General features: G+C 56.5%; 101 protein-coding genes, 1 other RNA gene and 2 pseudogenes (2 of these 104 cut by a window edge). 49 read left to right on the top strand and 55 right to left on the bottom strand.

The features are described from left to right. From rodZ to AC6I7J_RS05145, 6 genes are all read right to left on the bottom strand, one after another. A protein-coding gene (gene rodZ, locus AC6I7J_RS05170) for a cytoskeleton protein RodZ (protein ID WP_058758298.1) crosses the window boundary here: on the bottom strand, positions 1-705 show its 5' portion. The gene continues 318 nt to the left of window position 1, outside the view; 705 of the gene's 1,023 nt are visible here — the first part of the coding sequence; it begins with the start codon at positions 703-705; its stop codon lies off the left edge, out of view. Beyond that, complete coding sequence (gene pilW / locus AC6I7J_RS05165; RefSeq protein WP_058770850.1) at positions 695-1,429, bottom strand: type IV pilus biogenesis/stability protein PilW; 735 nt, start codon at positions 1,427-1,429, stop codon at positions 695-697. The genes rodZ and pilW overlap by 11 nt, the downstream gene beginning before the upstream one ends. A gap of 75 nt (positions 1,430-1,504) precedes the next feature. Beyond that, positions 1,505-2,674, bottom strand: a complete 1,170-nt coding sequence (rlmN, locus tag AC6I7J_RS05160) for a dual-specificity RNA methyltransferase RlmN (protein WP_498006932.1) — start codon at positions 2,672-2,674, stop codon at positions 1,505-1,507. Positions 2,675-2,861: 187 nt separating this feature from the next. Next, positions 2,862-3,293 carry a nucleoside-diphosphate kinase gene (gene ndk / locus AC6I7J_RS05155; protein ID WP_021506555.1) on the bottom strand — a complete coding sequence of 144 codons (432 nt, stop codon included), beginning with the start codon at positions 3,291-3,293 and terminating at the stop codon, positions 2,862-2,864. A gap of 169 nt (positions 3,294-3,462) precedes the next feature. Further along, positions 3,463-5,760, bottom strand: a complete 2,298-nt coding sequence (gene pbpC / locus AC6I7J_RS05150; RefSeq protein ID WP_498007213.1) for a peptidoglycan glycosyltransferase PbpC — start codon at positions 5,758-5,760, stop codon at positions 3,463-3,465. 27 nt (positions 5,761-5,787) lie between these two features. After that, positions 5,788-10,668 (bottom strand): alpha-2-macroglobulin family protein, encoded by a 4,881-nt coding sequence (locus AC6I7J_RS05145; protein WP_498006931.1) that lies wholly within the window; start codon positions 10,666-10,668, stop codon positions 5,788-5,790. A gap of 146 nt (positions 10,669-10,814) precedes the next feature. Between AC6I7J_RS05145 and sseA the strand changes: the two genes are divergently transcribed. Further along, positions 10,815-11,654 carry a 3-mercaptopyruvate sulfurtransferase gene (gene sseA / locus AC6I7J_RS05140; protein WP_260640754.1) on the top strand — a complete coding sequence of 280 codons (840 nt, stop codon included), beginning with the start codon at positions 10,815-10,817 and terminating at the stop codon, positions 11,652-11,654. Between the two features lie 234 nt (positions 11,655-11,888). On the opposite strand, the gene sseB is transcribed toward sseA, so the two are convergent. From sseB to trmJ, 5 genes are all read right to left on the bottom strand, one after another. Further along, positions 11,889-12,656 carry an enhanced serine sensitivity protein SseB gene (gene sseB, locus AC6I7J_RS05135; protein ID WP_058758294.1) on the bottom strand — a complete coding sequence of 256 codons (768 nt, stop codon included), beginning with the start codon at positions 12,654-12,656 and terminating at the stop codon, positions 11,889-11,891. A 52-nt stretch (positions 12,657-12,708) separates the two neighbouring features. After that, positions 12,709-13,995 (bottom strand): aminopeptidase PepB, encoded by a 1,287-nt coding sequence (gene pepB / locus AC6I7J_RS05130; RefSeq protein ID WP_058758293.1) that lies wholly within the window; start codon positions 13,993-13,995, stop codon positions 12,709-12,711. A 57-nt stretch (positions 13,996-14,052) separates the two neighbouring features. Further along, a complete protein-coding gene (locus AC6I7J_RS05125; protein ID WP_498006930.1) occupies positions 14,053-15,222 on the bottom strand; it encodes an IscS subfamily cysteine desulfurase in 1,170 nt (389 codons plus the stop codon). 89 nt (positions 15,223-15,311) lie between these two features. Beyond that, positions 15,312-15,809, bottom strand: a complete 498-nt coding sequence (gene iscR, locus AC6I7J_RS05120; protein WP_031279392.1) for a Fe-S cluster assembly transcriptional regulator IscR — start codon at positions 15,807-15,809, stop codon at positions 15,312-15,314. Between the two features lie 135 nt (positions 15,810-15,944). Further along, on the bottom strand, positions 15,945-16,688 hold the full coding sequence (trmJ, locus tag AC6I7J_RS05115) for a tRNA (cytosine(32)/uridine(32)-2'-O)-methyltransferase TrmJ (protein WP_498006929.1): 744 nt from the start codon (positions 16,686-16,688) through the stop codon (positions 15,945-15,947). Positions 16,689-16,810: 122 nt separating this feature from the next. On the opposite strand from trmJ, the gene suhB reads away from it, so the two are divergent. Beyond that, positions 16,811-17,614, top strand: a complete 804-nt coding sequence (gene suhB / locus AC6I7J_RS05110; RefSeq protein WP_058758291.1) for an inositol-1-monophosphatase — start codon at positions 16,811-16,813, stop codon at positions 17,612-17,614. A gap of 46 nt (positions 17,615-17,660) precedes the next feature. On the opposite strand, the gene AC6I7J_RS05105 is transcribed toward suhB, so the two are convergent. The 3 genes from AC6I7J_RS05105 to AC6I7J_RS05095 all read right to left on the bottom strand — a co-directional run bounded on the left by AC6I7J_RS05105 (position 17,661) and on the right by AC6I7J_RS05095 (position 20,470). Beyond that, the gene (locus tag AC6I7J_RS05105) at positions 17,661-18,674 is read right to left on the bottom strand and encodes an MFS transporter (RefSeq protein ID WP_021506545.1); all 1,014 of its coding nucleotides are present in this window, start codon (positions 18,672-18,674) and stop codon (positions 17,661-17,663) included. Between the two features lie 201 nt (positions 18,675-18,875). Next, positions 18,876-19,853 (bottom strand): nickel/cobalt transporter, encoded by a 978-nt coding sequence (locus tag AC6I7J_RS05100; protein WP_498006928.1) that lies wholly within the window; start codon positions 19,851-19,853, stop codon positions 18,876-18,878. Next, positions 19,844-20,470 (bottom strand): DUF1007 family protein, encoded by a 627-nt coding sequence (locus AC6I7J_RS05095; RefSeq protein ID WP_498006927.1) that lies wholly within the window; start codon positions 20,468-20,470, stop codon positions 19,844-19,846. The genes AC6I7J_RS05100 and AC6I7J_RS05095 overlap by 10 nt, the downstream gene beginning before the upstream one ends. A 158-nt stretch (positions 20,471-20,628) precedes the next feature. On the opposite strand from AC6I7J_RS05095, the gene csiE reads away from it, so the two are divergent. Beyond that, a complete protein-coding gene (gene csiE, locus AC6I7J_RS05090) occupies positions 20,629-21,897 on the top strand; it encodes a stationary phase inducible protein CsiE (protein ID WP_058770857.1) in 1,269 nt (422 codons plus the stop codon). On the opposite strand, the gene AC6I7J_RS05085 is transcribed toward csiE, so the two are convergent. Then, complete coding sequence (locus AC6I7J_RS05085) at positions 21,894-23,030, bottom strand: 3-phenylpropionate MFS transporter (RefSeq protein WP_132464702.1); 1,137 nt, start codon at positions 23,028-23,030, stop codon at positions 21,894-21,896. The two genes, csiE and AC6I7J_RS05085, sit on opposite strands and share 4 nt — an antisense overlap. A 124-nt stretch (positions 23,031-23,154) precedes the next feature. Further along, entirely contained in the window at positions 23,155-24,408 is a 1,254-nt protein-coding gene (gene glyA, locus AC6I7J_RS05080; protein WP_021506540.1) for a serine hydroxymethyltransferase, read from the bottom strand. A gap of 337 nt (positions 24,409-24,745) precedes the next feature. Between glyA and hmpA the strand changes: the two genes are divergently transcribed. Beyond that, positions 24,746-25,930, top strand: a complete 1,185-nt coding sequence (hmpA, locus tag AC6I7J_RS05075; RefSeq protein WP_104188699.1) for an NO-inducible flavohemoprotein — start codon at positions 24,746-24,748, stop codon at positions 25,928-25,930. A 51-nt stretch (positions 25,931-25,981) separates the two neighbouring features. On the opposite strand, the gene glnB is transcribed toward hmpA, so the two are convergent. From glnB to purL, 5 genes are all read right to left on the bottom strand, one after another. Continuing rightward, positions 25,982-26,320 carry a nitrogen regulatory protein P-II gene (gene glnB / locus AC6I7J_RS05070; protein ID WP_007886217.1) on the bottom strand — a complete coding sequence of 113 codons (339 nt, stop codon included), beginning with the start codon at positions 26,318-26,320 and terminating at the stop codon, positions 25,982-25,984. A 77-nt stretch (positions 26,321-26,397) separates the two neighbouring features. Further along, entirely contained in the window at positions 26,398-27,729 is a 1,332-nt protein-coding gene (gene glrR / locus AC6I7J_RS05065; RefSeq protein ID WP_058758284.1) for a two-component system response regulator GlrR, read from the bottom strand. Positions 27,730-27,731: 2 nt separating this feature from the next. Next, complete coding sequence (gene qseG / locus AC6I7J_RS05060) at positions 27,732-28,403, bottom strand: two-component system QseEF-associated lipoprotein QseG (RefSeq protein WP_278426610.1); 672 nt, start codon at positions 28,401-28,403, stop codon at positions 27,732-27,734. A gap of 3 nt (positions 28,404-28,406) precedes the next feature. Continuing rightward, complete coding sequence (locus tag AC6I7J_RS05055) at positions 28,407-29,834, bottom strand: sensor histidine kinase (protein WP_125309208.1); 1,428 nt, start codon at positions 29,832-29,834, stop codon at positions 28,407-28,409. A 641-nt stretch (positions 29,835-30,475) separates the two neighbouring features. Next, positions 30,476-34,366, bottom strand: coding sequence for a phosphoribosylformylglycinamidine synthase (gene purL, locus AC6I7J_RS05050; protein ID WP_498006926.1), 3,891 nt, complete (start codon positions 34,364-34,366; stop codon positions 30,476-30,478). Positions 34,367-34,636: 270 nt separating this feature from the next. On the opposite strand from purL, the gene mltF reads away from it, so the two are divergent. Further along, positions 34,637-36,094 carry a membrane-bound lytic murein transglycosylase MltF gene (mltF, locus tag AC6I7J_RS05045; protein ID WP_315658813.1) on the top strand — a complete coding sequence of 486 codons (1,458 nt, stop codon included), beginning with the start codon at positions 34,637-34,639 and terminating at the stop codon, positions 36,092-36,094. On the opposite strand, the gene tadA is transcribed toward mltF, so the two are convergent. Both tadA and yfhb read right to left on the bottom strand, forming a co-directional pair. Further along, positions 36,091-36,585: a tRNA adenosine(34) deaminase TadA gene (gene tadA, locus AC6I7J_RS05040; RefSeq protein WP_071813580.1), complete on the bottom strand. Its 495-nt coding sequence runs from the start codon at positions 36,583-36,585 to the stop codon at positions 36,091-36,093. The two genes, mltF and tadA, sit on opposite strands and share 4 nt — an antisense overlap. 57 nt (positions 36,586-36,642) lie before the next feature. After that, the gene (gene yfhb / locus AC6I7J_RS05035; protein WP_010618503.1) at positions 36,643-37,281 is read right to left on the bottom strand and encodes a phosphatidylglycerophosphatase C; all 639 of its coding nucleotides are present in this window, start codon (positions 37,279-37,281) and stop codon (positions 36,643-36,645) included. Between the two features lie 216 nt (positions 37,282-37,497). Between yfhb and AC6I7J_RS05030 the strand changes: the two genes are divergently transcribed. From AC6I7J_RS05030 to AC6I7J_RS05010, 5 genes are all read left to right on the top strand, one after another. After that, complete coding sequence (locus AC6I7J_RS05030) at positions 37,498-38,337, top strand: MurR/RpiR family transcriptional regulator (protein ID WP_021506531.1); 840 nt, start codon at positions 37,498-37,500, stop codon at positions 38,335-38,337. 182 nt (positions 38,338-38,519) lie between these two features. Beyond that, positions 38,520-38,882, top strand: coding sequence for a GtrA family protein (locus tag AC6I7J_RS05025; protein ID WP_031279382.1), 363 nt, complete (start codon positions 38,520-38,522; stop codon positions 38,880-38,882). Further along, entirely contained in the window at positions 38,879-39,790 is a 912-nt protein-coding gene (locus tag AC6I7J_RS05020) for a glycosyltransferase family 2 protein (protein WP_498006925.1), read from the top strand. Before AC6I7J_RS05025 ends, AC6I7J_RS05020 begins: the two co-directional genes overlap by 4 nt. Further along, on the top strand, positions 39,787-41,208 hold the full coding sequence (locus tag AC6I7J_RS05015; protein ID WP_498006924.1) for a hypothetical protein: 1,422 nt from the start codon (positions 39,787-39,789) through the stop codon (positions 41,206-41,208). The genes AC6I7J_RS05020 and AC6I7J_RS05015 overlap by 4 nt, the downstream gene beginning before the upstream one ends. Before the next feature lie 324 nt (positions 41,209-41,532). After that, positions 41,533-41,781 carry a YfhL family 4Fe-4S dicluster ferredoxin gene (locus tag AC6I7J_RS05010; RefSeq protein ID WP_010617759.1) on the top strand — a complete coding sequence of 83 codons (249 nt, stop codon included), beginning with the start codon at positions 41,533-41,535 and terminating at the stop codon, positions 41,779-41,781. Here the strand turns inward: AC6I7J_RS05010 and acpS are convergent. The 11 genes from acpS to rpoE form a co-directional block, all read right to left on the bottom strand. Further along, the gene (acpS, locus tag AC6I7J_RS05005; RefSeq protein ID WP_010617758.1) at positions 41,778-42,158 is read right to left on the bottom strand and encodes a holo-ACP synthase; all 381 of its coding nucleotides are present in this window, start codon (positions 42,156-42,158) and stop codon (positions 41,778-41,780) included. The two genes, AC6I7J_RS05010 and acpS, sit on opposite strands and share 4 nt — an antisense overlap. Continuing rightward, positions 42,158-42,889, bottom strand: coding sequence for a pyridoxine 5'-phosphate synthase (pdxJ, locus tag AC6I7J_RS05000; protein WP_104094072.1), 732 nt, complete (start codon positions 42,887-42,889; stop codon positions 42,158-42,160). Before pdxJ ends, acpS begins: the two co-directional genes overlap by 1 nt. Before the next feature lie 60 nt (positions 42,890-42,949). Then, positions 42,950-43,687, bottom strand: coding sequence for a DNA repair protein RecO (gene recO, locus AC6I7J_RS04995; RefSeq protein ID WP_021506525.1), 738 nt, complete (start codon positions 43,685-43,687; stop codon positions 42,950-42,952). A gap of 3 nt (positions 43,688-43,690) precedes the next feature. Then, positions 43,691-44,593 carry a GTPase Era gene (gene era, locus AC6I7J_RS04990; protein ID WP_058758278.1) on the bottom strand — a complete coding sequence of 301 codons (903 nt, stop codon included), beginning with the start codon at positions 44,591-44,593 and terminating at the stop codon, positions 43,691-43,693. A 48-nt stretch (positions 44,594-44,641) separates the two neighbouring features. Further along, a complete protein-coding gene (gene rnc, locus AC6I7J_RS04985; protein WP_021506523.1) occupies positions 44,642-45,322 on the bottom strand; it encodes a ribonuclease III in 681 nt (226 codons plus the stop codon). Between the two features lie 118 nt (positions 45,323-45,440). Next, positions 45,441-46,412 carry a signal peptidase I gene (gene lepB, locus AC6I7J_RS04980; RefSeq protein ID WP_021506522.1) on the bottom strand — a complete coding sequence of 324 codons (972 nt, stop codon included), beginning with the start codon at positions 46,410-46,412 and terminating at the stop codon, positions 45,441-45,443. 9 nt (positions 46,413-46,421) lie between these two features. Continuing rightward, a complete protein-coding gene (lepA, locus tag AC6I7J_RS04975; RefSeq protein WP_031279376.1) occupies positions 46,422-48,221 on the bottom strand; it encodes a translation elongation factor 4 in 1,800 nt (599 codons plus the stop codon). A gap of 218 nt (positions 48,222-48,439) precedes the next feature. Then, positions 48,440-48,904, bottom strand: coding sequence for a SoxR-reducing system protein RseC (gene rseC, locus AC6I7J_RS04970; protein ID WP_021506520.1), 465 nt, complete (start codon positions 48,902-48,904; stop codon positions 48,440-48,442). Further along, positions 48,901-49,857 carry a sigma-E factor regulatory protein RseB gene (gene rseB, locus AC6I7J_RS04965; RefSeq protein ID WP_031279374.1) on the bottom strand — a complete coding sequence of 319 codons (957 nt, stop codon included), beginning with the start codon at positions 49,855-49,857 and terminating at the stop codon, positions 48,901-48,903. The genes rseC and rseB overlap by 4 nt, the downstream gene beginning before the upstream one ends. Beyond that, positions 49,857-50,513 carry an anti-sigma-E factor RseA gene (rseA, locus tag AC6I7J_RS04960; RefSeq protein ID WP_021506518.1) on the bottom strand — a complete coding sequence of 219 codons (657 nt, stop codon included), beginning with the start codon at positions 50,511-50,513 and terminating at the stop codon, positions 49,857-49,859. Before rseA ends, rseB begins: the two co-directional genes overlap by 1 nt. Before the next feature lie 27 nt (positions 50,514-50,540). After that, positions 50,541-51,119 (bottom strand): RNA polymerase sigma factor RpoE, encoded by a 579-nt coding sequence (gene rpoE, locus AC6I7J_RS04955; protein ID WP_010617748.1) that lies wholly within the window; start codon positions 51,117-51,119, stop codon positions 50,541-50,543. 442 nt (positions 51,120-51,561) lie between these two features. On the opposite strand from rpoE, the gene nadB reads away from it, so the two are divergent. After that, positions 51,562-53,169, top strand: a complete 1,608-nt coding sequence (gene nadB, locus AC6I7J_RS04950; RefSeq protein WP_498007212.1) for an L-aspartate oxidase — start codon at positions 51,562-51,564, stop codon at positions 53,167-53,169. On the opposite strand, the gene trmN is transcribed toward nadB, so the two are convergent. Then, complete coding sequence (gene trmN / locus AC6I7J_RS04945) at positions 53,166-53,915, bottom strand: tRNA(1)(Val) (adenine(37)-N(6))-methyltransferase TrmN (RefSeq protein ID WP_498006923.1); 750 nt, start codon at positions 53,913-53,915, stop codon at positions 53,166-53,168. The two genes, nadB and trmN, sit on opposite strands and share 4 nt — an antisense overlap. Positions 53,916-54,052: 137 nt before the next feature. On the opposite strand from trmN, the gene srmB reads away from it, so the two are divergent. Then, entirely contained in the window at positions 54,053-55,381 is a 1,329-nt protein-coding gene (gene srmB, locus AC6I7J_RS04940) for an ATP-dependent RNA helicase SrmB (RefSeq protein ID WP_021506515.1), read from the top strand. Positions 55,382-55,567: 186 nt separating this feature from the next. Here srmB and grcA read toward each other — a convergent pair whose 3' ends face one another. After that, positions 55,568-55,951 (bottom strand): autonomous glycyl radical cofactor GrcA, encoded by a 384-nt coding sequence (gene grcA, locus AC6I7J_RS04935; RefSeq protein ID WP_021506514.1) that lies wholly within the window; start codon positions 55,949-55,951, stop codon positions 55,568-55,570. A gap of 263 nt (positions 55,952-56,214) precedes the next feature. On the opposite strand from grcA, the gene ung reads away from it, so the two are divergent. Next, positions 56,215-56,892, top strand: coding sequence for a uracil-DNA glycosylase (gene ung, locus AC6I7J_RS04930; protein WP_127834787.1), 678 nt, complete (start codon positions 56,215-56,217; stop codon positions 56,890-56,892). 45 nt (positions 56,893-56,937) lie between these two features. On the opposite strand, the gene grpE is transcribed toward ung, so the two are convergent. Further along, the gene (grpE, locus tag AC6I7J_RS04925) at positions 56,938-57,516 is read right to left on the bottom strand and encodes a nucleotide exchange factor GrpE (RefSeq protein WP_031279366.1); all 579 of its coding nucleotides are present in this window, start codon (positions 57,514-57,516) and stop codon (positions 56,938-56,940) included. Positions 57,517-57,638: 122 nt separating this feature from the next. Between grpE and nadK the strand changes: the two genes are divergently transcribed. From nadK to bamE, 3 genes are all read left to right on the top strand, one after another. Further along, a complete protein-coding gene (gene nadK / locus AC6I7J_RS04920; RefSeq protein ID WP_498006922.1) occupies positions 57,639-58,517 on the top strand; it encodes an NAD(+) kinase in 879 nt (292 codons plus the stop codon). A gap of 85 nt (positions 58,518-58,602) precedes the next feature. Then, positions 58,603-60,264, top strand: a complete 1,662-nt coding sequence (gene recN, locus AC6I7J_RS04915; protein ID WP_282954693.1) for a DNA repair protein RecN — start codon at positions 58,603-58,605, stop codon at positions 60,262-60,264. Positions 60,265-60,448: 184 nt separating this feature from the next. After that, positions 60,449-60,796, top strand: a complete 348-nt coding sequence (bamE, locus tag AC6I7J_RS04910) for an outer membrane protein assembly factor BamE (RefSeq protein WP_021506509.1) — start codon at positions 60,449-60,451, stop codon at positions 60,794-60,796. Positions 60,797-60,847: 51 nt separating this feature from the next. On the opposite strand, the gene AC6I7J_RS04905 is transcribed toward bamE, so the two are convergent. Both AC6I7J_RS04905 and AC6I7J_RS04900 read right to left on the bottom strand, forming a co-directional pair. Beyond that, on the bottom strand, positions 60,848-61,138 hold the full coding sequence (locus AC6I7J_RS04905; RefSeq protein ID WP_021506508.1) for an RnfH family protein: 291 nt from the start codon (positions 61,136-61,138) through the stop codon (positions 60,848-60,850). Then, a complete protein-coding gene (locus AC6I7J_RS04900; protein WP_021506507.1) occupies positions 61,131-61,565 on the bottom strand; it encodes a type II toxin-antitoxin system RatA family toxin in 435 nt (144 codons plus the stop codon). Before AC6I7J_RS04900 ends, AC6I7J_RS04905 begins: the two co-directional genes overlap by 8 nt. A 159-nt stretch (positions 61,566-61,724) precedes the next feature. Here AC6I7J_RS04900 and smpB point away from each other — a divergent pair, with 159 nt between their 5' ends. The 3 genes and pseudogenes from smpB to AC6I7J_RS04885 all read left to right on the top strand — a co-directional run bounded on the left by smpB (position 61,725) and on the right by AC6I7J_RS04885 (position 63,936). Beyond that, a complete protein-coding gene (gene smpB, locus AC6I7J_RS04895) occupies positions 61,725-62,207 on the top strand; it encodes an SsrA-binding protein SmpB (RefSeq protein WP_021506506.1) in 483 nt (160 codons plus the stop codon). A gap of 43 nt (positions 62,208-62,250) precedes the next feature. Next, positions 62,251-62,615: a transfer-messenger RNA gene (gene ssrA / locus AC6I7J_RS04890) on the top strand. 221 nt (positions 62,616-62,836) lie between these two features. Next, positions 62,837-63,936 (top strand): annotated as a pseudogene (locus AC6I7J_RS04885) (IS3 family transposase). A 232-nt stretch (positions 63,937-64,168) separates the two neighbouring features. Here the strand turns inward: AC6I7J_RS04885 and AC6I7J_RS04880 are convergent. The 7 genes from AC6I7J_RS04880 to AC6I7J_RS04850 all read right to left on the bottom strand — a co-directional run bounded on the left by AC6I7J_RS04880 (position 64,169) and on the right by AC6I7J_RS04850 (position 73,780). Continuing rightward, entirely contained in the window at positions 64,169-65,530 is a 1,362-nt protein-coding gene (locus AC6I7J_RS04880) for an anti-phage deoxyguanosine triphosphatase (protein WP_498006921.1), read from the bottom strand. Positions 65,531-65,750: 220 nt separating this feature from the next. Next, a complete protein-coding gene (locus AC6I7J_RS04875; RefSeq protein ID WP_413675822.1) occupies positions 65,751-66,668 on the bottom strand; it encodes a hypothetical protein in 918 nt (305 codons plus the stop codon). 89 nt (positions 66,669-66,757) lie between these two features. Next, positions 66,758-69,742 (bottom strand): hypothetical protein, encoded by a 2,985-nt coding sequence (locus AC6I7J_RS04870; RefSeq protein ID WP_413675823.1) that lies wholly within the window; start codon positions 69,740-69,742, stop codon positions 66,758-66,760. Further along, positions 69,739-70,338, bottom strand: a complete 600-nt coding sequence (locus tag AC6I7J_RS04865) for an ABC-three component system middle component 1 (RefSeq protein ID WP_413675824.1) — start codon at positions 70,336-70,338, stop codon at positions 69,739-69,741. The genes AC6I7J_RS04870 and AC6I7J_RS04865 overlap by 4 nt, the downstream gene beginning before the upstream one ends. Position 70,339: 1 nt before the next feature. After that, entirely contained in the window at positions 70,340-72,247 is a 1,908-nt protein-coding gene (locus AC6I7J_RS04860; RefSeq protein WP_413675825.1) for an ABC-three component system protein, read from the bottom strand. Between the two features lie 280 nt (positions 72,248-72,527). Next, on the bottom strand, positions 72,528-72,956 hold the full coding sequence (locus AC6I7J_RS04855; protein ID WP_459731716.1) for a tautomerase family protein: 429 nt from the start codon (positions 72,954-72,956) through the stop codon (positions 72,528-72,530). A gap of 68 nt (positions 72,957-73,024) precedes the next feature. Beyond that, positions 73,025-73,780, bottom strand: coding sequence for an SDR family NAD(P)-dependent oxidoreductase (locus tag AC6I7J_RS04850; RefSeq protein WP_058758256.1), 756 nt, complete (start codon positions 73,778-73,780; stop codon positions 73,025-73,027). A 230-nt stretch (positions 73,781-74,010) separates the two neighbouring features. Here AC6I7J_RS04850 and AC6I7J_RS04845 point away from each other — a divergent pair, with 230 nt between their 5' ends. The 3 genes from AC6I7J_RS04845 to AC6I7J_RS04835 all read left to right on the top strand — a co-directional run bounded on the left by AC6I7J_RS04845 (position 74,011) and on the right by AC6I7J_RS04835 (position 76,823). Continuing rightward, positions 74,011-74,922: an AraC family transcriptional regulator gene (locus AC6I7J_RS04845; RefSeq protein WP_150058806.1), complete on the top strand. Its 912-nt coding sequence runs from the start codon at positions 74,011-74,013 to the stop codon at positions 74,920-74,922. A gap of 587 nt (positions 74,923-75,509) precedes the next feature. Then, complete coding sequence (locus tag AC6I7J_RS04840; protein WP_413675828.1) at positions 75,510-75,971, top strand: Hcp family type VI secretion system effector; 462 nt, start codon at positions 75,510-75,512, stop codon at positions 75,969-75,971. Positions 75,972-75,986: 15 nt separating this feature from the next. Beyond that, the gene (locus tag AC6I7J_RS04835; protein WP_498006920.1) at positions 75,987-76,823 is read left to right on the top strand and encodes a DUF4225 domain-containing protein; all 837 of its coding nucleotides are present in this window, start codon (positions 75,987-75,989) and stop codon (positions 76,821-76,823) included. Here AC6I7J_RS04835 and AC6I7J_RS04830 read toward each other — a convergent pair. Next, complete coding sequence (locus AC6I7J_RS04830) at positions 76,820-77,209, bottom strand: hypothetical protein (protein ID WP_498006919.1); 390 nt, start codon at positions 77,207-77,209, stop codon at positions 76,820-76,822. The two genes, AC6I7J_RS04835 and AC6I7J_RS04830, sit on opposite strands and share 4 nt — an antisense overlap. 448 nt (positions 77,210-77,657) lie before the next feature. Between AC6I7J_RS04830 and AC6I7J_RS04825 the strand changes: the two genes are divergently transcribed. The 3 genes from AC6I7J_RS04825 (at position 77,658) to AC6I7J_RS04815 (ending at position 79,257) form a co-directional block, all read left to right on the top strand. Beyond that, positions 77,658-78,011 (top strand): KPN_00521 family repetitive protein, encoded by a 354-nt coding sequence (locus tag AC6I7J_RS04825; RefSeq protein WP_021506488.1) that lies wholly within the window; start codon positions 77,658-77,660, stop codon positions 78,009-78,011. 190 nt (positions 78,012-78,201) lie between these two features. Continuing rightward, positions 78,202-78,387 carry a YegP family protein gene (locus tag AC6I7J_RS04820; protein WP_127834464.1) on the top strand — a complete coding sequence of 62 codons (186 nt, stop codon included), beginning with the start codon at positions 78,202-78,204 and terminating at the stop codon, positions 78,385-78,387. Between the two features lie 213 nt (positions 78,388-78,600). After that, a complete protein-coding gene (locus tag AC6I7J_RS04815; RefSeq protein ID WP_031279356.1) occupies positions 78,601-79,257 on the top strand; it encodes an epoxyqueuosine reductase QueH in 657 nt (218 codons plus the stop codon). Between the two features lie 37 nt (positions 79,258-79,294). Here AC6I7J_RS04815 and AC6I7J_RS04810 read toward each other — a convergent pair whose 3' ends face one another. Continuing rightward, positions 79,295-79,972, bottom strand: a complete 678-nt coding sequence (locus tag AC6I7J_RS04810; RefSeq protein ID WP_498006918.1) for an SDR family oxidoreductase — start codon at positions 79,970-79,972, stop codon at positions 79,295-79,297. Positions 79,973-80,131: 159 nt separating this feature from the next. Beyond that, positions 80,132-82,855, bottom strand: a complete 2,724-nt coding sequence (gene mgtA / locus AC6I7J_RS04805; RefSeq protein WP_498006917.1) for a magnesium-translocating P-type ATPase — start codon at positions 82,853-82,855, stop codon at positions 80,132-80,134. Between the two features lie 751 nt (positions 82,856-83,606). Between mgtA and AC6I7J_RS04800 the strand changes: the two are divergent. The 8 genes and pseudogenes from AC6I7J_RS04800 (at position 83,607) to AC6I7J_RS04765 (ending at position 91,013) form a co-directional block, all read left to right on the top strand. Then, a pseudogene (locus AC6I7J_RS04800) lies at positions 83,607-85,176 on the top strand (ABC transporter substrate-binding protein). After that, positions 85,176-86,228, top strand: coding sequence for an ABC transporter permease (locus AC6I7J_RS04795; protein ID WP_021506482.1), 1,053 nt, complete (start codon positions 85,176-85,178; stop codon positions 86,226-86,228). The pseudogene AC6I7J_RS04800 and the gene AC6I7J_RS04795 overlap by 1 nt, the downstream one beginning before the upstream one ends. After that, a complete protein-coding gene (locus AC6I7J_RS04790) occupies positions 86,225-87,082 on the top strand; it encodes an ABC transporter permease (RefSeq protein ID WP_031279350.1) in 858 nt (285 codons plus the stop codon). The genes AC6I7J_RS04795 and AC6I7J_RS04790 overlap by 4 nt, the downstream gene beginning before the upstream one ends. Next, entirely contained in the window at positions 87,072-87,905 is an 834-nt protein-coding gene (locus tag AC6I7J_RS04785; RefSeq protein ID WP_127834467.1) for an ABC transporter ATP-binding protein, read from the top strand. The genes AC6I7J_RS04790 and AC6I7J_RS04785 overlap by 11 nt, the downstream gene beginning before the upstream one ends. Then, positions 87,898-88,563, top strand: coding sequence for an ABC transporter ATP-binding protein (locus AC6I7J_RS04780; protein WP_021506479.1), 666 nt, complete (start codon positions 87,898-87,900; stop codon positions 88,561-88,563). Before AC6I7J_RS04785 ends, AC6I7J_RS04780 begins: the two co-directional genes overlap by 8 nt. Before the next feature lie 89 nt (positions 88,564-88,652). Next, a complete protein-coding gene (gene speG, locus AC6I7J_RS04775) occupies positions 88,653-89,198 on the top strand; it encodes a spermidine N1-acetyltransferase (RefSeq protein WP_021506478.1) in 546 nt (181 codons plus the stop codon). 80 nt (positions 89,199-89,278) lie between these two features. After that, positions 89,279-90,148, top strand: a complete 870-nt coding sequence (locus tag AC6I7J_RS04770; RefSeq protein WP_262257351.1) for a helix-turn-helix domain-containing protein — start codon at positions 89,279-89,281, stop codon at positions 90,146-90,148. Positions 90,149-90,152: 4 nt separating this feature from the next. Beyond that, a complete protein-coding gene (locus AC6I7J_RS04765; RefSeq protein WP_262257350.1) occupies positions 90,153-91,013 on the top strand; it encodes an FRG domain-containing protein in 861 nt (286 codons plus the stop codon). Between the two features lie 273 nt (positions 91,014-91,286). Here the strand turns inward: AC6I7J_RS04765 and AC6I7J_RS04760 are convergent, their stop codons facing one another. The 4 genes from AC6I7J_RS04760 to AC6I7J_RS04745 all read right to left on the bottom strand — a co-directional run bounded on the left by AC6I7J_RS04760 (position 91,287) and on the right by AC6I7J_RS04745 (position 94,618). Further along, positions 91,287-91,709, bottom strand: a complete 423-nt coding sequence (locus tag AC6I7J_RS04760) for a hypothetical protein (RefSeq protein WP_058758247.1) — start codon at positions 91,707-91,709, stop codon at positions 91,287-91,289. Between the two features lie 99 nt (positions 91,710-91,808). Next, entirely contained in the window at positions 91,809-92,741 is a 933-nt protein-coding gene (mmuM, locus tag AC6I7J_RS04755; protein WP_498007211.1) for a homocysteine S-methyltransferase, read from the bottom strand. After that, complete coding sequence (gene mmuP / locus AC6I7J_RS04750) at positions 92,731-94,146, bottom strand: S-methylmethionine permease (protein ID WP_132464654.1); 1,416 nt, start codon at positions 94,144-94,146, stop codon at positions 92,731-92,733. Before mmuP ends, mmuM begins: the two co-directional genes overlap by 11 nt. A 133-nt stretch (positions 94,147-94,279) precedes the next feature. Continuing rightward, a complete protein-coding gene (locus AC6I7J_RS04745) occupies positions 94,280-94,618 on the bottom strand; it encodes a DUF2002 family protein (RefSeq protein WP_021506475.1) in 339 nt (112 codons plus the stop codon). A 149-nt stretch (positions 94,619-94,767) separates the two neighbouring features. Here AC6I7J_RS04745 and AC6I7J_RS04740 point away from each other — a divergent pair, with 149 nt between their 5' ends. From AC6I7J_RS04740 to emrB, 11 genes are all read left to right on the top strand, one after another. Beyond that, entirely contained in the window at positions 94,768-95,085 is a 318-nt protein-coding gene (locus tag AC6I7J_RS04740) for a DUF883 family protein (RefSeq protein ID WP_021506474.1), read from the top strand. A 344-nt stretch (positions 95,086-95,429) separates the two neighbouring features. Next, positions 95,430-95,672, top strand: a complete 243-nt coding sequence (gene nrdH, locus AC6I7J_RS04735; RefSeq protein ID WP_021506473.1) for a glutaredoxin-like protein NrdH — start codon at positions 95,430-95,432, stop codon at positions 95,670-95,672. A 4-nt stretch (positions 95,673-95,676) separates the two neighbouring features. Continuing rightward, a complete protein-coding gene (gene nrdI, locus AC6I7J_RS04730) occupies positions 95,677-96,081 on the top strand; it encodes a class Ib ribonucleoside-diphosphate reductase assembly flavoprotein NrdI (protein WP_021506472.1) in 405 nt (134 codons plus the stop codon). Continuing rightward, on the top strand, positions 96,060-98,198 hold the full coding sequence (gene nrdE, locus AC6I7J_RS04725) for a class 1b ribonucleoside-diphosphate reductase subunit alpha (RefSeq protein ID WP_498006916.1): 2,139 nt from the start codon (positions 96,060-96,062) through the stop codon (positions 98,196-98,198). Before nrdI ends, nrdE begins: the two co-directional genes overlap by 22 nt. 8 nt (positions 98,199-98,206) lie before the next feature. Then, on the top strand, positions 98,207-99,166 hold the full coding sequence (nrdF, locus tag AC6I7J_RS04720; protein ID WP_498006915.1) for a class 1b ribonucleoside-diphosphate reductase subunit beta: 960 nt from the start codon (positions 98,207-98,209) through the stop codon (positions 99,164-99,166). 605 nt (positions 99,167-99,771) lie between these two features. Continuing rightward, on the top strand, positions 99,772-100,968 hold the full coding sequence (proV, locus tag AC6I7J_RS04715; protein WP_021506469.1) for a glycine betaine/L-proline ABC transporter ATP-binding protein ProV: 1,197 nt from the start codon (positions 99,772-99,774) through the stop codon (positions 100,966-100,968). Next, entirely contained in the window at positions 100,965-102,152 is a 1,188-nt protein-coding gene (gene proW, locus AC6I7J_RS04710) for a glycine betaine/L-proline ABC transporter permease ProW (protein WP_104188773.1), read from the top strand. The genes proV and proW overlap by 4 nt, the downstream gene beginning before the upstream one ends. Before the next feature lie 63 nt (positions 102,153-102,215). Then, a complete protein-coding gene (proX, locus tag AC6I7J_RS04705) occupies positions 102,216-103,211 on the top strand; it encodes a glycine betaine/L-proline ABC transporter substrate-binding protein ProX (protein WP_498006914.1) in 996 nt (331 codons plus the stop codon). Between the two features lie 713 nt (positions 103,212-103,924). Continuing rightward, positions 103,925-104,455 carry a transcriptional repressor MprA gene (gene mprA, locus AC6I7J_RS04700; protein ID WP_021506466.1) on the top strand — a complete coding sequence of 177 codons (531 nt, stop codon included), beginning with the start codon at positions 103,925-103,927 and terminating at the stop codon, positions 104,453-104,455. 149 nt (positions 104,456-104,604) lie between these two features. Then, positions 104,605-105,777 carry a multidrug efflux MFS transporter periplasmic adaptor subunit EmrA gene (emrA, locus tag AC6I7J_RS04695; RefSeq protein ID WP_058770894.1) on the top strand — a complete coding sequence of 391 codons (1,173 nt, stop codon included), beginning with the start codon at positions 104,605-104,607 and terminating at the stop codon, positions 105,775-105,777. Positions 105,778-105,794: 17 nt separating this feature from the next. After that, on the top strand, positions 105,795-107,330 hold the full coding sequence (gene emrB / locus AC6I7J_RS04690) for a multidrug efflux MFS transporter permease subunit EmrB (RefSeq protein ID WP_021506464.1): 1,536 nt from the start codon (positions 105,795-105,797) through the stop codon (positions 107,328-107,330). Between the two features lie 42 nt (positions 107,331-107,372). On the opposite strand, the gene AC6I7J_RS04685 is transcribed toward emrB, so the two are convergent. Further along, positions 107,373-108,515 (bottom strand): tRNA/rRNA methyltransferase, encoded by a 1,143-nt coding sequence (locus AC6I7J_RS04685; RefSeq protein WP_021506463.1) that lies wholly within the window; start codon positions 108,513-108,515, stop codon positions 107,373-107,375. 156 nt (positions 108,516-108,671) lie between these two features. On the opposite strand from AC6I7J_RS04685, the gene trxC reads away from it, so the two are divergent. From trxC to AC6I7J_RS04660, 5 genes are all read left to right on the top strand, one after another. Continuing rightward, the gene (gene trxC, locus AC6I7J_RS04680) at positions 108,672-109,091 is read left to right on the top strand and encodes a thioredoxin TrxC (protein WP_021313847.1); all 420 of its coding nucleotides are present in this window, start codon (positions 108,672-108,674) and stop codon (positions 109,089-109,091) included. A gap of 76 nt (positions 109,092-109,167) precedes the next feature. Then, positions 109,168-109,860 (top strand): tRNA-uridine aminocarboxypropyltransferase, encoded by a 693-nt coding sequence (locus AC6I7J_RS04675; protein WP_498006913.1) that lies wholly within the window; start codon positions 109,168-109,170, stop codon positions 109,858-109,860. 86 nt (positions 109,861-109,946) lie between these two features. After that, complete coding sequence (locus AC6I7J_RS04670) at positions 109,947-112,634, top strand: bifunctional acetate--CoA ligase family protein/GNAT family N-acetyltransferase (RefSeq protein ID WP_498007210.1); 2,688 nt, start codon at positions 109,947-109,949, stop codon at positions 112,632-112,634. Between the two features lie 83 nt (positions 112,635-112,717). Continuing rightward, on the top strand, positions 112,718-114,076 hold the full coding sequence (gene pssA / locus AC6I7J_RS04665) for a CDP-diacylglycerol--serine O-phosphatidyltransferase (RefSeq protein WP_497998331.1): 1,359 nt from the start codon (positions 112,718-112,720) through the stop codon (positions 114,074-114,076). Positions 114,077-114,079: 3 nt separating this feature from the next. Continuing rightward, positions 114,080-114,400 (top strand): YfiM family lipoprotein, encoded by a 321-nt coding sequence (locus AC6I7J_RS04660; protein WP_480310059.1) that lies wholly within the window; start codon positions 114,080-114,082, stop codon positions 114,398-114,400. On the opposite strand, the gene AC6I7J_RS04655 is transcribed toward AC6I7J_RS04660, so the two are convergent. Further along, positions 114,401-115,343, bottom strand: partial view of an MFS family transporter gene (locus AC6I7J_RS04655; RefSeq protein ID WP_498006912.1) — the 3' portion only. It continues 359 nt past the right edge of the window; 943 of the gene's 1,302 nt are visible here — the last part of the coding sequence; the start codon falls outside the window, past its right edge; the stop codon is at positions 114,401-114,403. It abuts the gene before it with no gap.

The following is a 115,343-nucleotide window of genomic DNA, read 5'->3' as shown; positions in this document are numbered from 1 at the left end:
CGGTGAGGTGGCCGCTGGCGGTGCGTTATCAATCGGCGCCTGGCTCGGCGACACCACTGCGTTGTCGCTGCTGGTTGCCGTGTTGCTGCTGGTCGCTGCTGGCGCAGAGTTAGTGCTGCCCGCGTTGTCTGGCGTGCTGACCGCACCGGCACCGGTGTCAATCGGCGTACCGGCCGCGTTAGTGTCGCTGTCGGTAGTGCTGTCCGTGCTGTTATCACCCAGCGGAATCGACTGGCTGTTATCGCTGCTGCTGCCGTTCTGGTCAGCCATCGACACCAGATCCGCCTGTGAGGCTTTATGGTTCTGCCACCACCAGGCGCCGGTCAGGCCGACCACCACGAAAATCACCAGCCAGGTGAAGATCATCAACCAGCCGTCACGCTTTTTACGACGCTTACCCAGTGAGAAGCTCTGCATCGGCTCAATTTTCGCCGCACGCACCGGAGCCTGCTTTGCCATCATCGGCAGCAGATCATCTTCAGGTACATGCACCAGACGCGCATAAGAGCGAATGTAGCCGCGCAGGAAGGTCGAGGCCAAATCCGCCGGGGATTTATCCTCTTCAATATCACGCACGGTAGAAAGTTTCAGGCACAGGCGCTCAGCGACGTTTTGCTGGGTCAGCCCCATCTGCTCACGGGCCAGACGCAGGCGTTCACCTGTGGAATGTACTGCAGAATTCTCTTGAGTGGCTTCAGTATTCATTAGCTAAATAACGCTGGTACTGTATCGATTGTGGAAAACTTCGCGCCAACCGGTCGCCATAACGTGTAACGTCAGCAGCGTTTCCCTGTTGCGCGGCGAAACGTATCTGTAACCCCAGACTCTCTGCCGTTGCCGGCAAATGCTGATGGTAAACTTCTAAAAGCAGCGGCACTGAAGCCCACTGCTGCTGTTCAAGCCGTCGTTCCACTTCCGTCAGCAGCATACTGCCCTGCTCCGGTGCGGCATCCAGCGCGAGATCGAACTGCTGGCGCGCGGCGCGATCCTCTCCCGCCTGCAGGTAACAATAGCCCGAAAACAGCAGGGCATCCTGAGCGGCATCGCTGTGCTGCGCTTCAGTTGCCAGCTTAAACTGTTGATGCGCTTCGTCATACTGCCTCAAACCGCAGAGAAACGCACCGTAATTGTTAGCCACATAACCATTCAGCGGCGCTAACTGCTGCGCGCGCTGGTAGTAATGGCGCGTCCGGGCGTTATTCTGCTGTGCCTGCGCGACGCGCGCAAGCGCCAGCGGCACCCGGTAATCGCGCGGCGCGGCCTGCTGCGCGCGCAGCAAATTGCGCTGCGCCGCGGCATAATCCTTCACCGCCAGATAGTGCAATCCCAGCTGCAGCCGGATATCGGCCGCGCCGTGCCGTGCCGGTGCTTCGACACACCCGGTTACAACAAAGCCGGCCAGCAGCGCGGCGGGTAATCCTTTACGCATCTCAGTCTCTCCCTGTCAGTTCAGCGCAGAGACTGCCATGCCTGACGCCCGATGCGTAGCAGCGGGCGCGATCTTTCAGAGCGCCTTCACAGAGATGGCTTCACCGGCCATTTTTTTACGCAGCGTACGCTTGGTGCGGTCGATAACATCGCCGGCCAGCTGACCACAGGCGGCATCAATGTCATCGCCGCGCGTTTTACGCACGATGGTAGTGAAACCGTACTCCATCAGCACTTTGGAGAAGCGGTCGATACGGCTGTTCGAGCTGCGGCCATACGGCGCGCCCGGGAAGGGGTTCCACGGAATCAGGTTGATCTTGCACGGCGTCTCTTTCAGCAGCGCCGCCAGCTCATGCGCATGTTCGGTGCTGTCGTTGACGTGATCCAGCATCACGTACTCAATCGTCACGCGGCCCTGATTGGCGTTGGATTTGCCAATGTAGCGCTTCACCGCCGCCAGGAAGGCTTCGATGTTGTACTTTTTGTTGATTGGCACGATGTCATCGCGGATGGTGTCATTCGGTGCGTGCAGCGAAATCGCCAGTGCCACGTCGATCATATCGCCGAGCTTGTCCAGCGCCGGCACTACGCCCGAGGTCGACAGTGTTACGCGACGTTTGGAGAGGCCGAAACCGAAGTCATCCAGCATGATCTCCATCGCCGGCACCACGTTGGTAAGGTTGAGCAGCGGCTCACCCATGCCCATCATTACCACGTTGGTGATCGGACGCTGGCCGGTCACTTTAGCGGCACCGATAATTTTTGCCGCGCGCCATACCTGACCGATGATTTCAGACACGCGCAGGTTACGGTTAAAGCCCTGCTGCGCGGTCGAACAGAATTTACACTCCAGCGCACAGCCTACCTGCGAGGAGACGCACAGCGTGGCGCGGTCGGCTTCCGGGATATACACGGTTTCCACCAGCTGATCGCCGACGCGAATCGCCCACTTGATGGTGCCATCGCTGGAGCGCATCTCTTCCGCCACTTCCGGCGCACGAATTTCAGCGCGCTGCATCAGCTTGCCACGCAGCACTTTATTGATGTCTGTCATCTGCTCGAAATCATCGCAGCAGTAGTGGTACATCCACTTCATGACCTGATCGGCACGGAACGGTTTTTCGCCCATCTCAACAAAGAATTCGCGCATCTGCTGACGGTTAAGATCCAGCAGGTTAATTTTTTCGTTTTTCGGGGAAACAACCACGGGGGAAGTGGACGACGGCGTCACAATCTGTTCGGACATAATGTTCTCTGGCCTCGTTGTTACACGTTACGGCTCTGGTTAAGAATAGGAAAAAAACAGCGCCCTCGCTGAGCCAGGCTCAACAAGGGCGCATAATTGTACTACATCTGCTGCGTGATGCCAGGGGAACGTCTTAGCCACCGGTTACAAGGTGTAAAGACGCCTGTCCGCATCCGCTACCGCGCACTTAGCGGGTACGTGGGCAGACTTCGTTTTCTGCGAAGAAGTAAGCGATTTCGCGTGCCGCAGATTCTGCAGAGTCAGAACCGTGGGTGGCGTTTTCGGTGAAGCTGTCTGCATAGTCAGCACGCAGCGTACCGGCCAGCGCGTTGTCCGGGTTAGTTGCACCCATCAGATCGCGGTGACGCTGGATAGCGTTTTCGCCTTCCAGAACAGATACCACAACCGGGCCAGAAGTCATGAACTCAACCAGACCATCAAAGAACGGACGGCCTTTGTGCTCCGCGTAGAAGCCTTCAGCCTGCTCTTTGGTCAGGTGCAGCATTTTCGCACCAACGATTTTGAAGCCAGCGCTTTCGAAACGGTTGTAGATAGCACCAATCACGTTCTTAGCGACGGCGTTTGGTTTGATGATGGAGAAAGTGCGTTCGATTGCCATGATTACCTCTGATTAGCATCCTGAAGAAACCGGGAACCCGCTCCCGGTAAGAAAACGCGCCGATTATAGGGAGATCGGCGCGCCTTGCCTATGAGTGAAGAGAGGAATTATTGAAAATAATTGATTTCTGTCGGGGCAAACACGCAAAAAATATGCCATAGCGCTGCGTTTAGCCACGCGTGAAGGACACCGAAGCCAGCTGCCCGGCCTCATCCATCACCACCAGCTGATAACGACCGGGCTCGCGCAGCACCAGCGAGGCGCTGTTTTTTCCCGCCGCCAGTTCCACCGGCTGCCCGTTTAAAAACCACCAGCGCTGCGTACCCTGCCCGCCCTGCACCGCCACCGGCAGCAGTAATACGACCTTACCGGGCAGCGGCTGCACGCGCTGGCCATTGATCACGCCGGTCACCAGCAGCGGCGCGCTGTCCCCCTGATTCAGCGGCGGACAGGTCGCATCCACCGGCGGCAGGCGCTGCGCCCGCTGTTCGCCCGGTGGCAGCCACGGCTCGAGCGGCAGCGGCCACATCACGCGTTCCCGGCTTTGCGCATCCGGACAGTCCGCCGCCACGCGCAGCCCTTTGCTGTTTTGCCAGAAGCGCTGGCGTAAGCCATTGACGCCCTCCTGATCCGGCGCCAGCAGCGTTGGCGGCACGGTCTGATTCAGCACCCAGCTGTAACGCCGCTGCCGGCAGTTCTCGTCGCCGGCGGGCAACGGCTGGCCGCCGGGCCAGCAGATACTGACGGCGCTGACCGTCGCCGGGCGCGCATCGCCGGGTACGCCGCGCGCCGGCAGGTGTCCCGCCAGCAGGTGATTAACCTGCTGCATCACCGGCACCGCCGACGCGTAACCGAACTGGCCGGCAACCGGCGTGGCATCCGGCCTGCCCACCCAGACGCCAATCAGATAGCGCGGCGTGATACCGACGCTCCAGGCATCGCGATAGCCGTAGCTGGTGCCGGTTTTCCACGCCAGCGGCACGACATCGGCGACCGCCCCGCTGGCGGCAGGCTGCGCCTCACCGGCGAGGATGCGGCGTACAATCCACGCCGCGCCGGGCGACAGTAACGGACGCTGCAGCAGCGGCTGCTGCGGCAGCCAGCGCAGCTGCGCAGCATTACCGTGGCGGGCAAAGGCGCTGTAGGCGGCGACAATGTCGTCCAGCCGCGCGCCGGTGCCGCCCAGAACCAGCGACAGATTCGGTTCACCGCCCGCCGGAAAGCGCAGATTCAGGCCGACGTTGCGCAGCCGCGCGGCGACGTTTTTCGGTCCAAGCGCCTCCAGCAGCTGCACCGCCGGCAGATTGAGCGAACGCTGCAGCGCTTCGCTGGCGCTGACCGGGCCATGAAAGCCGCTGTCGAAATTGCCGGGACGATAGTCGCCAAAGCGGCGTGGCACATCCTGCAGCAGCGATTCGCCATGAATCAGACCATCATCCAGCGCCATGCCGTAGACAAACGGCTTGAGCAGCGATCCCGGCGAACGCACGCTGGCAATCATATCCACATGGCCAAAGCGGCTGTCATCATTGAAAGACACCGAGCCGACGTAGCCGCGTACCTTCATGCTGCTGTGGTCGACAACCAGCAGTGCCAGCGAGGTGCGCGGCGGCAGCCGGGTTTGCAGCGACGCTGCGAGGTTCTCCAGTTCACGCTGCAGCGACACATCCAGCGTGGAGGTAATTTTGCTATCGGGCGACAGCGACAGCAGCCGGCGCGCCAGCAGCGGTGCCAGCTGCGGCAGCTGGCGCGGCGGCAGCCATACCGGCTCCTGTTTGATTTCGGCGACGGTCTGCGCCGGCCACACCTGATACTGCGCCAGGCGGTCCAGCACTTTATTACGGGCAGCTTCAGCGCGCTGCGGCCAGCGGTCCGGGCGCAAACGGCTGGGTGCCTGCGGCAGCACCGCCAGCAGCGCCGCCTCGCCGCGGGTAAGCTGCGACGCCGGTTTGCCCAGCCACATCCAGCTGGCAGCGCCGACGCCCTCAACCGTGCCACCAAACGGGGCGCGGTTGAGATACAGCGTCAGGATCTCGCGCTTCGACAGATGCCACTCCAGCTGCAGCGCGCGCCACGCCTGCACCACTTTGCCACGCAGGGTGCGCGGCTGCGGATCAATCAGCCGCGCCACCTGCATGGTCAGCGTGCTGCCGCCGGAGACAATGCCGTGCTGCAGCAGGTTTTGCCCGACGGCGCGCACTATCGCCAGCGGGTTAATGCCGGGATGGTGCCAGAACCAGCGGTCTTCGTAGGTCAGCAGCGCCTCAATATAGGCCGGTGACACCTCGTCCAGCGTCACCGGATAGCGCCACACACCCTGTCGATCGGCAAAGCGCCACAGCGGCGTGCCATCTTCCGCTACCACCACCCGCGCCGGCTGTAACTGGCGCAGCGGCAGCGGATCGAGCCAGTCCAGCAGCCATACTGCGCCCACCAGCAGCAGTAACAGCAGCGCCAGCCCGCACAGGCGTCGGTGGCGCAGCGTCACGGGCGCTTAACGCACATGAAGTTTTTCCGGCGTGGTGCCGATGGCGCGCCACGCGGGCACATACATCGACTCCACCTGCGGTGGCGGCAGACGATAACTGCCCGGCGTCACCGCGCGCGCCAGATACAACAGCGTACCGGGCGTGTAGCCATCCAGCGCCAGCGCGGCGACAAAGCGGTCGTCGCGGAACTCAAGATGTTTAATGTTTGCCTGCTGCATGTCCATCATGCTCTCTTTCAGCGCATCGGCACTGTCGCCCAGGCTGGCGCTGCTGTCGCTCAGGTTTTGATTTTCCAGCTCCAGTCCGGCCGGCAGCAGATCCACCACCAGCGCATCGCTGACGCGCTGACTGGCGCCCACCTTCAGCCGCACCACCAGCAGCTCACCGCTCTTAAGGTTATTGAGATCGGCCGGTTTGCCGTCCAGCGTGAAGTATTCGCGACTGATGCTGAGCACGTTGCTGACCGGTGACGGCGCAGTGCGCGGATAGCCGACCACATTGAGCGTACCGTACAGCGGCGACGGCGTGTCGCTGGTCACCGTCAGGCCCTGCTGCAACTGCTGCGCGCTCAGCCCGAGACTCAGCGGCCGATCGCTGCGCAGCGGCTGGTCCTGCAGCATGGCCTGCCAGGTCTCACCCGGATGCTGCTGCAGCGTCCGCGCGGCGAGGAACAGCGCATTATTCTCCTGGGTGGAGAACCAGCGCTGCCCGTGCAGCGTTTGCGCCAGTTCAATCAGCAATGGCCCCTGCTGCTCCGGCAGCAGCTGATTTTCCGTCAGCAGCGCCAGCGTTAGCGCGCGGTCACGCAGCGGACTGCCGTAATCGCCCAGCCACATGTCAGGCTGGCGTTGCAGCGCGATGCCCTGCATCAGCGCCAGCTGCGCGCGCTGCGTATCGCCCATCTGCTGTAGCGCCACGCCAAGCTGCACCAGCGCCAGTCCGGACTTCGCCTGGGCGCGTTGGTCATACAGCGCCCGCAGCGCGCCGAGCGGCGCCTGCTGCTGACGCGCCAGTACCAGCCCCGCATAGGCCTGCACGCTAAAACGCAGCGCATCGGCATCGCTACTCCAGCTGGTTTCGATTTGCGCCGGATCCTGCAAATAACGCAGCAGGCGCTGGTCGGCGCGATTAATCACGCCCTCCGGCACGCTGTAGCCTGCTTCGCTGGCGCGCAGCAGGAAGTCAGTGACGTAAGCGGTGAGCCAGAACTCCTCGCTGCTCTCTTTGCTCCACAGGCCAAAGCTGCCGTTACCGCGCTGCATGCCGGCCAGGCGCGCAATGCCGGTGTCAATTGCCGCGCGGCGCGCCTCATCGCTGCTGGTTTTGATGCCCATCGCGCTGAGCTGGGCGTGATTAGTGAAGAGTGAAGGCCAGATACCGCTGGCGGTCTGCTCCAGACAGCCATAGGGATAAGCGTAAAGCTGGCTGATGTAGCTGGCGATATTCAGCGGCGGCTGAGAACTCAGCGACAGCTGGCCGCTCAGCGTGCCAGCCTGCAGGCCGTTGAACGCGCTTGCCATCACCTGCCAGCGCTGCCCGCTGTTCATTACGTTATCGAAACTCAGGGTTTGCGCCGGATAAGCCGGACGCACGCCAATCTTCCAGCGGCGCACGCTCGGTGCCAGCGTCTCGTTCGGCAGGCTCAGCCCCGAAACGGTCACCTGCACGTCGCCCTCACCAAAACCGTCCTGCGCTTTAACCGGAATCGCCAGCGTGGTTCGCGCCCCCTTCGCCAGCTGCACCCTGGCCGGGATTTGGCCGTTGAGTGCAATCAAGCCGCTGGTGTTAACCGTGACGTTCAACGTTTGTGGTTGATCGGTGAGGTTGGTCAAATCCAGCGCCAGTGTTGATTGATCGCCGCTGGCAAGAAAGCGCGGCGTCGCCAGTTCGCTTACCAGCGGTGCGGCGACCACCATTTTACGATCCGCCGCGCCGAAACTGTCTTCGCTCCACACCTGCGCCATCAGCCGCAGCTCGCCGTTGAAGGCCGGTACCGGCAGTTCCAGCGTGCCCTCGCCGCTGGCATCCAGCGTCACCGGTTGCAGCTGCTGCGCCACAATCTGCGCCTCGGTGACCGGCTTTTTACCGCCGCGCGACAGCGCATCGGCATCATCCCCGTCACCGCCAAAACGCAGCGCCGCCAGTTTGCCGCCGCCCTCAATCAACTGTCCGAACACGTCATACTGATCGGCGTTGTAGCGCTTGCGGCCAAAGAAGCCGTTCCACGGATCGGGGGTGGCATAGTCGGTAATGCTCAGCACGCCGCTGTCCACCGCCGACAACAATACCTGCACCTGCTGCGGCAGCGCACCGCCCTCGCGGCGGGCTTTAACCTTGACTTGCACGGTTTGTTCCGGCCGAATCCTGTCCGGTGCCTCAAGCGCCAGCGTCAGGCGGCGCGCGGCGGTTGCCATTGGCAGATGCAACAAGCCGACCGCGCGTTTTGGCGTAGTGCCGTTCGCTTTGTCGCCGTCGCGCACCACAATCGCGCTAAGATACAGATCGTGGCGTTTCCACTCCGCACTGACTGGCACATTAATGGTTGCACCGCCCGCCGGCACATCCAGCGGTTGCCACCACAAGGTGCCGCTGCTCGACTCCACCAGCAAATAGCCTTTGCCGGCCGCCGGGGATTCCACCGTGACACGCGCGGTGTCACCGGGTTGATAGGCGGCTTTGTCGATTTTCAGTTTGACCTGATCCGGACGCAGCGCGCCGGTGCCGTTGGTGTTGTCCTGCCACCAGTAACCTGCCTGGAAACGCACGCTGCTGACGATGTTGTCACCGGCATGCACTTCAAGACGATAGGTGCCCCACTCTACCGGGAAGCTGACTTTCTGGCTGCCGCCCGCCGCAATGCTAATGCGCTGCTGCTCTTCCTGCAGATCTTTTTCATCGTAACGTGACTGCCAGCCTTCACTGTCGGAGAAGCTCCAGAAGTAGTCGCGACGTTCGTGGATCAAACGCACATCAAGATCCTGCGCCGCCAGCTTTTCGCCCTGCGCATTGGCGTACACCACGTCAAATTCGGCGAGGCTGTTTTCCGGCACGGTTGGCTCGTCGTTATAACGATCGGTGCGATAGTCGTACACCGATTCGCTGTTAAACAACGGACGAATGCCCGGCAGCGCGGCCGCAGGCCAGATCGCCTGGGTGGTGCGCCGCGTTACCGGACGACCGCCAGTCTCCAGCAGGCTGGCCTGCAAAATCAGGTTGAGCGGAGAGTGGCTTTCCGCCCAGCTGCTTTCGACCTTAAGCTGCAGCCTGCCGCTGTCGTCCAGCTTTTCATCCACATCATCAAGGCTACGTTTCAGTTCCTCAGTGATGTCGCCAAATTGGTAACCTGGCAACGCAGCGACCGCTTCACGCGCCGGACGCAGGAACAGCTGGCCCTGTAGTTCGTTGCCTGCCGCTGGCGCACCATACAAATAGCGACCTTCGATATCAAAGGTGACGTCGGCATCTGGCGACAGGGGCTGAGTGTTGCTTTTAAGCGACAGCGCCATCCGTTCGGGCAGGAAATCTTCTACATTGAACGGCCAGCTGCGCGGCTGGTTGTCGCCGCTGTTAATACGCAGCGTCCATTTACCGGTCATCGCCGAGGCCGGTAAGGCAAAACGTTGTTGATAAACGCCGTTCTCTGCTTGCCAGACGAAGGTTTGTGCCACTTCACCATTCGGCTGCACCACTTCAGCTTTCACCGGCTGCGGCGGCAGTGGTTTGCCATCGGCATCGCGCAGCAGCGCATTAACGATGACCGTTTCGCCGGGGCGATAGAGATCGCGCGGGCCAAAAATGAAGAACTGTTTGTCGTAGCCTTGCGGGCCATCAATCGGGAATTCGGCCAGATCCAGCGCCGGGCGATTAAGGTCGATGAGCGAAGTCTGGCCTTTACTGGTCGCCAGCAGCAGCTTGCCTTTGGCGTTAGCCGCTAAACGTAAATGACCCTCGCTGTCGCTGCTGCCAGTCGCCAGCTGTTGGCCTTTCTCATCCAGTAGCTGAATGGTGACATCTTCTAACGGCGCACCGCTGGCAAGACTTTGGCTAAAGAGTTCGAGCTGGCCCGGGAAGCGATGCAGCGACAAACCAATGTCACTTAACGTGAACAGTGTCGCCGGTTGCGTGTAGTTGTAGGTGCCGGCCTGTTTCATCACCGCCAGATAGACACCCGGCTGTTTCAGCGCCGCGACGTCGCCGAGCGGCAGCTGCATTTTTTCCCGCGTATTGCGTGCCGGGTTGAGATCGAAGCGGCCGCTGTAAACCAGATCGGCGTTTTTCAGCAGATCGCGCGATTCCCAGTACGACAAATTGTTGCCGTAATTCCACTGGGCGAGAAAATCTGCCAGTGAGGCATTTTTCACCCGGAAGAAATCAACATCGATCTGGTTAACGTTGAGCGCCAGCACCGGCAGTCCCTGCGCCAGGCGCAGCGGCAGCAGCGAGCCACGACTGGCGAAACCGACCATCGGCTGGATGTCGCGCGTGGTGAGTGTCTGGCTGAATGGGCTGGCTAAGGCACTGCCATCCGCGGCCTTCAGGCCGGCATTGACGGTGACGGTGAGCTTGCGCGCCGGCTGCGGATGGCGGAAGCGCAGCACTTTGCCGTTCTGCGCCAGCTCCCAGCCTCCGTCGACCTTGCCGCTGCTGTCATCGGTGAGGCTGATCCAGTGGTTGAAATCCTGCTGACCGTCGAGCGCGCGGTTGAAGGTCAGTACCAGCGCCGCCGCGCCGTCCAGCTGCAGCTCGGAAAGGTCGATCACCGCGAGAGCGTGTGTCGCGGCCTGCGGCGCAGGCGTATCAGCCGCCTGCAGCGACGGCTGCGCGCCGCCCAGTAATGCGCCGCCGATCAGCACGCTGAACAGCAGTCGTTTTACACATCTTGCCATGGTAATTCCCTCACCAGCCCCAAAAGGTTAAACGTGTTGTGCTGCGCAATTTCACATCAAGCCGCCAACTTTAGCAATGTTACCCTTGAGATAGCCTTCACATTCCCGGACACTGGGCCTTTGCCGCTGATGGAGAAGAGGTTGCTATGACAGCCATGTTTGTGTCCGCTGATTGGTTGAATGAACATTACCACGAAGAGCGTTTGCAGGTGCTGGATGCCCGCATGCTGCCGCCAGGTCAGGAAGCGGTGCGCGATATCACGGCGGAGTATCTGGCCGGGCATCTGCCGGATGCGCCTTTTTTCAACATCGAAGCGCTGTCCGATCACACCAGCCCGTATCCGCATATGATGCCGCGCGCAGAGACCTTTGCCGTGGCGATGCGCGAGCTCGGCATCAGCCAGGATAAACATCTGGTGGTGTACGACGAAGGCAATCTGTTCTCCGCGCCGCGCGCCTGGTGGATGCTGCGCGCCTTTGGCTGTGAACAGGTGTCGATTCTGGCGGGCGGCCTGCAGGGCTGGAAAGCCGCTGGCTTCAGCCTGGCTACCGGTCCGGTGAATCTGCCTGAAGGCGAGTTTGACGCGCAGTACGACAGCAGCCAGGTAAAGCGCCTGACCGATGTCCTGCTGATCAGCCACGAGGGCGGCGCGCAGATTGTCGATGCGCGCGCGGCCAACCGTTTCAATGCCGAAGTGGATGAGCCGCGTCCCGGCCTGCTGCGCGGCCATATCCCGCACAGCCTGAATATGCCGTGGAACGATCTGGTGGCCAACGGTGAGCTGAAACCGACCGCCGAGCTGCGCGATCTGTTTGCAAAGGCAGGCATTAAACTGGATCAGCCGATTGTCGCCAGCTGCGGCTCCGGTGTGACGGCGGTGGTGGTGATTCTGGCGCTGACCGCACTGGGCGTGCGTGATGTGACGCTGTACGACGGTTCGTGGGGAGAATGGGGCAGCCGCGACGATTTACCGATTGAGAAATAAGTGTATCCGGTCGCCGTAAGGTGCGCGTTGTCGGATGTTGTGCACATTTATCCGGTCGCCGTGAACGGCGACCCTACATGTAGGGTGCGCATTTATGCGCACCTGGGTAAAATCGGTGCAATTTTGATGACGCATTTATGCGCACCAGGAGAACATCGGTGCAATGTTGATTACGCATTTATGCGCACCTGGTAGCATCGGTGCGATTTACCGGCGCACTGATGCGCACCGGCACTAGATAATCCGCTGGCTGCCTTTGAAATCGCGCAGGAAACTGCCCCAGCGGCGCTCATAAAACGGCGTAATGTGCGCGGTGAAGAAATGGCTGACACCCTGCTCGTTGCTTACCACTTCACAGATATCAATTGGCGCGTCATCGGGCAGCGTATCGGTCGCCACGCTACCGGCCGCCTGAATAATCGCATCAATATCGCTGTCGGCTTCAATCCCAATCAGCAGATTCGCCTGTTCATCGGCACGCTCACGAATGCTGGCAACGTAGGCGCGACGCACCTGTTTGTATTTCGCAAACAGCTGGGTCAGCGAATCGATCATCTGCGCTGGCGGCTCGGCCACTTCTGAAAGAAGCAGCGCATGACCGCCCTCCAGCACCGTTTGCTGGCTCAGCGCACTGCCCTCTTCGCCCAGCAGATGCGCGATCTCACCGGGTGAAAACTCTTTGCCGGCCGGCAGTTTTGGATTGAGGAACAGCGTTTCGCCCAGCGTCATTTCAAACAGCGTGCGCGTCGGTAAACGCAGATACGGCTGCTCACCCTGGATGGCTTCGCTCATCGCTGCTTCTGAGGTAAAGAAAGGGATCACGCTGCCGCCGCCCTCTTTCTCCCAGTGCTGTAATTCTACCGGCGAGGTGGCATCAAACTGCTCTGCGGGACTTTCGCCCGGCACCCAAACATCGGCCTCCAGCAATAGCTGAAAAAATTCCGGACGGTGCGCAGGCTCGGTGGCCGCCAGCTTCAGCACCTCTTCAAGACGGTTACTCATAAGGGATAGGCTTCCAAAAAAGACGGCAGGTTGCAGCCTGCCGTTGTCGGGATTATTTCAGTAACAGATTGGCAATCGTACGCACGCCAAGGCCTGTCGCACCGGCGGACCACTGATCGACCGCGCTTTTGCGATAGGTCGCGGAGCAGTCAATGTGCAGCCAGCCCTGCTGATAGTTGCTGACGAACCACGAGAGAAACGCTGCCGCGCTGCTGGCGCCCGCCGCGTGGGCTGCGCTGGCAATGTTATTCAGATCGGCAAAGTTTGACGGCAGGTGGTTGCGGTGGAACTCGGCCAGCGGCAGACGCCAGAAGGCTTCATTCTCGCTGGTGGCGCTGCCCAGCAGCGACTCCGCCAGCACGTCGTCAAAGGTGAACAGCGCATGGTAATCGTTGCCCAGCGCGGTTTTCGCGGCACCGGTCAGTGTCGCCGCATCAATCAGCAGCTGCGGACGCTGTTCGCTGGCGTCGATCAGTCCATCGGCCAGTACCAGACGCCCTTCGGCGTCGGTGTTCATCACTTCAACGGATTTCCCGTTGCGATAGCGGATGATGTCGCCAAGGCGGAACGCGTTGCCGCTTACCATGTTATCGGCGCAGCACAGGAACAGCTTCACGCGCTTATCCAGGCCGCGCGCAATCGCCAGCGCCAGCGCACCGGTTACCGTTGCCGCGCCGCCCATATCGGATTTCATCGAATCCATAAACGCGCTCTGCTTCAGGCTGTAACCGCCGGTATCAAAGGTGATGCCTTTGCCCACCAGGCAGGCGTACACCGGTGTGCTGTCGTCGCCGCCGGGGTTGAAGTCCAGCGTCAGCAGCACTGGCGGACGCGTCGAGCCGCGGCCTACGGTATGAATTCCGGCATAGCCCTGCTCACGCAGATCCTCACCTTTGATGATGCGATAGCTCACCGCGTCACCTCCTACTTCGCTGATCAGATCGATGGCGCTGTGCGCCAGCTGCTCCGGGCTCAGATCTTCCGCAGGCAGGTTGATGGTGTCGCGCACCCAGTCAACGATCTTCAGGCGACGATCGAATTCGGCCTGATCGGCCTCACTCAGCGTCGGCCATTCGACCTGACGCTGGCCTTTCGGGCTGCGGAAACCCTGCCAGAACGCCCAGCATTTCTCCAGATCCCAGCCTTCGCCGCTCAGCGCGACGTGGCGGATGCCCTGACCGTCCAGCTTGCGTCCGGCACGTTGAATGCTCATCAGCGCATCGGCACCGGTCAGGTGAACGGTCATGCCACTTTCATTGCTGCTCAGCAAGGCTTTCTCGCCCCAGCGCGCATCTGCGGCCTGGGAGCTGAGCGTAATCGTCATGGGTTGTGTTGTCATCGCGTGGCTCCGTTTGCGTTTGTTATCCCTGCGCACTGACCGGCGCAGGGCGAAAATTTAGCGGGAAGTGGCCGGCGTCAGCGCCCGTAAGCGCGTTACCGCCTTATGTACCACCCCGATGGCATAATCGATCTCTTCCTGCGTGGTAAAGCGACCCAGCGAAAAGCGCAGCGAGCTGTAGGCCAGCTGCTGATCCACGCCCATGGCGCGCAGAACGTAGGAAGGTTCAAGGCTGGCAGAAGTACAGGCGGATCCCGACGACAGCGCCAGATCTTTCAGCGCCATGATCAGCGATTCGCCATCGACGTGGGCAAAACTGATATTGAGGATATTCGGCGCGCCCTGTTCGAGTGAACCGTTGAGCTGAACGTCGCTTAGCGTGCTGATGCCCTGCCACAGACGATGGCGCAGCGTAGCCAGACGCGCACTCTCGTCCGCCATCTCTTCGCGCGCGATGCGATAGGCCTCGCCCATGCCGACAATCTGGTGCACCGGCAAGGTCCCCGAACGCATGCCGCGCTCGTGACCACCGCCGTGCATCTGCGCGTCGATCTGCAGTTTTGGTTTACGCCGCACCCACAGCGCGCCGATGCCTTTCGGCCCGTACAGCTTGTGCGCTGAGAACGACATCAAATCCACCGGCAGCGCGCTGACATCGAGCGGCAGTTTGCCCACGCTTTGCGTGGCGTCCACGTGGAACAGGATGCCGCGCGCGTGACACAGCGCGCCCAGCGCGGCGATGTCCTGAATCACGCCGGTTTCATTATTGACGTGCATCAGCGACACCAGCATGGTGTCGTCGCGCAGTGCCGCTTCCAGCATCGCAGGCGTGACGATGCCGTCCGCGCCGGGCTGCAGAAAGGTGACGTCAAAGCCTTCGCGCGCCAGCTGAGCACAGCTGTCGAGCACCGCTTTGTGTTCGGTCTGACTGGTGATGATGTGTTTACCGCGCGCCTGATGCTGCTGCGCCGCGCCTTTGAGCGCCAGGTTATCGGCTTCTGTGGCACCGGAGGTAAACACGATTTCGCGTGGATCGGCGTTGATCAGTTCGGCAACCTGGTTGCGCGCCACGTCAACGGCCTCTTCAGCCTGCCAGCCAAAACGGTGGGAACGGGAAGCGGGGTTACCGAAGGTGCCATCCAAAGTGAGGAACTGCATCATTTTGCTGGCGACACGCGGATCCGCAGGCGTTGTCGCTGCGTAATCCAGGTAGATCGGTAATTTCATTGCGCTAAAACTCCGTATAAAAAATCATACGTCTTTATAGCACGATTCAGCCTCTCCTGGGTTAACAGCAGAGGCTGAACGGGAGAGGATCAGGCGCGCAGATTGACGTTGATGGTTTCCTGCACGCGATGCTGCTGGAAGCGACGGTTGTCAACGCTGTTCTGGCGATCGGCCACGTCGAGGATCTCCTGGTTATTCACCAGTTCCGCCAGCGTGATGTTGTTGAGGAAATCGCTGATGCGCTCGCTCAGGTCGCGCCACAGAACGTGGGTCAGGCAGCGCTCGCCGCCCTGGCAACCCTCTTTACCCTGGCATTTGGTGGCGTCAACGGATTCGTCCACCGCGGTGATCACCGCGCCAACTGCAATCGCCCCGGCGTCTTTGCCTAACAGATAACCGCCACCCGGACCCCGCACGCTGGCCACCAGACCGTGCTTACGCAGACGCGAGAATAACTGCTCCAGATAGGAGAGCGAAATGCCCTGACGCTCTGAAATATCGGCCAGCGGTACCGGGCCCTCGTGCGAGTGCAGGGCAACGTCCAGCATAGCGGTTACGGCATAACGTCCTTTGGATGTCAGTCTCATAGCATACAACCTCGTAAGCGTCCGCCAGCGAGTCGGCGGGTTATCTGAAGAATGGAGGCCAGTCTGACATTCCCGAGTATTTTGGTCAACTATTTAACCGAGTATTTCGCTCAACTATTTAACCTGGTGTTTTACTCAACTATTACCCTTGTCATTTTTGGGTTTTTCAAACGACGACAGCATGCCGCGCAGAATGTTGAGTTCGTCGCGCTCCGGACGCGCACGGGTATAGAGGCGACGCAGTTTGCTCATCACCTGGCTCGGTGTGCCATGGCGGATAAAGCCGCTGTTTAGCATCATCTGCTCGATGTGCTGATAGAAGCGCTCCAGATCGTCAACCAGCGGATACGGCGAGGCTTCGTACTGCGGCTGCGGACTGGCTTTCTCCTGCGCGTCCAGCCACGCCATGCGCACTTCATAGGCGATAATCTGCACCGCCATCGCCAGGTTGAGCGAGCTGTACTCCGGGTTGGCCTGAATGGCGACATGATAGTGGCACTTCTGCAGCTCTTCGTTGGTCAGGCCCACGCGCTCGCGACCAAACACCAGCGCCACCGGTGCCTGCTGGCCCTCTTCCACGCTTTTGATGCCGCATTCACGCGAGTCAAGCATCGGCCACGGCAGCGAGCGCGAGCGTGCGCTGGTGCCAACCACCAGACTACAGCCGGCAATCGCCTCATCCAGCGTATCGACGATCTTCGCCTCACCGATCACATCGCTGGCACCGGCAGCCAGTGAAATAGCCTGCGAGTCCGGTTTCACCAGCGGATTGACCAGATACAGGTTGCTTAAGCCCATGGTTTTCATGGCGCGGGCAACGGAACCCATGTTGCCGGTGTGCGAGGTTTCTACCAGTACGATTCGGATATTTTGCAGCATAATAGATAGCGATAAGGAAATGATGGCGCGCATCCTAACATAAAAGCAGGACATTTGCTGAACACCCTGATATACTCCGCGCCGTTTTCACCCCGTTCTTTAACATCCAGTGAGAGATACCGATGCATCCGATGCTCAACATCGCCGTGCGCGCAGCGCGCAAGGCCGGAAATTTAATTGCCAAGAATTATGAAACCCCGGACGCCGTCGAAGCCAGCCAGAAAGGCAGCAACGACTTCGTTACCAATGTTGACCGCGACGCAGAACGTCTGATTGTCGAAGTGATTCGCAAATCTTACCCGCAACACACCATCATCACCGAAGAAAGCGGTGAGCTGGCGGGCGACGATCAGGATGTTCAATGGGTAATCGATCCCCTGGATGGCACCACCAACTTCATCAAACGTCTGCCCCACTTTGCTGTTTCTATCGCCGTGCGCATCAAAGGCCGCACCGAAGTGGCGGTGGTTTACGATCCAATGCGTAACGAACTGTTCACCGCTGTACGCGGTCAGGGCGCGCAGCTTAACGGCTATCGCCTGCGCGGCAGCACGGCGCGTGACCTCGACGGCACCATTCTGGCTACCGGCTTCCCGTTCAAGCTGAAGCAGCACGCTACGCCGTTCATCAACATCGTGGCAAAACTGTTTACCCAGTGCGCTGATTTCCGCCGTACCGGCTCTGCTGCGCTGGATTTGGCCTATGTGGCCGCAGGTCGCGTTGACGGTTTCTTTGAGATTGGCCTGAAGCCATGGGATTTCGCTGCCGGTGAACTGCTGGTGCGTGAAGCGGGCGGTCTGGTGACCGATTTCACCGGTAACCACGGCTATATGCTGTCTGGCAACCTGGTGGCCGGTAACCCGCGTGTGGTGAAGGCGATGCTGGCAAGCATGCGCGAAGAACTGAGCGAAGCGCTGAAGCGCTAAGCAAAAAAGGCGGCTAAATCAGCCGCCTTTTTTATTACCGACTTTATTACCGACGCTCGTGGGTTAACACGGTGCGCGGCTGGGTACGCCGACCGACACCACCGAGGACCGCCGCCAGCACCGCCTCGATCAGCATCATGAAGAAGGCAAACCAGCTGGCTTTCGCCGTTGCCGCCGCGGCTTTCTCTGCGGCTTCACGCGCTTTCTGCTCCGCTTCCTGCTTCAGTTGCTGATATTTCTGCATCGCCTGTTGATAGCTCTGCTCAGTCTGATTAACGATCTGCTCCGCTTCCTGATCGCTTTTTCCGGTCCGCGCTTTAATAATGTTTTTCAGCGCATCACGGTCTGCAGCCTGCAGCGTATCGGCATGACGACTCAGCACACCACGGATCCAATTGGCAATATCATTGTCGGCATTCTGTGGATTCTGTGCCGTCTGTTTCGCCTGGTTTTGCGCATTATTCGCTTCGCTATTTACATCCTGCTGTAAATTTTCCGGCTGGAGTTCCGGTTTGCCGGTTTGACGCAGCGTGGTTTGCAATTCATTTTGCAAATCATCCAGGTTGATATTATTTTCCTGCAGCTTCTCTTTCGCCATATTGGTCACCGATGGCGCTACGGCAGAAATACCGTTACCCAGGGCATTAAAACCGGAGCCTAAAATATTAAAGGCGCCGCCGATAATACCGCTGGCAAGTGAAATCGCCAGCCACAGCGTAATCAGGGTACTGACACCAAACATCAGCAGACCGTGCAGCGCACCTTCGCGCTGAGCCAGCCGTCCGGCAACGTAGCTACCGACCGCCAGCGCAATCAGCATGCTGGCCCCGGTCCAAATCAGCGCCCCGGTCCCCAGGTGTTCCAGCGGATTTTGTTCCTGCTGGGGATCGATGGTCGTGGCGCCGATCGCGGTTCCCAGCAGCCCCAGTAAAATATGAATGATTAATGCCGCAATCACCCCTGCAAATACGGCACTCCAGGAAATGCGTTTCAACGGTAAACCGCCGTGCGTTTCCACCACCGTTTCCGTGTTGCCATTATTAGTCCAGGTTTCAGGCATATTTATTTCCTCACAAACATTGACGATAAAGAGTAACGCATATAAGAGCACACCCTGTCCTTTTTGATATTATCTAGCGTAGACAGAGAAAACTCTTTTCACCAGATCGTCGGGCAAGAGAAATTAAACTCTGCGTCGCGGGCAAAAAAAAACGCAGCATATTCAGGGAACATGCTGCGCTTATTTTTTAAAGCGTATTAATTAAAAAGGACGCAGACCGCCACCGAAGCCGGGCGTAGCACTGTGCCATAAAATAAAGCCGGCCAGCAGCAACAGCAGGCTGCCAGCCAGCATCACGGCCGGCAACAACCACTGCGCAGTCCCTCTGTTGCTGACCCTGCCGAGGCGCACCGCCAGCACGCGCGAGCGCTGCACCAGCAAACCCAGCAGCGACACGGTGAGCGCGGTGCCCAGCGCCATGGTCAGCGCCGAGACCACGCCCCAGCCATACACGCCAATCACTTTGGCAAACAACAGCATCATGATGGCACCGGAACAGGGCCGCAGCCCCATCGACAGCACCACCAGCGCCTGGGTTCTGCCGCTCACCGCACCGGCCAGCTGTTGCGCGCTCGGCAGGTGGGCATGACCGCAGCCGCAGTCAGCATGGTGCTGATGATGCGGCCATACCGCGCGAATCTGGAGCCCGGTTGCCGGACGGAACACGCGGCGTAACCCCTGCAGCGCGCGCCAGCCCACCCAGACGCCGAGCGCCATCACCAGCAAATAGCTGCCTTTCTCCAGCCAGTAACTGGTGAGATGCAGCTGGCGCGAGGAGGTTTGCAGCACCACCAGCATCAGCGTCACCAGAGCAATTGCCACCGCGCCCTGCAACAGCGCCGCCAACAGCGTCAGCTTCATGCTGGTTTTCAGCTGCGCCGGATGGGTAGCGAGAAAGGTGCTGATCACCACTTTGCCGTGGCCCGGCCCCAGCGCATGCAGCACGCCATAGGCAAGGCTGAACAGCATCAGCATGACACCGGCCTGCTGCGGCTGCTGCGCCACCTGTTGCAGGAGCTGCGTCATCTCACGGTGCAGAACCTTCTGCCACAGTACGCTTTGCAGCAGAATCTGCGGCCAGTGCAGCCACACCATCCCGCCCGCAGAAATCAGCAGCGCAGCCAGCAGCCACAGCGGCCACCAGCGACGGGAAGCGCCAGGCAGTGAAATTAATGACATGTCAGGGTTACCGTCTGGGCAAACTGCTGGCCGAGATCCATATCCTCGGGCGGTGCGTCAGCTTTATCCAGCGACAGCGCGTACTGTTTTAGCGAGTCATCCGGTTTGGGCGTGTGTAAGTCAAACTGGCAATGGGCTTTCACGGTCTCATCCATGGTGATGGCTTGCGGATTGTCATAATACATATCAACAAAGTAACTGGGATCGAAGGTCTGGATGCGGTACTGCCTGGCGCTTAACGACTGCGGTTCGCCGAACGGCACAATGAACTCCAGCACTGCTTTGTTGCCCTTGCGCGACAGCTGATACTCCTGCGGCAGGTTGAGAAATTTCACCCGATTTTTATCCTGCCACACTTCGGTAAAATAGTGCTGGCCCAGCACATTGGCCATTACCTGTGCCGCCAGCTTTTTCCACACCACCTCGCCGGGTTTGGCGTTGCCGGCATCGTACAGCAGATCGGCGGAGGTGATCTCGTCCATGGTCCATACCATCTTCATCGCGCTGAGATGATCGTCCTTACCGATCAGTTCGGTCTGCATATCAATAAAGCTGTGTGGATGCGCCCACACGGCGCCGCTGAACAACAGCGTAAAGCTAACGAGCGCAATTTTCATATGTTATAAAGTAACAAATTTTAAAGTCAGAAGGATACCGGGCCAGAAAAAACTGTGACCCGCCCTGAAGCTCTGAACAAAAGTCATGACAAAGGCCAGGGTCAGCGCGTGGAGTTGGCTATTCTTAGCTGAAAAATGACCTGCGGATAACACGATTGATGAGTTCAGCGCATTCTACTGCTCCCCTCTTCAGCCGCGCCCAGCGTCGTTGCCATCTGCTGCTGCTGCTGTTTCTGCCTGCTCCCGCGTTAACGCTTGAAAAGCTCTGCCAGTTAAATGGCGTGGACCCTGTTGTCGCCCGACAGGATATCGCGGATGTCGGAGATGAGATACAGCGCTTTCACCAGCTGGAATTACACCAGATGGTGGATGGCAGCTTTCGCATTCATGGCACGGAACTGGACCGGCGTTTGTGCCTGCTGCACTGGCTGCGCCGCGCGCTGCGCCTGTCGCAGGATTTCGTCTGCACGCATTTTGCGCCGGCACTGCGCCAGCGGCTGAAGGTGCTGAAAATTGAGAAAGCGCTGTGGGATGAAACCAATCTGCAGGCGCTGATTCAGCACTGCAGCCTGCGGCTGGCGCGCGATTTCACGCCGCGCGACCGGCTGTTTCTGCAAATCTTCATGAAATATGCGCTGTGTCAGCGTCAGACGGCGCTGTTCAGCGAGCGCCAGCGCGCCTGGCTGGCGGCGAAGATTGAACGTAGCGCAGCGGATGACGTGATCCATCACTGGCAGAAACGTTGCCATCTGGCACCGGACGTCAGCGAAACCGATTTCTGGACGCTGCTGTTCAGCCTGATTCACGCGCCAGACGGCAGCCAGCTGGCAGATAGTCAGGCACACAAGCTGATGGCCGCGGTGGAAGCGCTGATCGCCCGCTTTGAGCAACTGGCGCAGACGCGTATCAAAAACCAGCAGCAGCTGAAGCTGCAGCTCTATACCCATCTGGCGCAGGCGCTGGATCGCAGCCATTTTGCCATCGGCATTGATAACAGCGTGGCGCTGGACGTGGCGCGTCTCTATCCGCGCCTGCTGCGAACCACGGCGCGCGCGCTGCAGCACTTCAGCAGCGATTTCGGCACGCAGTTTAGCGCAGAAGAAGTAAGCCTGGTGGCGGTGCAGTTTGGAGGCTGGCTGATGCAGGAGAGCGCGCTACAGGAGAAACAGGTGCTGTTACTGACCGGCGCTGACGCGGCGCTGGAACAGCTGCTGGAGCAGCAGCTGCGGGAAATGATGCTGTTGCCGATCAATATTACCTATCAGGATATGCTGCACTTTCAGCGTGAGGGCGCACCGCGCGATGTGGCGCTGGTGGTGACGCCCTACGCCACCGCCCTGCCGCTCTACTCGCCGCCGCTGATCCACGCTGAGCTGCCGCTGAGCGATCACCAGCAGCAGCGCATTCGTCAGCTGCTGGAGTCTTAAGCCGCGCGTGGCCGCAGGAATAGCGCCGGCAGCGCCACCAGCGCCATCACCCAGAACAGCTGGCCGTGCAGGTGAGTAAACAGCACGCCGCAAACCATCGTCATCACCGCGATGCCGCCGCCCATTGCCAGCGCCGAATAGAGCGACTGCAGACGAATCACCTCTGCGCCTTTACGCGCGGCGATAAAACGCATCGCCGCCAGATGGCAGACGGTAAAGCTGCCGCAGTGCAGAATCTGCGCCACAATCAACAGCGGAAGTGCAGTGCTGGCACCCAGCAGCGTCCAGCGCACCAGCGCGCACACGCCGGACAGCAGCAGCAGATCGCGCGCGCTCCAGCGGCGAAACAGCCGGTTACTCAGGGCAAAAATCACGATTTCGGCCACCACGCCCAGCGACCACAGGTAGCCCACGACCGACGCGGAGTAGCCCGCTTCCTGCCACCAGATGGCGCTGAAGCTGTAATACGCGGCGTGCGCGCCCTGCATTAGCGTTACGCACAGCATGAAACGCCAGACGCTGTTCTCGCGCAGCAGGTCGCGCCACGCCGCCCAGCCACCGCTCGCGCCCTGGCGTAGCTCACCCTGCGGTCGGGTTTGTGGCGGCAGCAGCATGCCGGACAGCATCGCCAGCGCACCGACGCTCAGCAGCAGCAGAATCACCTGCGATGACCAGGCGCTGACCAGCATACCGGTGAGCGCCGAGCTGATAACAAACGCCAGCGAGCCCCACAGCCGTACCGGACCATAGGCCAGCCCGATTTGCTGTGTCCAGGTGGCCGCCAGCGCATCACTCAGCGGCACCAGCGGCGAGAAGAACAGGTTAAAACCAATCATCACCAGCAGCAGCCATAGCCACTGACCGCCCAGCCAGAAACCGAGCGCGAACAGACAGGTCACCAGCGCCAGCAGGCGCAGCGCAACAATCAGCTGCGCTGGATTTTTCACCTGCGAAGCAATCAACAGGCTGCCGGCAAAGCGCGCCACCATGCCACAGCCGAGCAGCAGGCCAATTTTTTCCGCATCCAGCCCGTTGCCTTTCAGCCACACGCTCCAGAACGGCAGATAGATGCCATAGCAGAAAAAGTAGGTGAAGTAGCTCAGTCCCAGCCACCTGGCCGATCCGATGGTCATGTTTCCTCCTGTTGATGCTCAGCCGTGCGCGGAATGGCCGTTACTTTCTCAAAGCCACCTGCGAAAGGGAATAAAAAAAGGATGGCTTGCGCCATCCTTCTTCACACTGCGGGTTTAGCGCTTATCAGGCATAAACCGGCAGACGGGCACAGATATCCAGCACTTTCTGTTTGGTGCGCTCGATAGTGGCTTCGTCGTTGATATTGTCGAGAACGTCAGCGATCCAGCCCGCCAGTTCGCGCACTTCCGCTTCTTTGAAGCCGCGACGGGTCACTGCTGGCGTACCGATACGCACACCGGAGGTCACAAACGGGCTCTTCGGATCGTTAGGTACGCTGTTTTTGTTGACGGTGATGTTAGCGCGGCCCAGAGCGGCATCCGCCTCTTTACCGGTCAGACCTTTGCTCACCAGATCGATCAGGAATAGGTGGTTGTAAGTACCGCCTGAGACGATGTTGTAACCGCGCTCCAGCAGCACTTCCACCATCGCTTTGGCATTCTTCGCGACCTGCTGCTGATAAGCCTTGAACTCCGGCTCCATGGCTTCTTTGAACGCGACGGCTTTACCGGCGATAACGTGCATCAGCGGGCCGCCCTGACCACCCGGGAACACCGCGGAGTTCAGTTTTTTGTACAGCTCTTCGTCGCCGTTTTTCGCCAGGATCAGGCCACCGCGCGGACCGGCCAGCGTTTTGTGCGTGGTCGAGGTCACGATGTGCGCGTGCGGTACCGGGTTCGGGTAGACATCAGCAGCGATCAGACCGGCAACGTGGGCCATATCAACAAACAGCCAGGCGCCGATGCTGTCGGCGATTTCACGCATTTTTGCCCAGTCGCACACGCCAGAGTAAGCAGAGAAGCCGCCCACGATCATTTTTGGCTTATGAGTCTGCGCCAGTTCGGCCAGCTCTTCGTAATTGATTTTGCCGGTTTCATCGATGCCGTAAGGGATAACGTTGTACAGCTTACCGGACAGGTTGACCGGCGAACCGTGGGTCAGGTGACCACCGTGTGCCAGGTTCATGCCCAGAATGGTGTCGCCCGGCTGCAGCAGCGCGGTGTACACCGCGAAGTTAGCCTGGGAGCCGGAGTGCGGCTGCACGTTAGCGTAATCCGCGCCGAACAGCGCTTTGGCGCGATCGATCGCCAGCTGCTCAACGATATCCACATATTCACATCCGCCGTAGTAGCGTTTGCCCGGATAGCCTTCGGCATATTTGTTGGTGAGCTGTGAACCTTGCGCCTGCATAACGCGTGGGCTGGTGTAGTTTTCCGAAGCAATCAGTTCAATGTGCTCTTCCTGACGCACCTTCTCCTGCTCCATAGCCTGCCACAACTCGGCATCATAATCGGCAATGTTCATATCACGCTTTAACATCCGCATCTCCTGACTCAGCAACTTTTTAACGGCAGTTTAAGCCCCGGCTAAGGGGCGAAGGCCAACAGTGTAAACGGTTTTGCCAGGGGACGGTAGCGCCAATCCCCTCTTTTTACGCAAACGATTGGCAAGGCGCTGGCACGGGATTTTTACGCTTTTTAGCCGGGGAAGAAAACCGGATATTTGTTCATCAGCAGCGGGAAAATTTTTCAGCTTTGCGCGCCCGCCAGCAGATTGTCACTCGTCACCCCGGACAAAACCGGGGATTTACAGTGCGCGGCAACAGGCATAACATGCATTTAAAATACATGTTTAAAATTACCCTGAGGATCAGCCCATGCTTGACGCGCAAACCATCGCCACCGTGAAATCTACCCTGCCCGCGATTGCTCAACTCGGCCCGCAGCTGACCGGTCACTTTTATCAGCGGATGCTGACGCAGCATCCCGAGCTGAAGAACGTGTTTAACATGAACAACCAGCGCAGCGGCAATCAGCGTGAAGCGCTGTTTAACGCCATCTGCGCGTACGGCAGCAACCTGGAAAATCTTGCGGTGCTGCTGCCGGCGGTGGAGAAAATTGCGCAGAAGCATGCCAGCCTGAATATTCAGCCGGCGCAGTACGCGATTGTCGGGGAAAACCTGCTGGCGACGATTAAAGAGCTGCTCAATCCAGGCGATGAGGTACTGGCGGCGTGGGGCAAAGCCTATGGCGTGCTGGCTGAGGTGTTTATCCAGCGTGAAGCATCGATTTACCGTGCGTCAGAAGAAAAGGTCGGCGGCTGGCGCGGCGCGCGCGATTTCCGTATCCGTGCGATTACCGCGCAGAGCTCGGTGATCAAGAGTATTGAGCTGGTGCCGAATGATGGAGAGCCGGTGGCGGACTTCCTGCCCGGTCAGTATCTGACCCTCAGTCTGCGCCCGGCGGACAGCGACTACATTCAGCACCGCCAGTATTCGCTGACGCATCTGCCGGATAGCAAAGCCTATCGCATTGCGGTGAAGCACGAAGCGCAGGGCAGCGTCTCCGGCTGGCTGCATCAGCATGCGAAGGTTGGCGATATCGTGCAGTGCGCCGCGCCGGCCGGGGATTTCTTCCTGCAGGCAGCAGCGCAGACGCCGGTGACGCTGATCTCAGCAGGCGTCGGGCAAACGCCGCTGTTAGCCATGCTGGCCAGCCTGGCGGAGCAGCAGCATCCGGCCGCGGTATGCTGGCTGCACGCCGCCGAAAACGGCGCCCAGCACGCGTTTGCTGATGAAGTCGCGGCGCTGGGTGCGCAACTACCGCGCTTTAGCCGCCACGTCTGGTATCGCCAGCCGCAAGCTGACGACGCGGGACGTTACGACGCGCAGGGTCTGATGGATTTAGCCACCGTCTCAACCGCCCTGACCCAGTCCGAGGGTGAGTTCTGGATTTGCGGCCCGCTGGCATTCATGCAGTTTGTCGCGCGCCAGCTGACCGACGCCGGCATCAGCGCCGACCGCATTCACTACGAGGTGTTCGGTCCGCACAAGGTGCTGTAAATGAAAAAGCCTGCACGCGGCAGGCTTTGTGTCTGGTGAGGAGCGAAGGGCTCAGATGGCCTCTTCGTCTTCCTCGCCGGTACGAATACGCACGACGCGCGCCACGTCAAAGACAAAGATTTTGCCGTCGCCGATTTTACCGGTCTGCGCGGTTTTCATGATGGTTTCTACGCAGGTATCGACGATATCATCGCCCACCACCATCTCGATTTTCACTTTTGGCAGAAAATCGACCATGTATTCGGCACCGCGATACAGCTCGGTGTGGCCTTTCTGACGTCCGAAGCCTTTCACTTCGCTGACCGTCATCCCGGTGATGCCCACTTCCGCTAAGGCTTCACGCACATCATCGAGTTTGAATGGTTTGATAATTGCATCGATCTTTTTCATCACAGATCCTTTTTTCGCTCCCTCCATGATGGACGGGTAACTATGAGTATAAGTGTTCCTGACGCTGCCGCAGCAAGCTACTCTTTAAATTCGCTGGCGTCCAGTTCGTGGCGCGACAGCAGCTTATAAAACTCGGTACGGTTGCGTCCAGCCAGACGCGCCGCATGCGTAACATTACCCTTGGTCATCTGCAGCAGTTTGCGCAGATAGTTAAGCTCAAACTGGTTGCGTGCTTCGACAAAGGTCGGTAGCGCCGTGTTCTCGCCGGCCAGCGCCTGCTCTACCAGCGCGTCACCAATCACCGGCGACGTAGTAAGCGCCACGCACTGCTCAATCACGTTAACCAGCTGGCGCACATTTCCCGGCCAGCTGGCACTCACCAGCCGTTTCATCGCATCGACCGAGAAGCTGCGCACAAACGGTTTGTGGCGATCGGCCGACTGGCGCAGCAGATGGTTGGCCAGCAGCGGGATGTCTTCGGCGCGTTCGTGCAGCGCCGGGATCCTGAGATTCACCACGTTGAGACGATAGTAGAGATCTTCGCGGAAGCTTTTCTTCTCCATCGCCTTCGGCAGATCGCGGTGCGTGGCAGAGATGATGCGCACGTTGATGTCAAGATCGCGGTTGCTGCCCAGCGGGCGCACTTTGCGCTCCTGCAGCACGCGGAGAAGCTTCACCTGCAGCGCCTGCGGCATGTCGCCAATCTCATCGAGAAACAGCGTGCCGCCTTCTGCCGCCTGAAACAGCCCTTCGCGCGCACTTACGGCACCGGTGAAGGCGCCTTTGGCGTGGCCAAACAGCTCGGACTCCAGCAGCTGTTCCGGCAGCGCGCCGCAGTTGATGGCAATGAAAGGTTTGCCGGCGCGCGGACTGGCAGCATGAATCGCCTGCGCCAGTACCTCTTTGCCGGTGCCGCTCTGGCCGTTAATCAATATACTGACGTCAGATTGCGCCACCATGTGCGCCTGCTCCAGCAGCCGCAGCATCAGCGGATTACGCGTGACGATCGCTTCGCGCCAGCCGTCATCGCTGACCGGCGCGCGCTGCGCCAGTGCTTCGTCAATCGCTTTGTATAGCGCATCGCGATCGACCGGTTTGGTCAGAAAGCTGAACACGCCCTGCTGCGTGGCGGCTACCGCGTCCGGAATCGAGCCGTGCGCGGTCAGGATGATGACCGGCAGTCCGGTATGGCGCTTCTGGATTTCAGCAAACAGCGCCAGGCCATCCATTTCATCCATGCGCAGATCGCTGATCACCAAATCGACTTTCTCTTTCTGCAGATGACGCAGGGCTTCCGGCCCGCTGGCCGCGGTCGCTACCTGATAACCTTCACTGCTGAGACGCATACCGAGCAGCTTGAGTAAGCCCGGATCGTCATCCACCAGCAGTAAGCGTGCGGCCTGTTTCATGGTTACTGCTCCTCGCTTTGGGCATCGCTGGCACCGTGTGTGCTGTCGCCGCTGTCCGGCGCTTTGCGCGATGACAGCTGACGCTCGATGTCAGTCAGTCGCTGCAATTTACGCTGGGTATCGTCCAGCGTCTGCCGCAGTTGCGTTTGCTGCTGACGCAGGCGATCCAGTTCGGCGTCATTGCTTTGCTGCAGCGCGGCGTAGCGGCCGCGCGCCTCGCTCAGCTCCAGCTGCGCGGCCTGGTTACCGCGCCACAGCTGCAGCAGCGGACGCACCGCCGCTGGATAATCCGCGCTGTAGCTGTCGAGCGTATCAACGTACTGACGGCGCTCCACCGGCGTCACGTTGCCGTTCGCCAGCAGGATGCCCTGCTTAAAGGCGCGCGCCCAGTTCTGTACCGGCCAGCGCCGCGCTTCCGCCCGCGCTTCGGCCGCCGACAGCCGCTCACCGCAGTCGATAGCGCGCTGCCAGTAAAGTGGATTGCTCATGGCTGCCGGTGCTTCAATCTGCCAGACATTCTGGCAATCGGTGGCCAGATAATCCGCCAGGCGCACGTCTGGCTCCGGCAGGTTCACCGCACCGCGCGGCGTACTGCTCTGGGGCGGCGCCTGACAGGCGCTCAGGCCGATGGCAATCAGTGCGCCGACGAGAAATCGGCTGGATGTGAGTTTCATTAATCAGGCATTCCCGGCGCTGGTAGTCAAAATGATACGAAAACAGACGTCCGCGTCCGTGCGCGTGACCAACTGCAAATCACCCTGCATCCTGCGCAGGCAATCTTTGGCGATGCTTAATCCCAGCCCGCTGCCTTTCACCGGCCCTTTGCGCTGCTGGCTCCCCTGATAAAAGGGCTCAAAGATCATCGCCTGCTCTTCAGCCGGAATCGGCGTGCCGGTGTTGGCCACCTCAATCCACACCTGGTTGCCCTTCTGCTGGCTCTGCAGCCAGATGTTACCGGATTCGCTACCGTAGTTCACGGCGTTCGAGTAGAGGTTATCAATCACCCGCTGCAACAGCGTCGGTTCCGCCAGACAATAGCGGGCCTGCAGATCGATATGCGTGTGCATCTGGCGCGCGCTGGCGGGCAGTGAGTGCACCCTGACGACGCTATCAATGATAGCGTCGATAGCCACCGGTTCCAGCCGCATTGGGCTGTCCGCCAGCCGGCGATTGTAGTCGAGCAGTTGTTCAATCAGCCGCTGCAGATGACGGCTGCTGGTGTCGAGAATGGCAACAACTTCCTGCTGTTCCGCATTGAGCGGGCCGGCAACCTGGTCGGCCAGCAGTTCGGTGCCTTCGCGCAGGCTGGCCAGCGGCGTTTTGAGTTCGTGCGACAGGTGGCGCAGAAACTCATGCCGCTGTGCTTCCAGCCAGCTAAGACGTTCGCTGAGCCAGACTATGCGCTGTCCCAGCGAGCGAATTTCGCGTGGCCCGCGAAAACTGACGCTATTGCCCAGCGTTTTCCCCTCGCCCAGCCGGTTAATCATGCGTTCGACGCGCTTAACCGGGCCGATAATCATGCCGGTGAACAGCAGTACCAGCACCAGACTGATTAAAAACAGTATCAGCGCCTGCCAGCCAAAAAACTGGCCGCGATCGGCAATTTCGCGCTGTAGCTGCAGGCCGCGTGAAAACACCACTTCACGCGTGGCCTGCACCATGCGGGTGTTGGCGGCGGAGAATGCCTCCAGCGCGCTCGCCGCCGGTGCCAGCAGATTGCCGTTATCACACTGCAGCTTTTCCAGCTGCGGCAGCGCGCTCTGCAATATTTTGAACGTTGGCAAATCGGGCAGGCTGGCGGCATGGCTGCTGAGCATCTGGCCGTAGCGGCTCCACTGCGTTTGATACAGGCGTGCCAGACTGGCATCGCCCAGCACGCAATACTGGCGATAGCTACGCTCCAGCTCCAGCGCCGTACGCGCCATCGCCTCGCTGCGACGCACGTCGGTGAAGGTGTTGCGGTTAGTGTCCGCCGCCTGATTACTCAGCGCTGACAGGCTTTCCCACGCCTGCCATGCCAGCACCAGCAGCGGCAGCAGCACCAGCAGAAAGGCCATTAAAACCAGTTGCCGCAGGGATCGGGGAAACAGACGCCATCTCTTCACAACCGCGCTTCCTTTGAGGTGAGTTGCAGGCATGCTAGCGAAGTCCGGCAAGGTTAGAAAGGCTGAAAACGAAAACGGCAGGCCTTTTGGCCTGCCGTGAGAGCGACGCCGCAGCATCGCCTGCAAAATAGGTGGAGCCTAACTCAACGTTGCGTCCGGTGCTTGATAACGTTGCAAAGCAAGCGATTATCGGTTGGGTGGACGGCAGGCTCCGTTTGGTGCGTCATTCGATATTTTATGAGCTCAACCGCAGTGCGGGGCAATCATAGACAGGAGAATGAGCAACGTAATGAGTATAGCAACTATCGTGCCAGAAAATAAATAGCCTTGTTAATCAGCATACTGCCAGCTTAGAGAGGGGAATTAACGACGTTTTCGGACCAGCTGGTCTGGAAAAGTGTCGCCGATTAGCAACGGCTTTAACGCGCTAACTTCGCCCCCATAAAAAACAACGGTTTAAATGTCACCTTTTAGCGACAGTTCAGTCATGGGATTGTCGTCATTTTCCGACATGTCACAGATGTCAGGGAATCACACCGGATCGACAGCAGTGCCCACGCAACAAAAAATAAAAAAGGCCGCGTTGAGCGGCCTTTGCACGGTGCCCGTGAATGGGCACCGGTAAGAGACAGGATTCAGGTTTAACCCAGCTGCTTGCGCGCGTTGCGGAAAATGCGCATCCACGGGCTGTCTTCGCCCCACTCCGCCGGATGCCACGAATTGCTGACGGTGCGGAACACGCGCTCCGGATGCGGCATCATAATGGTGACGCGCCCGCTTTCGTTGGTCACGGCGGTGATGCCGTTCGGTGAGCCGTTCGGGTTCGCCGGATAGGTCTCGGTGACTTTACCGAAATTATCGACGAAGCGCAGCGCCACCAGCCCTTTCGCTTCCAGCTCAGCCAGATGCGCACCGTCACGTACTTCAACAAAACCTTCACCGTGCGAGACGGCAATCGGCATGCGTGAACCGACCATGCCGTCCAGCAGCAGTGACGGGCTGGCGGTCACTTCCACCAGGCTGAAGCGCGCTTCAAAGCGCTCGGACTGGTTACGCACAAAGCGTGGCCACAGCTCGCTGCCCGGAATCAGTTCACGCAGATTCGACATCATCTGGCAGCCGTTACACACGCCCAGCGCCAGCGTCTGCGGACGATGGAAGAAGTTTTCAAACTCGTCACGCACGCGGCTGTTGAACAGAATCGATTTCGCCCAGCCTTCGCCCGCACCCAGCACGTCGCCGTAGGAGAAGCCGCCACAGGCGACCAGCGCGTGGAACTCCTCCAGACCACGACGGCCCGCCAGCAGATCGCTCATGTGCACGTCAACCGCGGTGAAGCCTGCGCGGTGGAAGGCAGCGGCCATCTCAACGTGCGAGTTCACGCCCTGCTCGCGCAGCACGGCAACGCGCGGACGCGCGCCGGTGGCGATCATCGGTGCTGCCACATCCTCTTCCGGACGGAAGGTCAGCTGCACGTTCAGGCCAGGATCGTTATCGTCTTTCTTCGCTTCATGTTCCTGATCGGCACAGGCCGGGTTATCGCGCAGGCGCTGCATCTGCCAGGTGGTTTCAGCCCACCAGGTACGCAGGGTGGTACGGCTTTCGCTGTACACCGCGCTGTCGCCGGAGCGGATAACAAAACGGTCGCCCGGCAGCGCTTTACCGATGACGTGAACATTGCTGCTCAGACCGTGATCGGCAAACACTTTTTCCACGGCCGCGCGGTCGGCAGCGTTGATCTGCAGTACGGCGCCCAGCTCTTCCGTAAACAGTGCTGCCAGCGCATCGCTGCCCAGCGCGGCGATATCCGCCTCAATACCGCAGTGGCCGGTGAAGGCCATCTCAGCCAGCGTGACCAGCAGACCGCCATCCGAGCGGTCGTGGTAAGCCAGCAGTTTCTGCTCGCTGACCAGCGTCTGAATTGCATTGAAGAAGCCGGCCAGCTGCGCGGCATCGCGCACGTCGGCCGTTTTGTCGCCCAGCTGGCGATACACCTGTGACAGCGCCGTGGCGCCGAGGGTGTTGGCGCCGTTGCCGAGATCCACCAGCAGCAGCAGGTTGTCGCCTTCCGGCTGCAGCTGTGGCGTCACGGTGCGACGCACATCTTCAACGCGTGCAAAAGCCGTAATGACCAGCGACAGCGGCGAAGTCATTTCGCGCTGTTCAGTGCCCTGCTGCCAGCGGGTTTTCATCGACATGGAGTCTTTACCCACCGGAATGGTGATCCCCAGCGCCGGGCACAGCTCTTCGCCCACCGCTTTCACCGCAGCGTACAGACCTGCGTCTTCGCCCGGGTGACCGGCTGCAGCCATCCAGTTTGCCGACAGCTTCACGCGCTTCAGCGAACCGATCGCGGTCGCGGCCAGGTTGGTCAGCGCTTCGCCCACCGCCAGGCGGCCGGACGCAGCGAAATCAAGCAGCGCTACCGGGGCACGTTCGCCCATGGCAAACGCTTCACCGTGGTAGCTGTCGAGGCTGGCGGTGGTCACGGCGCAGTTCGCCACCGGGATCTGCCACGGCCCGACCATCTGATCGCGCGCCACCATGCCGGTTACGCTGCGGTCACCGATGGTCACCAGGAAGGTTTTTTCCGCCACGGTTGGCAGATGCAGCACGCGGTTTACCGCATCGGCAATGGTAATGCCGTCCCGCACCAGCGCGTCACCTTTCGCCTGCTGGCTGGCCACGTCGCGCGTCATTTTTGGCGTTTTACCCAGCAGCACGTCGAGCGGCATGTCGATCGGTTTGTTATCGAAATGGCTGTCGGCAAGGTTCAGGTGCTGCTCCTCGGTCGCTTCACCAATCACCGCGTACGGCGCACGTTCGCGCTGGCACAGTTCATCGAACAGCGCCAGTTTGTCCGGCGCAACCGCCAGCACATAACGCTCCTGCGACTCGTTACACCACACTTCCAGCGGGCTCATGCCTGGCTCATCGCTGAGGATGTCGCGCAGGTTGAAGTTGCCGCCGCGGCCACCGTCGCTCACCAGCTCCGGCATGGCGTTAGACAGGCCACCGGCACCAACGTCGTGAATAAACAGAATCGGGTTGGCTTCGCCCAGCTGCCAGCAGCGGTCAATCACTTCCTGACAGCGACGCTCCATCTCCGGGTTGTCGCGCTGCACCGAGGCGAAGTCGAGATCGGCATCCGACTGGCCGGACGCCATCGAGGACGCCGCGCCGCCGCCAAGGCCGATATTCATCGCCGGACCGCCCAGCACGATCAGCTTCGCGCCAACCACGATCTCACCCTTCTGCACGTGATCGGCGCGGATGTTACCAATGCCGCCGGCCAGCATGATCGGCTTGTGATAGCCGCGCAGTTCAACGCCGTTGTGGCTGTTGACCTGCTCTTCATAAGTACGGAAATAGCCGTTCAGCGCCGGGCGACCAAATTCGTTGTTAAACGCGGCGCCGCCTAACGGGCCTTCGGTCATGATATCCAGCGCGGTAACAATGCGATCCGGCTTGCCGAAATCCTCTTCCCACGGCTGTTCAAAGCCGGGAATACGCAGGTTGGAAACCGAGAAGCCGACCAGACCCGCTTTCGGCTTCGCGCCACGTCCGGTGGCACCTTCGTCACGGATTTCCCCGCCGGAACCGGTGGCGGCACCTGGCCATGGCGAAATGGCCGTCGGGTGGTTGTGGGTTTCCACCTTCATCAGGATATGCGCGGCTTCCTGATGAAACTCGTATTCGCCCTGCTGCGCATCCGCGTAGAAACGCCCGACCTCAGAGCCTTCCATCACCGCGGCATTGTCTTTATATGCCGACAGGACGTGTTCCGGATGCTGCTCAAAGGTGTTTTTAATCATTTTAAACAGCGACTTCGGCTGTTTTTCGCCGTCGATAATCCAGTCGGCGTTAAAAATCTTGTGACGACAGTGCTCGGAGTTCGCCTGAGCGAACATATAGAGCTCGATGTCGTTCGGATTGCGGCCCAGTCTGGTAAAGGCATCGAGCAGGTAATCAATTTCGTCATCGGCCAGCGCCAGGCCGAGCGTGCGGTTAGCCTGTTCCAGCGCCTCGCGCCCTCCGCCCAGCACGTCTACGCTTTTCAGCGGCTGCGGCTCATGATGCGCGAACAGCTGTTCTGCCGCGCTGAGCTCCGTGAACACGGTTTCCATCATGCGGTCGTGCAGCAGGCTGGCCAGCTGCTGCCACTGCGCGTCAGTCAGCTGCGGTGCCTGTACATAGAAGGCCAGACCGCGCTCCAGGCGCAATACCTGTGGCAGGTCGCAGTTGTGGGCGATATCGGTGGCTTTCGATGACCAGGGAGAAATGGTGCCGGGACGCGGCGTCACCAGCAACAGACGCCCTTGTGGCGCATGTTCGGCGAGAGAAGGGCCGTATTTCAGTAGACGCTGCAGGCGGGCTTGCTGTTCCGCGCTGAGCGGTGCGCTGACATCGGCGAAATGGACGTACTCGGCGTAAATATCACTCACCGGCAGATGAGCGTCCTGAAAGCGGGTCAGCAGTTTGTTTACACGAAATGCCGACAGAGCGGGCGAACCACGCAGAATTTCCATCATTAAAGATCTCTCGTCTTCGAAGCGCCGGGCGACGCTTCATGGGGCGCAACAGGGAAAACGGGCGGTATTATAGAGAAATGGCACGGGTTACGAAACCGTTTGCGCAGAAAAACTGAGCCTCAGGATTTGCCTGAATTTTGCGCAAATCTTGCTATATAAGTTGCCCTGTTGCGCTTTGTTGCGCAAAATGCCCCTCGCTCTGGGAGTGCAAAACAACATAAATACTGCCTTTAAAAGACAGAGGCCTGTGAGCCATTACGAGACAACTATTTGAAACGCCTGAAATTAAATTATCTGTTTATCGGTCTGATCACCGTGCTGCTTGCGCTGGCGCTGTGGCCGTCCATCCCCTGGTACGGGGGCGGAAAAGACGCGTTATCACAGATCAAATCGCGGGGAGTGTTGCGCATCAGTACCGTCAACTCGCCGCTGACTTACTACACCATCAATAATGCACCAGCCGGTATGGACTACGAGCTGGCGAAGCGCTTCGCCGATTATCTTGGCGTGAAGCTGGAAGTCACGGTGCGGCCCAACCTCGGCGACCTGTTTGACGATCTCGACGACGGCAAAGCCGACCTGCTGGCCGCCGGGCTGATCTACAACAGCGAGCGCCTTAGCCGTTATCAGAGTGGCCCGAGCTACTATTCCGTGTCGCAGCAGCTGGTGTATCGCATCGACAAGCCGCGGCCCAAAAACCTTGGTGATCTGAAAGGCCGGCTGATTGTGCAGTCCGGTTCGGCCTATCTGTCAACGTTACGTTTCGCCAAAGCGGACAGCTATCCTGATCTCGACTGGGCCATTTCCACCGATATGGGCCAGAAAGCGCTGCTGGAAGCGGTTGCCGACGGCAAGCTTGACTATACCGTGGGGGATTCGGTGACCATCGGACTGCTGCAGCGCATCCATCCACAGCTGGCGGTGGCGTTTGATATTACCGATGAAGAGCCGGTGACCTGGTATCTGCCGCGTAACGATGACGATAGCCTGAACGCCGCCATGCTCGACTTCTACAGTCAGATGGGGGAAGAAGGCACCATGGCGCGGCTGGAAGAGAAGTATCTCGGCCACGTCGGCACCTTTGATTATGTCGATACCCGCACCTTCCTGCGGGCGATTGATAACACGCTGCCGGATATCAAGCCGCTGTTTGAGAAGTACGCGTCCAGTATCGACTGGCGCCTGCTGGCGGCGATTTCCTACCAGGAGTCGCACTGGAATCCGCAGGCGACCTCGCCCACCGGCGTGCGCGGCATGATGATGCTGACGCGCAATACCGCTGACAGCCTCGACGTGAACGATCGTCTCGATCCGGAACAGAGTATTCGCGGCGGCAGCGAATACCTGCGGCGCATGATGGAAAAAGTGCCGGAGACCATTCCGGAAGATGAACGCATCTGGTTTGCGCTGGCGGCCTACAACATGGGCTACGCACATATGCTGGATGCACGCCGGCTGACGCTTAAACAGGGTGGCAATCCGGACAGCTGGGCCGACGTTAAGCTGCGCCTGCCGATGCTGAGCCAGAAGCGCTATTATGCGCAGACCACTTACGGCTATGCGCGCGGCCACGAAGCTTATAACTACGTTGAGAACATCCGTAAGTATCAGATCAGCCTGGTAGGCTATCTGCAGGAGCAGGAGAAACGGCTGGCGCAGCAGTCGGCGCTGGAAGCGGAACTCGGTGCCGGTTATCCGGCCGTCGAACCGAAGATTGCGATGAACTAATCGGCGCGCAGCGCCTGCCGCTGCGCACGTTTCTGTTCGCGGCGCATACGGAAGAAGTCGCTCAGCAGCGTGGCGCACTCCTCTGCCAGCACGCCATGCGCAATCTCAATCTGATGATTCATGCCCGGATGGCCGATCACATCCAGCAGCGAACCGGCTGCGCCAGTCTTCTCATCCTTCGCGCCATAGACCAGACGGGTAATCCGGCTGTGCACCATGGCACCTGCACACATCACGCACGGCTCCAGCGTCACGTATAAGGTGGTGTCGAGCAGCCGGTAGTTATCAATCACTTTTCCGCCCTGACGCAGCGCCATAATCTCGGCATGCGCGGTGGGATCGCACTGGCTAATCGGCCGGTTCCAGCCCTCGCCAATCACTCTGTCGCCCTGCACCAGCACCGCACCGACCGGCACTTCGCCCTGCTCCCACGCACGCCGCGCCAGTTCAAGCGCGTGGCGCATCCAGTATTCATCAGTTTGTGGGTTCAACGGGCAACTCCTGCGGATTAACAAGGCGGCGCATTATAGACGGAATCCAGCTGCGATTCACTCCAGCTGTTGCAGTTCACCGCGCGGCGTCACGCGCCAGCGGTGCTGGCAGAAAAACAGCAGCGGGTTATCCTGCTTGCTGTCGCTGTAGCCGCTGTACAGCTGCAGCGGCGTACCGATTTTTTCCTCGAGCTGCGCCACTTTTTCATGGCCAAGACAGCGCATGGCTAATACCCGGCCGCCACGGCCCGGCTTCATCTGGCTGGCGATCAGTTTTACGCGCGGCAGAAACGCGGAATCAAAATAGACCTGCTCCACCAGCGACTGCGGCGAGCCGGTAATCAGCCAGACATCGGCGTCTTCACTGCTGAGGTAGTCAGTCAGCCGCTGCTGCACCACCGGAAACGCCGTAACGCGTTCGCGAAACCAGCGGGCAAATTCGGCCTCACGCTGGCGCAGCGTGGCCTCACGATGGCCAAAGGTGATAGCCCACAGCAGCAGGCTCATCGGCCAGCGCGCGGCGCGGCCCTTTATCAGCATACCCATGCCGATGACCGGCAGCAGCGGCACCACCAGCACCAGATTGAGCGGCTGGCGGCGCAGCAGATAACGCATAAATGTGCCAAACATGTCCTGCTGATGCAGCGTGCCGTCCAGGTCAAAAAATACCACGCGGCGATGCGAACCCTTTGTCAAACCCGACTCCTTTTTCTAAACGCGGCGATACCTGCTCTACAGTGTAGCCAGCATCGCGCGCCGGGGCGAAAGCTGTCATTTTTAATTCCAATGGCTACAATGCCATTTGAATAGTTTATTCTCTGCGTCGGCGCGATGTCATCTGACATTCCTGGCCAGACATTTCCTTCCGCGAGCGGCTAAGCTGTGTGCGGGACTATGGATTAAGGATCGGACATGAGTTCATTGCTGCGAATTCGCCAGCTCTACCCACGCCTGGCGCTGAACGAGCGTCGGCTGGCGGATTTTTTGCTGTCGCAGCCTGATCGGGCACGGCATCTGAGTTCACAAAAACTGGCGGAAGAGTCAGGCGTCAGCCAGTCGAGCGTGGTGAAGTTCGCCCAGAAACTGGGTTACAAAGGCTTTCCGGCGCTGAAGCTGGCGCTGAGTGAGTCGCTGGCCGACCGCGATGCCATCACCGTGCACAACCACATTCTGAGTGACGATCCGCTTAAAGTTGTCGGCGAAAAGCTGCTGACGGAAAAAATTTCGGCGATTCGCGCCACGCTGGATATCAACAGCGAAGAGAAACTCACGGAAACGCTGCAGCTGCTGAAAAACGCCAACCGCATTCTGCTGGTCGGCATTGGCGCTTCCGGGCTGGTGGCGAAAGATTTTTCGTGGAAGCTGATGAAGATTGGCATCAACGCCGTCGCCGAGCAGGACATGCACGCGCTGCTGGCCAGCGTTCAGGCGATGGCACCCGGCGATGTGCTGCTGGCAATCTCCTACACCGGCGAACGTCGCGAGATCAACCTCGCGGCACAGGAAGCCGCAGCCATTGGCGCCGATGTGCTGGCGTTCACCGGCTTTACCCCGAATTCGCTGCAGCAGTGCGCGACGGTCTGCCTGTACACCGTCGCCGAGGAGCAGAGCACGCGCAGTGCGGCCATCTCCTCCACCAGCGCCCAGCTGGCGCTGACCGATCTGCTGTTTATGGCGCTGGTGCAGAACGATCCGGAACGCGCCTCCAGCCATATTCGTCACAGCGAGGAGCTGGTGAAAAAGCTGGTCTGATTGCCCCATGATCAGAGTATTCCCCACCCGGCCTTAACCCGAAATTGATCATCGGGCGGGGCAATGCTTTTGTTGCCTGTCGCTATCCTTGTTTCGGCCCGATTAAACGCATTTTCAGCATCGGGCTTGCAGGATAATTTCCGATGTATATGATCAGGGCAAATTTACTCATCTCTCTCGTCATGCTGAAACTTATTTCCCGTTATGCAGGAATTGGCGTTATCAACACCGCGATTCACTGGACGGTGTTTGCGCTTATTCTCAAGCTGTTCGAGTCCGGCCAGGCTATGGCTAACTTTGGTGCATTCTGCGTTGCGGTGACGTTTTCCTTTTTTGCTAATGCCCGCTGGACCTTCTCTTCTGCAGCCACGCCCTTGCGTTACCTGCTTTATGTCAGCTTTATGGGAGGCATGGCGGCGCTGGTTGGCTGGATGGCAGACGCCTGCACGCTTTCCCCGGTGATTACCCTGATACTCTTTTCCTTTATTAGCCTGGGTTGCGGCTTCATCTACTCTAATTACATCGTTTTCAGGGAAGTAAAATGAAATTGTCTCTCGTCGTGCCCGTCTTCAATGAAGAGGAAACCATTCCGCTCTTTTATCAGGCGGTTCGTCATGAATTAGCCGGCTATCAGGTGGAAATTGTTTTTATCAATGACGGCAGTAGCGATGGCAGCGAAAACATCATCAATGCCCTGGCCATCTCGGATCCGCTGGTCATTGCGCTGTCATTTACCCGCAATTTCGGCAAAGAGCCCGCGTTATTTGCCGGACTGGAGCATGCCACCGGCGACGCGGTTATCCCGATTGATGTTGATCTGCAGGATCCCATCGCCGTTATCCATCAACTGGTTGAACACTGGCAAGCGGGTGCCGATGTGGTTCTGGCTAAACGGAAAGATCGCAGCGCCGATGGGCATGTCAAACGTAAAACAGCCGAGTGGTTTTATCACTTCCACAACCAAATCAGCTCGCCGAAAATAGAGGAAAACGTTGGCGATTTTCGTCTGCTGTCGCGCGAGACAGTAGAACAAATAAAAAGCCTGCCGGAAAGGAATCTGTTCATGAAGGGCATTTTATCCTGGGTTGGCGGTAAAACAGCGATTGTGGAATATGATCGGGCTGAACGCATCACGGGGGTGTCGAAATTTAATGGCTGGAAATTGTGGAATCTGGCATTAGAAGGATTAACCAGTTTTTCAACCTTCCCCTTACGCATCTGGAGTTACATCGGCGGTAGCGTCGCGTTACTCTCCTTTCTTTATGGATTCTGGATGATCATCGATAAACTGCTCTGGGGCAATCCGGTGGCGGGTTACCCTTCGTTGCTGGTTTCCATTCTGTTTTTGGGTGGAGTGCAACTTATCGGCATCGGTGTTCTGGGCGAATATATTGGCCGAATCTACATTGAGTCCAAACAAAGACCACGCTACGTAATTAAGAGCAGGAAATGAAAAAAACAGTTTTTGAGCGTCATCCCTCCGCCATGTATCTGATACTGGCCGTCGCTTTACTCATCGGTTATAGCCCGGTTTATTTATCAACATACGGATTTTCCGACGACTGGTTCTATTTGTACGCATCCACTACCGATGCATTCAGTATTTTCAAATGGGATATCTTATCGGGCCGACCTTTTTATGGCGCTATCCGCTACTTCTTCGCTTTCCTGATCGATGACGTGCAGGATTTGACCTGGCTCCGTGTACTCTCATTATTAAGCCTGATTTTACTGGGCGGGTACATCATCCGTTTCCTTGAGCGTCGCAGCATTTTCGCCAGCGCGGTCCAGCGTCTGACGTTTGCCACGTTGATTTGTTTGCTGCCTTCATTTCAGGTTTTTGTCGGCTGGACAGTCTGCTTTCCTTATGTCCTGTCCGTGCTGCTGGCGGGCATCAGTTATTCAACGCTGGCGGAAAACAAAGGCCTGGGCCGGGTGCTACTGTCGGCTATTTGCCTGACGCTTTCCTTTGCGATTTACCAACCCGCAGCCATGAGCTTTTTATTCTTTGCCCTGCTCGATCTGGGCATGACCCGGAATAATTATCAGCGCAGCGCGGTGATCAAGCTGATGTTGATGCTGGGATTTGGCATGGTGATGGCACTTGTACTGGCGAAAGTTCTGCCGCTCGTGCTATTCAATGAAGTACTGGCCAGAACCAATATCACCTTAGCGCCGCTGAAAAAAATCACCTGGTTTATCGCTGAACCGCTCAGAAATGCGCTGTGCAACTTTGATACCGGGCGCTCGATTGTCAGTATTATCATCTCCTGCTCACTGATTATCGTGGGCATTGTGAAGGCACCCGATTTCAAACCGCGTAAAGCTTTTCTGTTCCTATTTTTCCTGCTGGCGGCGGGCATTCCTAATCTTTTGGTGAGTGAAGACTGGGCAGCCTATCGCACGGTTATCGCGCTGTCGTTAATCACTACCTCAGCCTTCATTGCTGGCTTATTCGTGATCTTTAATAAGCTGAAGATAACCACGTCTGCCAGTATCGTTTGCCTTGTTATTGCGGTGCTCTCTTGCATGCTGAATATTCAGAAAGGCTTCTCTACGCCTCAGCAGCGCGAGTATCAGTTGTTAAGCAACGCAATCATAGAGAACGTGCCTGCAGAATACTCTGGCCAGCTTTATTATCGTATCGATAGCGACAACTTACCTGCTGTCGCAAAATCCAAAAAATACGATGAGTTCGGTTCGCTTTCGCTGGGTATGCCATGGACCTTTGCCGGTATGGCCGACGCGATTAAAAAAGAGCACGCGATGAAGTTTTCCTTGCCAAAAGCGCCCGTTATCTACGGCAGCGATCAATGTCCAGGTGACTGTCTGACGCTGGATGCCACCCACGTGCTGGCACCGGTAAAATAAAGGCCAGCGCCGCCACTATTTCGCTTACCACGCAACGGCTCTGCTTACCGTTGCGTGGTTTACTGGCTATGGCGCGACATCAGATCGGCTGGTCGCAGCCACGTCGCCACGTTCTGCTGGCGGCCGAATACTACGCTAAGTCATTTTTTGAACGCCACCCGGCGTGATAATATGCGTGCCGCTCAGGGGATCGCCCCGCTGGTTTACGCCTGCATCGATTGAAAAATCACACTGCAAAGCGCTATTTCAGCAGGCGTTTTGCGCCGGAGAGCGGAATTAACCAAGAATCATGCAATGAAAACAAGCAACTGATGAGCTTATGCCATGGCACTGATAATTACTGAGCGCTGCATTAACTGCGACATGTGCGAGCCTGAGTGCCCGAACCAGGCGATTAGCATGGGTGAATCGATCTATCAGATCGACGCTGACCGCTGCACTGAATGCGTGGGTCATTATGATGAGCCGACCTGTCAGAGCGTCTGCCCGATTGATAACACTATTCTTTCAGACCCACAGCACGTGGAAAGTCGCGACGCGCTGTGGGAGAAATTTGTGCTGCTGCACGCTTAATCTTCGATTATCACCGTGGCGCAGGCGTAGTGACGCTCGTCGGCCAGCGTGACGTGCACATGCTGCACGCCCAGCTGGCTGGCAATCACTTTGGCCTGTTCAAAGAAGCGCAGGCCAGGCTTCCCCAGCGCATCGTTGTACACTTCAAACTGATTAAACGCTAAGCCGCCGCGAATGCCGGTGCCGAAGGCTTTTGCCGCCGCCTCTTTCACCGCAAAACGCTTGGCGAGGAAGCGCACCGGCTGCTGATGCGCCTGATACTGCTGCCACTCAGCTTCGCTCAGCACGCGGCGCGCCAGACGATCGCCAGAGCGTTCAATCACGCCAGCGATACGCTCGATCTCGACGATATCGCTGCCCAGCCCCAGAATGGCCATTAGCGACGCGCTTCCCGCATCAGCGCCTTCATGTCGCTGACCGCCGCTGCAAGACCACTGAACAGCGCACGACCGATAATCGCGTGACCAATGTTCAGCTCATGCATTTCCGGCAGGGCAGCAATCGGCTGGACGTTGTGATACGTCAGACCGTGGCCGGCATTGACCTTCAGGCCGCGGCTGGCGGCAAAGGTCGCAGCGCTGGCGATACGCGCCAGTTCGGCATCGCGTGCCAGCCCTTCCGCTGCTTCAGCATAGGCGCCAGTGTGGATTTCAATGTAAGGCGCACCGCTGGCGACCGCCGCTTCAATCTGGTGCTGATCGGCATCGATAAACAGCGACACCAGAATGCCCGCCTCGCTCAACTGTTTGACTGCCGCGTTGACTTTATCCTGCTGACCGGCCACATCAAGGCCGCCTTCCGTGGTCACTTCCTGGCGCTTTTCCGGCACCAGGCAGACAAAATGCGGTTTGATGTCGCAGGCGATGCCCACCATTTCGTCGGTGACCGCCATTTCAAGATTCATGCGGGTATGAATGGTATCGCGCAGAATCCGCACGTCGCGGTCGGTGATATGACGGCGGTCTTCACGCAGGTGCACGGTAATGCCGTCTGCGCCCGCCTGCTCCGCGACAAACGCGGCCTGTACCGGATCGGGATAATTTGTGCCACGCGCGTTACGTACGGTGGCGATGTGATCGATGTTGACCCCTAACAGCAACTCAGCCATGACAATCCTTAAATGTGTTCAGTATGTTTGCAGTGTAACGCGCGGAGCCTGTCAGGTGCATCACCCGCGCTCGTCGTTTGCCACGTTCGGTCGTTTTTTCGGCACAAACTGACGGAACAGCTCCTGACTCTTCAGCGGCTTACCGCCCAGATAAGGTTTCAGCGCCATGCGCGTGAAGCGTTTGGCGGCACGCAGCGTATCGGCATCGGGAAATTCGCGCTCCCACAGCGCGCGCAGCTGGCGGCCGGTGAAACTGCGCTGATTGACCACCAGACTGGCGATAAAGCCTTTCTCTTCGCGATAGCTGTAGGTCATGCCGTCGTCAACCGCCTCGCCGCTGCCGGCGCAGTGCAGAAAGTCGACGCCGTAGCCCAGATGGCCCAGCAGTGCCAGCTCAAAACGGCGCAGCGCTGGCTCGGGCGAACCATTGGCCGCGGCCAGCGTCTGGATACAGGAGAGATAATCAAAGAACAGTTCGGAGAAGGGAATTTCCTGCTCCAGCACCCGCGACAGCAGCTCGTTAACATACAGGCCGCAGTAGAGCGTGATGCCGCTGAGCGGCAGCGCCAGCGACACCGCTTCGGCGTTACGCAGGGTTTTGACTTCGCCACGGCCACCCCAGCGCACCAGGAGCGGTGTGAAGGGTTGCAGTGCGCCTTTCAGCTGGGAACGGCGCGAGCGTGCGCCTTTGGCAAGGACGCGGACGCGTCCCTGACTTTCGCTGAACAGGTCGAGCAGCAGGCTGGTTTCGCTGTAAGGGCGACTATGCAGCACAAAGGCGCGTTGCCAGCCTTCCATCAATTAGTCGTCTGTATAACCCAGGCTGCGCAGCGCACGTTCGTCGTCCGCCCAGCCCGATTTCACTTTAACCCACAGCTCGAGATGGACTTTCGCCTCGAACATCTCTTCCATGTCTTTACGCGCTTCGATACCGATGGTTTTGATTTTGGCACCTTTGTTGCCAATCACCATCTTCTTCTGCCCTTCGCGCTCGACCAGAATTAAACCGTTGATGTCATAGCCGCCGCGCTCGTTAGAGACGAACTGCTCGATCTCCACGGTAACCGAATACGGTAACTCGGCACCGAGGAAGCGCATCAGTTTTTCACGGATGATTTCTGAGGCCATGAAACGCTGCGAGCGATCGGTGATGTAGTCTTCCGGGAAGTGGTGATCCGACAGCGGCAGGCGCTTGCGGGCGATCTCCGCAATCGCATCCACGTTTTTACCTGTTTCGGCGGAGATCGGCACGATCTCGAGGAAGTTCATCTGCTGGCTGAGGAACTGCAGGTGCGGCAGCAGGATGCTTTTATCCTGGATGTTGTCGACTTTGTTTACCGCCAGCACCACCGGCACTTTGCCGTCACGCAGCTTGTTCAGCACCATCTCATCGTCGGGCGTCCAGCGCGTGCCTTCCACCACAAAAATTACCAGCTCAACGTCACCGATGGAGCTGCTGGCAGCACGGTTCATCAGGCGGTTGATCGCCCGCTTCTCTTCCATATGCAGGCCGGGTGTATCCACGTAGATCGCCTGATAAGCGCCTTCGGTATGAATACCCATGATGCGGTGGCGCGTGGTTTGCGGCTTGCGCGAGGTGATCGACACCTTCTGCCCCAGCAGCTGGTTCAGTAAGGTGGATTTGCCGACGTTAGGCCGGCCGACAATCGCGATAAAGCCGCTGTATGTTTCGAGTTCGCTCATTCGGGTCCTGATTGGGCAGCCTCACTGCTGAGGCTGCGAAATGACAATTTATTCGAGGCCGAGCTTGATTAACGCCTGTTCGGCGGCGGCCTGCTCTGCTTTACGGCGGCTGGAGCCCACGCCCACCACCGGTTCAGCCATCCCACTCACCTGACAGTGAATGGTGAATTCCTGATCGTGCGCTTCGCCACGCACCTGCACCACCAGATAAGACGGCAGCGGCAGATGACGGCCCTGCAGATACTCCTGCAGGCGCGTTTTCGGATCTTTTTGCTTATCGCCCGGGCTGATCTGCTCAAGGCGATTCTGGTACCAGTCGAGAATCAGCTTCTCGACCGTCTGAATGTTGCTGTCGAGGAAGATGCCACCGATCAGCGCCTCGACGGTATCCGCGAGGATGGATTCCCGGCGGAACCCGCCGCTTTTCAGCTCGCCCGGCCCCAGACGCAGACATTCGCCCAGCTCAAACTCGCGCGCCATTTCGGCCAGCGTGTTGCCGCGTACCAGCGTGGCACGCATGCGGCTCATGTCGCCTTCGTCCACGCGCGGGAAGCGGTGATACAGCGCGTTGGCAATCACATAGCTGAGGATAGAATCGCCAAGAAATTCAAGACGCTCGTTATGTTTGCTGCTGGCGCTGCGGTGAGTCAGAGCCTGCTGCAGTAATTCCGGATGAGTAAAAGTGTAGCCCAGTTTGCGCTGCAGCTTGTTAATGAGGATGGGGTTCATGCGATTCCAGTTGTTCTGTGCGTCTGTGACTCTGCATACCAAACAGGGCTGAAGGTCCAGCACGTTCTGTTTGGTGTGCAGTGGCTCCCTGACCCGCAGGAAGCCAACCGTTTTTAAATCAGTGAATACCGCCAATGCGACTCAGTCGCACGCCGGTCGGCCACTGTCCTTCCTGTTTCTCAAAGCTCATCCAGATAGCAACCGCTTTGCCGACCAGATTCTTCTCGGGCACAAAGCCCCAGTAGCGGCTGTCGGCGCTGTTATCACGGTTATCGCCCATCATGAAGTATTGCCCCTGCGGCACAATCCACGTGGCCTGCGGCTGACCCGGCTGCTGATAATACATGCTCGCCTGGCTCTGCGCTTCGTTCACTAGCAGGATATCGTGCGTGACGTTGCCCAGCGTCTCTTTGCGCGTGCCAAGACGCAGGCCGCCCCGCAGCGTTTCGCCCTGCGGCACCTGGTAGAAACCGTTGCCGGTTTCGTTACCATCAAAGCCGCTGAAGGTCTGGATGAAATCGCTTGGCTCAATGTTGGTATAGGTCACCGGCAGCGCCGTGTCACACTTGCCCGTGCCGCAGCCTGGGTTGATGGTCAGGGTTTTGCTGTAAGGATCAAACACCACTTTGTCGCCCGGCAGACCGATCACGCGCTTGATGTAATCCACGCTCGGATCTTTCGGGTACTTGAACACCGCGACATCTCCGCGCTGCGGATGGCCGGTCGGGATCAGCGTGGTTTGCGTGATCGGATCTTTGATGCCGTAAGCAAATTTCTCCACCAGGATGAAGTCGCCAATCAGCAGCGTCGGCATCATCGAGCCAGAAGGGATCTGAAACGGTTCGAAGATAAACGAGCGCACGATCAGTACCACTGCCAGCACCGGGAACACCGACGCTGCGGTTTCAACCCAGCCCGGCTGCGCGGCCACTTTGGCCAGCGTTTTGCTGTCGAGCGAATTACCTGCCTGAGCCTGTGCCGCCGCCTGCTTTGCCCGGCGCGCCGGGGCCCACTTAAAGCGATCGATACACCAGATGATGCCGGTTAACAGAGTGGCAATCACCAGAATCAGGGCGAACATGTTAGCCATTAAAGTTCCTTATTTGCTGTCTTTACCGACATGCAGAATGGCAAGGAATGCTTCCTGCGGCAGCTCAACGTTGCCGACCTGCTTCATTCGCTTCTTACCTTCTTTCTGCTTCTGCAACAGCTTTTTCTTACGGCTGACGTCACCGCCATAGCATTTCGCCAGGACGTTTTTACGCAGCTGTTTCACTGTTGAGCGAGCGATAATGTGGTTGCCGATTGCTGCCTGAATCGCAATATCGAACTGCTGGCGCGGGATCAGATCTTTCATCTTCTCCACCAGCTCGCGGCCACGATACTGTGAGTTATCACGGTGCGTAATCAGCGCCAGCGCATCAACGCGTTCTGAGTTAATCAGGACGTCGACGCGCACCATGTCAGAGGTCTGGAAACGTTTGAAGTTATAGTCCAGCGACGCATAGCCGCGCGACGTTGATTTCAGACGGTCGAAGAAGTCGAGTACCACTTCCGCCATCGGAATCTCATAGGTCAGCGCAACCTGTTTGCCGTGGTAAACCATGTTAGTCTGCACACCGCGTTTTTCGATACACAGCGTAATGACGTTGCCCAGAAACTCCTGCGGCAGCAGCATATGACACTCAGCGATCGGTTCGCGCAGTTCAGCAATATTATTCAGCGGCGGCAGCTTCGATGGGCTGTCGACGTACACCACTTCTCCGTCAGTGGTTTCCACTTCGTACACAACCGTTGGCGCGGTGGTGATCAGGTCGAGATCGTATTCACGCTCCAGACGCTCCTGGATGATCTCCATGTGCAGCAGGCCGAGGAAGCCACAGCGGAAGCCAAAGCCCAGCGCGGTGGAACTCTCTGGCTCATAGAACAGCGAGGCGTCGTTCAGGCTCAGCTTGCCTAATGCATCACGAAAAGCTTCGTAGTCGTCGGAGCTTACCGGGAACAGACCGGCATATACCTGCGGCTTCACTTTTTTGAAGCCCGGCAGCGCTTTATCCGCAGGGTTGCGCTGCAGCGTCAGGGTATCGCCCACCGGCGCGCCGAGGATGTCTTTGATGGCGCACACCAGCCAGCCTACCTCGCCACACTTCAGCTCGGTACGGTCAATTTGTTTTGGCGTGAAAATACCGAGACGGTCAGCGTTGTACACCTGGCCAGTACTCATTACCTTCACTTTATCGCCTTTACGCAGCGTGCCGTTTTTAATACGGATCAGCGACACCACACCGAGGTAGTTATCAAACCATGAGTCGATGATCAGCGCCTGCAGCGGGCCTTCCGGATCGCCTTCCGGCGGCGGAATGTCGCGCACCAGACGTTCCAGCACATCCGGTACGCCGACGCCGGTTTTCGCCGAGCAACGCACCGCATCCGCGGCGTCGATGCCGACGATATCTTCAATCTCTTCCGCCACGCGCTCCGGGTCGGCCGCAGGCAGGTCGATCTTGTTCAGTACCGGTACCACTTCCAGATCCATTTCCATGGCGGTGTAGCAGTTCGCCAGGGTCTGCGCTTCAACGCCCTGACCTGCATCAACCACCAGCAATGCCCCTTCACAGGCCGCCAGCGAGCGGGAAACTTCATAAGAGAAGTCAACATGGCCTGGGGTGTCGATAAAATTGAGCTGGTAAGTTTCACCGTTTGGCGCGTGGTAATCGAGCGTAACGCTCTGCGCTTTAATGGTGATGCCGCGCTCGCGCTCCAGATCCATCGAATCCAGAACCTGCGCCGCCATCTCACGATCGCTCAGGCCACCGCAAATCTGAATCAAACGGTCAGAGAGCGTTGATTTGCCATGGTCAATGTGAGCGATAATGGAGAAATTTCGTATGTGCTTCATTTATATGAATATCTTCACGTAGAAAATCAGTTGAAAACGTGAGCACAGACACATTCAGGCAAGTGAGCTTTACCCGGAACCCTGTCAGCCTCATTAATGACGACGCATATTACACTGTTAACGCCGCGCGTTAAAGAATGGAACTGCGGGGAATCGCAACAGAATTCAGCGATTAAGACGAAATGAAAAGGCCGCGCAATACGCGGCCTGAACGGGGATCAACTATGGTTTTCCACCCGTAGCGCATCAGGCGGGAGCGCAACGCTGAGAATCACCGGCTGGAACGCTTCGCGATCGCCAAACCGGCTGGAAACCCCTTTGGCAACAATAAAGCCGCCAACGCCACCCAGCAGCGCACCGCAGGCCGCCGCCAGGTCGCTGTGGAACAGCATCTGAAACAGGCCCGCGACCAGGAACAGACCAAACAGTGGCGTCATATACACCAGCAGCGCAGAACCGAGCAGGCTGCTTTCACGAATGCCCAGCTCAATGCGCTGACCCGGCTGTAGCGGCTCCGGACTGGCGATGGTCATCACATGGGCGTTTTTCGGTCCCAACTGGTTGAGCGCATGGCTGCCGCAGCCTTTGCGCGCTGAACAACTGTTGCAGGAGGTTTTCGCTTCCGAATGCAGAGTAGCAACGCCCTCTTTCCATGCCACTACGGTGGCCCATTCTCTCATCATTTTGTGGCACCTGAATCTATGCTGTCCGCGATACGTTTGGCGGTGGTCGGCGGCAATTCGCCTACCACGGTAATTTCACGATTATCGCGCACTTCGGTCTGTACCGTACGACGCCCAGTGCGCAATGACTGTGGCGAACTGCTTTTATCGGCAGGCGTGATGTTGATAGCGAAGCTGAACAGGCCATCGCTGTACAGACGGGATTCTACGGTTTTGTTCATCGCCGGAATATCACGCCGGCTTTGCGAAATCAGCTTCATGCCGGCCGGCAGCCAGCCCGGTTGCCAGCTGAGCTGCACTTTATCGCCCGCCGGTAACGACAGTGACGGCGGCAGATTGGCTTTTTCCAGCCCCTGCATCAGATTGCGCACGCCTTCATCAACGGCAAAACTGATGACGCGGAACTGCTCCAGCGTCTCACCGTCGCGATCCAGCAAATCAATCCGCAGCGGCAATTTGGTATCGACGTCCAGCCACACCACGTAGCTGTAACGCGTGCCGTCTCGCGACACGATGCGCACCACTTCGCACATCTGATCGGCCATGCGGGAACGCCCTACCGGAATAAAATCGTAGGCATCGCCGAGGCGTGAGAAGTCAGCGAACATCAGCGCCGGCAGCGCATCAATAATGTGGTTGCCCGGCAGCGAGAACGGATCGAGACCCGGTTCGAAATAGCTGATGTCGTTGCCGCGCTGGATCACCTCACGGCGCGGTCCGTCCATCTGTAATAGCTGAGCGAACACGCGATTGTCGATGACCGCATGGCGGTAACGCAGGGATTCAATGCCCAGACGTGAGACATTGATATAGGCGAATTCGTAGTTGAGGTTCTGGCTGGCCTGCTCCATCTGCTGTAACAACGCCCCGGACGCAGATGTCTGCGCCGGGGCGGTAGATGACCAAAGCAGGCTGCCTGCCAGCAGGCTAACGGCACACCAAAGCTGCTTCATTACTGCTGTTGAGTTCCTAACGACTGAGTTCCGGGAACGTTAGCCTGCGCCTGTTGCGGCGCATTGCTTTCAAACTGCACCTGATCGGCATGCAGACGGCGTTGCAGTTCGTAATCCTGCAGCATGGCATTCACGCGTCGACGCTGCTCCTGCACCTGCTGATTTGAGCTGTTGGTGTCAAAAGCATCAGACGGCACGCCCAGGCTGACCGGTGACGCTTTACCCATCATCGGTAAGGTATTAAAGGCTGGTGCATCCGAGGTTTCCGTCGCACTACCCGCTGGTGAGCTGTTGTAGTGCTGCACACCGACGATCACCGCCAGCGACACACAGGCCGCCACACCAATCTGCGTGACCTGAGCAACCCAGCCGCCACCGCGACGCCAGAACGGCATTTTCTGCCAGCGCGACGGCTCCGGCTGTGCTTCCGGGATCAACGAAGTCACTTTGCGCACCGGCTCATTTTCGATGGCGGCAGCAACGCGTGCGGAGATATCAAAATGCAGCACTTCGCCCACATCGCCCCGCAGGGTGTCGCGGATCAGATGGTAGCTCTCCCAGCTTTTTTGTAGATCTGCATCCTTCGATAACGACGCCAGCAGCTCGTTATCTAAAGTTTCACCATCCATTAAAGCGGAAAGTTTTTCTTTCTGCATGTTTTGGTACCCTTCCAGTAGCCGTTATCACTGACGTTGGATAAGCGGTTGAACTTTATTATCAATGGCTTCCCGGGCCCGGAAGATACGTGAACGTACGGTACCTACCGGACAATCCATGATGGCGGCGATCTCTTCGTAACTCAGACCATCCAGTTCCCGCAGGGTGATGGCCATACGCAGATCTTCAGGCAACGCCTCAATCGTCCGAAAAACAATTTGTTTCAGTTCGTCTGACAACATTAAGTTCTCAGGGTTCGAAATTTCTTTTAGCGCACCCGCACTTTCGAAATTTTCCGCGTCAATCGCGTCCACATCGCTGGACGGCGGCCGGCGCCCCTGAGCCACCAGATAATTCTTCGCGGTGTTGACCGCAATGCGGTACAGCCACGTGTAAAAGGCGCTATCACCCCGGAACGACTCCAGTGCGCGATACGCTTTAATGAAAGATTCCTGAACCACATCAGGCACATCGCCTGACGGGACATAACGTGAAACCAGGCTCGCCACTTTATGCTGGTATCGGATCACCAGTAAATTAAATGACTTTTGATCTCCTTTCTGAACCCGCTCAACGAGAACCTGATCCGTTAACTGCTCGCTCATCCGAGGTAATGTCTCCCCAAATCTCTTTTATGCGTAAGTGAACTGCCAGCACATCTCATTTATTGTGAGCAAGCATGCGCTTAGAGTCCCGTTCTGGCCTGAAGTTCACCACGACCTGATATTTTCTGTACCGGTGCCCTGACATCGTTGTTGTTGATGGTCTTTCAGTGTAGCGACTTACCGCACTGGTGGTGTCGTTGGCGGCACCGATAATCGCTGGCAGAGTACCCTATGACGCCGCATTTTTCACCTTTATTCCCTGAATTTTCAGCGTGTTTGGTATAAAAAACACTAATCGCTTATTTTCAGACATAACTTACTGAAATCGCATTACAATCTGATTATTGCGTCGAATTATCCCGCGTTTTTTGTTCAAAATACTTCACACCAGCGGCGTACGGGCTTATGCTCGGGGGACCTTTTGTTTAGTAAATTAAACATCATGAACCCCATTCCCGATCATAGCTGTGATGTACTGATTGTCGGCAGCGGCGCGGCCGGTTTATCTCTGGCGCTGCGGCTGGCACCGCACTATAAGGTAACGGTGCTGAGTAAAGCGCAGATTAGCGAAGGCTCCACGCTGTATGCGCAGGGCGGGATTGCGGCGGTGTTTGATGAGAACGACAGCATTGAATCGCACGTCGAAGATACGCTGATTGCCGGCGCAGGCCTGTGCGATCGCGAGACGGTGAATTTTATCGCCAGCAATGCGCGCCCGTGCGTACAGTGGCTGATCGATAACGGCGTGGCGTTTGATCGCGAGCCCCAGGATAACGGTAACGCGCGCTATCACCTGACGCGCGAAGGCGGTCACAGCCATCGCCGTATTTTACACAGCGCCGACGCCACCGGGCGCGCGGTCGAAACCACGCTGGTCAGCCAGGCGCTCAGCCATCCCAATATTCGCGTTATTGAACGCGCCAACGCGGTGGACTTAATCCTCTCTGATAAAATTGGCCTGCCCGGAACGCGGCGCGTGGTGGGCGCATGGATCTGGAATCGCAATCGCGAACAGGTTGAAACCTGCCGCGCCCGCAGCGTGGTGCTGGCCACTGGCGGTGCGGCGAAGGTATATCAGTACACCACTAATCCGGATGTCGCGTCCGGCGACGGCATCGCGATGGCGTGGCGCGCCGGCTGCCGGGTGGCCAATCTGGAATTCAATCAGTTTCACCCTACCTGCCTGTTTCATCCGCAGGCGCAAAACTTTTTGCTGACCGAAGCGCTGCGCGGCGAAGGTGCCTGGCTACTGCGCCCGGACGGTTCGCGCTTTATGCCGGATTTCGATGCGCGCGCCGAACTGGCACCGCGCGATATCGTGGCGCGCGCTATCGATCACGAAATGAAGCGCCTGGGCGTCGACTGCATGTATCTCGACATCAGCCATCAGCCGGCCAGCTTTGTGCGTGCCCACTTTCCGATGATCTATGACAAGCTGCTGACGTTTGGCCTCGATCTGACACAGCAGCCGATTCCGATTGTGCCGGCCGCGCATTACACCTGCGGCGGCGTGATGGTGGATCAACATGGTCGCACCGATGTCGACGGGCTGTATGCGATTGGCGAGGTCAGCTACACCGGCCTGCACGGCGCTAACCGCATGGCATCAAACTCGCTGCTGGAGTGTCTGGTGTATGGCTGGTCGGCGGCCGAAGATATTGTGCGCCGTCTGCCGCAGATGCACGCCGTCGATCACCTGCCGGCGTGGGATGAAAGCCGCGTCGACGATGCCGATGAACGGGTGGTGATTCAGCACAACTGGCATGAGCTGCGGCTGTTAATGTGGGACTACATGGGCATCGTGCGTACCACCAAGCGGCTGGAGCGCGCCCTGCGCCGCATCACGCTGCTACAGCAGGAAATAGATGAATACTATGCGCATTTTCGCCTCTCCAACAATCTGCTGGAGCTGCGCAATCTGGTACAGGTGGCAGAGCTGATGGTGCGCTGTGCGCTGGCGCGCAAAGAGAGCCGCGGGCTGCACTTCACCCGCGACTACCCGCATACGCTGCCCGAGGCACAGCCTACGGTGCTGCAGCCGGTAGCCTAGCGGAACAGATAGAAATCGGTTACCAGGCTCAGCCAGTCCGCCGAGTAGCTTTTATCTTCATCACGAATGGCGAGACGCTCCTGCACGAGTTCGCCTGCGGCGGGTGAAAAGCCCAGCACCAGCCGGTTCGGCGGTCGCTGCGCGTAAGGTGCCACATCATAGCGATAACGCAGATGCCAGCCTTCGGCGCGCGCCAGTGCAATCAGGTTTTCGCCAGCATCCGCGGGCAGCACCACGCAAAACAGCCCCTCTTCTTCAATCAGCTGTGCCGCACAGCGCAGCAGGGTGGGATGATCAAGCGTTGCCGTGCTGCGCGCGGTATCGCGCTCGACGCTGGCCGAGGCCATACCCGGGGTGAAAAACGGCGGATTGCTGACAATCAGCGAGTAGCGTTTTTCTGCCTGCTCACTCCAGCTGACGATGTCCTGCGCGTGTACCGTGATACGATGCGCCCACGGCGACGCGGCGACGTTCTCCTGCGCCTGCGCGGCGGCGCTGCGCTCCAGTTCGACGGCATCAATACTGACGTCATCCGGCGTGCGCTGCGCCAGCATCAGCGCAATCAGGCCGCTGCCGCAGCCAATATCCAGTATGCGCCGTACGCCTGCCACCGGCGCCCAGGCACCGAGCAGCACCCCATCGGTGCCGACCTTCATGGCACAGCGATCGTGCGCGACAAAAAATTGCTTAAACGTGAACCCATCTTTTCTTAACATCGCCCGCGCTGGCGGTTGCGGCTGAGACATGCTTAACGACCATTGAATTTGCTCCTGCCGGAAGTGTAACGTGGTCGCGAAGTGAATTCACCTTCACCTGTGCAACACAAACAGATGAAGATTGTGGCTGAACTGTCTATAATCAGCGCCCCAAACTGAGGTAGACCATGACCGTAACCACATTCTCCGAACTCGAACTCGACGAAAGCCTGCTGGAAGCCCTGCAGGATAAAGGCTTCACGCGCCCGACTGCCATTCAGGCTGAGGCCATTCCTGCCGCGCTGGAAGGCCGTGACGTTCTGGGTTCGGCACCAACCGGAACGGGGAAAACCGCAGCCTACCTGCTGCCCGCTTTACAGCACCTGCTCGATTTCCCGCGTAAAAAATCAGGGCCGCCGCGCATTCTGATCCTCACGCCGACGCGTGAACTGGCGATGCAGGTTGCCGACCAGGCGCGCGAGCTGGCCAAACATACCCATCTCGATATCGCCACCATCACCGGCGGCGTGGCCTATATGAACCACGCGGAAGTGTTCAGTGAAAATCAGGACATCGTGGTCGCAACCACCGGCCGCCTGCTGCAGTACATCAAAGAAGAGAACTTTGACTGCCGCGCGGTAGAAACGCTGATTCTGGACGAAGCCGACCGCATGCTGGACATGGGCTTTGCGCAGGATATCGAGACCATTGCCGGTGAAACGCGCTGGCGCAAACAGACGTTGCTGTTCTCGGCCACGCTGGAAGGCGACAACATTAAAGATTTCGCCGAGCGCCTGCTGAACGATCCGGTAGCGATTGAAGCCGATCCGAGCAAAAGCGAGCGCAAGAAGATTCAGCAGTGGTATTACCGCGCCGACAACCTTGAGCACAAAACCAAACTGCTGGTGCATCTGCTGAAGCAGCCGGAAGTGAAGCGCGCCATCGTGTTCGTGCGTAAACGTGAGCGCCTGCATGAGCTGGTGACCTGGATGCACGAAGCCGGCCTGCGCAGCAGCTACCTCGAAGGCGAAATGGTGCAGGCTAACCGTAACGAAGCGATCAAACGCCTGAATGACGGTCGCGTTAACGTGCTGGTCGCGACCGATGTCGCCGCGCGCGGTATCGACATTGATAACGTCACCCACGTCATCAACTATGACTTACCGCGCACCGCCGATGTCTATCTGCACCGCATTGGCCGTACCGGCCGCGCCGGACGCAAAGGTACCGCAATCTCGCTGGTAGAAGCACATGACCATCCGCTGCTGGGTAAAATCAGCCGCTACGTCAACGAGCCACTGAAATCGCGCGTAATCGATGAGCTGCGTCCGGAAACGCGTGCACCGAGTGCTAAAGTCACCGGTAAACCGTCGAAAAAGGCGCTTGAGAAGCGCAAAGAAAAGAAAGCGAAAGAAGAAGAGAAACCGCGCGTGAAGAAACGTCACCGCGATACTAAAAATATCGGTAAACGCCGCAAGCCAAGCGGCAGCAGCACACCGGAGAGCGGTGCGGAATAAAACAGCATCGCGGCAATTAAATCGCCTCCCTGAGGCGATTTTTTGCTTTCTGGCCTGCTGAAAAAGCACTTTCGCGGCGTAAAATCTCTCAACCTGCCCTCTTCTCTCTTCAGGAAATAAAAAAAGCCGCGCCAGTAAGCACCGGCGCGGCCTGTATTGCTGTGTGCGTTTTCGTCAGCCGATCAATTACAGGCTTTCGGTAAAGGTACGGGTGATAACGTCACGCTGCTGTTCTGGCGTCAGTGCGTTAAAGCGCACCGCATAGCCCGACACGCGAATGGTCAGCTGCGGATATTTTTCCGGATGCTTCACCGCATCTTCCAGCGTTTCACGGCGCAGCACGTTAACGTTGAGGTGCTGACCGCCTTCAACGCGCACCTGCGGTTTCTGCTCCAGTGGAATTTCACGGTAAGCAATCTCGCCAAGGTCGCTGACTGCAACAACCTGATCTTCCGTGAAATCACCTTTTGCGCACAGGCAGCGGGCTTCGGCTTTCTCATTGTCCAGCAGCCAGAACGAGTTCAGCAGCTGCGGATTTTGTGCCTGAGTAATTTGAATACCGGTAATCATAGAGGCCTCCAGGGCTTAGCGCTGCGGCAGGAGCACAGCGCGGTTCTTCGGGTTATGTGATGCTCTGGTATATCACCGCGCTGACCGGCTCGTTTTGACCTGTATCAATTTCGTCCGGCCAGAATTTTTGCCCCCACTCTAATAAATTGATTTATAATAATTTTTATCATTAACTTTTTCTGTAATTGTTCAACTTATTTTTACCCTTCTGCTGCCCCGCCGGACACGCTAAGCTAAAGGCATCAATTTGCAGGGAGTCAATGATGGCTGAGAAGCTGACCTGGCACGATGTGCTGGCTGAAGAGAAAGAAAAACCTTACTTCGTGGAAACGCTGAAAGCGGTAGCCGAAGAGCGTGCGGCGGGCGTGACGGTCTATCCGCCGCAAAAGGACGTGTTCAACGCGTTCCGTCTCACCGAACTGGGCGATATTAAAGTGGTGATCCTCGGCCAGGATCCGTACCACGGCCCGAATCAGGCGCATGGCCTGGCGTTCTCGGTCCTGCCGGGTGTGGCCATTCCGCCGTCGCTGCTGAATATGTACAAAGAGCTGGAACAGGACATTCCTGGCTTTCAGCGTCCGCAGCACGGCTTTCTTGAAAGCTGGGCGAAACAGGGTGTGCTGCTGCTGAATACGGTGTTAACCGTGGAAGCTGGCAAAGCGCATTCGCACGCGCGTTTCGGCTGGGAAACCTTTACCGATAACGTGATCAGCGCCATCAACTCCCATCGCGAAGGGGTGATTTTCCTGCTGTGGGGATCGCACGCGCAGAAGAAAGGCAGCATCATTGATGCGCAGCGTCATCACGTATTAAAAGCACCGCATCCTTCGCCGCTTTCGGCGCATCGCGGCTTTTTTGGCTGTCAGCATTTTTCCAAAGCCAATGCGCTGCTGAGCCAGGCCGGCCAGACGCCCATTGACTGGACGCCGGTGCTGCCCTGAAAACACAAACGGCCGCATCAGCGGCCGTTGTTACACGGGAGCGGCTTAGCCTTTGGCTTTTGATACCGCAACCATCGCCGGACGCAGCAGGCGACCGTTGAGGGTGTAACCGCGCTGCATCACCATCAGCACGTGGTTTGGCGCCACTTCTTCAGACTCCATCATCGACATCGCCTGATGCACGTCCGGGTTGAACGGCACATTAGTTTCGCCCACCACTTCCACGCCGAACTTGCGCACCGCACCCAGCAGTGATTTCAGCGTCAGCTCGATGCCTTCAATCATCGAAGCCAGCTCGGTATTCTCTTTATCCGCCACTTCCAGCGCGCGCTCCAGGCTATCAATCACCGGCAGCAGTTCGTTGGCAAACTTTTCCAGCGCAAACTTGTGCGCTTTTTCCACGTCCATTTCGGCGCGGCGACGGATATTTTCAATCTCAGCCTGCGCGCGCAGCTGGGCGTCACGCACGCCACCCTGCGCCTGCGCTAATTCCGCTTCCAGCTGGGCGATACGCTCATCACGCGGATCCACCTCAGTTGCTGTCTCCGCTTCCGGCTGCTGTTGTTCCTGTTGAATTTCGTCTGAGACTTGCTCGTTTGGGGTGTTCTGTTCTTTACTACTCATGAATTTCTCCGCGTTTTGCACATTCATCTCGCTGGTTGGCTTATTATGGGGATCAGTTTGACGGTTTCAAGTGAACCCATCACATTGCCTGGCCGTTTTGGCTTATGAGGAACACCCGCTAAATGAACAAACACTTTAACTGCATTGGGATCGTCGGCCATCCGCGCCATCCCACTGCGTTAACCACCCATGAAATGCTCTGGCGCTGGCTGACTGATAAAGGCTATGACGTGATCGTGGAACAGCAAATCGCCCGCGAGCTTAATTTGCAGGATGTGCGTACCGGCAGCCTGGCGGACATCGGCCAGTACGCCGATCTGGCGGTGGTGGTCGGCGGCGATGGCAACATGCTGGGCGCCGCGCGCGTGCTGGCTCGTTACGACATCAAGGTGATTGGCATCAACCGCGGCAATCTCGGCTTCCTCACGGACCTCGATCCGGATAACGCGCAGCAGCAGCTGGATGACGTGCTGCAGGGCGATTATTTCGTGGAAAGCCGCTTTTTGCTGGAAGCGCAGGTATGCAAAGAAGAGTGTTCGCCGCGCATCGGCAGCGCCATCAATGAAGTGGTGCTGCATCCGGGCAAAGTGGCGCACATGATTGAATTTGAAGTCTATATCGACGAAGTGTTCGCCTTTTCCCAGCGCTCGGACGGGCTGATTATCTCCACGCCAACCGGTTCAACCGCCTATTCGCTTTCGGCGGGCGGGCCGATATTAACGCCGTCGCTCGATGCGATTGTGCTGGTGCCAATGTTCCCGCACACGCTGTCGGCGCGTCCGCTGGTGATCAACAGTAGCAGCACCATTCGCCTGCGTTTTTCCTCGCTGCGCAGCGACCTGGAGATCAGCTGCGACAGCCAGATCGCTCTGCCGATTCAGGAAGGGGAAGATGTGCTGATTCGCCGCAGCGCCAATCACCTCAATTTAATTCATCCAAAAAATTATAATTATTTTAATACATTAAGTTCAAAACTCGGATGGTCAAAAAAATTATTCTGAAAAGGCTCGCCGGCTACTTTACTGGATAAAAAACCAGTTTATACTGTATGAAAAACCATATCTGTTTTTACATACAGGTGATTGTATGCTGGCACAACTGACCATCAGTAATTTTGCAATCGTTCGTGAACTGGAGATCGACTTTCATCGTGGTATGACAGCGATCACCGGCGAAACCGGCGCAGGGAAATCCATCGCGATTGATGCGCTGGGCCTGTGCCTTGGCGGCCGTGCTGAAGCAGACATGGTGCGTCAGGGGGCCAGCCGCGCGGATATCTGCGCGCGCTTCCAGCTGAAAGCGTCACCCTCTGCCCAGCGCTGGCTGGCGGAGAACCAGCTTGACGACGGCAACGAATGTTTGTTGCGCCGCGTGATCAGTGCCGATGGCCGCTCACGGGGCTTTATCAACGGCACCTCTGTTCCGCTATCGCAGTTGCGCGAACTCGGTCAGTTACTGATTCAAATCCACGGTCAGCATGCGCATCAGCTGCTCCTCAAAACCGATCACCAGAAACACCTGCTGGATGCCTACGCCGCGCACGACGATCGGCTGGCGGAGATGCGCCAGCACTATCAGCGCTGGCACCACAGCTGCCGCGCGCTGGCACAGCATCAGCAGCTGTCGCAGGAGCGTGAAGCCCGTCGCGAACTGCTGCAGTATCAGCTGAAAGAACTCAATGAGTTTGCGCCGCAGCCAGGCGAGTTTGAGCAGATTGATGAAGAGTACAAGCGCCTGGCGAACAGCGGTCAGCTGCTGTCCACCAGCCAGCAGGCGCTGCAAATTCTTGCCGACAGCGATGACACCAACCTGCAAAGCCTGCTCTACAGCGCGCGTAATATGCTGAGTGAGCTGGTCTCGCTGGATGATAAAGTCAGCGGCGTATTTAACCTGCTGGAAGAAGCCGCGATTCAGCTGAGTGAAGCCAGCGATGAGCTGCGCCACTACTGTGAACGGCTCGACCTCGATCCTAATCGCCTGTACGAGCTGGAGCAGCGTCTGTCGCGGCAGATTGCGCTGGCGCGTAAGCACCATGTTTCACCGGAAGCGCTGCCGGTGCTGTATCAGCAACTGCTGGATGAAGCGGAACAGCTGTCGCAGCAGGAGAGCGATCAGGAAAGCCTGCAGAGCGACGTCGTGGCTCATCATCAGGCCGCGCTGGCCTGTGCCGAAGCCCTGCATCAGCAACGCGTCACCTCGGCGCAGGAGCTGAGCCAGCTGATCACGCAAAGCATGCGCACCCTCGCCATGCCACACGGTGAGTTTGCCATCATGCTGGAATTCAATGCCGATCAGCTGACGGCCGAAGGTGCCAGCCGTATTGATTTCCGTGTCACCACCAACCCGGGCCAGCCGCTGCAGCCGCTGGGTAAAGTGGCCTCGGGGGGTGAACTGTCACGTATTGCGCTGGCGATTCAGGTGATCACCGCCCAGAAAATGGAAACTCCGGCGATGATTTTCGATGAGGTTGACGTCGGTATCAGCGGCCCGACGGCCGCTGTCGTTGGCCAGATGCTGCGCCAGCTGGGCGAATCGACTCAGGTGATGTGCGTAACTCACCTGCCGCAGGTGGCGGGCTGTGGGCATCAGCACTTCTTTGTCAGCAAAGAAACCGACGGTGCGATGACCGAAACCCACATGCAGCAGCTGGATAAGCGTGCACGTCTGCAGGAACTGGCGCGCCTGCTTGGCGGCAGCGAAGTCACACGCAACACGCTGGCGAACGCAAAAGAACTTTTAGCAGCCTGACACCGCACTTTTTTGCGGCCTGGTGGTCATATGCTTGCTCTGTAGAGGTTTCCAATAGCTCAAAGGTTTATTATCATCGGCAGTCATATCGCCATAATAAAGCCTGCCGTATGCAGAGTTCAGAATTTGATGGCAACAAAACTGCCTGATGAAAGGCGTTTGGCCCCAGAAAAGGAATGTATAGATGCGCTGTAAAACGCTGACTGCCGCGGCAGTGGTAATGTTGATGATGACCGCCGGATGTTCCACCCTTGAGCGCGTTGTGTATCGTCCGGATATCAATCAGGGGAATTACCTGGTCGCCAACGACGTTTCGAAGATTCACACCGGCATGACGCAGCAGCAGGTTGCCTACACGCTCGGTACGCCGATGATGCACGACCCGTTTGGCAGCAACGTCTGGTATTACGTGTTCCGTCAGGAGCCAGGTCATGAAAGCGTGAAGCAGCAGACGCTGACGCTGACGTTCGACAGCAACGGTACGCTGACGAACATCGATAACAAACCGCGCCTCACCGGCACTGAAGACTGAGTGAGCCGCAACAAAAAAGGCGCCTGAGCGCCTTTTTTAATGCCTGTAAACTTACTTTTTGGTTGCCGCGCGCTCTGCCCGCTGGCGCCGCATCTCTTTTGGATCGGCAATCAGCGGGCGATAAATCTCTACCCGATCGCCATCCTGCAGCGTATCGCTCAGCTTGACCGGACGGCTGAAAATGCCGACCTTGTTGCTGCTCAGGTCGATATCTTTGCGCAGCGTCAGCAGTCCGGATGCCTGAATCGCCTGCTCAACCGTCGCGCCCTCTTCCAGGCTAACCTCACGCAGATACTGCTTATCCGGCAGCGCGTACACCACTTCAACGCTGATGTCAGCCACGGTAAACCTCTTTGGCGCGCTGGGTAAACGCCTGCACCATGCTGTTGGCCAGCTCTTTGAAGATGCGTCCAAACGCCATCTCGACCAGCATATTGGTGAATTCAAAGTCGAGGCTGAGCTCAACCTTGCAGGCATCGTCGCCGAGCGAGATAAATTTCCAGCCGCCGGTCAGCTTGCGGAACGGCCCGTCGACCAGCTGCATATGAATGCTCTGGTTATCGGTCAGGGTGTTACGCGTGGTAAAAGTTTTACTGATGCCGGCTTTAGAAACATCCACCGCGGCGGTCATCTGGTTACCGCTGTTATCCAGCACGCGGCTGCCGGTACAGCCCGGAAGAAATTCAGGATAAGCATCCACATCATTCACGAGCCGGTACATCTGCTCAGCGCTATACGGGACCAGCGCTGAACGGCTAATCTGGGCCATAATGGTTCCTGTTGGTCACAAAACCGTTGAATTATACCATTTTAAGCTACCAAACAAAAATTCACGCCTTTACCAGCTGTGCTAAAATAGTGTGTTTTTTACCGCCCCGCAGGACAGGGGATGCGCCCACAGACTGAGTGATGTAGACTACGCCGCACTATGACAAAGAAAAAAGCTCACAAACCCGGTTCAGCCACAATTGCCCTCAACAAACGCGCTCGCCATGAATACTTCATTGAAGAAGAGTTCGAGGCCGGCATGGCGTTGCAAGGATGGGAAGTCAAATCACTGCGCGCCGGTAAAGCCAACATCAGCGACAGCTATATTTTGCTGCGCGATGGCGAAGCCTATCTATTCGGTTCCACTTTTCAGCCGCTGGCGGTGGCATCAAGCCACGTGGTGTGCGATCCCACGCGCAACCGCAAGCTGCTGTTGAACCAGCGTGAACTGGATTCCCTGTACGGCCGTGTTAACCGCGAAGGTTACACCGTGGTCGCGCTGTCGCTGTACTGGAAAAACGCCTGGGCCAAGCTGAAGATTGGGGTGGCACGCGGTAAGAAAGAACACGACAAGCGCGCGGACATTAAAGATCGCGAGTGGAAGATGGACAAAGCACGAATTATGAAGAATGCCAGCCGTTAACCACTGGAATCTTTTATAATTTTTTGCTAGAGTAAGAAGTCTTGGGGCTGATTCTGGATTCGACGGGATTCGCGAAACCCAAGGTGCATGCCGAGGTGCGGTAGGCCTCGCTAAAAAACCGCAAAAAAATAGTCGCAAACGACGAAAACTACGCTTTAGCAGCTTAATAACCTGCTTAGAGCCCTCTCTCCCTAGCCTCCGCTCTTAGGACGGGGATCAAGAGAGGTCAAACCTAAAAGAGATCGCGTGGATGCCCTGCCTGGGGTTGAAGCGTTAAAACTATTCAGGCTAGTTTGTTAGTGGCGTGTCTGTCCGCAGCTGGCAAGCGAATGTAAAGACCAGACTAAGCATGTAGTACCGAGGATGTAGGAATTTCGGACGCGGGTTCAACTCCCGCCAGCTCCACCAAAATTCTCCATCGGTGATTACCAGAGTCATCCGATGAAGTCCTAAGAGCCCGCACGGCGCAAGCCCTGCGGGCTTTTTTGTGCCCTCAATTTGTCCCGCGAAGTCTGATGCCAACTAATTAAATCCAAACCTTTTAGGCGCTGACCCTGCCCCGAAATCCTGCTCCATTCAGAAACAGAATTCCGGCATGATATTCACTCCCCTGAGCGGAGGTTGTGCCGATGAAAAAGTCACGATTCACCGAAGAGCAGATTGTCTTTGCCCTGAAGCAGGCTGAACCGGGTACGCCCGTACCGGAAGTCTGTCGCAAGCCGGGCATTCCTGATGCCACGTTCTACACTTGGCGCAAAAAGTACGGCGGGATTTCTCCTTCAGAACTGAAACATATGCGGCAGCCTTAAGAGGAAAACCTTCGCCTGAAGAAGCTGGTTGCCGATCTGAGTTCCGAAAAAGCCATGCTGCAGGACGTGCTGGCAAAAAAGAGCTGACGCTGGCACGCCTGCGCGAGTGGGTCAGGGACTTACAGACCCGCTACGGTGCCAGTGAAAGACAGGTTTGCTTTGCGCTGAAGATCAGCCGCAGTTCGTTCCGCTACCGCTCCGTTGCGGCAGACGACAGCGCGCTGAGACTGCGCATCAGGGAGATAACCTAAACCCGCGTCCACTATGGCTACCGCAGGGTGCACGTTATGCTGAAACGGAAAGGCTGGCGCGATAATCACAAGCGCATTTACCGGCTTTACCGCGAGCAGGGATTATCGCTGCGGCTGAAACGCCCCCGCCGCAATAAATCTGCGCTGAAACGTCAATCCCAGCCGCAGGGGCTGTATCCCGGTCACGTATGGGGGATGGATTTTGTCTCCGATGCGCTGTTTGAAGGTCGCCGGCTTCGCCTGCTGACGGTAATCGATCTCAGTACGCGCGAATGTCCGGGGATCTGCGTGGGCCAGAGCCTGCGATCTTCAGAAGTGGCAGAGATGCTGGACATCATCGCGTTGAGATGCCCGTTACCGCAGCTACTGAAAACAGATAATGGCTCTGAATTTGCGCGAAAAGTGCTGGACAGGTGGGTATACGAACGTGATATCCGGATTGACTTTTCACGGCCAGGCACGCCCACAGATAATGCCACGGTGGAATCATTCAACGGCAGGCTGCGTCAGGAGTGTCTGAACGAAGACGGGTTTATGTCCATGGAGGATGCCCGGTGCAAAATCGGGACCTGGCGCATGCACTATAACCAGGGTCGTCCCCATTCTGCACTGGGCTGGATGACCCCGTCCGAATTCGCCGAAAAATCTGCCGGTTGCCAGAATAAGTGACCAACCTGAAGCCGGTTATTCCTGATTATGCATGGAGCATATTCGGGGTCAGGGTCCCCCACATTCAGCGCTGCATTACATTCCAAGCAAAAGGGCTAATAACGGCCAGATGAGGGCGTTTGCTGATGCCGTACGAACAAATTGCGAATGGGGGCGCTTTGGACATACCCCTGACAGATGCCTTGGCTGCAGTTAATACTTAAATTGAGTTCAAGGCATCATTCTTGGCACATCAGAGGTGGTCAAAAATAGACCCTTTACGTGGAATAAGGATTTTCTCATAAAGCTTGGTCGCATAGTCATCCGTCATCCCGGAAACATAGTCGCAAATGACTCGCATTCCTTCCTGCTGACCTAAGCTACTCTGGCGCTCGTAAACTTCTCTTGTTGAGGTAGGTAAAAACCGACACGGATCGCTAGCAAGCACACTGAACAGCTCGACAATCAATTTTTGTCCCTTGAATTCAAGTAACTGTACATTTTCATGCTTAATCACTTTGTCCTTGACCAGCATGAAAATTTTCAACCGTAGTGCTTCGACTGCTTCCGGAAGGACCGCATTATATTTGAGCATGCCACATTCGAATGCTCCATCTTTTACATTGAGCTCAACGCTTGTGATCATCAGGTGAACCAGCATGCCGATGCACTCTTTTCTCCTGTAACTTTCACCAAATAGGCTGTCCGAGACAGATTTGCATGTTCCGGAGAATGTAATGCCGTGGCAATCAGTAAATAATCTTTCATGTCCACTAAAATGCTCCATCCACATCGCTCGTGTCACCATTCCGAGAGAAATAGCGTCTTCCAAGTCGTGCAGTGAATAGGAAATTTCATCGGCAAGATCCATGATGGTAGTATCGAGCGCTTTATAAGAAGCTATTTTATGATCGGATTCGGTTTTACCAAGTTTAAAGGAAGTAAACAGCTTCCGATCCTCTTTAGTAAATGGTGAGAGAGCAAATTCTACGATGTCTCTCTCTGAATCTAAGTAGCATTTTGGAGGTTTAAAATCCGATGACTTAAAGAGCCAGTTCGGCTCTTTGGCAGGGGGCTGACTACTGGCTTTTTTACTCAAGAGAGCTGAGTAATTAACCGGATATTTCAGCACGCCCAGCAGTAGTCTGCGGGTAGGATCTAAGCCGTGTTCCTGAGTGTACTTATCTAGTTTCGAGAGAATGCGCAGCGTCTGACCATTTCCTTCAAAGCCACCATGATTCAGCATGCAGTAGTTAAGAGCTACCTCACCGCCGTGACCAAATGGGGGATGGCCAATATCATGCGCGAGGCATATTGCCTGCATCAGATCGTTATCTGGTAAATACTGCTCTTCCTCTTTACCTTTATATTTGATTTTAAGCTTAGCAAGAAGACCTGAACCGATTTGCGCGACTTCCATTGAGTGGGTCAGTCGTGTGCGGTAGAAGTCACTTTCTCCCAGACCAAGAACTTGCGTTTTGGATTGCAAACGTCGGAAAGGAGAAGAGTGAATCAACCGGGAAAGGTCGCGCTGAGCTTCAGATCGGATCTCTTCCTCTCGAGGATTATTGGAGCCTCGTCTCTCATCCCAGGTGTTTATTTTACTCTGAGTCATATTTCTCCTTATGTTTTTGCTTTGTGCAGTACAGTGTTCTGACATAACTTTGTCACCCAACTGGGTTTGTGCCGTTTAAAATAAAGTGAACCGGAAGATTCAATCCTTTATTTCTCTCGACTGATGGAAGTTCCAAATTAACTAGGGCAAATTTTATTAAAGATGTATGTTTCGGTTCTCAACCTGTTAGAGGGTTACAACTCAACAATCTGATTTTACTTTAAATTCTCGGATAAGTGATATGCCCAATGATTGCACAAATCAGCCTGTAATCGGCTACGTAGAAGACCTCATGGTCCTCAGTACTTTGCTTACCGATGAAGAAAATCTGAGCCCTGTCTTTTAGCTTTTTCTTCCCCGCATCCTTCGCTTCTTCCAGGGCGGCCTCCAACTCGTTTCTAAGTGCTGTGCGTTTAGCTTGGGACCAGCCGCTCCATTCCACATGGAGTTTGTAACTTCGAGAAGGCTTGAGCTTTCCAGATTCATCTTTAACCCATTCTCCCGAAAGCGGAATGACAATCCGATTCTCATCTTGCTCAAATTTCTGCCACAACAACTGTGAGTAGAAAACTCGCAGTTCCGGATAGGGCTGAATCGGATCTTTAAGTTTTTTAAAGACAGTCATGTAAGTATCGGCATCAATATCCGGTATATGAAGTGACATACCTCGATCATACGGGAAGCGAATAAACGCTCTACAAATCTGACGAATAGCATTAACCGGACGACGCGATTGCCGTGTTGGTGCATTGTCTTTCCTGGATGTTGATGATGCAGAACGTGTTGTGCTCGAATTGTTTTCACCACCCGTTGCGTCAGGATCAACAACTGGACGTTTTTCAACCAACTTTAACCCTGCTGGCATCAAGCCCGGTGCACTGTCCAAGAGATGGCGGACACTTTTCTTCTGGCCCTGCTTAACAACAGTGCTCTCAGCATCAGCATCGCAGTTAATGTGTTCTTTTCCTGGCATTTTATTAAACGACGGTCTTTTCTTACTGCCTTTTTGCCAGGCGGAAGGATACATTTCGATTCCGCATCCCCAGCAGACATAACCACTGGTATCAACGATATCCAACAACCAGAGCTCTTCAGCATCCACTTTTTCTCCGGTGCGTTTGTCACGAGCAGATTCCATCCTTTCCTCCGAAAATGAACAGCCCTCGAGTTTTCACAGGTTGAGAGCCTAACAGCCCGGCTTTATCACCTGGCCCAGCGCTATATAGGTTACCTTGTTATCCGCATCTCAGATGCCGTCACCCCTTCAGGTGTTGGAACGAGTGACCACAAACGTGCATCAATGCCATCATTTTGCAGTTTGCGCATGAAATAACGCGCCTGAAGGGCATCATGCGTTGCGATGACAACCTGAAAACCATGGTCAACGATGTAATCACGCAGCAAGTCGAATACGGACGCGGCGTGGACTAGATCATGATGCTGCGTAGGATCGTCCAGCAGTAGGCCGCGCCATGAGGACCACTGATGTTCAAGCGCCATTGAAAGCAGAAATGTCAACTGCAGATCTGTCAACTGAGCTTCGCTTGCAATCGCCGGGACCGGAGCAACTCCTCCATGTAAAGGCACGGACACTTCAGCATGCCCCTTTTTGTAAATACTGCGAAAACCTAGTTTGGTACCCGTAAAACGCTGCTCTCTGACGACGCGCTTCAGGAGCGACTGCCATCTTGGAATGACGGACAGTACATGTTTTTGCACATTCGATATTTCGGCAGACAGTTTGGTATTGAGCGTCTCCATTGCTTGAGATAATTGCAACAACTGCATTCGGCTCGAATTTTCGTTTTCAATGCGCTGCCGCAGGCTGGCAACAAACTCTTCCTCTGATAAGGAGCCACGACGACGATCTATGATGCCTTGCGCTATACGTTTCTGCTCCAGCTTAAACCAGGCTCCAATTTCGACTTTGAGCGTTTGTAACTGTTCTGTTTGGCGTGATAGCTCGGCAACAGATGATTGTAATTGAGTCTCTTTACTCTTCGCCACGTCGACCGCGGGATCGCCGGAGAAAGACAGCTGTCGCCATGAGAAGCGGAGAGCTGCCAGCTTAGCCTGGGCGTCAGTAAACTGTTCTTCGACGCCAGTTAGTCGGTCATTAGTTTCGGTTAACTGAATTTGTTGTCGGTTTAAAGCAGATTGCTCTGCCGCAGCTTTCGTTTCAAGTTCACTGAGCTGGGCTATATTTTTGCTTTGCGCCGCCGACAATTCATCCAGTGTCCTCAAGGGACGCGCATCTGCAATGATTGCTGCTAATGCGGCTGTTGATTGCTCAAGGCTTGCCAGGGCCCCCGCTCGAGCCTCCCGGGCCGTATCCACAGAATGGATCGCCGATTGGTGAGTTGCTTTTGACGCTTCAAGCATTTCAGGTGTAGGAGGAGATGCAAGGTTATGCTGTTTTTCGTCGAGCTGAAGCTTGGCTGAAGCATTTGACTCGTCACGACGCTGAATAGCTGCTTTTGCTAATTCAATCGTATCACCTTCTAAAAGTATGTCCGTTTTGATTTGGTTGATTTCGGATGTTAAAAGAGATTGTCGGGAGCTCAACTCAGTCATGTTACGCTGGCACGTATCTAGTTCAGCTTTGGCATGAGTAACTCCCTCCGCGTGCTGGCGTAACTGATCCAATGCAATCTTAACGCGTCGTTCAGCCTCGACAACTTTCGGATCGATAGCCTCCAATGATTTGGTAATTCTTTCATGGAGGTTTGCAGCACCGTGATCTACGCCACAGACAGGACAGTCCCCTCGATCTTTAGGCAAATATGCCGCAATGGATGCAACGGATTGCCTTATGGTATCAGCCGTTGACGTTAACGTTTCGTGAGCCTGCTTCAACGTCAGTAGCTCTGCTTCAGCGTTGGTCTTTAATACAGTTGCTTGCCCAACTCGCTCCTGCAGTAATTTTTCTTGTGATTCTTCCTGTGTAATGGCTGAGGTAATGGAGATAAGGTGCTGAAGGTTATCCTCCCAGCGCCTGATGAGCTGTCGAGCTGCCAAAAGCTCAGTATCAATGATCTGCAGTGCCTTACGCTGTTTATTGATGAGTTCATGCTCGGCACTGAGCCGTTCACTCCCTTCATGTATATTCCGGAAGGTTGAGGCTAGAGATTCGGCATCGCTTAACGCTTTATCAGCCACTTCCAAGGCCTGCTTGCGTTGTTTAAGGGCCTCTTTGGTTTGCGCCTCCCGGTCAAGCCGGTTAAGCTGCTGGATAATTAAATCCCGTTCGCCTTCTGCCTGCAGCAACTCACGCTGAAGTCGCTCTTGTGTCCCGACGATAAGTGCTCGTTCCTGCTGTTTTTGCGTTAAAGCCTGTCTGGCCGCTATAAGTTCATGACCAAGCTGTTCTGATCGCGTCTGCTCAGCAATGAAACGGCCAATCAGTCCATCCACCTCCACAAGCCCTTCAATTTGCTCCCTGAGTCTTTTCAGACTGACTTGTACTGTTTGCTCTAACGCATCGCGCATGGTTTCCAGGCTATCCACTCCCACTGGCGGCACCAATAGTCCTGCAGGTAATGCCTCTGAGCCCTGAGTTTGCTTCGCGATGTTCGAGATGGATTCTGCGATGCTTTCTTTACTGCGCAGACCGCCCTGAGATTGGGTTGCGGCCATATCCCGTTCAAGCACTAGGCTTTGCCATTCCGCATATTCTGTTTCGAGAAGCTCAACTGCCTCCTTTGCATGCTTAAGCTTATCATTCAGGACTCGGCGAATACTGCCCAGAGCCGTGCTGACCTGGGATCCGTCCTTACCGATTGGCAAACGTTCCAGCTGCGAGCCCGCAATTTTGGCCTCTGCTTTGACAAGCCATTCTCCCTCGCGCTGATCCAATAAATGGGTCAGTCTCAGTAAAAAAGGGATATCTTCCGCGTTCGTTTCCGGGAAAATGGGGCTGAGATCACCCGCCCTTTCTACATTTCCTTGGGGAGTTACCTGGGCAGAGGCGCTTACATCACCGAAATCCAGAATAACTTTAGCCAAGGACTGATTGTCCCTGATGATGGGTGAAAGATTTGCCCCCAGTCTCGAGATACCACCTGTTAGGCTAAATTCAATCGCTTCGAAGAACGCGGTTTTCCCTGTGCCATTTGGGGCAAGAAGAATTGTTGCTCCCGGGCTGAGTTCGATTTTGGTGTTGGCACCATAACGGCGGATATTGGAGAGGGTAATAGATTTGAGCTGTTTCATTGGCGGCCCTTGTCTCCAAACGTCACAGTTTTCAGGGATTGAACTACTTCATCGCCTGTTTTTTCAGAGAGCAGCAGCTCACGCCATTGTTCAATATGAGGTTTAACCCAAGAGTGCACCTGACACAACGAGCTCAGGGATGCCAGCAGCGGATCGTTGATTTCATTCCCCACACTCGCGGGTGTTAACGACGCCAGAAAGCTCCGGTCAAGGAAGGAGTCGATATTTTCCCCCTCTCTGAGCACTACCTTCCTGCAGAAACGATCGTCTGTTTCGAAGCGGGATGCATCTTCAGATTCAATACCTTTGATGAGCATAAACATATAAAGATCTACCGTTTGCGGCTCTGCGAGCATGTCTCGGACATCCGCGGCCCATCGGAAGGCGCTCTGGATATATTCCGCACCACATGGACACTCTGTAATCAACACAGTCCTCCAACCGGCTTTGACTAGTTTGAGACGTTTGAGCCGTACTGCAGCCGTGCCGAAATCAATGGAGGGTGAAACCATGTCGTTCATATCTGGTACATGAACTTCATAGCGACCTTCAGCGCGCTGAGTTATCGCAGTAATGAGTTCTTGAATTGTCGGCATGTCAGGATCCCTTTGTCGTCTTATCAATTGCCGCTTCACGCGCGCGTTGCCTTTCTATCCTTTGCTGGCCGAAGTATTTGCGTACGGACTCAAGCGTCCCCCTACTCAAATGGCGATACATTTCAGATCGGGTCACGAGCAGATGTGGCTGACGCTCTGCCGCCATGCTAGTCGCTGTCTCAGCGTCGTCAGCCATTCCTGCATTTAATAACATTGATGATGGTGCCCGCACGCCAGACAGGATGACGATAGGATCAGGGTCAGGACCGATCACGTCGATTAACGGATCATCAGACAACTCACGGACCCCAGTTCGACCGCTAGCTGGGCCAGACCAGTATTGAAGAGCAATGCTCATTACAGCCCCGCCATCCTCAAAGGATTCCCAGTTATTGTTGCCAGTTGAAAAACCCACAGCTACCAGCAACAAAATTTCCACTGCATCAACGAGCAGGCTTAACGTTCGAGGTCCTAAGCGAAGTGCATGTTTTTCATTCTTGTTTTCCGTTTTCGGATACAGAAGTCTGTCCAGAAATCTGCGGCGGCTTTCAGGGTTAGCCGTGAATCCGACCAGCCATGCATTCCAAACTTCGTCCATAGCATCGGCGAGTGTTGGATCGAAGATTGAGCCGAGCTTATTAGCCACACGCTGAAGCAGGCGCTGCCATAGCACATCGTCCATGGCTTTAGCTAGTGCTTCCGCCTCTCCTCTAACGGTGCTTAATGTATTGAATTCATGAGCCTGCGCGCACGTCAGACGTTCTGTATTCTCAATCCATGGCAGGCCGCTGAAATCATCTTCGGTCCCCCCAAGCGTGTAACCGATTTCCTCGGCAACGCTGTTTCTCCATATGGACTCGCCTAACATTAGGACCTGAATACCATTTGGCAGGTGCAAAGCCATTCGCACAATCGCTGAAGGAAGGGAAAGATTCACTCCGGGAGGGCGGGAGTATGCGGCATACACTCTGAGTTTGCCGGGGGCAGAATGGCTCCCCCACATGTGTTCGACAATAGCCCTTGCTGAACTGATTGTCGGATTGGCAAGGTCAAGCGTACCAGCCAATGACCAAGGACCGCTAGCCGCTGAAAAACCGTCACTTAACTGATATTGAGCCCAAGTTTCTGTATCAGGCCGAAGTTCGCTTCGTAATGCTTTAACAACGTCATGGCATCTTATAGCCGAAACGTCAGTTGTCTCAGTAGCAATATAGTTAATCAGACGTTCCAGTGTGCGCTCCGGATTGCTAAAGTTACGTCCAAGAGAATGAAGCGTTCGTTCTTTTAGTGCCGCATCATTGCCTACACAAACGATATAAACCCGGCGAAGCACGTCTCTAATCTGGGCCCAATCTGTGAATCCACACCAGGTCGTTAGCCATAAGTACGCATTCTGAGTTGGAATATCCTGTCTGCTGGCAAGCTCCTCCAGACTCAGGCCTGGGCGACGGCAAAGTTCACAAAGTTCTTCCAGGTGATTAACGGAGAGATTGTTTTTTATAAGAAGGTGTAGACCGACGAGAATAAGTTTGAACTTACGGTCTGGCGTTTCGTCAAGTTTACCCGATGCAGCGTTGCGGGCTAGGCTCGAGAATGCAGTGTCTAGAACAGAGGGCGTTGGTTCGGTGTCTGATGAGCCGTTTCTGGGTTTCCTTTTGGGCTGTTTAGTCTGATCAGGATTTTTAGTACAAAAGTCAGTTGACTGCCGTTTAATCTGTAAATGCTCGTAGTGGTCTGTTGTGTACATAATCACCACATCATCCCACTCCTCAATGCTTCCCTGCTCGGCACCGATTGCGAGAGGAGTAAGCCTGCCGATCAAGAAATTTTCAAGCATATCTGCCAGACGTTGAGCAATCACCAGCTTCTCATAATCAGACTTCCGCTCTAACCGGAACCTTTTGAGCATTCAGATTATCCTTATTGCATTTTCTTCCCTACGAAAATATCAGATATGCTAACTGAATTGGCAATGATTTTACAGTGAGCCTGATTTTGGCCTGCACCAGTATCAGATATAAACGTCAGTTAGTCGTTTAGGCCCCATAACTCTCTGAATACTCTCTTCTCCAACCCTCTGCAAATTCAGACGGTGCCCAATAATTTAGCGGGGAGTTCACACCACACTCACTATAACCTTCATGTCATTCCCTGAGGTTTCCCGGCCCCCCCAATCAAAAACATTTCCTTCAAATCGCCGGAGCATTGTCATCGCTGGCGCGAAGCGCTGCCAGATCGGCCTGCTGACCAAATATGCCCCAGTTGGCTTCTTCAATTTCCTGTATCACCACATAGACAGGAGCGACCAAAGTGCCTGACGGACGACGGTCCAGAATTGCGGTTGCTCCCTCAATCAACTTCTTCTTTGCTTCCTCATCCAGGCCACCTTTGATGACATATATCTGAAGGGACACAACCGGCAACCATGCGGGTTTATCTCCCATAAAAACGGCATCAGAAGAGTATTCGGCAAAGTAGATCCATACCGTACTACGAACCAGAGGGGAGTCTGGCAGCGCCTCGCAATCGAGTCCCAACTGCGTCAGATCTCTGGCAACCTGTTGACGCTCAGCCGCATCAAAGGTGCCTGCTGGCGCATGAATGATCATTTTAGGCATCAAATACCTCTTATTGCATCAGGGGAACAGGATGGATTCCGCACCGGGCGGAATCCATCATCGGGCAACTAAATTGACTGCCCACCAGAAACTTCAATACGCTGACCGGTGACCCAGCGGTTGTCCGGTCCCAGCAGGCTGGCAATCATCGGACCGATGTCATCAGGCAGGCCCACGCGACCCAGCGCGGTCATGCCGGCAAATGCCTGGTTGTAATCGGGGATGTCACGCACCGCGCCACCAAGGAAGTCGGTCTCAATCGCTCCCGGAGCCACGGTATTCACGGTGATGCCGCGGCTGCCCAGTTCTTTCGCCATATACACGGAGAGTATTTCAACGGCGCCCTTGGCAGCCGAGTAGGCCGAGAAACCTGGGAACGATACGCGGGTCAGCCCCGAAGAGAAGTTGACGATGCGTCCGCCATCGACCAGCAGCGGCAGCAGCGACTGCGTCAGAAAAAACACCCCTTTGACGTGTACATTAAATAACGCGTCGAACTGCTCTTCCGTGGTTGCGGTGAAGTCGGCCATTTCCCCATGCCCGGCGTTGTTGATCAGATGGTCGAACGTTTCGCGTCCCCAGTCACCTTTCAGGATATTGCGCACGGCGGCGACGAAACCCGGGAAGGAAGATACGTTGCTGGTGTCCAGTTGCAGCGCAACTGCCTTACGGCCAAGCGCCTGGATTTCATTCACCACGGCATCCGCCGCCTCTTTACCAGTACGATAAGTCACGATGACATCACCACCATGGCGGGCAATGCTCAGTGCGGTATTACGGCCAAGACCCCGGCTGGCGCCAGTTACAAGAGAAAGGGTTGTCATGAAATATCTCCTCAATAATGGGAGAGTGATTCTAACAATCGACAAACTTCCAGGGTTGCCCAATAATTTTTAATTATTGCCTGATTATTTTTATATTTTTATTTGATGCCGTATTTACTAGAATAACTGCACCATAAATTTTTATTTTATTGCCTGATAATATGAAAAAGCGTGATCACTCGTATGAGGAACGCACTGCACGGGACGATGAATTCAACTCTGCCGGGAGGATGGCGGCTTTGCTGCAGGCGGCACGACATTACGCTGATGAACACCACAACGGAGCGGGGGTTGCCGCAACGCCAGTTGATGGGGTGTTCATTCTGCGCGAGACCGCGCCTACCGCGTTGCAATTCGCCATCACTAAACCGTTGATCGCAATGGTGCTGCAAGGCAGTAAACGCGTGACCATGGGCAGCGATCGTTTTGATTTTGGCGCGGGGGAATCCTTACTGATCACCATGGACGTGCCAACCGTGAGTCAGGTTATCAGCGCCAGTGCCGACACCCCTTATTATTCTCTGGTCGTGGAACTGGATGCGGCGGTGATTAGTGAACTGATGGCAAACATGGTCGGGCTGGAGGCTGCCACGGATTTGCCCGTAAGCATTGATCAGATCGAAGAAGATGTGGCAGAAGCCGCTTTGCGCCTGCTGAACATGCTCAGCAGACCGCGCGCGCTCGCCGTGCTGGGCAGCCAGTTGGTGCGGGAGTTACATTACTGGCTACTGTCAGGACGGCACGGCAGCGCGCTGCGCGCCCTCGGCAGCACTGACAGCCATGCCCGGCGGATTGCGCGGGCAGTCGCGATCATTCGGGCCAATTATGCACAACCGCTGCGCATGAAAACCCTTGCTGACGCCGCCGGTATGAGCCTCTCGGTATTTCATACGCATTTCCGCCATGTCACCACGCTCACCCCGCTGCAATTCCAGAAACAGCTGCGCCTGCTTGAAGCGCGGAGACTGATGCTGACGGAGGGGACAGCCATCGGTATTGCCGCTAATGCGGTGGGATATGAGAGCGTGACGCAGTTTACCCGTGAATATTCACGGCTGTTTGGTTCACCGCCAGCCCGAAATATTCGGGAAACCCGCGCACTCGAGCGTTCAGTCCTGTCCGGTGAGCCTATGAGGCAATAAATTATTCGAGTCTGTCGCTGCCGGGACGTATATTCCGGCAGATGACGGAGTCAACTGGTCAGTTATAGACCACTAGCAACGGAAAAGTTAACTGAATCACCACGCATCATTCAGGTACTTTCGAGCAGTTGATAGTATTGGTTTTAATACTCAGCAATTAAAATTTTATCGTTCGAACCAGTTCGTCGTTCATATCCATGTCGCCACGATAAGAAATAAAACGTAAAGTCCCTCGGGCTTCGACACTAAGTTAGCACAGTTATGTTTATCTAAAGAGTTTGGCATGTAGCCAATCTATTATAGTCGGTTCATGACGATTGCAAGAAAGCGGAGATATAAATCTCATAAAGTGATTTTTTAGTAGGTACCACCTATAACAGGGCTGATGAAGTTTCGATATAGCCTTGTACTTTGATAACTATATCCTCTTAGATACTCTACTAACTTCTTCACCACACCACATTCTAACAAAAATTCGCTTTTACTCTCTATATCGTTGTGCGCTACAATCATAGACCATTCGGTGAGTCGGAAGCTGGCAAAGCCGCGTCCGATTTTTAAGGTCTATCAATACAGGGAACGTTTAGGTGAATAGCATATTTCTAAAAATAGATGGTATAAATGGAGAGTCACAGGATTCATCTCACCAAGGCTGGACGGATGCCAACTCATACTCATGGGGAGTGCGTAGAAATGGTGAAGGTGTCGGGCCCGGTAAAACAAATTACCATAATCTCACTGTGCACTGCCAGGTTGATAAAACCACTGCCCCAGCACTGCTATATGCATCTAATGGTAATAAAATCAGGAAGGTAGAACTTTCTGCCTGTAAGGCTGGAGGAGAACAGGTTGAGTACTATCGGGTGACACTTGAAGGGGTAATAATTTCCGAAGTGCTACTTCGGGATATGGGCATGTCCACTGATGTCGAGTATGAGTTTCAGGCAGACAAGGTTAAGTTTCAATATTGGGAGCAGTCTGCCTCCGGTATTAAAGCCGCAGAATCCCGCATGGGGTGGGACATAAAAAATTCACAGTCCTTCTTCTGATAAGGGGAAATGCGGATGTCTACATCCATAATCTATGGCATGGTTGATGAGTTCAATAAAAACTGTACAGAATTGCTAGTAACTGCCAATCGCGCGGCGGCATTCTTTATCAGTGATGGACTTATCAGAACAGAATACCTGTACGATATTGAGCAAATCGTCCGGGAATACAAAAATGACTTCGCCAGAGAAGAGCGCAACCCCTTCCGTCAAGGCGTTATACTGGATGATTTGAAAAAAGAAGTTGATTTAACGAAGCGTGAATATCAGATTTTAAGAATGAAAAACTACGTCACCTACATTCTTACAGATGTGTTCGAAGAGCATGGGATCATTAAATATGGAAAAATAGCATTAGGTATAGCGTCCGGAACAGCTCAGACAGTTGCCGGTGGCAGCCTTCTTTTAGCTGGTACCCGATTTCATGTCCGCAGATTTCAAGGCGCAGGCATTCTCTTGATGGCTCACGGTGCAAACAATGTTTTTGAATCAGCATCCCCTCTGATTTATGAACAAGCACATGCAGGTATTATCAGAAAAATATATCGTAAAGCAGCTATACTTTCTGGCTTAAACAAAGATTCAGGAGATCTAGCTTATAGTATGGTTGATTTCTCTCTCAATGTATATGCAGCAATACGATCACCAATACTTCAGCAAAACAACAATAGGTTAGTCAAAAAGGGCCTTTTTGAAAAACCCGGCACAGGTGCATTATTCAGGGCCGTAGAAAAAGACTATGTTATGAAATGGAACACTAAAAAAACACCAATGAAGCTTTTTTTTGCGGCAGATACTGTTCGGAAAGGCGTTATGGAATTCCCATTAGGTGGATATAAGCAAGATTTTTAAAAAAAACTTCTAATATACAGATTCACCAGCTTCATTTGGGTGAAGAGACCTAATTTATTTTTCCTGGCCGTATAAATAAAATGCACAACGGCTGAAATAACTATCGCACTAAAAAAATAACCACCCCCTTCTGTTTCACCGACAAAACAAAAAGCCGCCGTAAAAAAGATCAGCATATAGAGATAAATAACGATAACTGAAGACACATCATTGGATAATATCGCGATGACTGAACGCAGGTTAATATCCGAGGTGATTTGCTTTGTAAAAAGCGAATTTATCTCTTTGTAACCAGCTCTAAAACTGAGCAACTCAGACTTATTGAAATCATCACCCCGTATTTTTGATTCAATTTTTTTCAACTTTTTTTGGGTTTTTCCATTCATAATTCCAGCGTCCCTGACCTGACTCATATAGACATTATAATGATCTTGCCTGCTTAATTGGAAGCCCCAAAGTAAATCAACTCACTGCTCAGGGCTTCGGTAATCTCAATCAAAGTCATGCCTGATCGGCTATGGCGAGATTCGAGCTGTCTTTTACGTCTTACTCCAGTACCTGCACAAAAAATCGCACGACTTTTAGGCTTGCGCTGCTGCCCCGCCTTTTCTCTAGCCGACTATGGCACTTAGAACTCATCGTTTACTTATCCTCTGCGTTGCGCCAGCATTACGCATGCATGGCTCCTACGGCACACGGCTGCGCATTTATGCCAGAAACGCCCACAGAAACGGTACGATTCACTTACAGTTTATTCCTAATGCCCTGCGTTGCGCTCTGTGCCACTCTTAACTACGCTCATAACACTTATGATGCTTAATGAGGGAATATATTATGAAAAAGACGATTATTGCGTTATCCGCCATTCTTCTGACTTCTACGGCGTTTGCCGCCACACACGCAACCGATGAAACCGTCGCTGACGCCAAAGCGGGCGCCAATACGGCGAAAGAGAAACTGCATCAGGCGCAGCATCAGGGTGAAGAGCAGCAGCTCAAAGCTAAACATGCTGCCGAAGGTAAAAGCGATAGCCTGACCAGCAAAGCGAGCGAAAACTCACAGAAAGCCTGGAACAGCACCAAAGAAGGCACTGAAAAAGGTTGGGACGCCACCAAAGAAGGCGCGCAGAAAGGATGGAACAAAACCAAAGAAGGTGCCAGCGATCTGAAGAAGAAAGTCTCTGAGTAATAGCGCTAACTATTTTTCCCAAAAGGCCGCGATGCGGCCTTTTTTGTGCCTGCCAGCAACCGGATTGATACAAAACGCTGCGATCCCGCTCCTGGATTCGGGCAAATTCCTAATCAGTGATTGATTAATAAGCAGGCTGCGCGAATAGTAAGCGAACCGGCCATCGGGTGCCAGCACAAGGAGAAAGCACATGGGATATTACGTACTGAGAAAAAGTGATACAGCATCGTCGCAGAAATACTGGTTTGTGCTTAAAGCCAGCAACGGCGAAACCATCGCCACCAGCGAGATGTACAGCTCTAAACAGGCGGCGGAAAACGGCATCCGCTCGGTGCAGCAGAATGGTGCGTCGACCACCATTCACGATGAGACCTGACCTCGCGCATGACTGCGCAGTGATGCGCGAAGGTGGGTCATTGACCCTGCAAGCGGCGCAATGTATTACGCGATCAATCGCGCCGCTAAGCATCTCCGGCGAGCGGGTGCCACGCAGTACCACAGCCCCCTCCCCGAAACGCCACCGGCGCTTTGCATCGGCCGGCCTTTGCCCCTACACTTGCCGCATCGCCCTTAACCATTAATTAACTTTATGTCCGATACATTTCAACGCCAGCCGCTGCCCTTGCCGAATGGCCACAATAAAGTGCTGCTGCACTCCTGCTGCGCTCCCTGCTCGGGAGAAGTGATGGAGGCGATGCTGGCCTCCGGCATCGATTACACCATTTTCTTCTACAACCCGAACATCCATCCGCTGAAAGAGTACGAGCTGCGCAAAGAGGAGAACATCCGCTTTGCCGAGCAGTTTGGCGTGCCTTTTGTTGATGCCGATTACGACAAAGACAACTGGTTCGAGCGCGCGCGTGGCATGGAGTGGGAGCCGGAGCGCGGCGTGCGCTGCACCATGTGTTTCGACATGCGCTTCGAACGCACCGCGCTGTACGCGCATGAACACGGTTTCCCGGTGATCACCAGTTCACTCGGCATTTCGCGCTGGAAGAATATGCAGCAAATCAACGACTGCGGCGTGCGCGCGGCGGCACGCTATCCGGATATGCTTTACTGGGAGTTTAACTGGCGTAAAGGTGGCGGTTCGTCGCGCATGATTGAGATCAGCAAGCGCGAGCGCTTCTATCAGCAGGAGTATTGCGGCTGCATCTATTCGCTGCGCGATACCAACCGCCACCGCGTGGCGAGCGGTCGCGAACGTATCGAAATCGGCGTGCAGTACTATTCGCCGGATGAGTAAGAAAAAAACCTGCTGGCGCTAACCAGCAGGTTAATCATTACCAGTTCAGCAGCTGGCCGCGGTAATCCACGTAATGATGGCCGCCACGCCCGCTAAACTGCTGCAGCTGCGTGACCATGCCCTGCGCACTCTCGGTGACGCTGATATCCGCGCCCTCTCCGCCCATGTCCGTTTTTACCCAGCCCGGATGCAGTGACAGCAGCGTGCTGCCCTGCTGGTGCATCTGCGTCGCCAGCGCGCGGCTCAGCATATTCAGCGCCGCTTTGCTGGCTGAGTAGAGCGGCATCGCCGCGTCACGGTTCTCGTTGAGGCTGGCGAGACGCGACGTGGTCAGGCCCAGCACGCTCTGTTTATCGCGCAGCAGCGGCAGCAGGCTCTCCGCCAGGCGCACCGGCGCCACCGCATTGGTAAAGAACAGCTCGCTGAGCTGCGCATCGTCCACGTCGCGCAGCTGCGATGCGTGCGGACCAAGAATACCGGCGTTAATCAGGATGCAATCAAAGGGTGCGTCGCCGAGCTGCCGGACCAGCGCGTCACGCTGCGCGCCATCGGTGATATCCAGCGCCAGCCATTGCAGCTGCGGATGCTGAAACGAAACCGCCGTGGAACGGTAGGTGGCGGTCACCTGCCAGCCCGCCTGCAGCAGTTGCTGCACCACGGCCAGGCCAATGCCTTTTGACGCCCCAATAATCAATGCTCGCTGTTGTTGGCTCATCTGTCTCTCGCTGGTTGGTGTGCCACGAAAAAGGGCAGGATACCCTGCCCTGTTGTCCTTACCGGAACACTAACGTTAGCACGACGATGACCACCATAATTATCAGCAGGTGGCACACCGTTTTATCCAGGTTGCGTTGTTTCATGACGCCTCCTGCACTCAGAACCACTGGCCAAAGCGCTTGATGTACAGCGTTTTCATGCCCTGCGCCACCAGGCAGTAGCCGAGCAGCGTGGCCAGCAGCCACGGGAAATAGCTCCATGGCAGCGGCACCAGGCCGACCATCGCGCCGAGCGGCGAGAACGGCAGCAGAATGCCGGCAATCATTACGCAGGCGGTGGTCAGCAGCACCGGCAGCGCCGCGCGGCTCTGGATAAACGGAATCTTGCGCGTGCGCAGCATGTGCACCACCAGCGTCTGCGACAGCAGCCCTTCCACAAACCAGCCGGACTGGAACAGCGACTGCATCGCTGGGGTATTCGCCGCGAACACGTACCACATTAGCGCAAAGGTGGTGATGTCAAAAATTGACGACGTTGGCCCAATCCACAGCATAAAGCGTTTGATGTTGCGCGCGTCCCATTTGCGTGGTTTGCGCAGGAACTCGCGATCCATTTTGTCCCACGGCAGCGCCAGCTGTGACAGATCGTACATCAGGTTCTGAATCAGCAGATGAATCGCCAGCATCGGCAGGAACGGAATGAATGCGCTCGCCACCAGCACCGAGAACACATTGCCGAAGTTCGAACTGGCGGTCATGTTCAGGTACTTGATGATGTTGCCGAACGTCTCGCGCCCCTTCATCACGCCCTCTTCCAGCACCATTAAATCCTTTTCCAGCAGGATGATGTCAGAAGACTCTTTGGCGATGTCCGCCGCGCTGTCGACCGAGATCCCCACATCGGCGTCACGCAGCGCCGGCGCATCATTGATGCCGTCGCCGAGAAAACCCACCGTGTGGCCCTGCTGCTGCAGCGCACGCAGAATGCGTGACTTCTGCAGCGGCGTCAGTTTTGCAAACACCGAGCTGCGCGCCGCGGCCTGCGCCAGCTGCTCATCGCTCATCGCGGCAATCGCCTCGCCGGTGAGGATCTCGCCACAGTCGATGCCCACCTGCTGGCAGATGCGCGCCGTCACTACCGGATTATCGCCGGTCAGCACTTTGACCGTTACGCCGTTCTCGTTCAGCGCGGTAATCGCCTTCGCCGCACTCCCCTTCGGCGGATCGAGGAAGGTCAGCAGCCCTTCGATGGTCAGCCCCTGTTCATCCGCGACGCTCAGCGCCTGTTGCAGGCCCGGCTCCGCCAGCGCGCGGCTGGCCACCAGCAGCACGCGGAAGCCCTGCTGATTGTACTGATGCGCCAGCGCCAGCAGCTCCGCGCGACGGGTTTCATTGAGCGGCTGAATCAGTTTGCCTTCGCGTTCGGCGCTGGCAATGCTCAGCATCTCCTCGACCGCGCCCTTACAGATCAGCATCTGCTGGTTGAGGCGGCGGTCACGCACCACCACTGAAACGCGCCGACGCACAAAATCAAACGGCAGCTCATCCACTTTACTGTAGTAGTCGCTCATGTCCGCGCTGATGCGTCCTTTGCCATAGCGCAGGATGGCGCGATCCATCAGGTTAGGCGTGCCGCTCTGGTAATGGCTGTTGAGCCAGCTCAGCATCAGGACGCGCGAGTTCTCTACCCCGGCACAATCGAGATGGTGCTCGAGGATAATGTTGTCCTGCGTCAGCGTGCCGGTTTTGTCGGTACACAGAATGTCCATGGCGCCGAGGTTCTGGATCGCGTTCAGGCGTTTGACGATCACCTTACGGCGCGACATGGCAATCGCCCCTTTGGCCAGATTCGAGCTGACAATCATCGGCAGCATTTCCGGCGTCAGTCCCACCGCCACCGCCAGCGCGAACAGCGAAGCATCCAGCCAGTCGCCTTTGGTCAGGCCGTTAATCAGCAGCACCACCGGCACCATTACCAGCATGAAGCGAATCAGCAGCCAGCTGACGCTGTTCACGCCGCGATCGAAAGCGGTTTGTGTGCGGTTACCGACAATCGATTTCGCCAGGCTGCCGAAGTAAGTTTCCCCGCCGGTCGCCACCACCACCGCTTTGGCGCTGCCACTGGAGACATTAGTGCCCATCAGGCATACGCTGCCCAGTTCCAGCAGCGATGCATCTTTGTCGCTGGCGCTGGCCTGCTTGCTGGCCACGTGGCCGGTGACGTCATATTTCTCCACCGGCAGCGATTCGCCGGTCAGAATTGCCTGGCTGATAAACAGATCGCGTGAGTCGAGCAGCCGCACATCGGCCGGTACCAGATCGCCCGCTGAGAGATAAATGATGTCGCCGGGCACCAGGCTGGTGATGTCCACTTCCTGTTTCTGCGGCGCCTGCTGTACCGATTCCCGGCGCAACACGGTGGCGGTGGTGCGCACCATCGATTTCAGCGCCTGTGCCGCTTTGTTGGTGCGGAACTCCTGCCAGAAGCGCAGCAAACCGCTGAGCGTTACCATCGTCACAATGATGATGACACCGGTCAGATCGGTCTCCTCGCCATGGCGCAGCGGCATCCAGTAGTCGGTGAAATAGCTCACCAGCGCCAGCGCCAGCAGCACATAGATGAACGGATTATTGAAAGCCTGAATCAGCTGCACCAGCGCCGGTGGCGCTTTATCATGTTCCACCTGATTGCGACCATAAATCTGCAGCCGCGCTTCCGCTTCGCGTTCGACCAGCCCCAGCGCATCGCTGCGCAGGCGCAGCAGCGTTTCGTCGGCGGTAAAAGCGGCTTCGTCTTCAATCAGATAGCGTGCGGTTTTCTGACGTGCCGGACGCACGGTGTTCCAGGCTTTTTTTTCCTGGTTGAGTTTCATGTCAGTCATGATGACACTCCTCGTTTATTTTTTTACGGCAATAACGATCCCTGCGCGCCAGGCGCACAAGTCGAAAACATTAATTGTCACGGCGTGACCGGATTAAATTAAAAATAACCTGTCGGGAATTTCCATATTACCTCCCGGAAATAATGGGCGAAGAAAGTCGCTCGCTGAATAACGAGTGAAATAAAATAACCACGGATAACGCTGCGCGCAGCAGCAGCCTGAAGCGGCTTAACGCGCAGGGAAGCTCAGCACGCTGAAGATCAGCGCGCGCATCGAGGCGGAGGAAAAAGTGCGTTTAAAATCATGTGCATGATGCTATTCCCGCGGGCTTCAGCCCGCTGTGGTGTCATTATCAGGGAACAATCATCAGAAACAGGTGAGGATTGCTGCCCGCCATGTTGGCAAGCAGCGACAAAAGAATTCGCGCGTCAGCTTGCCTTGTATTGCCATCGATAAGGGTGACTGTCCAACTGAATTCTCCTGCGTGAAGTTGCGGCTATTATAGGAGGGCGAAAAGCGAAGTAAAGTTAATTATCCTGGGGTTCAGGTTGATTTAATTTTCGTTGCGATTTGGTTGATAAAGCGCGCGGGAATAAGGTGCGTCAGATTAATCCGGTCGCGTTACGCCCTCTTGCTTATAACTGAAGCGCACCGCTTAGAACCTTACGGCATATGCATAGCCATAAATTGACTATTCTTCACTGTAGCGCTCTCGTAAACTCGCGTTACTTTTTTAAGGCAAGGAAACAACATGAAAAAAATTATTCCCTCACTGCTGGCGCTGTCGCTGGTAGCCGCCTTCTCCGCGCAGGCCGCCACGCCGAAAGATACGCTGGTGATTGCGCAGTCTACGGATGATGCGGACAGCTTTGATCCGGCCCAGGGCTTTGAACTAACCACGGTGCAAGCGTTCACTAACATTTATCAGCGCCTGGTGCAGTCCGATCCGGCCAATCCGACCGATCTTAAGCCAACGCTGGCCACGTCATGGCAGCCGGGCAGTGATAACCGCAGCCTGACGTTTGCGCTGCGCAAAGACGCGAAATTCGCCAGCGGTAACCCGCTGCGCCCGGAAGATGTCATTTTCTCGCTGGGGCGCGTGGTGAAACTCAACCTCGATCCGTCCTTTATTCTGACCCAGCTCGGCTGGAATAAAGACAACGTCGACAGCTTCCTGAAAAAGGTCGATGAAGACCACGTACAGATTAGCTGGAGCGCCAACGTCAGCCCGGCCTACGTGCTGAGCCTGCTGTCCGCGCCGGTCTCCTCGATCGTTGATGAAAAAAACCGCGCAGGCCAACGCCAAAAACGGTGATTTCGGCCACGCGTGGCTCGGCACCCACTCGGCCGGCAGCGGCCCGTTCCAGATTCGCAAAGTGGTGCTGCATGAAGCGATACTGCTCAGCGCCAACCCGATTTCACCGGCCGGTGCACCGAAGCTGAAAAACATTCTGATCAAAAACGTGCCGGAGCCGGCAGCGCGCCGTCTGCTGCTGGAACAGGGCGATGTCGATATCGCGCGTAACCTCGGTGCTGACCAGATCGCTGCGCTGAAGGGCAAAGCCGGCGTGAAGACCGAAGCGATTCCGATGGCGTCGCTCTACTACATTCAGTTCAACGTCGGTGCCAATCCGGTACTGAAGAACCCGGCGCTGTGGGAAGCGGCACGTTACCTGTTCGACTATAAAGGTATCGCCAATGACCTGCTGAAGGGCCAGTTTGAAGTGCACCAGACCTTCCTGCCGAAGGGTTTCCTCGGTGCGCTGAACGACACGCCTTACAGCTACGATCCGGAGAAAGCCAAAGCGATTCTGCAGAAGGCCGGTCTGACCAACGTCAGCTTTAAGCTCTCCACCAGCAATCAGCCGCCGTACCTTGATATCGCGCAGGCACTGCAGGGCAGCTTCGCCAAAGGCGGCGTGAAGGTGGAAGTGCAGCCGGGCTTAAGCTCTGAAGTCTCCACCCGCGTGAAGGCGCATCAGTATGAAGCTACGCTCAACGCCTGGGGCGCGGATTACTTCGACCCGAACACCAACGCCGCGTCCTTCGCTTACAACCCGGAAGATGGCAGCAAAACCATTGCTTACCGTTCAGACTGGCACATCCCGGAGCTGAGCAAACAGACGCTGGCGGCGACGGCCGAAGCCGACAGCAATAAGCGCGTTGCGCTTTATCAGGCGATGCAGCGTGAAGTGCTGAAGAACTCGCCGTATGTGATTGGCCTGCAGGCGCGTAACCTGATTGCGCTGCGCGACAATCTGCAGGGCTATGTGCAGGGGATCAACCCGGACATGGTGTATTACGCGCAGGTTTCGAAGTAATGGCAGCGTCAGCGTCATCGGCCGGGTTCGCCCGGCCACTCTGGCAGCGCTTCAGCCGCCTCGTCACCAGCCTGCTGTCGCTGCTGGTGACGCTGGTGGGTTTGTTAGCGTTTACTTTCATGTTGTCGCACCTGTCGCCAGTCGACCCGGTGCAGCAAATCGCCGGCGATCACGCCAGCGAAGCCACCTATGCTCAGGTGCGTCACGACCTTGGGCTGGATCAGCCGGTACTGGTACAGTTCTGGCGTTATATCAGCCATCTGGCGCAGGGCAATCTCGGCCTGTCGCATCTCACCAATCAGCCGGTCAGCGCCGACCTGATGCGCACCTTCCCCGCCACGCTTGAGCTGGCGACCTGTTCGATGATTTTCGCTGCGGTGTTCGGCGTGACACTCGCACTGCTGGCGGCGTGGAAACCGGGCAGCGTCATTGATAACGTGGCGCGCTTTATCTCGCTGCTGGGCTACTCGGTGCCGGTGTTCTGGCTCGGCCTGCTGGGCCTGCTGCTGTTCTACGCCGTGCTGCACTGGTCCGCCGGTCCGGGCCAGCTGGATGATATCTGGATTTATACCCTTGAACCGAAGACCGGCTTTGTACTGATTGATAGCTGGCTCTCCGGCGATGCGGAAATGTTCCGTAACGCGATTGCCCATCTGTGGCTGCCGGTGGTGATTCTCGGCCTGCTGGCGATGGCAGGCATTACGCGTCTGCTGCGCGCGGCGCTGCTGGAAGAGAGCAGCAAAGAGTATGTGGTGCTGGCGCGCGCGAAAGGCGCTGGCCGGGCGCGCATTCTTCTGCGTCATATTTTCCCCAACGTGCTGGGCACGCTGATCACCGTGATCGCCCTCTCCTACGCCACGCTGCTGGAAGGTTCCGTGCTGACGGAAACCGTATTCGCCTGGCCGGGCGTCGGTCGCTACATGACCAACGCGCTGTTTTCCGCGGATGTTCCGGCGATTCTCGGCGCTACGTTGCTGATTGGCAGCTGCTTTATCCTGCTCAATGCCGTGGCCGACGCCCTCACCTGGTTAACCGATCCGAGAACCCGATGACTCAACAACTTCATGAACTGGAAACCGTGCGTCCGCGCCGGCGCCGGGCGCGTATCACCTCGCTGACCATCGGCCTGACGCTGGTGATCGTGCTGGTGGCCATGGCGCTGCTGGCGCCGCTGCTGGCGCCGTTTGATCCTAACGCGCAGGTGATTGAACAGCGTCTGCTGGCGCCGTCGGCGCTGCACTGGTTCGGCACCGACGGCTTCGGGCGCGATTTATTGTCGCGCGTGATTTACGGCGCACGTCCGACGCTGCTGCTGGTGTCGCTGATCCTGGTGCTGACTATCCCGGTTGGCCTGTTAGTCGGCATCACCGCCGGCTACGTCGGCGGCTGGACCGAACGCGTGCTGATGCGCATCACCGATATTTTTCTGTCGCTGCCCAACCTGGTGATTGCGCTGGCGCTGGTGGCGATGCTGGGCCCGGGCCTGATGAACGGCGCGCTGGCGCTGGCGCTCACCAGCTGGCCGCCGTTTGCCCGGCAGGCACGCGCGGAAACCCTGGCATTGCGCCGCAGCGATTACCTCGCCGCCGCGCGCATGCAGGGTATTACCGGCCTGCGCCTGATGTTTGGCCACATTCTGCCGCTCTGCCTGCCGACCGCCGTGGTGCGTGCCGCGCTGAGCCTCGGCGGGATTATTCTTTCTGCTGCCGGGCTGGGCTTCCTCGGCATGGGCGTACAGCCGCCAACCGCCGAATGGGGCTCGATGGTAGCAGAAGGCAGTAAAGTGATTTTCGACCAATGGTGGGTGGCGGCAGCGCCCGGCGCAGCCATTCTGTTCGCCAGCCTGGCGTTTAACCTGACAGGCGACGGCCTGCGTGACCGACTGGATACCCGCCATGCCAAATGATCTGTTAATTGATGCGCAGGGGCTGACGATTCGCAGCCACGACGCGCTGCTGGTGGATAACATCAGCTTTACCCTTGGCCGCGAACGCGTGGCGCTGGTCGGTGAATCCGGCTCGGGCAAATCCCTGACCGCGCGTGCGCTGATGGGCCTGTTGTCGCCCGCGCTGCAGCCGCAGGCTGACCGGCTGCAGGTGGCGGGCGCAGACGCCCTGCACCTGCGCGAGCGCGACTGGATCGGCCTGCGCGGCGGCAAAGTGGCGATGGTCATGCAGGATCCGAAATACGCGCTCAACCCGACGCGCACCATTGGCTGGCAGGTTGAAGAGCCGCTGGTGCTGCACCGCAAGCTGAGCCGCGCCGAGCGTAAAGAGAAAGTGTGCGAGATGCTGGACGCGGTGGGCCTGCCCGATCCGCGCCAGCTGATGAAGCGCTATCCGCATCAGCTCTCCGGCGGCATGGGCCAGCGCGTGATGCTGGCGATCGCGCTGATTACCGATCCCGATCTGCTGATTGCCGATGAGCCGACCTCGGCGCTCGATCACGCCATGCGCGATCAGGTGCTGGCGTTGATTCGTCGCCTGGTGGAGCAGCGCAATATGGGCCTGCTGCTGATCAGTCACGATCTGCAACAGGTCTCCGAGCACTGTCAGCGGGTGATGGTGATGTACAAAGGCCGCCTGCTGGACACCCTGCCGGCGGCGCAGCTGTCGGACGCCAGCCATCCTTATACCCGCACGCTGTGGGCCTGCCGTCCGGGGAAAGCCACGCACGGCGAACGCCTGCCGGTGCTGGATCGCGCGGCGCTGGAGAAGATGCATGATTGAATTAGCCAACCTGAGCGTCTCGCACAAACAGGGTTATGAACTGCGCACCGTGGTGCACGATGTGAACCTGCAGGTGGCGGCCGGCGAGTGTTTCGGCCTGGTGGGGCCTTCCGGCTGCGGTAAATCCTCGCTGCTGTGGGTAATGGCCGGACTGAATCCGCACTGGCGCGGCCAGATGACGCTGGCGAATACCGCCGTGCAGCCAGGCAAACCCTTTACCGGCCAGCTGCGGCGTGATGTGCAGATGGTGTTTCAGGATCCCTACGCTTCGCTGCATCCGCGCCACCGGCTGCGCCGCACGCTGGCGGAACCGCTTAAGCTGCTGCGACGCGATAACATCGACGATCGCATCAACGCGGGCTTTCGCCATGTCGGGCTGGATCCGGCGCTGGCGGATCGCTATCCGCATCAGCTGTCCGGCGGACAGCGTCAGCGCGTGGCCATTGTGCGCGCCCTGCTGCTGGAGCCTAAGATCCTGCTGCTGGATGAGCCGACGTCGGCGCTGGATATGTCTGTACAGGCCGAGATCCTGAACCTGCTTAACGATCTCAAACAGAATGATGGCCTGACGATGGTGCTGGTCAGCCACGATCCTGACGTGATCGATCATATGTGCGATCGCGCCGCGCGCATGGCGCAGGGCCGGATTGTTGGTTAGCATGGCATGAGCGCAACGCGGCGCGGTTTATCCCGAAGGCAGATTGCGCCGCTGCCCAACAGCCATTCAGTCATCTAAAGGAACACCGTATGACGGTAAAATTACGTCCGCTGGAGCGGGAAGATCTGCACTTTGTCCATCAGCTGGATAACAATGCCAGCGTGATGCGCTACTGGTTTGAAGAGCCGTACGAAGCGTTTGTGGAGCTTTCTGACCTGTATGACAAGCACATCCACGATCAGACCGAGCGGCGCTTTGTGGTGGAACACGACGGGCAAAAAGCCGGGCTGGTCGAGCTGGTGGAGATTAACCATGTGCATCGCCGGGCGGAGTTTCAGATCATCATCGACCCGGCGCATCAGGGCAAGGGCTTAGCCAGCAGAGCGGCAAAGCTGGCGATGGATTACGGCTTTTCGGTGCTCAATCTCTACAAGCTGTATCTGATTGTCGATCAGGAGAACGAGAAGGCGATTCATATCTACACCAAGCTCGGTTTTGAGGTGGAAGGCGTGCTGAAGCACGAGTTTTTCATCAACGGCGAGTACCGCAACACCATCCGCATGTGCATTTTCCAGCAGCAGTACCTGGCACAGCATAAATCCGGTAATGCGATGGTGAAGCCTACCGCGCAATAGGTTTAATATAAGTCGCAGGCTAAGATTTGAACCTGCCGATAATTTTGAAAATGTATTCAGATTATTTATGGAATAAACACATGGAAATACTCAAGGAGTTATGCCAGGCTTTTAACTACACAGTCAATGACTTATCAAGAATGATTGGTGTTGATGAAAAAGAAGTAAACGCTTGGATAAATAATAAATCCGAACCCGAGCTTAAATATTATCGGGATATGGCCTTGATTTTTGGAACAAGTGTATTTCATCTAAAAAACAATACAGGAAGGATAGTTACTACATCTGCTCATTATTGGATAACACAAGGCGTAATGGATGGTTTCTGGGGACATGCAGGAATAATATTAAACCAATCAAACTACACAAAGTGGTATCCTATCTCAGCTTACGAAAAAGTAAAGATTGAAGATGCCCTCGTCAGTGATTCACTATCGTTATCTTTAGAGACGTTAAATAATCGGCTACTATTAATCCGCAAAAAATCGATAAAACTACTACGTACATTGGACGATGCTTCTGATGGTACTGACGATTGGGAAATAGACTGGGATGATTATCAGGGTCTTGGTTGCGGTGAAATATATAACTTACTACATGAACATTTTGATCTAAACGATTATGATCCAGATTCGTTTTTGGACAATACTTCTGAAAAAGCTCGAGAAGTCATTTCGGCAATAATAAATGAATATAACCTTAATAGCGATAATTACAAAGAGTTAATATATGAAAGCATAATTCATCACACTGATGGCAAGAAAACCAAGATTATAATAAATGAAAACTGCATTCTTGACTTGGTTGAACAATTTGAAGATGAACAGACGTTCATAAGAATCGAGAATTATTTGGGTGATAAACTCTACTTTAATTTTGAGAAACTAGAAATGATTGAGATCCCCTTGTTTTTGTATCATAACAATCAACTAAATGATCAGGAAAAATAATAAAATGAAAAATAAAGAGATAACTACACTGCGTGGTTTTATAGGAATAATACTGGATAACGAAAATGACGAACAATACGATTATTTTTTCAGAGGTCACGCTAACAAGCATTACAAACTTGAGCCCTCGGTCTTTAGAAAAAATGAAAATGGTCAATATAAATGGGAAACCACAGAAGATATATTATTTAGAGAAATGATAATTTCCCACCCTGAAGAATTTGCATCTTCTAAACATACGATTGAAAAGCTTATTAAGATGCAACATTTTTCACTTCCGACAAGATTACTTGATATCACATCAAATCCTCTCATCGCCCTTTACTTTTCATGTAAAAACACAAATCAAACTGAGCTAGATAATAACGGAGAAGTTATAATCTTTAAAGTTAAAAAAGAAATAATAAAATATTATGACTCCGATTCTGCTAGTTGTTTATCAAATCTTGCAAAACTGTCAATCAGAGACAAAAGAAGTATAAGCTTTAATAAAAACACTGAAAACTTCAATGATCAGTTAGTTATCAAAAAGTTAGTTGGATTAGTGAGAGAAGAAAAAGCTCACTTTGAAAATAGGATCTCTCCCAGTACAATTAATGGGATTGTTTGCATAAAAGGAATAAAAAACAATACAAGAATAACATCCCAATCTGGTGCATTTTTCCTTTTTGGCCACCAAGTATCTTTTGATGAAGAGGGAATTAATGAAATTCACATTCAGAGGATCACTATTAAAAACAAACACTCAATATTAAAAGAACTAGACCTTCTTAACATTAACGAAAGCACTGTCTTCCCTCAAACTGATAGCTCAGCTAAATATATAGCTCAAAAATTCACCAGTGAGTTCAAGAAGCATAATTAATATATCAATTAAGAAATTGGCTCAGTATGAAAGTTATTCGGGTGTTAAAAGTCAGTTTATAGTTGGCTTTGAATTTTTATATTATTCAGCAGTACCTGGCGCAGCATAAATCCGGTAATGCGATGGTGAAACCTACCGCGCAATAAGTCAGTGCCCGTCATGAAACGGTGCGCCTGAAGGCGCACCCTACGAAAAACGGTGAAACGCACCACGTGAGTGTGGCTCAGGTCTGTAGGGTCGCCATTCATGGCGACCTGGCATCATGACAGCGCGTTAACCGCCGCGTGCGCCGACCACGTTGAGATGCGGCTGCGGGTGCGCTGGCTTCAGGTCATACATGCCGCCATAAAACGGATCGACCACCAGCCAGCCGGGGAAACCGAGCAGCGGAATATTACCCAGCACGTACCACAGGTTGGCACTTGCTTCGATGGGCAGCGTCAGCGGTACATAGCCCGGACTCTCCAGCATCACCTGATAATGTTTCTTACCGAAATAGGTGCCATTGGATTTCGCCAGATCCACCGTCTGCGGCGTATAGCCCTGCGCCACCGCGCGGCCGGTTTCATCCTGCACGGTGAAACGCGCGCCCTGCGGCACAGAGTCAATTTTTACCGGTTGCGTTTCGGTGCCGACAATGGTGGCACAGCCGCTCAGCAGCAGCGCGCAGGCGGGAAGAAGATGTCGCAGGTTCATAGCAGGTCCGCTTCAGAATCAGAAAGGACAGTCTAAACTGCCCTCTCGACCTTTTCACCCGCCTCAATCGCGCTATCAGTGGCGCTTTTCTGCGCTTTATTACGGTTGACAACAGGCGGCAATCGCCGCGATATCCTGCGGCGTGGTGCGGCAGCAGCCGCCAATCAGCCGTGCGCCCGCCTGTTGCCACTCGGGGAACTTATCGTGCAGCGTGCAGCCAGACGGCGCCGAGTGCCAGCTTTTGCTGACCGCATCATACTGCTCGCCGGAGTTAGGATAGACCAGCAGCGGCTTGTCCGTCAGCGCCTGTAGCGTTTGCAGCGCCGGCGTCACGCTCTCCAGCGCCACGCAGTTGAGGCCGACAGCGACCACCTGCGGCGCGTCATTGATGACTTCCGCCACCTTGCTCAGCGGCGTGCCGTCACTCAGGTGTTGCGCATCGCGCAGCGTGAAGGAGAACCACGCGCTGCTGTGCGGAAACTCCGCCAGCAGGCTAATCAGCGCCTGAATTTCACCAAACGATGGCAGCGTTTCACACGCCAGCAAATCCACGCCCGCCTCAAGCAGCGCCGCCACGCGCGGACGGTGGAAATCCTTCATTTCAGCAGCCGGCAAGGCGTAGTCGCCGCGATATTCCGCGCCGTTGGCCAGATAAGCGCCATAAGGACCGACCGATCCGGCCACCAGCAACGGTGCCTCGCTGCCAGAAGCAGCACGATAATCGTCGCGCGCCCGCTGGGCCAGCGCCACGCTCTGGCGGATCAGCGCGCTGGCCTGGCCGCTATCCAGTCCGCGGGCGGCGAAGCCCAGCGGCGTCGCCTGATAGCTGGCGGTGATCGCCACGTTAGCGCCGGCGGCGAAATAGTCATAGTGCACCTGATAAATCAGCTCGGGATTTTCCATCAGCACTTTGGCTGACCACAGCGTATCGGCCAGATTACAGCCGCGCGCCTCCAGCTCTGTCGCCAGCGCGCCATCCAGAATCAGGGTATCAGTGTGAGTCAGGGCCGCAGCGATGGGGTTACGCGACATCATCGGTCTCCTTAACGTTGAAATCGTGTTGGCGTTTTTGCGTCAGATAATAAGCAGCGTAGCAGAACAGTACAAAAGGAATGCCGCACCATAGCGCGATGCGCTGTGACGGGTCAAAGGCCAGCCCGATACACGCCAGCAGACACAGGGTAAATCCGAGGATCGGCACCAGCGGATAGAACGGGGCGCGGTACGCCAGCTGCTGCGGCGCATTGCCCGCCTGCAGATAGCGACGACGGAACATGTAGTGTGAGGCGCAAATGCTCAGCCACACCGCCACCACGGCAAAGCCGGAAATCGCTGACAGTGCCACAAACACCGTATCCGGGGCGATCACGCTGGAAAACAGCGCCAGCAGGCCGCCGAGCATACTCACGGTGATGGCCAGCTGCGGAATGCCGCGCCGGTTGACCCGGGCAAAGCAGCGCGGCAGCGTGTTTTCATTGGCCAGCGACCACAGCATCCGTCCTGAGGCGTACAGTCCGGAGTTTGCCGCTGACAGGATCGCGGTGAGGATCACGAAGTTGAAAATATCCGCCGCGTACGGGATGCCGATCTTTTCGAACACCAGTACGAACGGACTTTTAACGATGCCCGCCTGATCCATAGGGATCAGCGCGGCCAGCACAAAGACCGTGCCGATAAAGAAGATGATCAGGCGCGCCACGGTGGTGCGAATCGCCAGCGGCAGCGCTTTCTGCGGCTGCTCGGTTTCACCCGCCGCAATGCCGATCAGCTCGGTCCCGGAGAAGGCAAAATTCACCGCCACCATGGTCATCAGAATCGGCAGCGTACCGTGCGGTAGCCAGCCGGAAGCCGTCAGGTTGTGTAATCCCGGTGCCGCGCTGCCGTCTTTCATCGGGATGAACCCCAGCATCGCCGCCGCGCCCAGCACGATAAAGGCAATGATGGTGATCACTTTAATGATGGAGAACCAGAACTCTCCTTCGGCAAAGAAGCGCGTCGAGACACTATTCAGCAGATAAATGGCGACACAGAACACCAGGCACCACAGCCACACCGGCACCGTCGGGAACCAGTACTGCATGCAGAAACCGGCGGCGGTCAGGCTGGAGCCGAGCGCCACCGTCCAGGTGAGCCAGTAGAGCCAGGCCACGGTGTAACCGGTCGCCGGACTGAGGTAGCGCGCGGCGTAGACGTGAAACGCACCGGTTTCCGGCATCGCTACCGCCAGTTCGCCAAGACACACCATCACCAGCCATACCACCAGCGCACCAATCAGATAGGCCAGCAGCGTGCCCGCTGCGCCGGTGGTGGAGATGATGTAGCCGGTGTTGAAAAACAACCCGGTACCAATCACGCCGCCGAGCGACAGCATCACAAGATGCCGCACCTTCATGCTGCGCTTGAAGTTTGCCTGCGAAGGCGTCGGTTCAGTTTGCATTCTTTATATCCATATGGACGTCTAAACTTCTATATGGACACAGAGTTATACGCATCCGCGCGGCAATTTGCAACGTGGGAAAGGGTAAGGATTGGGAAAGCGTGTGCGGCCCCGCCGCGACGGGGCACACCAGTCAGGCGCCGAAGACGCCCTGCAGATAACGCTCAAGCGCCATGCGCGAGCTAAAACCGTGGGGAATACCGTAGTGTTCCTGCGAATCCCCCATCAGGTAGAGAGGGAACTGCGTGTAGTGGTCGCAGGTTTTCATCTCTGATGCGGGTTCAGCGAAGTGCTGACTTTTTTCTTTCAGGGTGGGATGAATGATCAACGCTGTGCGCCCCATGCGGGCTTCGCGATTCACATAGACATAGTTTTCGCCACGGCGATAACCATAAGTTTTGGGTGTCAGGACGTCCATTTCGAATCCTGCTTTTTCCAGTACGCGCGCTACCTCATCCGGACGTAAATACATGCTTGCTCCTCTCTTCTCACAGCCCCGCAACCTTACATCAGCACGACAGCACAGGACATTCGGAATTTCCCTAAAGCCTGGCACACGGCTGCGTTTAGTCACGTTTCGTCTACACTTAGTATTACGTTTTAAGTCAAAGGGAGCGAAAAATGTTTAATCGAACCAGCAAAAACGATGACATTGATATCAATCAGGATGTAAACGAACTGGCCGATTCGCTGGAAGCCTTACTGAAATCTTACGGCAGCGAAGCCAAAGATGAAGTGGATAGCGCACGCAGCCAGGCGCAGGCCCTGCTGAAACAGACGCGCGCTAAACTCAACGGCAGTGGCAACCGCGTGACTCAGGCCGCGCGCGATGCGGGTTATCAGGTGGATGCTTACGTGCATGACAAACCGTGGTACGGCGTGGGTGTCGGTGCCGCCGTCGGTCTGGTGCTGGGCGCACTGCTGATGTCACGCCGCTAAATCACTAAGAAATCATCAGGAGCCTCGCGTATGCGGGGCTTTTTTTTGCGCGTCACTCCGCATTAGCGCGCCGATCCGGTTGCTGTCAGGCCGGTTAAAATTGCCGCAAAACCCTTTACAAAAATTTTTTCCCTGCGCCAGGGCGCACCATCGCTGGCATTCGCCCTAATCCGACTGCTTAAATCACAAAACCCTATATCTGGTGGGCTTGACCACCAATACCACTACATCTAGTATTCAACACATCAACTCGCTACCAGATGTCAGCAGGGACGACGTTCGCAGCAAAAGGGTTTTTGCTTCGTATCTCGCAACCTGACCATAACCAGAGGGAAATACGAATCATGCGCATTATTATTTACACTAAGAGCCAGTGTGTCCAGTGTGACGCGACCAAAAATGCCATGGATCGCAGTGGCATCGACTATCAGCTGATTAACCTCGATAGCCAGCCGGAAGCCATCGATCAGCTCAAATCGCTTGGCTATCGCCAGGTGCCCGTGGTGATGACGCACAACGACCACTGGAGCGGCTTCCGTCCCGACAAAATCGCCGGCCTGCGCCAGCTCGCTGCCGTCGGGGGATAAAGCGATGTTTCCACTGGTCTATTTTTCCAGCCAGTCGGAAAACACGCACCGGTTTATCACCCGTCTCGGCCTGCCTGCGCGGCGTATTCCGCTCGACGCCACGCAGCGCCTGCACATCGACCAGCCCTATATTTTAGTGGTGCCGAGCTACGGCGGCGGCAGCGCGCGTGGAGCAGTGCCGAAACAGGTGATTCAGTTCCTCAATGATGACGCCAACCGGCGCGGTATCCGCGGTGTGATTGCTGCGGGCAATCGCAACTTTGGCGCGGGCTTCTGCCTGGCGGGCGACATCATTGCGCAGAAATGTCAGGTTCCCTATCTCTACCGCTTTGAGCTGATGGGAACCGCCGACGATATTGCCCATGTTAAAGCGGGAGTGACCCAATTTTGGCAACGACAGACACCCTGAACAGCACACAGCTGGACTACCACGCGCTCAACGCGATGCTGAACCTGTATGACGCGGATGGCCGCATCCAGTTCAGCAAAGATCATGAAGCCACACGCCAGTTCTTCCTGCAGCACGTCCAGCCGAACAGCGTGCCATTCGACTCGCACGGCGAGCGTCTGCGCTATCTGGTGGCCGAAGGCTATTATGAAGCCGGGGTGCTGAACCAGTACGATTTCGCCTTCCTGTGCCAGCTGCATGAAGAGGCTGACGCCTGGGGCTTCCGTTTTCACACCTTCCTCGGTGCGTGGAAGTTTTATACCAGCTATACGCTGAAAACCTTCGACGGCAAACGCTATCTGGAAACCTTTGAGCAGCGCGCCTGCATGGTGGCGCTGACGCTGGCGCGCGGTAATGAAACGCTGGCGCGGGAACTGCTGGCCGAGATGCTGAGCGGTCGCTTCCAGCCGGCTACGCCGACCTTCCTCAACTGCGGTAAACAGCAGCGCGGCGAGCTGATCTCCTGTTTTCTGCTGCGCATTGAAGACAATATGGAGTCGATTGGCCGCGCGGTGAATTCGGCGTTGCAGCTGTCGAAGCGCGGTGGCGGCGTGGCGTTTCTGCTCTCCAACCTGCGTGAATCCGGCGCGCCGATCAAGCGCATTGAAAATCAGTCGTCCGGCGTAATTCCGGTGATGAAGATGCTGGAAGATGCGTTCTCCTACGCCAATCAGCTTGGTGCGCGTCAGGGCGCGGGCGCGGTGTGGCTGAATGCGCACCATCCGGATATCCTGCGCTTCCTCGATACCAAACGTGAAAACGCTGACGAGAAGATCCGTATCAAAACGCTGTCGCTCGGCGTGGTGATTCCGGATATCACCTTCCAGCTGGCCAAAGAGAACCGCGATATGGCGCTGTTTTCGCCTTACGATGTTGAGCGTATTTATGGCAAGGCGTTTGCTGATATCAGCATCAGCGAGTACTACGAGGCGATGCTGGCCGACGATCGCATCCGTAAAACCTTCATCAAGCCGCGCGACTTCTTCCAGACGCTGGCGGAAATTCAGTTTGAGTCCGGCTATCCATACATCATGTATGAGGACAGCGTGAACCGCAGCAACCCGATTGCCGGTCGCATCAACATGAGTAACCTGTGCTCGGAGATCCTCCAGGTTAACAGCGCCAGCGAGTATCACGACGACCTGAGCTATCGCCGCGTCGGCAAAGATATCTCCTGTAACCTCGGCTCCCTGAATATCGCCCACGCCATGGACTCGCGTAATCTGGCGCAAACCGTGGAAGTGGCGGTGCGCGCGCTGACGGCGGTCTCCGAGATGAGTGACATCACCTCCGTGCCGTCGGTGGCGGAAGGCAATCGCCGTTCGCACGCTATCGGTCTCGGGCAGATGAACCTGCACGGCTATCTGGCGCGTGAAGGCATGGCTTACGGTTCGCCAGAGGCGCTGGATTTCACCAACCTCTATTTCTACTGCGTGACGTATCACGCCCTGCGCACCTCTAACCTGCTGGCGCAGGAGCGCGGCGCGAGCTTTGACGGCTTTGCGCAGTCGCAGTACGCCAGCGGCGCCTATTTCGACAAATATACCCAACACAGCTGGCAGCCGCGTACTGCCCGGGTGGCGCAGATTTTTGCCGATGCCGGCATCGCCCTGCCCGACCAGGCGGACTGGCAGGCGCTGCGTGCGTCGGTGATGCAGCACGGTTTGTATAACCAGAACCTGCAAGCGATTCCGCCGACCGGTTCCATCTCTTACATCAACCACGCCACGTCGAGCATCCACCCGATTGTGTCGCGCATTGAGATCCGTAAAGAGGGCAAAACCGGCCGCGTGTATTACCCGGCTCCGTTTATGACCAACGACAATCTTGAGCTGTATCAGGATGCCTACCAGATTGGTCCCGAAGCGATTATTGATACTTACGCCGAAGCCACCCGGCACGTCGACCAGGGCCTGTCGCTGACGCTGTTTTTCCGCGATGACGTCACGACGCGCGATATCAACAAAGCGCAGATCTACGCCTGGAAGAAAGGCATCAAAACCCTCTATTACATTCGACTGCGTCAGATGGCGCTACAAGGCACGGAGGTACAGGGCTGCGTTTCCTGTGCACTGTGATGATGACTATGCAACTTAAACAGATTCAGGCGATTAACTGGAACCGCATCCAGGACGAGAAAGATCTCGAAGTGTGGAACCGTCTTACCAGCAACTTCTGGCTGCCGGAGAAGGTGCCGCTGTCCAACGATCTGCCGGCATGGCAGTTGCTCGACCCGCAGCAGCAGCAGCTGACGATTCGGGTGTTTACCGGTCTGACGCTGCTCGACACCATTCAGAACGTCATTGGCGCACCGGGACTGATGGAAGATGCGCTGACGCCGCACGAAGAGGCGGTGCTGTCGAACATCAGCTTTATGGAAGCGGTACATGCGCGCTCTTACAGTTCGATCTTCTCCACGCTGTGTAACACCGCCGACGTGGATGCCGCCTACCGCTGGAGTGAAGAGAATGCCGCCCTGCAGAACAAGGCAAAGATCGTGCTGGAGCACTATCGCGCCAGCGATCCGCTGAAGAAGAAAATCGCCAGCGTCTTTCTGGAGTCGTTCCTGTTTTACTCCGGCTTCTGGCTGCCGATGTACTGGTCAAGCCGCGGCAAGCTGACCAACACCGCCGATCTGATTCGGCTGATTATCCGTGATGAAGCGGTGCACGGTTATTACATCGGCTATAAGTACCAGAAAGCGCTGGAAACCGTTGACGACGCGCGCCGCGCTGAGCTGCAGCAGTTCGCCATCGATTTACTGCTGGCGCTGTATGAAAACGAGGTGGTGTACACCGAAGCGCTGTATGCCGACGTGGGCTGGGCTGAAGAGGTGAAAACCTTCCTGCATTACAATGCCAACAAGGCGCTGATGAACCTGGGTTACGAAGCGCTGTTCCCGGCGGAGTTGACGGCGGTGAATCCGGCGATTCTGTCGGCGCTGTCGCCCAACGCCGATGAAAACCACGATTTCTTTTCGGGTTCCGGTTCATCCTATGTGATGGGTAAAGCGGTTGAAACCGAGGACGAGGACTGGAATTTTTAGTCGCGTGCGTTGCGCGGTAAAGGGTGCGCATTGCACCGTAAGCGGTGCGCATCAATGCGCACCCTACGGTTGGGTTAATCATGTCGCCTGAAATGCCCCCGGCGGTTAGGTTGATGCATCTGTAGGGTCGGCATTGATGCCGACCGGAACGCGCCCCAGCGGTTAGGTTGATGATACATCCACAGGGTCGGCATTTATGCCGACCAGGTTAATTTCATGCCGATCCCACCACGTTCTGGTCATTCATTTTCCTCTCCTGCATTCCCGCCATCCCCCTGAAATAAGGTTAATTCCGCGCGTGATTATTTTACCTATTTAGCGCCATTCATCGCCGGAATATTTCGCCTGACTAAGCGTGATTTATCCGCCTTCCGGCAATAATTCTGGCCGGAACCGGTTTAATTTCACAAAAAATTCAGAAAAAACTTACCCCGTCTCATCCCTTGCAGGCACTGGAATTAGCCACTATCGCGCCATACGTGTCACGCCAGATATTTCCGTCAAGGGTTGTCAGATAATCTCACTATGCTACGGTATAGGCGCTTAAATTTACGCAGGGTACAACAAGAAATAGTCAGACATTTAACCAGGAATTTCATTACTGCATGGCAATTAAACTCGAAGTAAAGAATTTATATAAGGTATTTGGCGATCATCCCGAAAAGGCATTTAAGCTGATTGAAAAAGGCGAGAGTAAAGAGAGTATTCTGGCGAAAACCGGCCTCTCACTCGGCGTCAAAAATGCCAGTCTGGCCATTGAAGAAGGCGAGATCTTTGTCATCATGGGGCTGTCCGGCTCCGGCAAGTCCACTATGGTTCGCCTTCTCAATCGTCTGATCGAGCCGACACGTGGCCAAGTGATTATTGATGGCGTCGATATTGCCAAAATATCCGACGCAGAATTGCGTGATGTGCGCAGAAATAAAATCAGCATGGTATTCCAGTCATTCGCACTGATGCCGCACATGACGGTGCTAAATAATACGGCCTTTGGCATGGAATTAGCTGGCGTGGCGCTGCAGGAGCGGCAGGAAAAAGCGCTCGACGCGCTGCGTCAGGTCGGGCTGGAAAATTATGCTCACGCCTGGCCTGATGAACTCTCCGGCGGAATGCGTCAGCGTGTTGGATTAGCCCGCGCACTGGCGATTAATCCGGATATATTGCTAATGGACGAAGCCTTTTCCGCACTTGATCCATTAATTCGCACGGAAATGCAGGATGAACTGGTAAAACTACAGGCGAAACATCAGCGCACCATCGTGTTTATTTCCCACGATCTGGATGAAGCCATGCGTATTGGCGACCGCATCGCCATCATGCAGGGCGGCGAAGTGGTGCAGGTCGGCACGCCGGATGAAATCCTCAATAATCCGGCCAACGATTATGTGCGCACCTTCTTCCGCGGCGTGGATATCAGTCACGTCTTCAGCGCCAAAGATATCGCCCGCCGCAGCGCCGGCGCGCTGATTCGTAAGGCCGCCGGTTTCGGTCCGCGTTCGGCGATCAAACTGCTGCAGGATGAAGACCGCGAATATGGCTACGTGCTGGAGAAACAGAAATTCATCGGCGTCGTCTCCACTGACTCGCTGAAAGCGGCACTCGCCGCCGGTGAAGGGCTGGATAACGCGCTGCTCGACGCACCGCTGGCGGTTCCTGCCGATACCTCGCTTAACGATTTGCTCTCTCATGTCGCGCAGGCGCCCTGTGCGGTGCCGGTGATCGGCGAAGATCAGCAGTACGTCGGTATCATTTCCAAAAGCACGCTGTTACGCGCTTTAGATCGTGAAGGAGCCCAGCCATGAGTGCACAAAACGCCAATCCATGGGAAAGCGCCAGCCAGACCAGCGCACCACCCGCCACCAGCAACGCCGCCGCCAGCAGCGATCCGTGGTCCGCGACAGGCAGTAGCACACCGGCTGACAGCAGCGCCAGCGCCGCCGATGCCTGGGGCAACGCCGCGGGCAGTACATCGGATGCCGCCAGCAGTGGTGGGCACGATGCCGTCAGCAGCGCCGCCAGCAGCAGCGACTGGCTGAGCAGCGCACCGGCCGCGGCGCCGGAGCACTTCAGCCTGCTGGATCCGTTCCACACCACGCTGATTCCGCTGGATCGCTGGGTCACCGAAGGCATCGACTGGGTAGTTACCCACTTCCGCCCGCTGTTTCAGGGCATTCGCGTGCCGGTGGATTATATCCTCAGCGCCTTCCAGCAACTGCTGATGGGTCTGCCTGCGCCAGTGGCGATCGTCGTGTTTGCGCTGATTGCCTGGCAGATTGCCAGCCCGGCGATGGGCCTCGCCACGCTGATATCGCTGGTGCTGATTGGCATGATCGGTGCCTGGTCCCAGGCGATGGTGACGCTGGCGCTGGTGCTCACCGCCCTGCTGTTCTGCGTACTGATTGGCCTGCCGCTTGGCATCTGGCTGGCGCGCAGTGAGCGCGCGGCGCGCATCGTGCGGCCCCTGCTGGATGCGATGCAAACCACGCCGGCGTTCGTCTATCTGGTGCCCATCGTCATGCTGTTTGGTATCGGCAACGTGCCGGGCGTGGTGGTGACGATTATCTTTGCCCTGCCGCCGGTGGTGCGTCTCACCATACTCGGTATTAAGCAGGTGCCGGCTGACCTGATCGAAGCCAGTGAATCTTTCGGTGCCAGCCCGCGCCAGATGCTGTTCAAGGTCCAGCTGCCGCTGGCGATGCCGACCATTATGGCTGGCGTCAATCAGACGCTGATGCTGGCGCTGTCGATGGTGGTCATCGCCTCGATGATTGCCGTTGGCGGTCTGGGCCAGATGGTGCTGCGCGGTATTGGTCGCCTCGATATGGGCCTTGCCAGCGTGGGCGGCGTCGGTATCGTGATCCTCGCCATCATTCTCGACCGCCTGACGCAGTCGGTAGGTCGCGACAGCCGCAGCCGTGGCAGCCGCCACTGGTACAGCAGCGGGCCGCTGGGTTTGTTGCTGCGTCCATTCAGTAAAAAAGCCTGATTTCTTTGGGTGGCCCGCTGCGGTCGCCCGTCTCCGACGTCACACGTAAAATAAGGAATGACTATGCGCAAGACAGCTCTATTCGCCGCCGTCCTGACCACGGTTGCCGCGACGCACGTGTCCGCCGCCGACCTTCCGGGCAAAGGCATTACCGTTAAACCGGCTCAGAGTACCATTTCCGAAGAGACCTTCCAGACGCTGCTGGTGAGCCGCGCGCTGGAGAAGCTCGGTTACACCGTTGAGAAGCCGAGTGAAGTGGATTACAACGTGGCTTACACCACCATTGCCGGCGGTGATGCCACGTTTATCGCCACCAACTGGCAACCGCTGCATGACGACATGTACAAAGCCGCCGGCGGTGATAATAAATTTTATCGCCAGGGCACCTACGTCAGCGGTGCCGCGCAGGGTTACCTGATCGACAAGAAAACCGCCGATCAGTATCACATCACCAACATCGAGCAGCTGAAGGATCCGAAGCTGGCCAAACTGTTTGATACCAATGGCGATGGCAAAGCAGACCTGACCGGCTGTACGCCTGGCTGGGGCTGTGAGGCGGTGATTAACCATCAGATTGAGGCCTACAAACTGAGCGATACCGTGGTGCACAACCAGGGTAACTACTCGGCGATGATTGCCGACACCATTACGCGCTTCAAACAGGGTAAACCGATTCTCTATTACACCTGGACGCCATACTGGGTGAGCGACGTATTGAAGCCGGGTAAAGATGTGGTGTGGCTGCAGGTGCCGTTCTCCTCACTGCCAGGCGCGCAGAGCAAAGTGGATACCAGACTGGCCAACGGCGCCAACTATGGCTTCCCGGTGAACACCATGCATATCGTGGCCAACAAAGCCTGGGCGGAGAAAAATCCGGCGGCGGCAAAACTGTTTGCTGAAATGAAGCTGCCGATTGGCGACATCAATGCCGAGAACGCCGCGATGCATGCCGGTCACGCCTCAGAAGCGGACATCAACGGCCACGTTGACGGCTGGATCAAAGCTCATCAGGCGGAATTTGAGAAATGGGTCAGCGACGCCATGGCGGCGGCGAAATAAGCCCACGCGGCACCTCGTCTCAGCCACGTGGTGCCGCCATTTTCCGCCCTCCCGCCCCGTCAGTAAGCGAAGCGTGCGCTATAGCGCACTGGTACGTCCTGTTAATTAACACAACATTGAAATAATTTTTTGGGTTATTATTACCCACATATGATTATTTACCCGCTTTTCCCACCAGCTATGTCTCCTTTCCGCCGCCCGCATCAGGTCCGTTGCGCCAGGATGAGTCTGCGTTATCGGTGGCATTCACCCTGCCACAGGCCGGTTATACGGCAGACGACGAACGGAATTCATCACGCCGCTGGTGCTGGCGCGTTACCCGGACTAACCGGTGCCTTGTCGATTAACCCATTGATTTACTCCGGCAAAGCCAGCCGGGAAAAGTGTTTAGAAAACGTAAAGATCAATGCAAAGTGGTGAGCGATACTGTTCATTAATGATTGGCTTTGTTATGGTTAGCCACACAGTTATTCACCTAAGTTATTTTTACTCGCGAAATTATTCAATCCACTGAAGGTTTCGCTTAGCGAATTGATGACGATGGCGGCTTTGTCTGCAAAGCGGCTGGTCAGGGCGCAGAGCCCAGGGTTATGGACCGACCTGGAACGCCAGGTGCTGACAGTGTGACGGTGCAAACAATCACAGGCGGAAAATATGACTACGCTTAATCTGTCACCCTCATTATTATATTTGTTGCAACTAAGAGGTTTTTAATGGAAAGCTCGTTTACTCCCATTGAGCAGATGCTAAACATCCGTGCTAATCGCCACAAAGATTTTCCGCTGCAGGAGATCATCCTGACCCGTCTGTGCATGCACATGCAGGGTAAGCTGCTGGATAATCGCAACAAAATGTTGAAGGCGCAGGGAATTAACGAAACTTTATTCATGGCGCTGATTACGCTGGACGCGCAGGAAAACCAGAGCATTCAGCCTTCTGAGCTGAGCTCGGCGCTGGGTTCTTCCCGCACCAACGCGACGCGCATCGCGGATGAACTGGAAAAGCGCGGCTGGATCGAGCGTCGTGAGAGCGACAACGATCGCCGTTGCCTGCACCTGCACCTGACGGAAAAAGGTAATGAATTCTTACGTCAGCTGCTGCCACCACAGCATCAGAGCCTGCAGTATCTGTGGTCCTCGCTGACTGATACCGAGCAGGAGCAGCTGGAAGCCATCACGCGTAAGTTGCTTAACCGTCTCGATAAAATGGACGAAGATCAGGTTATCGCTTCCCTGTCGCGTTAATAGCAAGAACTGCGACACAATCACCCACCGAAATCGCTATTTTAATCCCCTTTTATCCGGCCAGCGTTGCAAACGCTGGCTTTTTCGACTCGGGCGACCGTGTTGATGGATCAACACATCCCGACTAAATGGCAAACGTGGAGAACGACATGAGTGCGACAGCGGAAGCTCAAAGCCCGCAACAGCCCGCGAACAAAAAGAAGAAGCGCAAAGGTGCGCTGATCCTGCTGGCTATCGTGTTTATCGTGATTGGTGTGGGTTATCTGGCTTACTGGTATCTGGTGCTGCGCCACTTCCAGGAAACCGATGACGCCTACGTGGCAGGCAACCAGGTGCAGGTGATGGCCCAGGTTTCCGGCAGCGTGAATAAAGTGTGGTTCGAGGATACGGATCGGGTGAAAAAAGGCGACATTCTGGTGTCGCTGGATAAAACCGATGCGCAGCAGGCATTCGAGAAAGCGCAGACCGCGCTGGCCACCAGCGTGCGCCAGACGCACCAGCTGATGATCAACGGCAAACAGTATCAGGCTACCATCAAGCTGCAACAGACCGCGCTGGATCAGGCCGAATCCGACCTGAAACGTCGCGAGCCGCTCGGTGCCGCCAATCTGATTGGTCGCGAAGAGCTGCAGCACGCGCGTGATGCCGTGGCCACGGCGAAAGCTCAGCTGGACGTGGCGATTCAGCAGTACAACGCGAACCAGGCGATGATCCTGAATACCGACCTCGAAAACCAGCCGGCGGTAAAACAGAGCGCCGCTGAGCTGCGCGATGCCTGGCTGGCGCTGCAGCGCACCGACATCCGCAGCCCGATGGACGGCTATGTCTCGCGTCGCAGCGTGCAGGTCGGTTCACAGATCTCCACCAGCACACCGCTGCTGGCGGTGGTGCCGGCCACCAACCTGTGGGTTGACGCCAACTTTAAAGAGACGCAGCTGGCAGGCGTGCGCATCGGTCAGCCCGCCACGGTCATCAGTGATATCTACGGCGATGATGTGGAGTATCACGGCAAAGTGGTTGGTCTGGATATGGGCACCGGTAGCGCCTTCTCGCTGCTGCCAGCGCAGAACGCCACCGGTAACTGGATCAAAGTGGTACAGCGCCTGCCGGTGCGTATCGAACTCGATCCGCAGCAAGTGGCGCAACATCCGCTGCGTATCGGCCTGTCCACGCTGGTGAAAGTAGATACCCAGAATAAAGATGGCGCCGCGCTGGCCAGCAATGTCCGCACCCAGGCCGCGTATGAAAGTAACGCGCTGGCAATCGACCTTGCGCCGGTTAACCAGCTGATCGCTGACATTGTCCGTGCCAACGCGCAATAACCTCGCGGGAGGCTGTTATGGCACAAAAGCCGCTTGAAGGTGCGCCGTTAGTTCTGATGACCATCGCCCTGTCGCTGGCGACGTTCATGCAGGTACTCGACTCCACCATCGCTAACGTGGCGATCCCGACCATCGCCGGTAACCTTGGGGCGTCCAACTCGCAGGGCACCTGGGTGATCACCTCGTTCGGGGTGGCGAATGCTATCTCGATCCCGATCACCGGCTGGCTGGCAAAGCGCGTCGGTGAAGTGAAGCTGTTCACATGGTCGACCATTCTGTTCGCGCTGGCCTCATGGGCGTGCGGCATGTCCGAAAGCCTGGAGATGCTGATCTTCTTCCGCGTGATTCAGGGCGTGGTGGCCGGTCCGCTGATTCCGCTGTCGCAAAGTTTGCTGCTGAACAACTACCCGCCGGCCAAGCGCAGCGTGGCGCTGTCGCTGTGGGCGATGACGGTGATCGTTGCGCCGATCTGCGGTCCGATTCTCGGCGGCTGGATCAGTGATAACTATCACTGGGGCTGGATCTTCTTCATCAACGTGCCAATTGGCGTGGTGGTGGTGATGCTGACGCTGCAAACCCTGCGTGGGCGCGAAACCAAAACTGAGATCCGCCCGATCGATATGGTCGGTCTGGTGCTGCTGGTGGTGGGGATTGGTTCTCTGCAGGTGATGCTTGACCGCGGTAAAGAACTCGACTGGTTTGGCTCAACCGAAATCATCGTGCTGACGGTGGTCGCGGTGGTGTCGCTGGCCGTGCTGCTGGTGTGGGAGCTGACCGACGATCACCCGATTGTCGATTTGTCGCTATTTAAGAAGCGAAATTTCACCATCGGCTGTCTGTCGATCAGTCTGGCTTACATGCTGTACTTCGGCTCGATCGTCCTGCTGCCGCAGTTGCTCCAGGAGGTATACGGCTATACCGCCACCTGGGCAGGGCTGGCATCGGCGCCGGTGGGGATCATTCCGGTGATTCTGTCGCCGATCATTGGTCGCTTCGCCCATAAGCTCGATATGCGGCGGCTGGTAACCTTTAGTTTTATCATGTACGCGGTGTGCTTCTACTGGCGTGCGTATACGTTTGAGCCGGGGATGGATTTCGGTGCCTCCGCGTGGCCGCAGTTTATCCAGGGGTTCGCGGTAGCCTGCTTCTTTATGCCGCTGACCACCATTACGCTGTCCGGCTTGCCGCCAGAGCGTATGGCGGCGGCCTCCAGCCTGTCGAACTTTGTGCGTACGCTGGCGGGTTCAATCGGAACGTCAATCACCACCACCATGTGGACAGACCGCGAATCGATGCACCACAGCTACCTGTCGGAGTCGGTTAATCCATTCAATCCGAATTCGCAGCAAATGTATGATCAGCTGCAAAGCATGGGCATGACGCAGCAGCAGGCGTCGGCTTATATCGCCCAGCAAATTACTAATCAGGGCCTGATTATCTCGGCTAACGAGATCTTCTGGGCATCGGCGGGGGTGTTTTTGGTCCTGCTGGTTCTGGTGTGGTTTGCCCGACCGCCGTTTGGCGCGGGCGGCGGCGGCGGTGGCGCGCACTGAGTGACAGAAACAAAAACGGGCCACAGCGGCCCGTTTTTTTATTTATGCGTTCTGACGCCACCATTCGGCGAGCAGAATGCCGGTCGCGACCGAGACGTTGAGGCTTTCAACGTTGCCGGTACCACCAATCGACAGGCTGATATCGCCCTGCTGGAATGCGCTGTCTGACAGACCTTCACGCTCCTGACCCAGCACCAGTACCATTTTGGCTGGCAGCGCCGCCTGCGCCAGCGGCGTACCGGCGTGGCTGGATGTGGTCACGATGGTGTAACCGGCTTTGCGGAATGCTTCCAGACCCGCAGCAAAGCTTTCGCCGCTGATCGCCTGGACGTGCTCTGCACCACCTTCAGCCGTGCGGACTGCGGCACCCGACTCCAGCAGCGAGGCATCATTGACCAGCAAACCTTTGACGCCAAAGTGCGCGCAGCTGCGCATGATACCGCCAAGGTTGTGCGGGTTGCTGACATCTTCCAGCGCCAGTACGCAGTCTTTGCTCTGCGCCTGCTGCAGCCATTCCGCCACCGGCATGCCCATGCGCTTCTTAATAATGAAGCACACGCCGCCGTGGTGTTCAGTCCCGGACGCTTTCGCCAGCTCGGCGTCGTCCACCACGTGATAGGCTTTGCGGTTTGCCGCCAGCCAGCGCAGGGTTTCGCGGAAGCGCGGCGTGACGCTTTGCACGAACCACGCACGGACGATGCTTTCGGGACGGCTCTGGAACAGCGCCTGGCAGGCGTTTTCGCCGTATACGCGCGTCTCTTCCTGACGCTGACGGCGAATCAGTTCCGGGTCGATAACCGGCTTGCTGCTGGCCGCTTCGTCACCCGCATCCGCTTCAGCGGCGACAGGCGGACGTGACACGGTGCGCCACGGTGAATCACTGAAGCCGCGATCGTCCCGATCGCTGCGGCGACCGCGCGCGCTATCGTCACGCGGACCGCGCGAACGGCCAGCATCGTCACGTGGTCCACGCGAACGCCCGGCATCATCGCCACGGGCGGTGCGCGGACGACCGCTCTCTTCATTATTACGGGTGCTGCGAGGACCAGAGCGACGATTCTCTTCCTGGCGCGCAGCAGGACGGCCGCCTTTGCCGGTACGGGGATTTGGCTTCTGACCGCCCTCCTCATCACGTACGTACATCACTTTTACCTTGCCGCTTTTGCCTTTAAATTCGTCGTTCATCTGTTCCTCCAGCATTGAGAGCGCGAAGATTACCTGATGTGTCGGCGCTTAGCTATCAACTATTGAACCTATTGCTTAATCCAGATTGAGCATAGCATTCAACCTTTTCATAATGTTCACCAATCCTAAGATTTACAGGTCCGGTTTGAGGTGACGATGAATACTGTATGTGCCTCCTGTCAGGCAACTAACCGCGTTCCCGAGGAACGTCTGGCCGACGGAGCCAAATGCGGTCGCTGCGGCGATGCGCTATTTAGCGGCGAAGTGGTGAATGCCACGGCGGCCACGCTGGATAAATACCTGCAGGACGATCTGCCGGTCGTGGTCGACTTCTGGGCGCCATGGTGCGGCCCGTGCGTGAACTTCGCGCCGGTGTTTAAAGACGTCGCTGACGAGCGGCGCGGCAAAGTGCGCTTCGTGAAAGTGAACACCGAGGCGGAACCTGCGCTCAGCACGCGTTTTCGCATCCGCAGCATCCCAACCATTATGCTGTTCAAAAACGGTGAGATGGTGGACATGCTGAACGGTGCGATGCCGAAAGCGCCATTCAACGAATGGCTCGACGAATCACTCTAATCCCCCAGGGCCAGCCACGCGCTGGCCTTGTTTTTGCCCTTCTATTACACTGGCGTTTTTCCCTGTCCGCGATGCTATGTCTGATAATGCCGTCCTGCGCCTGCGTGCGCAGCGTTTAGCGCGTGCCACGCGCCCGTTTCTTGCCCGAGGCAACCGCGTGCTGCGCTGTCAGCGCTGCCTGCTGCCGCATAAAAACTGTCTGTGCGCGACCCTGCAGCCGCAACAGGCGCGCAGTCGGTTTTGCCTGGTGATGTTTGATACTGAACCAATGAAACCCAGTAATACCGGTCGGCTGATTGCCGACATTCTGCCGGAAACCCAGGCCTTTGGCTGGTCGCGCACCGAGCCCGACGCCGCGCTGCTGGCGGCGGTGCAGACGGCGGATTATCAGCCGATGGTGGTGTTTCCCGGTGCCTACGCCGATGCCGATCGCCAGGTGCTGACCACGCCACCCACCGGCGGTAAGCCCCCGCTGTTTATCATGCTCGACGGCACCTGGACCGAAGCGCGCAAAATGTTCCGCAAAAGTCCGTGGCTGGATAGCTTTCCGGTGATGTCACTGAATGTGGCAACACCGTCGCGCTACACGCTGCGCGAACCCCATGCGCCGGGCCAGCACTGCACCGCCGAAGTGGCCGCCGCGCTGCTGGAACAGGCAGGTGACGTCCCGGCGGCGCAGGCGTTGCAGCAGCACTTTGAACGCTTTCGTCAAGCCTATCTGGCCGGCAAACCCCACCATCCGATACACGCGCAAGCAGATAATTTCTGAAGCTGGCTCGCAGCCTGACATCGACAAATCGGCAACCGGCGCAAAAGCGTTTACAATCATGCCAATCCCGAGAGCAGGAGCGAATGATGAGCCAACGTGGACTGGAAGCGCTGTTACGACCGAAATCAATTGCGGTGCTGGGTGCGTCGGTAAAACCGGGCCGCGCAGGCTATCTGATGATGCGCAACCTGCTGGCGGGCGGCTTTGGCGGTCCGGTGTTGCCGGTCACGCCCAAATACAAGGCGGTCAGCGGCGTGCTGGCCTGGCCAGACGTGGCCAGCCTGCCCTTCGCCCCCGACCTGGCGATTATCTGCACCCACGCCAGACGCAACCTGGAACTGTTACAGCAGCTGGGAGAAAAAGGCTGTAAAGCCTGCATTATTCTCTCCGCGCCGGCCAGCCAGCTGGAGGCGCTGAAAGCCTGTGCCAGCCAGTGGCAGATGCGCCTGCTGGGCCCCAACAGTCTGGGCCTGTTAGCCCCTTGGCAGGGGCTGAATGCCAGCTTCTCACCGGTACCGATTGCGAAAGGACGCATCGCCTTTATTTCGCAATCGGCGGCGGTTTCCAACACCATTCTCGACTGGGCGCAACAGCGCAACCTGGGCTTTTCGTGGTTTATCGCCCTGGGCGACAGCCTGGATATTGATGTCGACGACCTGCTGGATTTTCTTGCACGCGATGGCAAAACCAGCGCCATTTTGCTCTACCTGGAACACCTGAGCGACGCCCGGCGCTTCGTTTCTGCCTCGCGTAGCGCAGCGCGTAATAAACCGATTCTGGTGATCAAAAGCGGTCGCAGCCATCAGGCACAGGCGATGATCGGCACCGCCAGCGGGCTGGATGCCGCCTGGGATGCCGCCATTCAGCGCGCCGGTCTGCTGCGCGTGCAGGACACGCATGAGCTGTTTTCCGCCGTGGAGTCGCTCAGCCACATGCGTCCGCTGCGCGGTGAGCGCCTGATGATTATCAGCAACGGCGCAGCCCCGGCAGCGCTGGCGCTGGATGAACTCTATGCGCGTAACGGCAAGCTGGCGACGCTGGATGAGCCCACGCTGCAGGCGCTGGCGGCCCTGCTGCCGGAGGGCATCGGGCGCGGTAATCCGCTGGATTTGAAAGATCATGCAACGCCCGCGCTGTACGTGGCCTGCGTAACACAGCTGCTCGACAGCCATGAACTGGATGCGCTGATGATCATCCATTCACCCAGCGCCGTCTCTCCGGCCAGTGAAACCGCCGCGCAGATTATTGCGGCGGTGGCCGCGCATCCGCGGGGTAAGCAGGTGACGCTGCTGACCAACTGGTGCGGAGAACACTCTTCGCAGGAAGCCCGCCGCGCATTCACCCAGGCCGGCATTCCGACCTGGCGCACGCCAGAAGGCACGGTGACGGCATTTATGCACCAGGTTGAGTATCGGCGTAACCAGAAACAGCTACGCGAAACGCCAGCGCTGCCGCTGGGCCTGACGCAAAACAGCGCCGAGGCACATCAGTTGCTGCAACAGGCACTGGATAGCGGCATTACCACGCTGGATACGCACGAGGTGCAGCCCATACTGCAGGCTTACGGGCTGGCGACGCTGCCAACCTGGATCGCCAGCGACAGCCAGTCTGCCGCTAAGATTGCCGACCAGATTGGTTATCCGGTGGCGCTCAAGCTACGCTCGCCGGATATTGCGCATAAGTCGGATGTACAGGGCGTGATGCTCTATCTGCGCAGCGCGGCAGAAGTTGAACAGGCAGCAGACGCCATCTTCGATCGCGTGCGTGAAACGCATCCGCAGGCGCGCATTGACGGCCTGCTGGTGCAAAGTATGGCGAACCGCGCCGGTGCACAGGAGTTGCGGGTGGTGGTTGAGCATGACCCGCTGTTTGGCCCGATCATCATGCTGGGCGAAGGCGGTGTGGAGTGGCAACCGGACAAGCAGGCCTCCGTAGCGTTGCCGCCGCTGAATATGACGCTGGCGCGCTATCTGGTGATTCAGGCACTGAAGAGCGGCAAAGTGCGCAGCCGCAGTGCACTGCGACCGCTGGACATCACCGGTTTGAGTCAGCTGCTGGTGCAGGTATCAAACCTGGTGGTGGACTGTCCGGAGATTCAGCGGCTGGATATTCACCCGCTGCTGGCATCCGCCAATACCTTTACCCTGCTGGACGTGACGCTGCAGCTGGCTCCGTTTCATGGCGACAGTGAGGCGCGGCTGGCGATTCGTCCCTATCCGCACCATCTGGAAGAGCAGGTGCAGCTTAAAGATGGCCAGCGCTGCCTGTTTCGGCCGATTCTGCCGGAGGATGAACCGCAGCTACGTGCCTTCATCGCCCGGGTCACCAAAGAAGACCTTTACTATCGCTACTTCAGTGAGATCAATGAGTTTACCCACGACGATTTGGCGAACATGACGCAGATCGATTACGACCGGGAGATGGCGATTGTCGCAGTACGCCAGCATAACGGTGCCGATGAGATTATCGGCGTGACGCGCGCTATCTCCGATGCTGACAATATCGACGCAGAATTCTCGGTATTGGTGCGTTCCGACCTCAAGGGTCTGGGCATGGGCAGACGGCTGCTGGAAAAGATGATCCGCTATACGCGCGATCACGGCCTGCAACAACTGAACGGTATCACCATGCCGCACAATACCGGCATGATTACCCTGGCGCGAAAACTCAATTTTCGTGTGAATATTCAACTGGATGATGGCATTGTCAGCCTGAATTTACCGCTGGCTGACACCGGTGACCTGGCTGTAGAGAAAGGTAAAAATCCTCCTTAACCGGCCGGTTGATGTTATTATTTACCGTTAGGATCATGATTTGATGGCAAAAGGCCATACAATGAACAGAGAAGAAGTGCACTGTGATGTTGTCTAAATTCAAACGCAATAAACACCAACAACACCTCGCACAGCTGCCTAAACTGTCACAGTCCGTGTCGGATATGACCACGCTTTACTCGCCCGCCGAGTTTCGTGAAACCCTGCTGACGAAAATCGCTACGGCAGAAAAACGCATCTGCATCGCCGCGCTGTATCTGGAAAATGATGACGGCGGACGCAGCATCATGCAGGCGCTGTATGCAGCACGTCAGGCGCGCCCGGAACTGGATGTCAGCATTCTGGTGGACTGGCATCGTGCGCAGCGCGGCCGTATCGGTGCCGCGCGCGGCCTGACGAACGCCGACTGGTATTGCGAAATGGCGGCACAGCATCCCGATATCGCGATTCCGGTGTATGGCATTCCGGTGAACACCCGTGAAGCGCTCGGTGTGCTGCATCTGAAAGGCTTTATCATTGACGATACGCTGCTCTACAGCGGTGCCAGCCTGAACGATGTTTATCTGCATCAGCATGATAAATACCGTTATGACCGTTATCAGCTGATCCGAAATCCGCAGCTGGCGGACACCATGTTTCAGTGGATTGGTGAGAATCTCAAACATTCTGAGGCCGTTAACCGTCTCGACCAGGCCGAACGTCCCTCCAGCCCGGAAATCAAGAATGAAACCCGCCAGTTTCGCCAGGAGCTGCGCAGCTTCAATTATCAGTTTACCGGTGATGCCGGCAACGAATCACTGGCCGTCACGCCGCTGGTCGGGCTGGGTAAACGTAGCCTGCTGAACAAAACCATCTTCCATTTAATGCCCTGCGCCGAGCGTAAGCTCACGCTGTGCACGCCGTACTTTAACCTGCCGGCCATTCTGGTGCGCAATCTGATCCAGCTGCTGCGTCAGGGCAAAGAGGTCGAGATCATCGTCGGCGATAAAACCGCCAACGATTTCTACATTCCGCCACACGAGCCGTTCAAGATTATCGGTGCGCTGCCCTATCTGTATGAAATCAACCTGCGTCGCTTCCTCAGCCGGTTGCAGTATTACGTCAATAACGGCCAGCTGACGGTACGTTTGTGGAAAGATGGTGACAACAGCTATCACCTGAAAGGCATCTGGGTTGATGACGAGTGGATGATGATCACCGGTAATAACCTCAATCCGCGCGCCTGGCGACTCGATCTGGAAAATGCGGTGCTGATTCACGATCCGCTCAACCAGCTGGCAGAGCAGCGCGATAAGGAACTGGCGCTGATCCGTCAGCACACCACGGTGGTGAAACATTTCCGCGAGCTGGAGAGCATCTCTGATTATCCGGCAAAGGTGCGTAAGCTGATTCGCCGTCTGCGTCGCATCCGTATCGATCGCCTTATTAGCCGTCTGCTGTAGCTGATGCGTGCGCTCATCCTCTGTGCGGGATTACTGTGTAGCGGATGTGCGCATGTGGCGCAGGACAGCTGGACCGGCCAGGATAAAGCACAACACTTTTTCTCCTCTGCCGCTCTGGCTGTCGCTGGCAGTGAGATCTCTCAGCATCAACATCAGGGGCGCGGGCAAAATCTGCGCTTCGGCCTGCTCTTTTCGCTAAGCTTCGGCGTGGCCAAAGAAGCCTGGGACAGCCGCCCTGCCGGGAGCGGCTGGAGCTGGAAAGATCTCAGCTGGGATGTCGCCGGTGCGGCCAGCGGCATTGCCCTGTGGAACCTGAGCCAGTAATCACAACGCAATCCCCTTGCCTTTGCGGTGCAGCATCAGCGATACCAGAAATGCCAGCGCACCCATTGCCGAGACATACCAGAAGAAGGTGGTTTCGATGCCGTGCTTCTTCAGCAACAGCGCCACGTATTCGGCCGAACCGCCAAAGATAGCGTTAGCTACCGCATAGGAAAGCCCCACGCCCAATGCACGCACTTCCGGCGGGAACATCTCCGCTTTAAGAATGCCGCTGATCGCGGTGTAGAAACTGGTAATAATCAGCGCCAGCATCACCAGCACGAACGCCAGCCCGCTACTTTGCACATTCTGCAGCAACATCAAAATCGGCACGGTACAGATAGCCGCGCCAGCGCCGAAGATCATCATTGATGCCCGCCGGCCAATCTTATCTGACAGCGCGCCCACAATTGGCTGAATCAGCATGAATACCAGCAGCGCGCCGGTCATCAACGCACTGGCGCTGCGCGCATCCATACCCGCCGTGTTCACCAGATATTTCTGCATGTAGGTTGTGAAGGTATAGAAGCTCAGCGATCCGCCGGCGGTAAAGCCAAGCACCATCAGGAAGGCGCGCGAATGGTTACGCAGCAGGCCAAGGATGCTGCCGGCATCGCGATGTTCCCGGTGCTTTTTCTCGGAGGTTTCATTCAGTGAGCGACGCAACCACAGAGCGACCACTGCCAGAACCGCGCCAAGAAAGAACGGAATTCGCCAGCCCCAGCTGCGCAGCGCTTCATCACTGAGAATTTGTTGCAGTACCACGACCGTCAGCACGGCTAACAGCTGACCGCCAATCAGTGTGACGTACTGGAACGACGCGTAGAAGCCTTTGCGCCCTTCCAGTGCCACCTCACTCATGTAGGTAGCACTGGTACCATATTCACCGCCCACCGATAAGCCCTGAAACATGCGCGCCAGCAACAAAATCACCGGTGCCGCAATG

The organism is Type-C symbiont of Plautia stali, from assembly GCF_059730935.1.
Note: the sequence above shows the minus strand (reverse complement) of the source record. Positions and strands in the feature narration are given on the sequence as shown.

Bases quoted from the DNA above. Each gene is read 5' to 3' on its own strand.
- rlmN (WP_498006932.1), bottom strand. From the start codon at position 2,674: ATGTCCGAACAGATTGTGACGCCGTCGTCCACTTCCCCCGTGGTTGTT.
- AC6I7J_RS05030 (WP_021506531.1), top strand. From the start codon at position 37,498: ATGAGTTCATTGCTGCGAATTCGCCAGCTCTACCCACGCCTGGCGCTG.
- AC6I7J_RS04785 (WP_127834467.1), top strand. From the start codon at position 87,072: ATGCCAAATGATCTGTTAATTGATGCGCAGGGGCTGACGATTCGCAGC.
- AC6I7J_RS05010 (WP_010617759.1), top strand. From the start codon at position 41,533: ATGGCACTGATAATTACTGAGCGCTGCATTAACTGCGACATGTGCGAG.
- AC6I7J_RS05095 (WP_498006927.1), bottom strand. From the start codon at position 20,470: ATGAAAATTGCGCTCGTTAGCTTTACGCTGTTGTTCAGCGGCGCCGTG.
- lepB (WP_021506522.1), bottom strand. From the start codon at position 46,412: ATGGCTAACATGTTCGCCCTGATTCTGGTGATTGCCACTCTGTTAACC.
- AC6I7J_RS05020 (WP_498006925.1), top strand. From the start codon at position 38,879: ATGAAATTGTCTCTCGTCGTGCCCGTCTTCAATGAAGAGGAAACCATT.
- AC6I7J_RS05125 (WP_498006930.1), bottom strand. From the start codon at position 15,222: ATGAAATTACCGATCTACCTGGATTACGCAGCGACAACGCCTGCGGAT.
- AC6I7J_RS04770 (WP_262257351.1), top strand. From the start codon at position 89,279: ATGGAAATACTCAAGGAGTTATGCCAGGCTTTTAACTACACAGTCAAT.
- AC6I7J_RS04675 (WP_498006913.1), top strand. From the start codon at position 109,168: ATGTCTGATAATGCCGTCCTGCGCCTGCGTGCGCAGCGTTTAGCGCGT.
- recN (WP_282954693.1), top strand. From the start codon at position 58,603: ATGCTGGCACAACTGACCATCAGTAATTTTGCAATCGTTCGTGAACTG.
- rnc (WP_021506523.1), bottom strand. From the start codon at position 45,322: ATGAACCCCATCCTCATTAACAAGCTGCAGCGCAAACTGGGCTACACT.
- trmJ (WP_498006929.1), bottom strand. From the start codon at position 16,688: ATGCTGCAAAATATCCGAATCGTACTGGTAGAAACCTCGCACACCGGC.
- AC6I7J_RS04845 (WP_150058806.1), top strand. From the start codon at position 74,011: ATGGCGGCTTTGCTGCAGGCGGCACGACATTACGCTGATGAACACCAC.
- AC6I7J_RS04825 (WP_021506488.1), top strand. From the start codon at position 77,658: ATGAAAAAGACGATTATTGCGTTATCCGCCATTCTTCTGACTTCTACG.
- proX (WP_498006914.1), top strand. From the start codon at position 102,216: ATGCGCAAGACAGCTCTATTCGCCGCCGTCCTGACCACGGTTGCCGCG.
- AC6I7J_RS04780 (WP_021506479.1), top strand. From the start codon at position 87,898: ATGATTGAATTAGCCAACCTGAGCGTCTCGCACAAACAGGGTTATGAA.
- AC6I7J_RS04900 (WP_021506507.1), bottom strand. From the start codon at position 61,565: ATGGCCCAGATTAGCCGTTCAGCGCTGGTCCCGTATAGCGCTGAGCAG.
- qseG (WP_278426610.1), bottom strand. From the start codon at position 28,403: ATGAAACTCACATCCAGCCGATTTCTCGTCGGCGCACTGATTGCCATC.
- trxC (WP_021313847.1), top strand. From the start codon at position 108,672: ATGAATACTGTATGTGCCTCCTGTCAGGCAACTAACCGCGTTCCCGAG.
- pdxJ (WP_104094072.1), bottom strand. From the start codon at position 42,889: ATGGCTGAGTTGCTGTTAGGGGTCAACATCGATCACATCGCCACCGTA.
- suhB (WP_058758291.1), top strand. From the start codon at position 16,811: ATGCATCCGATGCTCAACATCGCCGTGCGCGCAGCGCGCAAGGCCGGA.
- AC6I7J_RS05105 (WP_021506545.1), bottom strand. From the start codon at position 18,674: ATGCCTGAAACCTGGACTAATAATGGCAACACGGAAACGGTGGTGGAA.
- bamE (WP_021506509.1), top strand. From the start codon at position 60,449: ATGCGCTGTAAAACGCTGACTGCCGCGGCAGTGGTAATGTTGATGATG.
- lepA (WP_031279376.1), bottom strand. From the start codon at position 48,221: ATGAAGCACATACGAAATTTCTCCATTATCGCTCACATTGACCATGGC.
- hmpA (WP_104188699.1), top strand. From the start codon at position 24,746: ATGCTTGACGCGCAAACCATCGCCACCGTGAAATCTACCCTGCCCGCG.
- ung (WP_127834787.1), top strand. From the start codon at position 56,215: ATGGCTGAGAAGCTGACCTGGCACGATGTGCTGGCTGAAGAGAAAGAA.
- pilW (WP_058770850.1), bottom strand. From the start codon at position 1,429: ATGCGTAAAGGATTACCCGCCGCGCTGCTGGCCGGCTTTGTTGTAACC.
- AC6I7J_RS04660 (WP_480310059.1), top strand. From the start codon at position 114,080: ATGCGTGCGCTCATCCTCTGTGCGGGATTACTGTGTAGCGGATGTGCG.
- AC6I7J_RS04740 (WP_021506474.1), top strand. From the start codon at position 94,768: ATGTTTAATCGAACCAGCAAAAACGATGACATTGATATCAATCAGGAT.
- mprA (WP_021506466.1), top strand. From the start codon at position 103,925: ATGGAAAGCTCGTTTACTCCCATTGAGCAGATGCTAAACATCCGTGCT.
- iscR (WP_031279392.1), bottom strand. From the start codon at position 15,809: ATGAGACTGACATCCAAAGGACGTTATGCCGTAACCGCTATGCTGGAC.
- nrdF (WP_498006915.1), top strand. From the start codon at position 98,207: ATGCAACTTAAACAGATTCAGGCGATTAACTGGAACCGCATCCAGGAC.
- nadK (WP_498006922.1), top strand. From the start codon at position 57,639: ATGAACAAACACTTTAACTGCATTGGGATCGTCGGCCATCCGCGCCAT.
- AC6I7J_RS04670 (WP_498007210.1), top strand. From the start codon at position 109,947: ATGAGCCAACGTGGACTGGAAGCGCTGTTACGACCGAAATCAATTGCG.
- AC6I7J_RS04870 (WP_413675823.1), bottom strand. From the start codon at position 69,742: ATGAAACAGCTCAAATCTATTACCCTCTCCAATATCCGCCGTTATGGT.
- AC6I7J_RS04880 (WP_498006921.1), bottom strand. From the start codon at position 65,530: ATGACTCAGAGTAAAATAAACACCTGGGATGAGAGACGAGGCTCCAAT.
- acpS (WP_010617758.1), bottom strand. From the start codon at position 42,158: ATGGCCATTCTGGGGCTGGGCAGCGATATCGTCGAGATCGAGCGTATC.
- AC6I7J_RS05145 (WP_498006931.1), bottom strand. From the start codon at position 10,668: ATGGCAAGATGTGTAAAACGACTGCTGTTCAGCGTGCTGATCGGCGGC.
- proW (WP_104188773.1), top strand. From the start codon at position 100,965: ATGAGTGCACAAAACGCCAATCCATGGGAAAGCGCCAGCCAGACCAGC.
- AC6I7J_RS04765 (WP_262257350.1), top strand. From the start codon at position 90,153: ATGAAAAATAAAGAGATAACTACACTGCGTGGTTTTATAGGAATAATA.
- AC6I7J_RS04830 (WP_498006919.1), bottom strand. From the start codon at position 77,209: ATGAATGGAAAAACCCAAAAAAAGTTGAAAAAAATTGAATCAAAAATA.
- rpoE (WP_010617748.1), bottom strand. From the start codon at position 51,119: ATGAGCGAGCAGTTAACGGATCAGGTTCTCGTTGAGCGGGTTCAGAAA.
- nrdH (WP_021506473.1), top strand. From the start codon at position 95,430: ATGCGCATTATTATTTACACTAAGAGCCAGTGTGTCCAGTGTGACGCG.
- nrdI (WP_021506472.1), top strand. From the start codon at position 95,677: ATGTTTCCACTGGTCTATTTTTCCAGCCAGTCGGAAAACACGCACCGG.
- glnB (WP_007886217.1), bottom strand. From the start codon at position 26,320: ATGAAAAAGATCGATGCAATTATCAAACCATTCAAACTCGATGATGTG.
- ndk (WP_021506555.1), bottom strand. From the start codon at position 3,293: ATGGCAATCGAACGCACTTTCTCCATCATCAAACCAAACGCCGTCGCT.
- rseA (WP_021506518.1), bottom strand. From the start codon at position 50,513: ATGCAGAAAGAAAAACTTTCCGCTTTAATGGATGGTGAAACTTTAGAT.
- rseB (WP_031279374.1), bottom strand. From the start codon at position 49,857: ATGAAGCAGCTTTGGTGTGCCGTTAGCCTGCTGGCAGGCAGCCTGCTT.
- mmuP (WP_132464654.1), bottom strand. From the start codon at position 94,146: ATGCAAACTGAACCGACGCCTTCGCAGGCAAACTTCAAGCGCAGCATG.
- speG (WP_021506478.1), top strand. From the start codon at position 88,653: ATGACGGTAAAATTACGTCCGCTGGAGCGGGAAGATCTGCACTTTGTC.
- AC6I7J_RS04795 (WP_021506482.1), top strand. From the start codon at position 85,176: ATGGCAGCGTCAGCGTCATCGGCCGGGTTCGCCCGGCCACTCTGGCAG.
- purL (WP_498006926.1), bottom strand. From the start codon at position 34,366: ATGATGGAAATTCTGCGTGGTTCGCCCGCTCTGTCGGCATTTCGTGTA.
- AC6I7J_RS04865 (WP_413675824.1), bottom strand. From the start codon at position 70,338: ATGCCGACAATTCAAGAACTCATTACTGCGATAACTCAGCGCGCTGAA.
- AC6I7J_RS05085 (WP_132464702.1), bottom strand. From the start codon at position 23,030: ATGACCATCGGATCGGCCAGGTGGCTGGGACTGAGCTACTTCACCTAC.
- AC6I7J_RS04760 (WP_058758247.1), bottom strand. From the start codon at position 91,709: ATGAACCTGCGACATCTTCTTCCCGCCTGCGCGCTGCTGCTGAGCGGC.
- sseB (WP_058758294.1), bottom strand. From the start codon at position 12,656: ATGAGTAACCGTCTTGAAGAGGTGCTGAAGCTGGCGGCCACCGAGCCT.
- grpE (WP_031279366.1), bottom strand. From the start codon at position 57,516: ATGAGTAGTAAAGAACAGAACACCCCAAACGAGCAAGTCTCAGACGAA.
- srmB (WP_021506515.1), top strand. From the start codon at position 54,053: ATGACCGTAACCACATTCTCCGAACTCGAACTCGACGAAAGCCTGCTG.
- AC6I7J_RS05015 (WP_498006924.1), top strand. From the start codon at position 39,787: ATGAAAAAAACAGTTTTTGAGCGTCATCCCTCCGCCATGTATCTGATA.
- smpB (WP_021506506.1), top strand. From the start codon at position 61,725: ATGACAAAGAAAAAAGCTCACAAACCCGGTTCAGCCACAATTGCCCTC.
- nadB (WP_498007212.1), top strand. From the start codon at position 51,562: ATGAACCCCATTCCCGATCATAGCTGTGATGTACTGATTGTCGGCAGC.
- mmuM (WP_498007211.1), bottom strand. From the start codon at position 92,741: ATGTCGCGTAACCCCATCGCTGCGGCCCTGACTCACACTGATACCCTG.
- AC6I7J_RS04815 (WP_031279356.1), top strand. From the start codon at position 78,601: ATGTCCGATACATTTCAACGCCAGCCGCTGCCCTTGCCGAATGGCCAC.
- era (WP_058758278.1), bottom strand. From the start codon at position 44,593: ATGAGCGAACTCGAAACATACAGCGGCTTTATCGCGATTGTCGGCCGG.
- AC6I7J_RS04860 (WP_413675825.1), bottom strand. From the start codon at position 72,247: ATGCTCAAAAGGTTCCGGTTAGAGCGGAAGTCTGATTATGAGAAGCTG.
- AC6I7J_RS04875 (WP_413675822.1), bottom strand. From the start codon at position 66,668: ATGGAATCTGCTCGTGACAAACGCACCGGAGAAAAAGTGGATGCTGAA.
- mgtA (WP_498006917.1), bottom strand. From the start codon at position 82,855: ATGACTGACATGAAACTCAACCAGGAAAAAAAAGCCTGGAACACCGTG.
- AC6I7J_RS04790 (WP_031279350.1), top strand. From the start codon at position 86,225: ATGACTCAACAACTTCATGAACTGGAAACCGTGCGTCCGCGCCGGCGC.
- glrR (WP_058758284.1), bottom strand. From the start codon at position 27,729: ATGAAACAGGCCGCACGCTTACTGCTGGTGGATGACGATCCGGGCTTA.
- csiE (WP_058770857.1), top strand. From the start codon at position 20,629: ATGAGTTCAGCGCATTCTACTGCTCCCCTCTTCAGCCGCGCCCAGCGT.
- AC6I7J_RS04835 (WP_498006920.1), top strand. From the start codon at position 75,987: ATGTCTACATCCATAATCTATGGCATGGTTGATGAGTTCAATAAAAAC.
- AC6I7J_RS05025 (WP_031279382.1), top strand. From the start codon at position 38,520: ATGCTGAAACTTATTTCCCGTTATGCAGGAATTGGCGTTATCAACACC.
- AC6I7J_RS04855 (WP_459731716.1), bottom strand. From the start codon at position 72,956: ATGCCTAAAATGATCATTCATGCGCCAGCAGGCACCTTTGATGCGGCT.
- AC6I7J_RS04685 (WP_021506463.1), bottom strand. From the start codon at position 108,515: ATGAACGACGAATTTAAAGGCAAAAGCGGCAAGGTAAAAGTGATGTAC.
- trmN (WP_498006923.1), bottom strand. From the start codon at position 53,915: ATGTCTCAGCCGCAACCGCCAGCGCGGGCGATGTTAAGAAAAGATGGG.
- AC6I7J_RS04745 (WP_021506475.1), bottom strand. From the start codon at position 94,618: ATGTATTTACGTCCGGATGAGGTAGCGCGCGTACTGGAAAAAGCAGGA.
- pepB (WP_058758293.1), bottom strand. From the start codon at position 13,995: ATGACAACACAACCCATGACGATTACGCTCAGCTCCCAGGCCGCAGAT.
- glyA (WP_021506540.1), bottom strand. From the start codon at position 24,408: ATGTTAAAGCGTGATATGAACATTGCCGATTATGATGCCGAGTTGTGG.
- proV (WP_021506469.1), top strand. From the start codon at position 99,772: ATGGCAATTAAACTCGAAGTAAAGAATTTATATAAGGTATTTGGCGAT.
- AC6I7J_RS04810 (WP_498006918.1), bottom strand. From the start codon at position 79,972: ATGAGCCAACAACAGCGAGCATTGATTATTGGGGCGTCAAAAGGCATT.
- recO (WP_021506525.1), bottom strand. From the start codon at position 43,687: ATGGAAGGCTGGCAACGCGCCTTTGTGCTGCATAGTCGCCCTTACAGC.
- AC6I7J_RS04850 (WP_058758256.1), bottom strand. From the start codon at position 73,780: ATGACAACCCTTTCTCTTGTAACTGGCGCCAGCCGGGGTCTTGGCCGT.
- sseA (WP_260640754.1), top strand. From the start codon at position 10,815: ATGACAGCCATGTTTGTGTCCGCTGATTGGTTGAATGAACATTACCAC.
- AC6I7J_RS05100 (WP_498006928.1), bottom strand. From the start codon at position 19,853: ATGTCATTAATTTCACTGCCTGGCGCTTCCCGTCGCTGGTGGCCGCTG.
- grcA (WP_021506514.1), bottom strand. From the start codon at position 55,951: ATGATTACCGGTATTCAAATTACTCAGGCACAAAATCCGCAGCTGCTG.
- rseC (WP_021506520.1), bottom strand. From the start codon at position 48,904: ATGATGAGAGAATGGGCCACCGTAGTGGCATGGAAAGAGGGCGTTGCT.
- emrA (WP_058770894.1), top strand. From the start codon at position 104,605: ATGAGTGCGACAGCGGAAGCTCAAAGCCCGCAACAGCCCGCGAACAAA.
- emrB (WP_021506464.1), top strand. From the start codon at position 105,795: ATGGCACAAAAGCCGCTTGAAGGTGCGCCGTTAGTTCTGATGACCATC.
- AC6I7J_RS04820 (WP_127834464.1), top strand. From the start codon at position 78,202: ATGGGATATTACGTACTGAGAAAAAGTGATACAGCATCGTCGCAGAAA.